105 protein-coding genes and 2 tRNA genes (2 of these 107 cut by a window edge) are annotated in these 115,343 nt (G+C 32.4%); 37 read left to right on the forward strand and 70 right to left on the reverse strand.

All coding sequences use genetic code 11. From position 1 onward, the window contains the following. A protein-coding gene (locus HB672_RS00265) for a M13 family metallopeptidase (RefSeq protein ID WP_167605812.1) crosses the window boundary here: on the forward strand, positions 1 to 1,132 show its 3' portion. The gene continues 932 nt to the left of window position 1, outside the view; only the last 1,132 of its 2,064 coding nucleotides appear in the window; its start codon lies beyond the left edge, outside the window; it ends in the stop codon at positions 1,130 to 1,132. Between the two features lie 61 nt (positions 1,133 to 1,193). Here HB672_RS00265 and HB672_RS00270 read toward each other — a convergent pair whose 3' ends face one another. Then, a complete protein-coding gene (locus HB672_RS00270) occupies positions 1,194 to 1,901 on the reverse strand; it encodes a hypothetical protein (protein ID WP_167605815.1) in 708 nt (235 codons plus the stop codon). Positions 1,902 to 1,968: 67 nt separating this feature from the next. Then, complete coding sequence (locus HB672_RS00275) at positions 1,969 to 4,290, reverse strand: M28 family peptidase (RefSeq protein WP_167605818.1); 2,322 nt, start codon at positions 4,288 to 4,290, stop codon at positions 1,969 to 1,971. Between the two features lie 100 nt (positions 4,291 to 4,390). Between HB672_RS00275 and HB672_RS00280 the strand changes: the two genes are divergently transcribed. Continuing rightward, positions 4,391 to 4,855: a CBS domain-containing protein gene (locus HB672_RS00280; RefSeq protein WP_167605821.1), complete on the forward strand. Its 465-nt coding sequence runs from the start codon at positions 4,391 to 4,393 to the stop codon at positions 4,853 to 4,855. 1 nt (position 4,856) lies between these two features. Here HB672_RS00280 and HB672_RS00285 read toward each other — a convergent pair whose 3' ends face one another. The 3 genes from HB672_RS00285 to speB (HB672_RS00295) form a co-directional block, all read right to left on the reverse strand. Then, positions 4,857 to 5,537, reverse strand: a complete 681-nt coding sequence (locus HB672_RS00285) for a GIDE domain-containing protein (RefSeq protein WP_167605824.1) — start codon at positions 5,535 to 5,537, stop codon at positions 4,857 to 4,859. 85 nt (positions 5,538 to 5,622) lie between these two features. Continuing rightward, positions 5,623 to 5,973: a hypothetical protein gene (locus tag HB672_RS00290; RefSeq protein WP_167605827.1), complete on the reverse strand. Its 351-nt coding sequence runs from the start codon at positions 5,971 to 5,973 to the stop codon at positions 5,623 to 5,625. Between the two features lie 10 nt (positions 5,974 to 5,983). Continuing rightward, positions 5,984 to 6,778 carry an agmatinase gene (gene speB / locus HB672_RS00295; RefSeq protein ID WP_167605830.1) on the reverse strand — a complete coding sequence of 265 codons (795 nt, stop codon included), beginning with the start codon at positions 6,776 to 6,778 and terminating at the stop codon, positions 5,984 to 5,986. A gap of 793 nt (positions 6,779 to 7,571) precedes the next feature. On the opposite strand from speB (HB672_RS00295), the gene ssb reads away from it, so the two are divergent. Both ssb and HB672_RS00305 read left to right on the forward strand, forming a co-directional pair. Further along, positions 7,572 to 7,904: a single-stranded DNA-binding protein gene (ssb, locus tag HB672_RS00300; RefSeq protein WP_167605833.1), complete on the forward strand. Its 333-nt coding sequence runs from the start codon at positions 7,572 to 7,574 to the stop codon at positions 7,902 to 7,904. Between the two features lie 313 nt (positions 7,905 to 8,217). Next, entirely contained in the window at positions 8,218 to 8,670 is a 453-nt protein-coding gene (locus tag HB672_RS00305; protein ID WP_167605836.1) for an Rrf2 family transcriptional regulator, read from the forward strand. A gap of 9 nt (positions 8,671 to 8,679) precedes the next feature. Here HB672_RS00305 and HB672_RS00310 read toward each other — a convergent pair whose 3' ends face one another. The 3 genes from HB672_RS00310 to metG form a co-directional block, all read right to left on the reverse strand. After that, positions 8,680 to 8,913 carry a cytochrome C oxidase subunit IV family protein gene (locus tag HB672_RS00310; protein WP_167605839.1) on the reverse strand — a complete coding sequence of 78 codons (234 nt, stop codon included), beginning with the start codon at positions 8,911 to 8,913 and terminating at the stop codon, positions 8,680 to 8,682. Between the two features lies 1 nt (position 8,914). Further along, complete coding sequence (locus tag HB672_RS00315) at positions 8,915 to 9,496, reverse strand: cytochrome c oxidase subunit 3 (RefSeq protein WP_167605842.1); 582 nt, start codon at positions 9,494 to 9,496, stop codon at positions 8,915 to 8,917. Positions 9,497 to 9,601: 105 nt separating this feature from the next. Continuing rightward, a complete protein-coding gene (gene metG, locus HB672_RS00320) occupies positions 9,602 to 11,689 on the reverse strand; it encodes a methionine--tRNA ligase (protein ID WP_280115275.1) in 2,088 nt (695 codons plus the stop codon). Positions 11,690 to 11,864: 175 nt separating this feature from the next. Here metG and HB672_RS00325 point away from each other — a divergent pair, with 175 nt between their 5' ends. Both HB672_RS00325 and HB672_RS00330 read left to right on the forward strand, forming a co-directional pair. Continuing rightward, the gene (locus tag HB672_RS00325; RefSeq protein ID WP_244306553.1) at positions 11,865 to 12,791 is read left to right on the forward strand and encodes an LD-carboxypeptidase; all 927 of its coding nucleotides are present in this window, start codon (positions 11,865 to 11,867) and stop codon (positions 12,789 to 12,791) included. A 3-nt stretch (positions 12,792 to 12,794) separates the two neighbouring features. Next, on the forward strand, positions 12,795 to 13,154 hold the full coding sequence (locus HB672_RS00330) for a YraN family protein (protein ID WP_167605848.1): 360 nt from the start codon (positions 12,795 to 12,797) through the stop codon (positions 13,152 to 13,154). A gap of 101 nt (positions 13,155 to 13,255) precedes the next feature. Here the strand turns inward: HB672_RS00330 and HB672_RS00335 are convergent, their stop codons facing one another. Both HB672_RS00335 and mfd read right to left on the reverse strand, forming a co-directional pair. After that, positions 13,256 to 14,536 carry a TlpA disulfide reductase family protein gene (locus HB672_RS00335; RefSeq protein ID WP_244306554.1) on the reverse strand — a complete coding sequence of 427 codons (1,281 nt, stop codon included), beginning with the start codon at positions 14,534 to 14,536 and terminating at the stop codon, positions 13,256 to 13,258. Between the two features lie 121 nt (positions 14,537 to 14,657). Continuing rightward, positions 14,658 to 18,008, reverse strand: coding sequence for a transcription-repair coupling factor (gene mfd / locus HB672_RS00340; protein WP_167605852.1), 3,351 nt, complete (start codon positions 18,006 to 18,008; stop codon positions 14,658 to 14,660). Positions 18,009 to 18,119: 111 nt separating this feature from the next. On the opposite strand from mfd, the gene HB672_RS00345 reads away from it, so the two are divergent. Then, on the forward strand, positions 18,120 to 18,551 hold the full coding sequence (locus tag HB672_RS00345) for a TerB family tellurite resistance protein (protein WP_167605855.1): 432 nt from the start codon (positions 18,120 to 18,122) through the stop codon (positions 18,549 to 18,551). Between the two features lie 70 nt (positions 18,552 to 18,621). On the opposite strand, the gene fbp is transcribed toward HB672_RS00345, so the two are convergent. Next, a complete protein-coding gene (gene fbp, locus HB672_RS00350; RefSeq protein WP_167610141.1) occupies positions 18,622 to 19,629 on the reverse strand; it encodes a class 1 fructose-bisphosphatase in 1,008 nt (335 codons plus the stop codon). A gap of 132 nt (positions 19,630 to 19,761) precedes the next feature. On the opposite strand from fbp, the gene HB672_RS00355 reads away from it, so the two are divergent. From HB672_RS00355 to HB672_RS00365, 3 genes are all read left to right on the forward strand, one after another. Then, a complete protein-coding gene (locus HB672_RS00355) occupies positions 19,762 to 20,244 on the forward strand; it encodes a GNAT family N-acetyltransferase (RefSeq protein WP_167605858.1) in 483 nt (160 codons plus the stop codon). Continuing rightward, on the forward strand, positions 20,244 to 21,494 hold the full coding sequence (locus HB672_RS00360; protein WP_167605861.1) for an aspartate kinase: 1,251 nt from the start codon (positions 20,244 to 20,246) through the stop codon (positions 21,492 to 21,494). Before HB672_RS00355 ends, HB672_RS00360 begins: the two co-directional genes overlap by 1 nt. 70 nt (positions 21,495 to 21,564) lie before the next feature. Next, the gene (locus HB672_RS00365; protein WP_167605864.1) at positions 21,565 to 23,379 is read left to right on the forward strand and encodes a lysophospholipid acyltransferase family protein; all 1,815 of its coding nucleotides are present in this window, start codon (positions 21,565 to 21,567) and stop codon (positions 23,377 to 23,379) included. Here HB672_RS00365 and HB672_RS00370 read toward each other — a convergent pair. The 22 genes from HB672_RS00370 to HB672_RS00475 form a co-directional block, all read right to left on the reverse strand. Next, positions 23,371 to 23,793 (reverse strand): arsenate reductase ArsC, encoded by a 423-nt coding sequence (locus HB672_RS00370; protein ID WP_167605867.1) that lies wholly within the window; start codon positions 23,791 to 23,793, stop codon positions 23,371 to 23,373. The genes HB672_RS00365 and HB672_RS00370 overlap by 9 nt on opposite strands. Continuing rightward, positions 23,790 to 24,287, reverse strand: coding sequence for a GNAT family N-acetyltransferase (locus HB672_RS00375; protein WP_167605870.1), 498 nt, complete (start codon positions 24,285 to 24,287; stop codon positions 23,790 to 23,792). The genes HB672_RS00370 and HB672_RS00375 overlap by 4 nt, the downstream gene beginning before the upstream one ends. A 78-nt stretch (positions 24,288 to 24,365) precedes the next feature. After that, a complete protein-coding gene (locus tag HB672_RS00380; RefSeq protein ID WP_167605873.1) occupies positions 24,366 to 24,863 on the reverse strand; it encodes a DUF6428 family protein in 498 nt (165 codons plus the stop codon). 44 nt (positions 24,864 to 24,907) lie between these two features. Beyond that, the gene (locus tag HB672_RS00385) at positions 24,908 to 25,231 is read right to left on the reverse strand and encodes a metalloregulator ArsR/SmtB family transcription factor (RefSeq protein WP_167605876.1); all 324 of its coding nucleotides are present in this window, start codon (positions 25,229 to 25,231) and stop codon (positions 24,908 to 24,910) included. A 114-nt stretch (positions 25,232 to 25,345) separates the two neighbouring features. After that, positions 25,346 to 25,798, reverse strand: a complete 453-nt coding sequence (locus HB672_RS00390; RefSeq protein ID WP_167605879.1) for a TM2 domain-containing protein — start codon at positions 25,796 to 25,798, stop codon at positions 25,346 to 25,348. Positions 25,799 to 25,885: 87 nt separating this feature from the next. Continuing rightward, positions 25,886 to 26,272: a VOC family protein gene (locus HB672_RS00395; RefSeq protein ID WP_167605882.1), complete on the reverse strand. Its 387-nt coding sequence runs from the start codon at positions 26,270 to 26,272 to the stop codon at positions 25,886 to 25,888. 43 nt (positions 26,273 to 26,315) lie between these two features. After that, complete coding sequence (locus tag HB672_RS00400; protein WP_167605885.1) at positions 26,316 to 26,777, reverse strand: DUF1801 domain-containing protein; 462 nt, start codon at positions 26,775 to 26,777, stop codon at positions 26,316 to 26,318. A gap of 24 nt (positions 26,778 to 26,801) precedes the next feature. Next, positions 26,802 to 27,737, reverse strand: a complete 936-nt coding sequence (locus tag HB672_RS00405) for a 2-hydroxyacid dehydrogenase (protein WP_167605888.1) — start codon at positions 27,735 to 27,737, stop codon at positions 26,802 to 26,804. Then, the gene (locus HB672_RS00410; RefSeq protein ID WP_167605891.1) at positions 27,738 to 28,103 is read right to left on the reverse strand and encodes a cupin domain-containing protein; all 366 of its coding nucleotides are present in this window, start codon (positions 28,101 to 28,103) and stop codon (positions 27,738 to 27,740) included. It lies immediately after the preceding gene. 24 nt (positions 28,104 to 28,127) lie between these two features. Then, positions 28,128 to 29,495, reverse strand: a complete 1,368-nt coding sequence (gene mgtE, locus HB672_RS00415; RefSeq protein ID WP_208864161.1) for a magnesium transporter — start codon at positions 29,493 to 29,495, stop codon at positions 28,128 to 28,130. A 41-nt stretch (positions 29,496 to 29,536) separates the two neighbouring features. After that, entirely contained in the window at positions 29,537 to 30,310 is a 774-nt protein-coding gene (rsmA, locus tag HB672_RS00420) for a 16S rRNA (adenine(1518)-N(6)/adenine(1519)-N(6))-dimethyltransferase RsmA (RefSeq protein WP_167605894.1), read from the reverse strand. A 9-nt stretch (positions 30,311 to 30,319) separates the two neighbouring features. Beyond that, positions 30,320 to 30,643 carry a DUF4286 family protein gene (locus HB672_RS00425; protein ID WP_167605897.1) on the reverse strand — a complete coding sequence of 108 codons (324 nt, stop codon included), beginning with the start codon at positions 30,641 to 30,643 and terminating at the stop codon, positions 30,320 to 30,322. Positions 30,644 to 30,684: 41 nt separating this feature from the next. Beyond that, positions 30,685 to 31,200, reverse strand: coding sequence for a GNAT family N-acetyltransferase (locus tag HB672_RS00430; RefSeq protein ID WP_167605900.1), 516 nt, complete (start codon positions 31,198 to 31,200; stop codon positions 30,685 to 30,687). Positions 31,201 to 31,202: 2 nt separating this feature from the next. Beyond that, positions 31,203 to 31,472 carry a hypothetical protein gene (locus HB672_RS00435; protein ID WP_167605903.1) on the reverse strand — a complete coding sequence of 90 codons (270 nt, stop codon included), beginning with the start codon at positions 31,470 to 31,472 and terminating at the stop codon, positions 31,203 to 31,205. 12 nt (positions 31,473 to 31,484) lie between these two features. Continuing rightward, positions 31,485 to 33,266, reverse strand: coding sequence for a tetratricopeptide repeat protein (locus tag HB672_RS00440; RefSeq protein WP_167605906.1), 1,782 nt, complete (start codon positions 33,264 to 33,266; stop codon positions 31,485 to 31,487). Between the two features lie 417 nt (positions 33,267 to 33,683). Then, entirely contained in the window at positions 33,684 to 34,955 is a 1,272-nt protein-coding gene (gene serS, locus HB672_RS00445; RefSeq protein WP_167605910.1) for a serine--tRNA ligase, read from the reverse strand. A 44-nt stretch (positions 34,956 to 34,999) separates the two neighbouring features. Further along, the gene (locus tag HB672_RS00450; protein ID WP_167605914.1) at positions 35,000 to 36,319 is read right to left on the reverse strand and encodes an HTTM domain-containing protein; all 1,320 of its coding nucleotides are present in this window, start codon (positions 36,317 to 36,319) and stop codon (positions 35,000 to 35,002) included. Next, positions 36,312 to 37,244, reverse strand: a complete 933-nt coding sequence (locus HB672_RS00455) for a bifunctional riboflavin kinase/FAD synthetase (protein ID WP_167605916.1) — start codon at positions 37,242 to 37,244, stop codon at positions 36,312 to 36,314. Before HB672_RS00455 ends, HB672_RS00450 begins: the two co-directional genes overlap by 8 nt. Before the next feature lie 47 nt (positions 37,245 to 37,291). Next, positions 37,292 to 39,298: a M43 family zinc metalloprotease gene (locus tag HB672_RS00460; RefSeq protein ID WP_167605919.1), complete on the reverse strand. Its 2,007-nt coding sequence runs from the start codon at positions 39,296 to 39,298 to the stop codon at positions 37,292 to 37,294. A 48-nt stretch (positions 39,299 to 39,346) separates the two neighbouring features. Further along, positions 39,347 to 39,979, reverse strand: a complete 633-nt coding sequence (gene pth, locus HB672_RS00465) for an aminoacyl-tRNA hydrolase (protein ID WP_167605922.1) — start codon at positions 39,977 to 39,979, stop codon at positions 39,347 to 39,349. An 82-nt stretch (positions 39,980 to 40,061) separates the two neighbouring features. After that, on the reverse strand, positions 40,062 to 40,718 hold the full coding sequence (locus tag HB672_RS00470; RefSeq protein WP_167605925.1) for a 50S ribosomal protein L25/general stress protein Ctc: 657 nt from the start codon (positions 40,716 to 40,718) through the stop codon (positions 40,062 to 40,064). Between the two features lie 25 nt (positions 40,719 to 40,743). After that, positions 40,744 to 41,685, reverse strand: coding sequence for a ribose-phosphate pyrophosphokinase (locus HB672_RS00475; RefSeq protein WP_167605928.1), 942 nt, complete (start codon positions 41,683 to 41,685; stop codon positions 40,744 to 40,746). Between the two features lie 145 nt (positions 41,686 to 41,830). Here HB672_RS00475 and HB672_RS00480 point away from each other — a divergent pair. Next, a tRNA-Leu gene (locus HB672_RS00480) sits at positions 41,831 to 41,912 on the forward strand. Positions 41,913 to 41,971: 59 nt separating this feature from the next. Here HB672_RS00480 and HB672_RS00485 read toward each other — a convergent pair. From HB672_RS00485 to HB672_RS00540, 12 genes are all read right to left on the reverse strand, one after another. Further along, the gene (locus HB672_RS00485; RefSeq protein WP_167605931.1) at positions 41,972 to 43,717 is read right to left on the reverse strand and encodes a hypothetical protein; all 1,746 of its coding nucleotides are present in this window, start codon (positions 43,715 to 43,717) and stop codon (positions 41,972 to 41,974) included. Beyond that, positions 43,707 to 45,926 carry a tryptophan-rich sensory protein gene (locus HB672_RS00490; protein ID WP_167605934.1) on the reverse strand — a complete coding sequence of 740 codons (2,220 nt, stop codon included), beginning with the start codon at positions 45,924 to 45,926 and terminating at the stop codon, positions 43,707 to 43,709. The genes HB672_RS00485 and HB672_RS00490 overlap by 11 nt, the downstream gene beginning before the upstream one ends. After that, positions 45,923 to 47,200 carry a BatA domain-containing protein gene (locus HB672_RS00495; RefSeq protein WP_167605937.1) on the reverse strand — a complete coding sequence of 426 codons (1,278 nt, stop codon included), beginning with the start codon at positions 47,198 to 47,200 and terminating at the stop codon, positions 45,923 to 45,925. The genes HB672_RS00490 and HB672_RS00495 overlap by 4 nt, the downstream gene beginning before the upstream one ends. Before the next feature lie 10 nt (positions 47,201 to 47,210). Then, complete coding sequence (locus HB672_RS00500) at positions 47,211 to 48,107, reverse strand: DUF58 domain-containing protein (RefSeq protein WP_167605940.1); 897 nt, start codon at positions 48,105 to 48,107, stop codon at positions 47,211 to 47,213. Continuing rightward, on the reverse strand, positions 48,104 to 49,114 hold the full coding sequence (locus HB672_RS00505; protein WP_167605943.1) for a MoxR family ATPase: 1,011 nt from the start codon (positions 49,112 to 49,114) through the stop codon (positions 48,104 to 48,106). Before HB672_RS00505 ends, HB672_RS00500 begins: the two co-directional genes overlap by 4 nt. 20 nt (positions 49,115 to 49,134) lie before the next feature. Beyond that, on the reverse strand, positions 49,135 to 49,755 hold the full coding sequence (locus tag HB672_RS00510; RefSeq protein ID WP_167605946.1) for a DUF4159 domain-containing protein: 621 nt from the start codon (positions 49,753 to 49,755) through the stop codon (positions 49,135 to 49,137). 70 nt (positions 49,756 to 49,825) lie between these two features. Beyond that, on the reverse strand, positions 49,826 to 51,142 hold the full coding sequence (locus tag HB672_RS00515) for a TldD/PmbA family protein (protein WP_167605949.1): 1,317 nt from the start codon (positions 51,140 to 51,142) through the stop codon (positions 49,826 to 49,828). A gap of 27 nt (positions 51,143 to 51,169) precedes the next feature. Next, positions 51,170 to 52,810, reverse strand: a complete 1,641-nt coding sequence (locus HB672_RS00520; RefSeq protein ID WP_167605952.1) for a TldD/PmbA family protein — start codon at positions 52,808 to 52,810, stop codon at positions 51,170 to 51,172. 267 nt (positions 52,811 to 53,077) lie between these two features. Continuing rightward, positions 53,078 to 54,025 (reverse strand): thioredoxin-disulfide reductase, encoded by a 948-nt coding sequence (gene trxB / locus HB672_RS00525; protein WP_167605955.1) that lies wholly within the window; start codon positions 54,023 to 54,025, stop codon positions 53,078 to 53,080. A 13-nt stretch (positions 54,026 to 54,038) separates the two neighbouring features. Beyond that, positions 54,039 to 55,511, reverse strand: a complete 1,473-nt coding sequence (locus HB672_RS00530; protein WP_167605958.1) for an aminotransferase class V-fold PLP-dependent enzyme — start codon at positions 55,509 to 55,511, stop codon at positions 54,039 to 54,041. Between the two features lie 63 nt (positions 55,512 to 55,574). Continuing rightward, complete coding sequence (locus HB672_RS00535) at positions 55,575 to 58,085, reverse strand: cytochrome c biogenesis protein CcdA (protein ID WP_167605961.1); 2,511 nt, start codon at positions 58,083 to 58,085, stop codon at positions 55,575 to 55,577. Between the two features lie 82 nt (positions 58,086 to 58,167). Then, the gene (locus HB672_RS00540; protein WP_167605964.1) at positions 58,168 to 60,984 is read right to left on the reverse strand and encodes an insulinase family protein; all 2,817 of its coding nucleotides are present in this window, start codon (positions 60,982 to 60,984) and stop codon (positions 58,168 to 58,170) included. A 187-nt stretch (positions 60,985 to 61,171) separates the two neighbouring features. On the opposite strand from HB672_RS00540, the gene HB672_RS00545 reads away from it, so the two are divergent. Genes HB672_RS00545 through HB672_RS00575 form a run of 7 tightly spaced genes read left to right on the forward strand, consistent with a single transcriptional unit; the run spans position 61,172 to position 66,546 of the window. Continuing rightward, entirely contained in the window at positions 61,172 to 61,507 is a 336-nt protein-coding gene (locus tag HB672_RS00545) for an arsenosugar biosynthesis-associated peroxidase-like protein (protein ID WP_167605967.1), read from the forward strand. Between the two features lie 11 nt (positions 61,508 to 61,518). Then, on the forward strand, positions 61,519 to 62,583 hold the full coding sequence (arsS, locus tag HB672_RS00550; protein ID WP_167605970.1) for an arsenosugar biosynthesis radical SAM (seleno)protein ArsS: 1,065 nt from the start codon (positions 61,519 to 61,521) through the stop codon (positions 62,581 to 62,583). Positions 62,584 to 62,586: 3 nt separating this feature from the next. Then, a complete protein-coding gene (locus tag HB672_RS00555; protein ID WP_167605973.1) occupies positions 62,587 to 63,189 on the forward strand; it encodes a TIGR04282 family arsenosugar biosynthesis glycosyltransferase in 603 nt (200 codons plus the stop codon). Further along, positions 63,186 to 63,998: a purine-nucleoside phosphorylase gene (locus tag HB672_RS00560; protein WP_167605975.1), complete on the forward strand. Its 813-nt coding sequence runs from the start codon at positions 63,186 to 63,188 to the stop codon at positions 63,996 to 63,998. The genes HB672_RS00555 and HB672_RS00560 overlap by 4 nt, the downstream gene beginning before the upstream one ends. A gap of 2 nt (positions 63,999 to 64,000) precedes the next feature. After that, on the forward strand, positions 64,001 to 64,972 hold the full coding sequence (gene arsM / locus HB672_RS00565) for an arsenosugar biosynthesis arsenite methyltransferase ArsM (protein WP_167605978.1): 972 nt from the start codon (positions 64,001 to 64,003) through the stop codon (positions 64,970 to 64,972). A gap of 28 nt (positions 64,973 to 65,000) precedes the next feature. Beyond that, positions 65,001 to 65,768: a DUF547 domain-containing protein gene (locus tag HB672_RS00570; RefSeq protein ID WP_167605981.1), complete on the forward strand. Its 768-nt coding sequence runs from the start codon at positions 65,001 to 65,003 to the stop codon at positions 65,766 to 65,768. After that, positions 65,761 to 66,546, forward strand: coding sequence for a TIGR04283 family arsenosugar biosynthesis glycosyltransferase (locus HB672_RS00575; RefSeq protein WP_167605983.1), 786 nt, complete (start codon positions 65,761 to 65,763; stop codon positions 66,544 to 66,546). The genes HB672_RS00570 and HB672_RS00575 overlap by 8 nt, the downstream gene beginning before the upstream one ends. Here HB672_RS00575 and HB672_RS00580 read toward each other — a convergent pair whose 3' ends face one another. After that, positions 66,547 to 67,026 (reverse strand): hypothetical protein, encoded by a 480-nt coding sequence (locus tag HB672_RS00580; protein ID WP_167605986.1) that lies wholly within the window; start codon positions 67,024 to 67,026, stop codon positions 66,547 to 66,549. Further along, complete coding sequence (locus HB672_RS00585; RefSeq protein ID WP_244306555.1) at positions 67,023 to 67,988, reverse strand: glycoside hydrolase; 966 nt, start codon at positions 67,986 to 67,988, stop codon at positions 67,023 to 67,025. Before HB672_RS00585 ends, HB672_RS00580 begins: the two co-directional genes overlap by 4 nt. 145 nt (positions 67,989 to 68,133) lie before the next feature. On the opposite strand from HB672_RS00585, the gene HB672_RS00590 reads away from it, so the two are divergent. From HB672_RS00590 to HB672_RS00610, 5 genes are read left to right on the forward strand one after another with little or no spacing between them, the layout of a single operon-like run. Continuing rightward, positions 68,134 to 69,477, forward strand: coding sequence for an FAD/NAD(P)-binding oxidoreductase (locus HB672_RS00590; RefSeq protein ID WP_167605992.1), 1,344 nt, complete (start codon positions 68,134 to 68,136; stop codon positions 69,475 to 69,477). 1 nt (position 69,478) lies between these two features. Further along, positions 69,479 to 71,059, forward strand: a complete 1,581-nt coding sequence (locus HB672_RS00595) for a 4Fe-4S dicluster domain-containing protein (RefSeq protein WP_167605995.1) — start codon at positions 69,479 to 69,481, stop codon at positions 71,057 to 71,059. Positions 71,060 to 71,102: 43 nt separating this feature from the next. Then, entirely contained in the window at positions 71,103 to 71,795 is a 693-nt protein-coding gene (locus HB672_RS00600; RefSeq protein WP_167605998.1) for a glycosyltransferase family 2 protein, read from the forward strand. Further along, positions 71,792 to 73,282, forward strand: coding sequence for a cellulose synthase family protein (locus tag HB672_RS00605; RefSeq protein WP_167606001.1), 1,491 nt, complete (start codon positions 71,792 to 71,794; stop codon positions 73,280 to 73,282). The genes HB672_RS00600 and HB672_RS00605 overlap by 4 nt, the downstream gene beginning before the upstream one ends. Continuing rightward, the gene (locus HB672_RS00610) at positions 73,282 to 74,676 is read left to right on the forward strand and encodes a mannosyltransferase (protein WP_167606004.1); all 1,395 of its coding nucleotides are present in this window, start codon (positions 73,282 to 73,284) and stop codon (positions 74,674 to 74,676) included. Before HB672_RS00605 ends, HB672_RS00610 begins: the two co-directional genes overlap by 1 nt. On the opposite strand, the gene HB672_RS00615 is transcribed toward HB672_RS00610, so the two are convergent. From HB672_RS00615 to HB672_RS00635, 5 genes are read right to left on the reverse strand one after another with little or no spacing between them, the layout of a single operon-like run. Then, a complete protein-coding gene (locus HB672_RS00615) occupies positions 74,656 to 74,892 on the reverse strand; it encodes a hypothetical protein (protein ID WP_167606007.1) in 237 nt (78 codons plus the stop codon). The two genes, HB672_RS00610 and HB672_RS00615, sit on opposite strands and share 21 nt — an antisense overlap. An 11-nt stretch (positions 74,893 to 74,903) precedes the next feature. Further along, positions 74,904 to 75,230, reverse strand: coding sequence for a hypothetical protein (locus HB672_RS00620; RefSeq protein ID WP_167606010.1), 327 nt, complete (start codon positions 75,228 to 75,230; stop codon positions 74,904 to 74,906). A 54-nt stretch (positions 75,231 to 75,284) separates the two neighbouring features. After that, the gene (locus tag HB672_RS00625) at positions 75,285 to 76,259 is read right to left on the reverse strand and encodes a deoxyhypusine synthase family protein (protein ID WP_167610147.1); all 975 of its coding nucleotides are present in this window, start codon (positions 76,257 to 76,259) and stop codon (positions 75,285 to 75,287) included. Beyond that, complete coding sequence (speB, locus tag HB672_RS00630; protein ID WP_167606013.1) at positions 76,249 to 77,190, reverse strand: agmatinase; 942 nt, start codon at positions 77,188 to 77,190, stop codon at positions 76,249 to 76,251. Before speB (HB672_RS00630) ends, HB672_RS00625 begins: the two co-directional genes overlap by 11 nt. Positions 77,191 to 77,192: 2 nt before the next feature. Continuing rightward, entirely contained in the window at positions 77,193 to 78,653 is a 1,461-nt protein-coding gene (locus HB672_RS00635) for an arginine decarboxylase (RefSeq protein WP_167606016.1), read from the reverse strand. Between the two features lie 474 nt (positions 78,654 to 79,127). On the opposite strand from HB672_RS00635, the gene HB672_RS00640 reads away from it, so the two are divergent. Next, positions 79,128 to 79,613 carry a carboxypeptidase-like regulatory domain-containing protein gene (locus tag HB672_RS00640; protein ID WP_167606019.1) on the forward strand — a complete coding sequence of 162 codons (486 nt, stop codon included), beginning with the start codon at positions 79,128 to 79,130 and terminating at the stop codon, positions 79,611 to 79,613. A gap of 14 nt (positions 79,614 to 79,627) precedes the next feature. Then, positions 79,628 to 80,641 (forward strand): transglutaminase domain-containing protein, encoded by a 1,014-nt coding sequence (locus HB672_RS00645; protein WP_167606023.1) that lies wholly within the window; start codon positions 79,628 to 79,630, stop codon positions 80,639 to 80,641. Positions 80,642 to 80,643: 2 nt separating this feature from the next. Here the strand turns inward: HB672_RS00645 and HB672_RS00650 are convergent, their stop codons facing one another. The 10 genes from HB672_RS00650 to HB672_RS00695 are packed head-to-tail and all read right to left on the reverse strand — an operon-like array spanning position 80,644 to position 89,331. Then, positions 80,644 to 81,366, reverse strand: a complete 723-nt coding sequence (locus tag HB672_RS00650) for a hypothetical protein (RefSeq protein WP_167606026.1) — start codon at positions 81,364 to 81,366, stop codon at positions 80,644 to 80,646. 53 nt (positions 81,367 to 81,419) lie between these two features. Continuing rightward, on the reverse strand, positions 81,420 to 82,259 hold the full coding sequence (locus tag HB672_RS00655; RefSeq protein ID WP_167606029.1) for a pseudouridine synthase: 840 nt from the start codon (positions 82,257 to 82,259) through the stop codon (positions 81,420 to 81,422). Positions 82,260 to 82,298: 39 nt separating this feature from the next. Then, positions 82,299 to 83,249: a carbon-nitrogen hydrolase family protein gene (locus tag HB672_RS00660; protein ID WP_167606032.1), complete on the reverse strand. Its 951-nt coding sequence runs from the start codon at positions 83,247 to 83,249 to the stop codon at positions 82,299 to 82,301. Continuing rightward, positions 83,249 to 84,154: a geranylgeranylglycerol-phosphate geranylgeranyltransferase gene (locus HB672_RS00665; RefSeq protein ID WP_167606035.1), complete on the reverse strand. Its 906-nt coding sequence runs from the start codon at positions 84,152 to 84,154 to the stop codon at positions 83,249 to 83,251. Before HB672_RS00665 ends, HB672_RS00660 begins: the two co-directional genes overlap by 1 nt. A 10-nt stretch (positions 84,155 to 84,164) precedes the next feature. Then, on the reverse strand, positions 84,165 to 85,094 hold the full coding sequence (locus tag HB672_RS00670; RefSeq protein ID WP_167606038.1) for a mevalonate kinase: 930 nt from the start codon (positions 85,092 to 85,094) through the stop codon (positions 84,165 to 84,167). Positions 85,095 to 85,151: 57 nt separating this feature from the next. Then, positions 85,152 to 86,240 carry a diphosphomevalonate decarboxylase gene (locus HB672_RS00675; protein ID WP_167606041.1) on the reverse strand — a complete coding sequence of 363 codons (1,089 nt, stop codon included), beginning with the start codon at positions 86,238 to 86,240 and terminating at the stop codon, positions 85,152 to 85,154. 6 nt (positions 86,241 to 86,246) lie between these two features. Further along, positions 86,247 to 86,780 (reverse strand): DUF1697 domain-containing protein, encoded by a 534-nt coding sequence (locus HB672_RS00680; protein ID WP_167606044.1) that lies wholly within the window; start codon positions 86,778 to 86,780, stop codon positions 86,247 to 86,249. Next, the gene (locus HB672_RS00685) at positions 86,777 to 87,988 is read right to left on the reverse strand and encodes an NAD(P)/FAD-dependent oxidoreductase (RefSeq protein ID WP_167606047.1); all 1,212 of its coding nucleotides are present in this window, start codon (positions 87,986 to 87,988) and stop codon (positions 86,777 to 86,779) included. The genes HB672_RS00680 and HB672_RS00685 overlap by 4 nt, the downstream gene beginning before the upstream one ends. A gap of 27 nt (positions 87,989 to 88,015) precedes the next feature. Next, positions 88,016 to 88,633, reverse strand: a complete 618-nt coding sequence (locus HB672_RS00690; RefSeq protein WP_167606070.1) for a hypothetical protein — start codon at positions 88,631 to 88,633, stop codon at positions 88,016 to 88,018. After that, positions 88,630 to 89,331 carry a hypothetical protein gene (locus tag HB672_RS00695; RefSeq protein ID WP_167606074.1) on the reverse strand — a complete coding sequence of 234 codons (702 nt, stop codon included), beginning with the start codon at positions 89,329 to 89,331 and terminating at the stop codon, positions 88,630 to 88,632. Before HB672_RS00695 ends, HB672_RS00690 begins: the two co-directional genes overlap by 4 nt. Before the next feature lie 74 nt (positions 89,332 to 89,405). On the opposite strand from HB672_RS00695, the gene HB672_RS00700 reads away from it, so the two are divergent. Next, complete coding sequence (locus HB672_RS00700; RefSeq protein WP_167606079.1) at positions 89,406 to 90,248, forward strand: hypothetical protein; 843 nt, start codon at positions 89,406 to 89,408, stop codon at positions 90,246 to 90,248. Here the strand turns inward: HB672_RS00700 and HB672_RS00705 are convergent. From HB672_RS00705 to msrB, 5 genes are read right to left on the reverse strand one after another with little or no spacing between them, the layout of a single operon-like run. Then, positions 90,245 to 93,925, reverse strand: a complete 3,681-nt coding sequence (locus tag HB672_RS00705) for a metallophosphoesterase (RefSeq protein ID WP_167606084.1) — start codon at positions 93,923 to 93,925, stop codon at positions 90,245 to 90,247. The two genes, HB672_RS00700 and HB672_RS00705, sit on opposite strands and share 4 nt — an antisense overlap. Positions 93,926 to 93,932: 7 nt before the next feature. After that, positions 93,933 to 94,202 (reverse strand): hypothetical protein, encoded by a 270-nt coding sequence (locus tag HB672_RS00710; RefSeq protein ID WP_167606088.1) that lies wholly within the window; start codon positions 94,200 to 94,202, stop codon positions 93,933 to 93,935. Further along, the gene (locus tag HB672_RS00715) at positions 94,186 to 94,440 is read right to left on the reverse strand and encodes a glutaredoxin domain-containing protein (RefSeq protein WP_167606092.1); all 255 of its coding nucleotides are present in this window, start codon (positions 94,438 to 94,440) and stop codon (positions 94,186 to 94,188) included. The genes HB672_RS00710 and HB672_RS00715 overlap by 17 nt, the downstream gene beginning before the upstream one ends. Then, positions 94,437 to 94,976: a peptide-methionine (S)-S-oxide reductase MsrA gene (msrA, locus tag HB672_RS00720; protein ID WP_167606097.1), complete on the reverse strand. Its 540-nt coding sequence runs from the start codon at positions 94,974 to 94,976 to the stop codon at positions 94,437 to 94,439. Before msrA ends, HB672_RS00715 begins: the two co-directional genes overlap by 4 nt. After that, positions 94,966 to 95,427: a peptide-methionine (R)-S-oxide reductase MsrB gene (msrB, locus tag HB672_RS00725; protein WP_167606101.1), complete on the reverse strand. Its 462-nt coding sequence runs from the start codon at positions 95,425 to 95,427 to the stop codon at positions 94,966 to 94,968. The genes msrA and msrB overlap by 11 nt, the downstream gene beginning before the upstream one ends. 171 nt (positions 95,428 to 95,598) lie before the next feature. Here msrB and HB672_RS00730 point away from each other — a divergent pair, with 171 nt between their 5' ends. Next, on the forward strand, positions 95,599 to 96,798 hold the full coding sequence (locus HB672_RS00730; RefSeq protein WP_167606106.1) for a Pycsar system effector family protein: 1,200 nt from the start codon (positions 95,599 to 95,601) through the stop codon (positions 96,796 to 96,798). Between the two features lie 16 nt (positions 96,799 to 96,814). Here the strand turns inward: HB672_RS00730 and HB672_RS00735 are convergent, their stop codons facing one another. Next, complete coding sequence (locus HB672_RS00735) at positions 96,815 to 99,187, reverse strand: GAF domain-containing protein (RefSeq protein ID WP_167606109.1); 2,373 nt, start codon at positions 99,185 to 99,187, stop codon at positions 96,815 to 96,817. 207 nt (positions 99,188 to 99,394) lie between these two features. Further along, positions 99,395 to 99,476 (reverse strand) — tRNA-Leu (locus tag HB672_RS00740). Between the two features lie 101 nt (positions 99,477 to 99,577). Between HB672_RS00740 and HB672_RS00745 the strand changes: the two genes are divergently transcribed. The 3 genes from HB672_RS00745 to HB672_RS00755 are packed head-to-tail and all read left to right on the forward strand — an operon-like array spanning position 99,578 to position 104,241. Then, the gene (locus tag HB672_RS00745; RefSeq protein ID WP_167606112.1) at positions 99,578 to 100,969 is read left to right on the forward strand and encodes a dipeptidase; all 1,392 of its coding nucleotides are present in this window, start codon (positions 99,578 to 99,580) and stop codon (positions 100,967 to 100,969) included. A 45-nt stretch (positions 100,970 to 101,014) separates the two neighbouring features. Next, a complete protein-coding gene (locus tag HB672_RS00750; protein WP_167606115.1) occupies positions 101,015 to 103,342 on the forward strand; it encodes a DPP IV N-terminal domain-containing protein in 2,328 nt (775 codons plus the stop codon). 26 nt (positions 103,343 to 103,368) lie between these two features. After that, positions 103,369 to 104,241 carry a DMT family transporter gene (locus HB672_RS00755; RefSeq protein ID WP_167606120.1) on the forward strand — a complete coding sequence of 291 codons (873 nt, stop codon included), beginning with the start codon at positions 103,369 to 103,371 and terminating at the stop codon, positions 104,239 to 104,241. A gap of 1 nt (position 104,242) precedes the next feature. Here HB672_RS00755 and HB672_RS00760 read toward each other — a convergent pair whose 3' ends face one another. Then, positions 104,243 to 105,628 carry a M28 family peptidase gene (locus HB672_RS00760; protein ID WP_167606124.1) on the reverse strand — a complete coding sequence of 462 codons (1,386 nt, stop codon included), beginning with the start codon at positions 105,626 to 105,628 and terminating at the stop codon, positions 104,243 to 104,245. Between the two features lie 322 nt (positions 105,629 to 105,950). Here HB672_RS00760 and HB672_RS00765 point away from each other — a divergent pair, with 322 nt between their 5' ends. From HB672_RS00765 to HB672_RS00795, 7 genes are all read left to right on the forward strand, one after another. After that, the gene (locus tag HB672_RS00765) at positions 105,951 to 106,316 is read left to right on the forward strand and encodes a BlaI/MecI/CopY family transcriptional regulator (RefSeq protein ID WP_167606128.1); all 366 of its coding nucleotides are present in this window, start codon (positions 105,951 to 105,953) and stop codon (positions 106,314 to 106,316) included. A gap of 2 nt (positions 106,317 to 106,318) precedes the next feature. Then, positions 106,319 to 108,637 (forward strand): M56 family metallopeptidase, encoded by a 2,319-nt coding sequence (locus tag HB672_RS00770; RefSeq protein WP_167606131.1) that lies wholly within the window; start codon positions 106,319 to 106,321, stop codon positions 108,635 to 108,637. Positions 108,638 to 108,729: 92 nt separating this feature from the next. Further along, positions 108,730 to 109,830 (forward strand): DUF4407 domain-containing protein, encoded by a 1,101-nt coding sequence (locus HB672_RS00775; protein WP_167606137.1) that lies wholly within the window; start codon positions 108,730 to 108,732, stop codon positions 109,828 to 109,830. Positions 109,831 to 110,192: 362 nt separating this feature from the next. Then, positions 110,193 to 111,152, forward strand: coding sequence for an ornithine cyclodeaminase family protein (locus HB672_RS00780; RefSeq protein WP_167606140.1), 960 nt, complete (start codon positions 110,193 to 110,195; stop codon positions 111,150 to 111,152). Beyond that, complete coding sequence (locus tag HB672_RS00785) at positions 111,145 to 112,212, forward strand: proline racemase family protein (protein WP_167606143.1); 1,068 nt, start codon at positions 111,145 to 111,147, stop codon at positions 112,210 to 112,212. The genes HB672_RS00780 and HB672_RS00785 overlap by 8 nt, the downstream gene beginning before the upstream one ends. After that, the gene (locus HB672_RS00790; RefSeq protein ID WP_167606146.1) at positions 112,209 to 114,230 is read left to right on the forward strand and encodes a trehalase family glycosidase; all 2,022 of its coding nucleotides are present in this window, start codon (positions 112,209 to 112,211) and stop codon (positions 114,228 to 114,230) included. Before HB672_RS00785 ends, HB672_RS00790 begins: the two co-directional genes overlap by 4 nt. Next, a protein-coding gene (locus HB672_RS00795) for a glycoside hydrolase family 2 TIM barrel-domain containing protein (RefSeq protein WP_167606150.1) crosses the window boundary here: on the forward strand, positions 114,223 to 115,343 show its beginning. It continues 2,164 nt past the right edge of the window; only the first 1,121 of its 3,285 coding nucleotides appear in the window; its start codon is at positions 114,223 to 114,225; its stop codon lies off the right edge, out of view. The genes HB672_RS00790 and HB672_RS00795 overlap by 8 nt, the downstream gene beginning before the upstream one ends.

The following is a 115,343-nucleotide window of genomic DNA, read 5'->3' on the forward strand; positions in this document are numbered from 1 at the left end:
CATAAAAACGTTAATGACATGGAGCACACTTAGATCTAATTCTGGGTATTTAACGACAGATATGGAAAAGGAAAATTGGAACTTTTATGCAAAAACCTTAAGTGGTGCTAAGGCCATGCGACCAGCTGAAGAAAGAGCCCTACAAACGGTAACTGGAACTGTTGGAGAAGCTATCGGACAATTATATGTTGAAGCTAAGTTTCCGCCAGAAGCAAAAGAAAAGGCTGAAAAAATGATTGCTGATGTGATAAAAGCTTTTCAAAACAGAATCCAAAAGCTAGATTGGATGAGTGATAGCACCAAAACTAAAGCTATTGAAAAGTTAGATAAGTTTACAGTTAAAATAGCTTATCCTGATGAATGGGAAGATTATTCGGAATTAATGGTAAAAGAGGGCAACACTTTTGCAGAAAATATGATGGCAGTAGGAAAATGGGGAATGGATAAAAATTTATCTGAAATAGATGAGCCTATCGATAAAAGTGAATGGGGAATGCCACCACAAATGGTAAACGCTTATTTCAACCCAATTAACAACGAAATAGTTTTTCCAGCAGCTATTTTACAACCTCCTTTCTATAACTACACAGCAGATGATGCTGTTAATTATGGTGGTATTGGTGCAGTAATTGGGCACGAAATATCTCATGCTTTTGATGATTCAGGATCTAGATTTGACGGTGACGGAAACTTAAAAAACTGGTGGACACCTAAGGATTTAGAAGAATTTACAAAAAGAGGAGATGCTTTAGCGGAACAATATAGTTCTATTGAAGTTTTAGATAGTGTTTACATTAATGGTAAATTTACCTTAGGTGAAAATATTGGAGATTTGGGTGGTTTACTTGGAGCTTATGATGGTTTACAACTTAGTTTTGAAAGAAATGGTCGACCAAACGATATTGACGGATTTACTGCAGAACAGCGTTTCTTTATGTCTTGGGCTACAGTTTGGAGAACTTTAATTAGAGAAGATGCTTTAAGAACACAAATTAAAACAGATCCTCATTCTCCTGGAGTAAATAGAGCAATACAACCTTTAAAAAACATTGATGCATTCTATGATGCGTTTGATATTAAAGAAGGTGACAAAATGTGGTTAGCTCCAGAAAAACGTGTAAGGATTTGGTAAAATCCGAAAGTAGTATAAAAAAAGCAGCTCATTGAGCTGCTTTTTTTATACTAATTATATTTTAATTTTCCTTTTTAACTGGTGGTGGAGGTGGATTTTTTCTAGCAACTAAAGCATTTTTACTTAGCAAAGCTAAATTAAAATTAGGTGCTAAAGCAATTGCTTCATCTAATATTGCAATAGCTCCATCTAAATCACTCTGGTTTAATTTATACTTTGATAATCCTCTTAAATAAATAAAAGCAGCTTTTGCAGGCACTTGATAAGGCGTTTGTGAGTCATAATAAGTACGCACCTCATCATCTTTAGAATTTGCAATACCATATTCAATATTTGCAGTTGCACCTGCAATATCATTTACTTGAATTTTAAGATCTGCCATTTCATAAGCAATCATAATATTTGGTGTTCTTTTAAACAATTCTTCAAAATGCACCAATGCTTTCTGCGGTTCATTTAAGGCCTGCAAACTAACTGCTTTAACTTCAACTGCCATGTTAGAATCGCTTGCGTTTGAATCAATACCTATAGTGTTTAAAGCTTGCATATGCTTACCTCCATTCATATACAAAACTGCTAAAGTATCTTGCCTTGCTTGATTAGGCGATAGTAAATTTAAATGAGTTAAGGCATTAATAACGCCCTGCATATCTCCTTGCTTTTTCATTTGTGCATAATAGGCTTCATAATGTTTTAATAGCTCAGTATTAGTTTGTGCACTGGCTTGAAATGCAACTGCTAAAAATAAAATTCCTATAACTTTTTTCATGTTTATTTATTTAAGGGTTCAAAACTAAACAATTAAGTGAAACAATAGTAGTGCCAAAGACTAAATTTTAGTTAATATCAATGGTTTTTGTAACTATAACTGCATCATTAAGTATAAATGGTTTTGGTATCATTTCTTTAGTTCTTTCTGGAACTGTAAATAATTCATTTGATAATAAATCGAAAGACGCCTCGTAAATTTTAAATTGTGTTTTCTGATCTTTAGGAACTGTGAAATTTAAATTTAAAGAATCATTATCAGACACAAAATAACTGAACAGCCTTGTACTTCTTCTATTTTCAAAAGCAAATCCTTCTGGGTTTCCTTTAGGCACTTCAATTCCATTAGCTTCAAAATCTTTAAACTTAACATCTTTATTTGCATACAAATCAAATCTATTTATCCTTCTTTGCTGCACAACAGATAGTCTAATATGTCTTAAATCATCAATAATGGTGTCTTTATAGATGGTGATTTTTGATTGCGGAATTTGTTTAGCTTCGGCTTTTTTTGTGTAGGTAAATCCAGAATTATACTTACTGCTAAAAGTGTTACCTTCATTACTAGAATTAGCTTCATCATCTATAAAATTCTTTGTCCATGCGTCGAGTTTCTTATCATAAGTTGCCCAATTAGCTGTATTAGTATCTGCATTTAAAACGTACACGAGGCTGTTAGGTTTTGGTCGTTCTTCATTAAAACCAGATTGAAACTGTGCTGAAATTAAAAAATAAAAGGCTATAAAAAACAGCACATACGACCATCGTTTTTTATGCTTAAAGAAACCAAATACCGATATCATTAGCCCAAAAATTAAAGCAATAAGCAACATGGACACCAGTTTAACTGTAATTGAAACAGCTCCAATCTTCATAAAAAATCCTAATGCAACTGGAAAAAGCTTTATAAACGGACTAAAAATAAATAGCAACGGAAAACACAAAATAGCCATTAATAATAAACTTGGCTTTTGCTGTTTTATAAGAACGAATAAGCTAATTAATGCAAAATACACTGGAATTATAAAAAAGCTAGCGCCTTCCAAATACTGCCCCACAAGAGCACATATTATTAGCCATATAAAAATTGGCGCTACTAATAAGCTAGCCGTATTGTTTTCTTTATAATATTTGTTATATACACTCGCACAAATACCTATCGCTATTAAACTAAACGCTGCAATGTATGTGTAACCGTTATAGGTAAACTTATGCAACATTTCATAATATTGAGGATTCAAAAATTTAATAATCCACCAAAGGATATAGCCAACTATCAAACAACTTATAATAGAAAGAAACAAAGGAATAAAGCCTTTAATCACATCTTCTTTAATCAATCGAGAAGTCTTAAACCCATAAAAAACAAGAACAATAAATAGTGTTATCGCTAGAATAAACATTGGCCATATTAAAGCATAGTTATAAGCTATGGTTTTAAATAATGGCACATTGAAATAGATTTTATCTTCGGCACTTTTTAGATTGCTTAAATCTGCATTTGAAAAATGATTTAATAATGGCATTAAATAAGAACCCTGATGCTCCAATGTATTTCTGTCTAAACGCTCATAAGTATCATTAGCAGTGTGGTAGTCGTAATGATCGTCAATAAATGCAAAATTGAAACTTTCAATATCTCCATCTTCTCTAAATCGTGTGGCATCAGTGTCATTTGGTAATAATTTATAGATACTATAAATTAACGAATAGGCAACTGGATACGACGGATTTGCTTGCACGAACTCATCTACAAGTTTGGCATTTCCTCCATTAGTTTCTGGCCACATTACAGCTGATCCACCGCTTCCCCTAGCTTCAAAATTTAACACTAATCCAACATCTTTTGCCCATCTATGTTTGTTCACAAAAATATCTGCGCCATTAAGCCCTAGCTCTTCAGCATCAGTAATAACAATTATAATATCGTTTTTTGGTTGTTTTCCACTATTTAAATATGCCCTTAAACTTTCTAGAATTGTAACCACCCCCGAACCTGCATCACTAGCTCCTAGTGATGCTTGTGGTGCACTATCGTAATGTGATAACAAGAGTAATGCTTTAGTATTATCGCTTCCCTTTATTTTTGCAATAATATTTTTAGGTTTAGACAAATTCCCCCATTCTCTCATGGAGAAACTTTCCTGAATTTCTACATTTAATCCTAAGTTTTCTAATTCATTAACTATATAATTCCTTACGTTTTCATGTTCGTCACTTCCAACATAATGCGGTGCTTTGGTAATTTCTTTAAGATGAATTAAAGCTCGTTCGGTTGAAAATTCGTTCTTATCAGTATTTAAATCAGATATTTTTGAGGGTATGATTGCTGAAAAACTCCAGTACACAGCAACAATTAATAACACTAATGCTATTGCTTTTTTTATCATTTTAGGAAGATTACTTAGTTTTTATAAAAGTAGTAAAAATTCAATTTAAAGTAAGTCACAAAAAATTAGTAACTTAAAGGACAACACTAAATTTAATATTATGGGAATAAAAAGTTTTCAAGGTTCTAGGAGAATGCAACAAGAGATTGAAACATCTCCTATACAAGTTAAAGATTATATGACCACTAATCTCATCACATTTAAACCAAATCAATCGGTTGAAGAAGTTATTGATTCACTTATTAAAAATAGAATTTCTGGTGGTCCAGTAGTTAATGAGAATAATGAATTGATTGGTATTATATCAGAAGGTGATTGTATTAAACAGATTAGCGAAAGTAGATATTATAATATGCCTTTAAGTAACAGTTCGGTTGAAAAGCATATGGCAATCAATGTTGAAACTATTGATGGAAACATGAATGTTTTTGACGCAGCTAGTAAATTTTTAGATTCTAAAAGGCGACGTTTTCCAATTGTTGAAAATGGAAAATTAATTGGTCAAATTAGTCAGAAAGATATTTTAAAAGCAGCTTTAAAGCTTAAAGGTCATAACTGGAAATAATTTAAAATCTACTTCTTTTTTCATTCTTCTGTGGAATATCAGTAATTATTAATTTTTCTTTTCCTTCGCTTACAAGTTCTGCAATTTTGGAATAATGGTAGTCTGGTATTGGTTCGCTTAATGTTTTCCATTTAGCAATACCAGCAACTGTAATTTGCTCGCCAATTTCTATAACTCCTTCCTGGTAACGAAGTGATTTATTAAACCCTAAAAAATTAAGAGGGTCAATATTATAGCTTTTTAAGAGCGATTCAAACTCTGGTGTTGGGTCGTTAAAAGCTCCAGAAGATGTTCTTTTGTCTTTTACCAGATAACTTAAATAATTTTTTGGTGACTGCGAAGGTCTCACTATAACAAAGTCTCCGTTACTATTTATAAAGAATTCTTGCGTTTTTTCTTCGTCAATCACAGTTTTCCAATGTGAACTTTTTCCTGTGCTTACACGTTTTTCAATTTTAATAGTATAAAATACACACTTTCTTCCACTTAGTGGCGCTATTAATGGCTCTTTTACATGTAGAGCTTTTCCAGTGACTTTAGTAAGTTCGCTAGTTTTTAAACCTGTGGCTGGTTTTAAAGGGATTTTAGACAACTTCCTTAAAACAACTTGCTTCTTTGAGAAATAATAAGAAAGAAATATTATAGCGCCAACAACTACAATAATTATTGGAATGATTATCATTATTTCATTTGAAGAAAGCAATAGCATATTGATGGATTGTTAGTATAATATATTAGCACAAAAATCTTAAGTTATGTTACAAATTCTAGGAATCCCGTTTTACCAAAGCATAATAGTCATTCTCCAAAGGTAAATAGCCTTGGTCATACACAAAGTAATAAATAGCTCCTGCTTTGGTTGTGTAAATACTTGTAAAATAGTTAAAATCGAATCCTTTTTCTATCAGTTTAGCACGTGAAGTTCTCGTTTTTTGGTCAGGATTAAGATCTTCAAGAATTCTGTAATTTTTACGCAATCTATTATTGATGTTACGTATTAAGTTCTTACTATCCTTATTAACTCTATTGTTATAAGAATTTCTGCAGGCATCGCTACAAAACTTTTTATCTATACGACCAACTATTTTGTCTCCACATTCTGGACATTGTTTTTTCATAATTTTAAATTTATTGAAGCATTTTACTAGCAAGCTCTTTAAACAATTTATAAGCCACCATAGCTGTAGCATTATTTATATCTCGTTTTGGATTAAGCTCTACGATGTCTGCTCCAACAATTGGAACTTTTATTTGCTGAATAATATCTATTAATTGCCTTGTACTCATGCCTCCAGGTTCATGATGAGAAATTCCTGGAGCAAACGCTGGGTCCAACACATCGATATCCAATGAAATATACAAAGGTGATTCGAGCGAATTGATAAAATCTGTGTTAAAATCCTTCATTTCAACGACATTCACGCCAAAACGTTTTGCTTGTTCTTTTTGATGCGTATTAAAGGTTCTTATACCAACTTGTGTTAACGAATTTAATGCACCTTTTTCCATGAGTCTTGCAAATGGTGATGCATGCGAATAAGGATTGTTTTCAAAATTGTCATACAAATCGGCATGTGCATCCAAATGCAACACATTTAATTTTGAATATTTTTCTGAAAATGCTTCGATAACAGGAAAGGAAATAGAATGATCTCCTCCTAAACTTATTACCTTGCTCCGATCCTTTACTTCTTTTCTGATCGTTTCTTTAATTCTTTTGTAAGCAGAAGCAACATCAATTTCAGTAAATTCTATATCTCCACAATCTTTATAATTTACACTTTCAACTATTTCATTACCAAACTCACAAAATCGATTTGCCGACCCTTCAGTATCCATTAATCGAATATGTTTTGGCGCTAAAGCTGAACCTCTTAAATAAGATGAGTTGGCATCATAAGGTATTCCTATTAGTTTAAGCATGATTTTTTTAATATTTTTTAAATGCCAGTAAATAGGCAACTATTAACAAAGAGGGGACAGGTACAAATTTATTAATGACTAATAATTTATAATAAAAATATGAAAAATAACTCATTCAATTAAAAATTAAAAAAGTCATGCTTTTAAATACGTCGTAATATTTTTATATAAAGTATGTGGTATAGAATAGGAAACGCTTGGTGAAGAAAAAAGCAAAAAAAAAGCGGGACAAGCCCGCCTTATACTCTTAATATAAAATTACCTAAAACGTCTTTTTAAATTCCAAGTGATAGCACTTGTATTACTAAAGGTTTTCGTTTTAATTCCAGCTTTACTTACCGCTGTTACTCTGTTATTATTATTATTCATTACAATTTTTTCATTTTAATTTATGAGCCTGCAAAATTAGTCATATTTTTAATAATTGAAGCTTTTTTATTATCTAAATTTAGAATAAATAAACTAAAATACGGAAAACCCTTATAAACAAAAGGATTCAAGAATAAAATATTTTCGTTTTCAAGTCATTAAATTGTTTAAAACATAGATTTTTATAAAAAAAATGAAAGAAATTTCATAAAATTAAAAGCTTGAATTGTTCAAAAAATTCTAGTTGCGGCTAATAATTTGTTTAAAATGCAATTGAATTATTCGTTTACAAACGACTACAAGCATTTACAAACGATTTTAAATGTGTAATAACCGACTAATATTTTGTAGGTGTCGCATCTTTGCAATGTCGAAACATAAAAGCTCGATAGTATTAACTGTTTAACACGAAAAATTTAAAATTATGAACTCATTAAGAAACAAAGTACAGTTGATTGGAAACCTTGGGAACGAGCCAGAAATTATCAATCTAGACTCAGGAAAAACATTGGCAAAATTCGCAATCGCAACCAACGAAAGTTACAAAAATGCTAGCGGTGAAAAAATTACAGATACGCAGTGGCACAATGTAGTTGCTTGGGGGAAAACGGCTCAAATCATTGAGAAATATGTTACCAAAGGAAAAGAAGTTGCTATTGAAGGTAAATTAACCTCAAGAAGTTATGATGATAAGGATGGCAACAAAAGATATATTACCGAAGTTGTATGCAATGAATTACTAATGTTGGGCAAATAAACTTAGCATTGCATTAAATATAAAAGCCGTCAAATTTGACGGCTTTATTTTTTTATTTTGAACTTAATCTTAAGATTATTTCCAATTAGCAAATGGGCTATTAGCCAACATAGAATTATAATATTTGTCTTGACCAGTAACTTCCTCTCCTAGCCTTTGAGGTTTTAAAAAAATCCTCATCTCCAGAGTCCAGTTCAATTCCTTGAACCATATTTAATTTACAACAAAAACAACTTACATCAAACAAAGGTTTAATATCTCTTTTTAAATAGCCATTAAAAATTAGTATTATATTTGAAAAATATAACCTATTATGCTTACAAACGCCACCAAAATTGCTATTCGAGCTACACTATACCTAGCAATGTTCTCTAATGAGACAAAAAAACTAGGTGTTAAGCATATTGCTGAAACGTTGGAAATACCACGACCATTCTTAGCAAAATTATTACAGAAGCTAAATAAAAGTGATATTGTCTCTTCTACAAAAGGGCCTCATGGTGGTTTTTATTTAAACGAAATAAACACTAAAAAAAGGGTTTGGGATATTATTGTTTGCATTGATAATCCGGATCGTTTTAGCCAATGCTTTTTAGGACTTGCTGAATGTAGTGACGAAAACCCTTGTCCTGTACATTTTACTGTTGCCCCTTTTAAGAAAAAGATTTTGAACGATTTTAAAGGTAAAACCATTGCTCAGTTTGCTAATGAAATTAAAAACTCCGATAAGATTATTATATCTTTAAAAGACTTATTTCTAGACTAGAATAAACCGTTAAAATTGTAATAATATAATTGTGGTGAACAAGAGTAAAAAAATCAGCACACTTGCTTTCCAAAAAACATGTGCTTTTTTCATTTCCATAAAATAAAAAGACACGCCTATAAATTTTAACACCGCTAAAATTAGTATTGCCACAACAGTAAAACTTTCATTAGCACTTGAAATAATTGCAGTAACAATTGTAAGTATTATTAATACACCTAATGTTATTAGTAGTTTTTTCATACTAAAAGAGTAAATAGATTATAGGAAATAGTAATAGCCAAATTAAGTCGCACATATGCCAAAAGGCAGCACTTGCCTCAACATCTTCTAATTTTGTTGTTGAATTAGTTTTACTAAGTCCAAAATAAACAGAAGCCAAAATAACTAAGCCAACAATTACATGAACTACATGAAATAAAGTAAGCATCCAATAGTATTTGAAAAACGTATTATAACCAATGTTAAATCCTGCATCAATCTTATCAAAATATTCATAGCCTTTTAGTGCTAAAAACAATAAACCACCAAGCATGGTGAGTTTTAAAAATAGCTTTGTTTTGTCTAGTTTTTGTTGTTTTAGATTATGAACAGACACAGCCATAAAAAAACCGCTTACAATTAAAAAAAAAGTATTAACAACTCCTATGGTTGAGTTTAAATATAGTCTCGATTCATGAAATAATTCGGGTGCTTCTTTACTACTGTAAACCATTGCAATTAGTGCAATACCAAAAGTAAAAAGCTCTAAAAAAATAATAATCCACAATAAAATCCCACCTGGTGGATAGTAAATGTTTTTATAGGATATTGTATCACTTTTCATAATACACTTAGATATTTAGGATAAAAATATCCTCAAATGTAATATGATGCATTATTATATGATATGACAAATGTCATATCACATAACTCTTAATCCTGAAAAAGATTAACTAATACTTAAACCATTTGAAACCTTGTCATGCTCATCAGGACTAACAAACATAAGATTCCCAGATTCGTCTTCGGTCATTAAAATCATACCTTGACTTTCAACACCACGTAATACTCTAGGAGCAAGATTTACTAGCACAGTTACTTTTTTTCCTATCACTTCTTCTGGAGAAAAACTTTCAGCTATTCCAGAGACAATAGTTCTGGTGTCAAATCCTGTATCTACTTTTAATACCAATAGCTTTTTGGTTTTTGGCATTTTTGTAGCTTCTAAGATTGTGCCAACACGAATATCCAATTTTGAGAAGTCATCAAAAGTGATTTCGTCTTTTTGTGGTTCTACCTTTTTCTTAGCTGCTTCGTTAGCTTTTTTACTTGCCTCAAGCTTATCTAATTGAAATTGCACATCCTTATCTTCAATTTTAGTAAATAATAATTCTGCTTTTCCAATAGTATGATTAGCTGGAAGTAGTTCTAGGACTTCTGAAATACTATTCCATGTAGATGCTTCGACAAGCTCAGAATGACAAAGAATGTCTTTAAGTTTTTTAGATGTAAAAGGCAAAAACGGTTCGCTCAATATGGCTAATGCTGAAGCGATTTGTAACGCTACATACATGATAGTTTGCACACGAGCGTCGTCTTCTTTTATAACTTTCCAAGGTTCTTCATCTGCCAAGTACTTATTACCAAGTCTTGCCAAATTCATTAATTCTTGACTTGCCTCTCTAAAGCGATAACGCTCAATAGAGCTTGCTATAACCGCTGGAAATGCTTTTAGTGTTGCTAAGGTTTCTTCATCAATTGCCGAAAACTCATTTGGCTGTGGCACAACACCTTCATAATACTTATTGGTAAGCACTACCACTCTATTAATAAAGTTTCCAAAAATGGCAACTAACTCATTATTATTCCTTGCTTGAAAATCTTTCCAAGTAAAATCGTTATCCTTAGTTTCTGGCGCATTTGCCGTTAAAGCATATCGCAACACATCTTGCTTATCTGGAAATTCTTGCAAATATTCATGCAACCAAACTGCCCAGTTTTTAGAAGTTGATAATTTATTGCCTTCTAAATTTAAAAACTCATTTGCAGGAACATTGTTAGGCAAAATGTAACTACCTTCTGCTTTTAACATTGCTGGGAATATGATGCAATGAAATACAATGTTATCTTTTCCAATAAAGTGCAACAGTTTCGTGTTTTCATCTTTCCAATAAGGCTCCCAGTCTTTCCCTTCACGTTCAGCCCATTCTTTTGTTGCAGAAATATAACCTATTGGTGCGTCAAACCACACATACAACACTTTACCTTCGCCACCTTCAACTGGAACTGGAATTCCCCAATCCAAATCACGTGTGACTGCTCTTGGTCTAAGTCCATCATCAATCCATGATTTACATTGTCCGTAAACGTTCGATTTCCAATCTTTTTTATGACCAACTAGAATCCATTCTTTTAAAAAGGCTTCATGTTTATCTAAAGGTAAAAACCAATGCTTAGTTTCCTTTAATGTTGGCGTTGCTCCTGTAATAGCAGATTTCGGATTTATCAAATCGGTCGCATTATGACTTGTGCCACAGTTTTCGCATTGGTCGCCATAACTTTCTTCATTACCACATTTTGGGCAAGTACCAATCACAAACCTATCTGCTAAAAATTGATTTGCTTCAGCATCATATAACTGTTCTGTTACCTCTTCAACAAACTCTCCTTTATCATATAAGGTTTTAAAAAAATCTGATGCAGTGTCATGATGAATCTTTGCAGTTGTCCTTGAATAATTATCAAAAGAAATTCCGAAATCTAAAAAAGACTGCTTAATTATGGCATGATATTTATCGACTATATCCTGAGGTGTGACACCTTCTTTTTTAGCCTTAATAGTAATTGGAACACCATGTTCGTCACTACCACAAATAAATGCCACATCTTTACCTTGAAGACGTTGATAGCGTGCATAAATATCTGCTGGCACATAAACACCTGCTAAATGACCAATATGAATTGGGCCATTAGTATAAGGTAAAGCCGCAGTTATTGTATATCTTTTAGACATCATTTTTTCTTTTTGGAGGCACAAAAATACACAATTTGTCAACCTTTAAGAAACCAAATTAATTAGAACTTCGTTATATTTACCAAAAGCCTCTTATATGATTTTTAAACGCATTACATACGCTTTGTTAATACTGACTCTATTTTGTCATACTATAGTTTTAGCTCAGTCGTCAAATTCAACTTATTCAACTACCACAATGTCTAAACCTTTTTTACAGCCGCAACATTTAAAAGCAGGTGATTCGGTTGCTATTGTTGCACCTTCAGGAATTTTAAGGAATCGCGAAAAAGAAATAAATCAAGCTAAAGATTTGCTTAAAAGCTGGGGACTCAATGTTGTAGTGGGTGAACATGTTTTTAAAAAAGCTAATCATTTTGCTGGAACTGATGATGAGCGTGCAGATGATTTTCAAAAAGCCCTAGACAATCCAAATATCAAAGCTATTTGGTGTGCTCGTGGTGGTTATGGAACTGTTAGAATGATTGACAAATTAGATTATACTAAGTTTAAAGAAAACCCTAAATGGGTGATTGGTTATTCTGATATTACAGCTATTCACAACCAACTCAATATTGAAGGCAGTGAGTCTATTCATGCTATGATGTGCACAAGTTTAAAAGATGATTTTACAGAGATTGAACAAACCATTGAAACTTTTAAGTGTGCCTTATTCGGACAACCTTTAAGCTATACTGTTAAGGGTTCAAAATATAATAAAACCGGAAATACAAGTGGTCCTTTAGTTGGAGGAAATTTAACTTTACTTCATACTATGCTAGGCTCTAAAACTAGTATTGACACTTCAGGAAAAATACTGTTTATTGAAGAAATTGGTGAGTACAAATATCATATTGACCGAATGTTGCAAAGCTTAAAACGTGCAGGTTATTTTGAAAATCTAAAAGGACTTATTATTGGAGACATGAGTAATATGAGAAAAAACACAACGCCTTGGGGAACTTCCATTGAGCAACTTATTTTAGATGTAGTTGCCGACTATGATTTCCCTGTATTATTTGATTTTCCAGCTGGTCACGAAGATGATAATCGTGCTTTAATTTTGGGGAGAACTATTGAGTTAAAGGTAAGTAAAGAATCTTCGTTATTGACTTTTGCGAATTAATCAATGGCACAACACAACGAACTAGGTAAAAAAGGCGAGCAATTGGCTGTAGATTACTTACTTAAGAATAAGTATGAAATCATTGAACGCAATTACCGATTTGATAAAGCCGAAGTTGATATTATTGCTAAACAAAAAGATACGCTTGCCATTATTGAAGTTAAAACTCGTTCTACCTTAGATTTTGGTAATCCACAAGATTTTGTAAAACCAAAACAAATACAACGCCTTGTAAAAGCGGTTGATGAGTATGTTACAGTAAATGATTTAGATGTGGATATTCGCTTTGATATTATTGCAATCGTAAAAGAAGGAAAATCATATAATATTGAGCATTTAGAGAATGCTTTTTATCACTTCTAGTTCCCACGAAAACGAGAACCTCCTAAACTAAGGTTTTAATAAAAAATGGATTTCGCATCACACTTCGACTGCACTCAATGGGGCTGTACAGAAATACAAAATTAGTTGCTTATGTACTCTTTTAACGCACTTATATCATATGGTTTTGCAAGGATTTTTTTCTCGTTATTCAAAACAAAATAGGTAGGTGTTGCATTTACATTATAACTATTACCAATTTTGTTTTCCCATTTCCCCATACCAAGTACGTGCAAAAATTCAGGGTATTTAGCAATCTCCCTTTCCCATAAATAAGTATCGTCTTCTAAGCCAACAGCAATGACTTTGTAATCTGGATTGTTCAAACTTTTTAGGTGTGCTTGCAGTTGTGGGATTTCTTGTAAACAATGCGAACATGAGCTACTCCAAAACACAAGAATATATTTTTCTGCTACGTCTAAATCGTACATAGAAATAGGTGTTCTTTCGCCATTTTCTTCTATAAACACATCAAATTCTGGTGCTTTATTACCTATAGACAAACTCTTAAATTGTTTAAGCCTATTTACCAATTCGGTATCTTTTAAAGATTCTGCAAGTTTAATTAAATACTTATCAGAAATGTAATTGGCTACGCTATCAAAATTTGTATCAACCATTTGCTGCCAAATTATTTCAAGTAGTGTGCTTTTAATTTCTGGTTGTGCTTTTTTCATTGCCGAATATACCTCGTCGATATTACGCTTGTATATATCATTTTCATCTTCATTTGTAGATGCCATCCCAAACACATAATTAGACACACGGTCAATTAAAAAATTTGAACTCTGTAGTGTTTCATTATTAAAATCGACATAATCAAAAAAGTGCTTTTTTATATTAGTGATATACGTGGCAATATCTTCATAACTCTTTGGGACATATGGCTTGTTTGCCTTTATGAAGTCACTTACTATAGTCCCTTCTGCTGCTTTCTCATACTCTAGTTGCGTTTCTTTTTGAGTCCTAAAAATCGACATTAATGCAGAGCTATCCTGACTTTGTTGATTGTAAAAATCACCTATGCTTTGACTGATAAGCGACATACTATTTGTATACGAACTCATTAATGTGTTTTCTACAGATGCTTTAAAATCGACTCCTGTTTCAGCATTAAATGTTAGTGATACATCTTCTTTTGCATTATAAATGATATCGAAATTAAATTCTTCTTGTGGTAATGCATAAACCAATCTATACATCCCTTGAGTCGCTGTAGAATCAAGATCAAATCGAAAATTACCTTCCTCATCCATTTGTGTATTTGCTACATACAAAGTAGATGTTGGCGTTACTTTATATAGCACAGCAAAAGGATAATCTTCAGCAGGAGAAAAAGTTCCTTTAATGGTATGTTGCGCCATTAAAAAAGTTGGAAAGATAGATAGGATGAAAATTAGTTTTTTCAACATTGTAATTATTTATTAATAAGACCCTTATTAAGCTTAATGGTCACGTGTTTTTTTAATTTTAATTATTCAATAATCAAGCCAAAATTGGTTGTAATGCTTTTAAAGCATTATCTATCGATTTTATGTTTTCAAAAGTAAGCAATAATCGTAAACCTTGACGTGTTTGTTTTTCTTTCATTTTACAAGCAGTAGGATGATTTTGAATGTATTGTAACACTTTGGTAAAGCCAACACTTTGGTAAAAACTACTCTGCTGATCTTTTATAAAATAACCGATACACCTGTTTTGTTTCATTATTATTTTTTCGAAACCTAACTTAGCTGCTATCCATTTAATGCGAACACTGTTTAAAAGGTCTACAACTTGAATTGGCAATTCGCCAAAGCGGTCAACTAATCTTGCCTCAAAAGCCTCCAATTCTTCCTCAGTTTTAAGCTCATTTAATTCGGTGTATAAGTTTAAACGTTCGGCTATATTATTCACATAGTCATCTGGAAATAACAACTCGAAATCGGTATCGATTGTTATGTCTTTTATATACGTTTTTTCTTTTCCTTCGTCATTATACAAATCTTTAAACTCATTTTCTTTGAGTTCTTCAATAGCTTCATTTAGTATTTTTTGATACGTATCAAATCCAATTTCATTAATGAATCCACTTTGTTCGCCACCAAGTAAATCTCCAGCACCACGAATTTCAAGGTCTTTCATAGCAATATTGAAGCCACTTCCAAGTTCGGTATGTTGCTCCAAAGCTGTGATACGCTTTCTAGCATCATTTGTCATTGCTGAATATTCTGGAGTGATAAAATAGCAAAATGCTTTTTTATTACTTCTACCAACACGTCCTCGCATTTGGTGCAAATCACTCAGTCCAAAATTATTGGCATTATTAATAAAAATGGTGTTGGCATTTGGCACATCTAATCCACTTTCAACAATAGTAGTACTTACCAATACATCAAATTCACCATTCATAAAAGCTAGCATAAGCTGCTCAAGTTTTTTGCCTTCCATTCGTCCATGACCAATACCTATTTTAGCATCAGGAACCAAACGCTGTATCATACCAGCAACTTCCTTAATGTTTTCAATACGATTATGAATGAAAAAGATTTGTCCGCCACGTTGAATTTCGTAACTCACAGCATCGCGAATGGTTTCTTCATTAAAACGAATAACATGACTTTCTATTGGATAGCGATTTGGTGGAGGTGTTGTAATCACAGATAAATCGCGAGCAGCCATTAAACTAAACTGAAGCGTTCGAGGTATTGGCGTTGCTGTTAAGGTCAATACATCTACATTTTCTTTAATAGTCTTTAATTTTTCTTTGACAGCGACACCAAATTTTTGTTCTTCATCAACAATAAGTAGACCCAAATCTTTAAACTTTACATTCTTATTTACTAATTGATGAGTGCCAATAATAATATCAACCCTTCCGTTTTCAAGTCCTTCTAAGGTTTCACGTTTCTGCTTAGCAGTTCTAAATCTATTAAGATAATCTACAGTTACTGGAAAATCTTTTAAGCGTTCTGTTAAGGTTCTATAATGTTGATACGCCAAAATGGTTGTAGGCACTAGAATAGCGACTTGCTTCCCATTATCAACTGCTTTAAATGCTGCTCTAATAGCAACTTCGGTTTTACCAAAACCAACATCGCCACACACCAAACGGTCCATTGGTTGTTCACTTTCCATGTCTGCCTTGATATCAGCAGTTGCTGTAATTTGGTCTGGTGTATCTTCGTAAACAAAAGATGCTTCCAACTCGTGTTGCATGTAACTATCTGGGAGATATTGATAGCCTTTTTCTAATTTACGCTTTGCATATAGTTTAATAAGGTTAAAAGCAATTTCTTTTACACGAGATTTAGTTTTTTGTTTAAGAGTTTTCCAAGCTTTGCTTCCTAATTTGTAAATCTTTGGAGGTTTGCCATCTTTACCATTAAATTTCGTGATTTTGTGCAATGAATGTATGCTCAAATACAGTACATCGCGTTCGCCGTAAACCAATTTTATTGCCTCTTGCTTTTTACCCTCAACATCAATTTTTTGCAAGCCTCCAAAACGACCAATACCATGATCTATATGTGTTACGTAATCGCCAACATCTAAATTTGTTAGTTCCTTTAATGTGATTGCTTGCTTTTTAGCATATCCATTTTTTAGATGAAATTTATGGTAACGCTCAAATATTTGATGATCTGTATAACAAATAATTTTGTTGTCGTGGTCTATAAATCCTTGATGCAAAGACAACACAAAGGTTTTATAATTCACATCCTGCTCTACATCGTCAAAAATGTCGTGAAACCGTTTTGCTTGTTGTTCAGAAACACAACTAATATAATTAGTGTAGCCCTTATTATGATTAGTGTTTAGGTTATCGATTAATAAATCGAATTGCTTATTAAATGAGGGTTGTGGAGAAATATTGAATTCTATTGTTTGTGATGTTTCGACTCTGCTCAACATGACAGCTACACTACCAAACTCAACTAAAGTAAAATCTAAAAGTTGCTTTTTTAACAGCGTTGAACTACAAAAAAGTGCTTCAGGTTCTGCATGTTTAATATCAGAAGATAAATTGTTAAATGCTTCGACAGCCTTACTATAAAAATCGTCAATTCTTGTAAAGAGCAAATCAGTATTTTTAGTGAAAATCACTGTTTTTTGAGCAATATACTTTAAGAAACTTTGTCTGCTTTCTTCTAAAAACTTATTGGCAACATTTGGAATAATATTGATTTTTCTAACCTGTTCGGTAGATAATTGCGTTTCTACATCAAACGTACGAATGCTATCTACTTCATCTCCAAAAAACTCAATGCGATAAGGTTCATCATGTGAAAAAGAAAACACATCTACAATGCCTCCCCTTACAGAAAATTCACCGGGTTCGGTCACAAAATCAACACGTTTAAATTTATATTCAAACAATACTTCATTTACAAAATCGATGGATAAATTATCGTCTTTTGAAATCTTTAAAGTATTTCGTTCCAACTCCTTTCTAGTCACAACCTTTTCAAAAAGAGCATCTGGATACGTTACTATAATCGCTGGCTTTTTTCTAGAATTTATTCTGTTTAATACCTCAGCTCTAAGTAACACATTGGCATTATCGGTCTCTTCTAGCTGATAAGGTCTACGGTAACTTCCCGGATAGAATAACACATCTTTTTCATTAAGTAAGTGTTCAAAATCGTTTAAATAATAAGCCGCCTCTTCTTTATCATTAAAAACCAGTAAAAATGGTTTGTCGGCTTCCTTAAAGGCATTAGTAATTACAAACGAAAAAGAGGACCCAATAAGCCCTTTTAAATGTGTTTGAGTTTGACTTATGGCAATAGAAGATTGCAATTTTTGCTGTTGCAAAGACTGTGAAAAAATTTGCGAGATTGTAGTTTTACTCACTAAGAAAATTTTGAAACAAATATATAATAATTGTTGATTAGAATTTTACCTTTTATAGAACAAAAACGTATTAATAATATTATATTTGCATCACAAAAATAATTTCAAGTTATGTCAATTTTAGATTTATTCGATAGTGGTTTTAAACAACGAAATGAAGACCATTTTGCAGCTATTGTAAGAGTTGCTATGAGCGACGATGTTATTAATGAAGCTGAAAAAGCATTTTTAGATCGTTTAGCTAGAAATTTAAATATTTCGGAGCAAGAATATAAAAAGATATTAAAAGATTATAAATCTCACCCTATCAACCCTCCTTTATCGTATGATAGACGTTTAGAGCGTTTGTACGATTTAGCAAGAATGGTTTGGGTAGATCACATAGAAGGTAAGGATCAAATAAAAATGCTTAAGAAATTTGCTATTGGTCTAGGTTTTAAAGCAGAAAACGCAAAATATATTACTGATAAGGCACTTAAGTTAGTACACCAAAATGTTGATTTAGATACATTTACTGAAGAAATGAAAACAATGAATCAATAAATAATCACATAACATCATAAAAAAAGCGAACTAAAAAAGTTCGCTTTTTTTATGTCTTAAATTTGGTTTCTTATTTAGCCTTTTCCATAAACTCTTCAACTTTTTTAACCATATTCTTACTACCACATAAAAAAGGCACACGTTGGTGTAGTTTAGTTGGCTCTATATCCATAATTCTTGTAAATCCGTCACTAGCTCTACCATTAGCTTGTTCGGCGATGTATGCCATGGGATTGCATTCGTACAATAACCTCAACTTTCCGTTTGAGTTCATTGAACTTTTTGGATACATATATATACCTCCTTTGATCATATTTCTATGAAAATCGGACACTAAAGAACCTATATATCGACTAGTATATGGTCTGTCCCCTTCTTCCATCTGGCAATATTTTATGTAATCTTTAATCCCTTGTGGGAAATGAATATAATTTCCTTCATTTACCGAATAAATTTGTCCGTCTTCAGGAAATTGCATGTTTGGATGTGACAAGTAAAATGTACCGATAGCTGGATTTAATGTAAATCCATTAACACCATCTCCAGTCGTATATACTAGCATAGTTGATGTTCCATAAATAACATAACCAGCAGCTACTTGTTTGTTTCCTTTCTGTAAAAAATCATCAATTGTTACGGGAGTTCCAACTTCTGTTACACGTCTATAAATAGAAAAAATTGTACCTACAGATACATTAACATCAATATTTGATGATCCATCTAAAGGGTCGATTAATACCACATATTTATTTTGATTATTCTCGTCTTGACTATTAATTGCTACAAAATCGTCTTCCTCTTCACTTGCTATACCACAAACAATATTACGTCTAGTCATGGCTTTTATAAACAAATCATTTGCGAAAACATCTAATTTTTGCTGATCTTCCCCCTGAATATTTGTATCACCTGCCTCACCAATAATATCAACTAATCCAGCTTTATTCACCTCATGATTAACTACTTTAGCTGCTAAACGAATAGCATTTATTAATCGTGAAAGCTCACCAGAAGTATACTTAAACGATTGCTGATTTTCTATAATAAATTCTCCTAAAGTTTGGTTTCTTTGAGACATATATGGTTGTTCATTAATTTTGTGCAAATATCGTACTTTTTAACAAATTTATAGAGTTTCGTTATATAATAAATAAACAATATTATCAACTTTAAACTATCTTTGGCCTTATTAATTTCCTAGATAATTATAATGAATTTCACAATTAGAGATGCCACTAAAAATGATATGCCTAGTGTATTAGGGCTTATTAAAGAATTAGCTATTTTCGAAAAAGAACCAGATGCCGTTGAAGTAACAACCACTAGTTTGATTGAAGATGGTTTTGGAAACAACCCAGCTTTTAAATGCTTTGTTGCCGAAACTAATAATAAAGTTGTAGGCGCAGCCATTGTCTACAATCGTTTTTCTACTTGGAAAGGCAAAATCCTTCACCTTGAAGATTTAATCGTTTCTCAAGACATGAGAAATCATGGTATTGGCACTTCTTTACTTGATGAAGTTGTAAAATATGGTCACAGTCTAGGTGTAAAACGTATAAATTGGGAAGTTATAAGTTGGAATGATGGTGCCATAAAATTATACGAACGCAAAGGTGCAAAAGTATTGCGTGATTGGAACGTAGTACATCTAGATGAAAGTGGAATTAAGAACTATATAGCAAAATTAAGTTAATGCGCATATTTAAATTTGGTGGTGCATCGGTTAAAGATGCCGAAGGTGTAAAAAATCTTGCTAAAGTATTACAAACCGTTGGATACGATAACACTTTGGTAATTGTTTCGGCTATGGGTAAAACCACCAATGCCCTAGAAGGAGTTATTGACAATTATTTAAACAATATTAAAGAGCTTCAAAGTTCTATTCAAGAAGTTAAAAAATTTCATAATGCTATTTTATTAGATCTTTTTGAAAATGAAAACCATCCAGTTTTTAAAACCATAGCAAATCTTTTTGAAGAGTTGAATATTTTTTTCAACAGAAATAAATCACCAGATTACAACTTTGTATACGACCAAGTGGTTGGATTTGGAGAGCTTGCTTCTACAACTATTATTAGTAATTTTCTTGCTGAATTAGGCATAAAAAATAACTTGTTAGACGCTAGAGAGTTTATAAAAACAGATAGTTACTATAGAAATGCCACTGTAGACTGGAATACCACTCAAAATAATATTTCAAACAATATAAATACATCTGTTCTAAACATTTCCCAAGGTTTTATTGCTAGTGATAAAAATAATTTTTCTACCACTTTAGGTAGAGAAGGGAGTGACTATACCGCAGCTATTTTTGCTTATTGCTTAAACGCAGAAAGTGTTACTATTTGGAAAGACGTTCCTGGTGTTTTAAATGCGGATCCCAGATATTTTGAAAATGCTCAATTATTACATAAAATATCCTATAGAGAAGCTATCGAATTGGCGTTTTTCGGAGCGTCTGTCATTCATCCTAAAACATTGCAACCTTTACAAAGAAAAGAGATTCCTTTATTTGTAAAGTCATTTAAAAATCCTGAAAAAGAAGGTACTTCTGTTAGTAAAGGAATAAATATTGACCCTAAAATCCCTTGTTTTATAGTTAAGAAAAACCAGGTATTACTTTCGCTTTCTTCATTAGATTTCTCGTTTATTGTAGAAAAAAATATTAGTCATATCTTTCAATTATTACATCAATACAAGATGAAAGTAGATGTTATTCAAAATTCTGCTATAAGTTTTTCGGTTTGTGTCGATAATAATTATGATAATCTTGAAGAATTATTGCTACATCTTAAAGCAAAATTTAAGGTAGATTATTTTAAAAATGTATCGCTTTATACTATTCGGCATTATAACAGTCAAGCTATTAAAGCATTAGAGAAAGATAAAACCGTTTTATTGAAACAAATCTATCAAGAAACCGTTCAAATTGTAACAAAATAAGACTTAAAATTGTCTTTATTGATATAAAAAAAATTGATTAGGTTTGTAATTCTTTCAATAACACAACCAAATGGGACTAGTAACCGCTAAAGAAGTAGCAAAAGCCATTCATGCTGATAAGTATGGATTTATTGGTACTTTTTTCGGATGGGTACTAATGAAAGTCCTTAATATTTCTACCATTAATAAAATTTATAATAGGAATAAACACCTTAACGACCTTCCGTTTTTAAATGCACTTTTAGACGATTTTCAAATTAAGTTTGAGATACCAGATGAAGACTTAAAACGCCTTCCAAAAGATGGTGCCTATATCACCGTTTCAAATCATCCATTAGGAGGCATTGATGGCATTTTATTACTCAAATTAATGATTGAGCAACGAAGTGATTTTAAAATTATTGGAAACTTCTTATTACATCGTATTGAGCCATTGAAACCTTATATCATGCCAGTAAATCCTTTTGAGGATAGGAAAGATGTAAAATCTAGTATTGCTGGTTTTAAAAATTCTTTATTACACTTAAAGCAAGGACATCCATTAGGTGTTTTTCCAGCAGGTGAAGTTTCAACTTATAGAGATGGCAAACTAGTTGTTGATAAACCTTGGGAAGAAGCTGCCATGAAATTGGTTAAAAAAGCTGAAGTTCCTGTGGTTCCCATTTATTTTCATGCAAAAAATAGTCGTTTGTTTTATAGACTTTCTAAAATTAGCGACACATTACGAACTGCTAAATTACCTTCAGAATTACTAACACAAAAGCATAGAACCATTAAGGTTAGAGTAGGAAAACCTATTTCTGTAAAAGATCAAAAAGAGCATGAATCTTTAAAAGATTTTTCGGAGTTTATTAGACGTAAAACATATATGTTATCGAATGTTTTTGATAAACCAAAAAGACTTGACAACTTTCAATCTAGTTTAAAAGTTCCTAAAGCTCCAAAAAACATCGTTACTCCTGTAAGCACTGAAAGTATGATTGCTGAAGTTGAGACTTTAAACCAAAATGACTGTAGACTTTTAAAGAGTAAAAACTATGAAGTTTATTTATGTCATGCTCAACAAATACCAAATATTTTACGTGAAATTGGTCGGTTAAGAGAAATTACTTTTAGAGAAGTTGGAGAAGGTACCAATGAGGCTATTGACCTAGATAAATTTGACACCTATTATCACCATATGTTTCTTTGGGATACTGAAAACAAAGTATTGGCAGGTGCTTACAGAATGGGATTAGGTTCAAAAATTTTTGAGGCTTATGGTATTGATGGTTTTTATTTACAAGACTTATTTAGGTTTGAACCTGAGCTTCATAAAATGATGAGTCAGTCTATAGAAATGGGACGCGCATTTATAATCAAAGAATATCAACAAAAACCAATGCCTTTATTTTTACTTTGGAAAGGTATTGTACATACCACTCTACGTTATCCAGAGCATAAATTTTTAATTGGTGGTGTGAGTATTAGTAATCAGTTTTCAAATTTCTCTAAGAGCTTGATGATTGAGTTTATGAAATCGCATTACTACGACCCTTATGTAGCGCAATATGTGCATCCTAAAAAAGAGTTTAAAGTAAAACTTAAAGATGCTGACAAAGATTTTGTGTTTGATGCTACCGAAGCCGATTTAAACAAATTCGATAAAATTATTGACGAAGTAGAACCAGGCGCATTACGTTTACCAGTATTGCTTAAAAAATACATTAAGCAAAATGCAAAGCTTGTAGCTTTTAATGTCGACCCTTTATTTAATAATGCAGTTGATGGCTTAATGTATATTAAAATTGCTGACTTACCTGAAAGCACAGTAAAACCCGTTATGGAAGAATTTCAAGCTGAGTTAGAACGTAAGTTTTCTAATAATTCTGAAACTTCAGAGTAGGTTTTGGTCAACAAATTTTTTAAAATAATCCTTTATTTCATTCCTAGCTTTTAAAAAGGCATCATGCTTTTCTACATCAATTCCTATAACTTTTGATGGGTCAAAAAAGTTATGGTGTAATCGTTTGGCATTTTTGCTTGGGATATATGGACAGTTTTCATTGGCATGGTCACAAACAGTAATTATAAAATCAAAATCAATGTCTTTGTATTCATCCACATGGTTTGAGGTGTGCTTAGTAATGTCTATACCATCTTCTTTCATAATTGCTGCAGCTCCAGGATTTATACCATGAGTTTCAATACCTGCACTATATACTTTTACTTTTCTATTGTCTAAAAAATGGTTTAAATAACCATGAGCCATTTGACTTCTACAGGAATTACCTGTACATAATACTAAAATGTTTTTCATTTATATCCTACTTTATTACTTCGTCTTTCTAAAAAATGATTATCATGCCACTTTCCATCACGTTTGCCAATTTTTTCTCTAATTCCCACGACTCTAAAACCACATTTTTTATGTAATTCAATACTTGCTTTATTTGCTGAGAAAATTCCAGCTTGTAGCGTCCAAAAGCCTTTCTTCTCACTTTCTATAACTAGAGTTTCTAATAACCGCTTGCCAATGCCTTTTCCTCTTTCATTAGCTGCCACATATACTGTTACTTCTGCAACGCCTTTATAGACTTCTCTTTTTGAGACTTGAGATAACACTGCAAATCCGACGACTTTACTATTTACCTCAGCAACTAAGCGACACTGTTTAATAAACTTGTTATCCCAAACATTAAAAGAAGGTGCTTCAGTTTCAAAAGTTGCAACTCCAGTAGCTATACCTTCAGCATAAATTTTTGATACTGAAGCCCAATCTTGTTTGTTAAATGCTCTAATTTCTAATTTCAAAACTTACAAAATAAGATTCTTCGCCTTGACTTCGACTGCGCTCAGTCTGACAACTCTAAATAACAATAATAAAGCATTTTAACAACAATTTCCATCTGGCGAGCAACAAGGCTCGTCGGACACAAGTGCTGCTTTAACTTCTTCAACAAATCCACAAACTGTTTTGGCTTTACAATCTGTTTTTTCAACAGCTAACTTAATGATTAAGTTGCTATTCTGTATTTCGAAATCGTTAACAAATAGTTGAGCAGTATGAAATGTTTTGTTACTATATTCAAATTTCACTTCTGCTTCCATATCATAAGATTTCATTTTTCCAACCTTATTTAATATACTCAATGCCTTATATACACTCATAAAATCACGTTTTCCAATTTCAAGAGGACTTTCCCATAGCTGAATAATTGTTTCATTCCAAGCATCTGTGCCAGAGCCACAATCGACTGAATCTATTTTTAAATGTTTTACCTCGGTAATATGGTAATTAGCTTTTACAAATTCTTGAGGTTGATACTCAAATAATAACGATTTATCTTTATGTGCATTAAAGATTTCGAATAGTTCTTTTGTTTTCATCTGTATATGTTTTTTTTATTCTAGTAATAAGATTCCTTTTACGATTAACAGCAGTTAAGCTTTGTTTTATTAAAAAATGAATTGAATAATTCTTGTAATTCTTGAAAACGCTCAACATTTAAGCAATAACATAGACTCTTACCTTCAAAAGTACCTTTTAACAATCCAGCATCGTTTATAACCTTTAAATGCTGAGATATGGTGGCTTGAGCTAATCCAATTTCTTCAACAATATCATTACAAATACAGGCTTCCTGTTTACTTATATATTGTAAAATAGCTACTCTTGCAGGATGCGAAAACACCTTTGCAACAGCTGCAATTTGGTTAATTTCGTTTGAATAAATATCTACTTTTGACGCTCCCATTATCTTAAGATTAGAGTACAAATATACAAATTAATTGTATTATTGCAATATTACGATATTAAATATTTTAGAAAAGGCTGAAAAATCATATTTTCAGCCTTTAATATTCCTTTATTAGAACCAAGATTTTTTTCCTACTTGATATGTATTGTGAAATTCAGTGTCTGTTTTTGTTAAATAAATAATTCCTTCCACTAAACCAATGATACCAGAAACTGCCGATGTAATACCACAAGTAAAAAAACCTAAGAGACCTAATACTAATAATATAATACCTTCAGTATTATAGCCTAATATAAATTTATGGATTCCCAACCATCCTAAAAGAATTGCAAGAATACCTGTGATTAGTTTTTTATTATCTCCAGCTGAAACATCTTCAAATGCTTCTTTTGCACTACTTGCAAATTCTTTAGCACTCTCTTTGGCATCATCAGCAAATTCACTTGCTTTCTCTTTTGCATCACCTAGAGCTTCTTTAGCTTCACCAGCAAACTCACTAGCTTTTTCTTTTGCGTCTCCCAACATATCGTTAAGATCGTCTCCTAAATTTTTTTCGTCTGACATTTTAAATAATTTTAGTTAGATAAATAAATATACTAAAAAATAAGGTTGGTTAGTTCTTTTATTTTCAATTAGCTGAAACACTATTCGCTATAAAAAAGCTTTATCCACTGGTTCCCAAAGTTCTATTTTATTACCATCGTTATCCATAATGTAACCAAATTTCCCATAGTCATATTCTTGAATATCACCAATAACAGTCACACCTTCTTCTTTTAAAGTAGCTAATAGCTCATACAAATTTTCAACACGATAATTAAACATGAAATCTTTTTTTGATGGCTCATAGTATTTAGTGTCTTTAGCAAACGGACTCCATTGTGTTGAGCAATCCTTACCTTCTTTGTCTTTCCACCAAAAGGTACAACCGTAATCGTCGGTATTGAAACCTAAATGCTTTTTATACCATTCTTTAGAGGCTTTTGGATCTGTGCTCTTAAAAAACATTCCTCCTATTCCTGTCACTCTTTTTTTCATGTGTGTAATTTATTAGTCTTTATTAGCATCTATTTGTTACAAATTATTTTCTGTTCTTGTAGGCCTCTTCATAAATTTGAATCCATTCTTCAGCTCCAACCTTACTTGTCAATTCTCCTATTAAATCATAAGGTATATCATTTAATCGTTTAAAACGAATGCAGCTTTTTCCCATGTCTAACTTATATTTACAGCGTTTAGTATACTCTGAAGTAAACCAATCCATAACTTCTTTTTTAGCATAAATTACCATACTATAAACCGCTACAAAGTTCTTTTGTGAAGCCAAATTCATAAAAGGCAAAGGCAGTTTTGGGTCACAATGGTAACCTGGAGGATACACCGAATGTGGTATTACATAACCCAACATTCCATAATTCATACATTCTTCCATACCTTCTGGCAAATTGTCTAATATTTGCTGTCTTAGTTTTTGTATAGGTTCCTTTCTTTCTTCTGGTAATTCGGCTAAATATTGTTTTGGAGATGTTGCTTTTGATTGCATAATATTACATTTTAGATATGTAATTTATGAAAAATATTTGGCAATCTTATCTACTATTGTTTGTGCCAGCTTTTCCTTACTCTCAATTGTCCACCCAGCAATATGTGGTGTAAGTAATACATTTTCAGCTTTTATAAGATATTGAAAAGCTTCTGGCATCTTTGAAGTGAATAAGTTTTCAAACGATGACTTTTCATATTCTAAAACATCTAATCCTGCTCCTAATATTTTACCTGTTTTTAATGCTTTCACTAAATCTGAAGTCACCACACTTTTACCACGAGCTGTATTTATAAGCCAAAATGGTTTTTTGAATACATCAATAAATTCCGTATTTATCATATTGGTAGTTAAAGCTGTTTGTGGTGTATGCAAACTGAGAACATCTGCTTTATTTTGAAGTTCAATTAGAGTTACTTGTTTGGCGTTGTCATCACCTACATTGGGTTTAATATCGTAACAAAGCACATCTACATCAAATCCCCTAAGTTTTTTCGCAAAGGCCTTTCCCATATTACCATAACCAATAAGTCCAACAGTTTTTCCATCAAGTTCAATACCTCGATTGTCTTCACGCAACCATTGCCCTCGTCTTACTTCTTTATCGGCTTTAATAAACTTATTAAACAATGATAACAGCATTCCTAATGTATGTTCACCAACAGCATTTCTATTACCTTCTGGGGCTGAAATAAGATAAATACCTTTTGATTCAGCATAATTACAATCTATATTTTCTAAGCCTGCTCCTACACGACCAATAAATTTAAGATTCGTTGCTTTGTCTAAGAATTGCTTATCAATAGTAAAACGACTTCTGATGATAATGCCATCGTAATTTGAAATCTTTGCTTCAATCTCTTCTTTTGAAGATGTATAATCTTCATGATTTGCATAACCTAAATCATTGAGTTGATTGATTAACAATGGATGATTTGTATCGAGGTGAAGAATTTTCATCTAGATTTTAGGATAATGTGTTTGCGTTTTCTTATCTAATACTTTCCCAGTATGAGCAGTTGATAACTTTTCAAATAATAACACATGTACTTCTTCATTATTTTTTGTGCAAGGGTTATGTTCTACGCCTTTTGGAACCACAATAATTTCTCCTTCATTTACAACCTCTGTTCTATCCCGAAATTGCATATAAAGTGTGCCTTTTACAACTTGAAACAACTCATCTTCGTTATCATGGCTGTGCCAAACAAATTCGCCTTTTAATTTTGCTAAAATGACTTGCATATCATCTACCAAAGCAATTTGATGTGGATGCCAATTCTTAGAGAATTTTGTGAATTTGTCTGATATACTTATTGGTTTCATTTCACAAATATTAAATTATGATTTCTAAATATTAAGAATCAGTTTTGCAATCCAGAAGTAAATCAGTATTCCAAAAATATCATTGCTTGTTGTAATGAAAGGTCCAGTTGCAATGGCTGGATCAATGCCTCTTTTATTTAAAAATAATGGTACAAATGTGCCTATTAATCCTGCTACAATAATTACAACAACTAGAGATACAGAAATTGCAAACGCAGTGGTTTGGTCTTTAGTCAACCAAACAAACAAAAATAAAAACAGTGCTAAAATGACGCCATTTAGAGCAGCAAGTAACATTTCCTTTATCAATCTACTATTAACACTCCCTTTTACATCATCATTTGCCAATCCTTGTACAATAATTGCGCTCGACTGCACACCTACGTTTCCCGCCATAGCCGCAATTAATGGTGTGAAAAAGAATAAAACAGCATATTGTTTAAAAGATTCTTGAAAACCTTCCATTATTAAAAATGCACCAATACCTCCAATCAAGCCAAGAAACAACCATGGCAATCTCGCTTTGGTTAGTTCAAAAATACTATCATCAGCCTCAACATCTTGGGTAATACCTGCTGCTAATTGATAATCTTTATCAGCTTCTTCTTTCATTACATCAACGATATCATCAATGGTAATTCTACCAACTAATGCTAGATTATCGTCAACTACTGGAATAGCTTCCAAATCGTACTTCGACATTATTTTTGCAACTTCTTCAGCATCATCATGAACATTTACAAAATCTACATTATCCTTTGCAATGTCAGCTATTTTGGTATCGCTTTTCGCAACAATTAAATCCTTTAACGACAAGCGTCCAATAAGTTTTTCTTGTTTATCAACCACATAAATGGAATGTACTCTGGTTACATCCTTAGCTTGTCCCCTAATTCGACGCATACAACCTGCAACTGTCCAAGTTTCATACACTTTTACAAGCTCTTTAGCCATGAGTCCACCAGCAGTATCTTCATCATAGGCTAATAATTCTTCAATTTCAGCTTTATGCTCTTCGTCTTCAATGTTAGAGATTACTTCTTCCTGACGCTCTTCAGGAAGCTCAGAAATCATATCGGCAGCATCATCGGTATCAAGTTCTTCAATTTCTTCTGCAATCTCTTTAGCAGATAAATTTTCAAGTACTTTTTCTCGAATATCTTCATCGAGCTCCATTAAAATGTCCGAAGTCGTCTCGGAATCTAACAACTTAATAACATAAGTGGCTCCTTCTAAATCGAGTTCATCAAGAATTTCAGCAATATCAGCATGGTGATACTCACTTAAAAATAATTGTAGCTCCTTATCGTTGTTCACAGCAATAAGTTGTTCAACATTTTCAATGAGTTCATCAGTAAGTTGAAATTGTATATTTTCTTTTTCTTCTGACATAAGACACTTCGACTGCACTCAGTGTGACAACTGATTCGTTATTAAATATCGTTTTCAATTAATTGTGTAAGCTCAATAAATGAATCAACACTTAATTGTTCTGGACGTTTGCCAAATATAACATTTGCTTTTAAATTATCGGAAAGATTGAAGGTTTTTAAACTATTTCGTAATGTTTTTCGACGTTGTTGAAAAGCCGTTTTTACTACTCTAAAAAATAATTTTTCGTCGCAAGGCAAGTCAAAATTTTCTTTTCTAGTTAAACGAAGCACTCCAGAGTCCACTTTTGGTGGTGGATTAAACACAGATGGTGGTACTGTAAATAAGTACTCAGCATGATAAAAAGCTTGTGTTAATACTGAAAGTATTCCATAAGCTTTACTACCTTCCTTTTCACAAATACGTTGCGCTACTTCCTTTTGAAACATTCCAGAAAATTCAGGAATTTGATCACGCATTTCTAATGTTTTAAAAACTATTTGAGTGGAAATGTTATAAGGGAAATTACCAATAATAGCAAATTGTGATTCGCTAAAAACTTCATTTAAATTATACTTCAAAAAGTTTTTTTCTATTATCCTTGGTGCTAAATTTAAGAAATTAGCTTGAAGATATTCAACAGATTCTGAGTCTATTTCTATAACATACGTCGTAATATCCTTTTGAAGCAAATATTTAGTAAGCACACCCATTCCTGGACCAATTTCTAAAACCTTATCATATCCTTCTAACGATAATGTATTAGCAATTTTTTCTGCGATATTTTCGTCTCGCAAAAAATGTTGTCCTAGGTGTTTTTTAGCTTTTACTGTCAAAAATATATTTTAATTAAAGGTTACCGAATACTCATCAATCACTTCCAACTCAGTTCTAAAGGCCAACATTTTATCTGCAAATCGTTTTAAACCTTCGTTTCTTAAACGCTCAGCATCATGCACATAATAGCTTTCTAAAGCTTCTCTGGATATAGCTTTATATTGTACTGAATAAGTTGTGCCTCCCATCTCTTCGTCAATTAAAACTTTAGTAAGCTTTGCATCTATAAATTTTCCAGTTGCCAATACCTTCGGAATATGTAGTTTAATCCAATTAAGCCATTCTTGATGAATGCTTTCATCTACATTAACGGTTACATTGTAAATTATCATAATAATATTAAAGTGGATTCATGCCTATACAGGAATGAGAATTAAAGTAATTGTTTTACAAAGAACAGAAGTTCTTTGTCATCATCAAAGGGTTTTATCTTTTTTTCGAAGGAAAAGCCTAGTTTTTCTAAAAGTTTAATCGAATTTACATTTAATTCTAAAGTAATTGCTCCAACTTTAGTTATATCATACTTATTTTTTGCTTCTTCTAAAACCGCAACCGAAGATTCGTAACCATAACCTTTACCTACATATTGTGGTAACATTGCAAAACCTAAATCCGGAATTTCAAGCTCCTCTCGCTTTATTAAACCGCAAATACCAATAGCTACACTTGGATTTGATTTTAAAGCAACTTTATAAAAACCATAACCTAAGGCAGCATAACTTTTTAAAATACCCTTTTTAAGATATGACTCGGCTTCTTTAACTGTTTTAACATTTCTATCTCCTATGTATTTAATCCAGTTTGGTGAATTCATTAACTCTAGGAAAAATGGAGCGTCTTTATGTGTGACTTTAGAAATGATTAAACGACTAGTTTTTACAATAATCATAATTACCAGATTATTAGAAACAAAACAGTAAATGATACTATCATGACAATAACAAAAACAACGGTTTCCTTTATTTTGTGCTTTCTGATTTTATTTTTAAAGGTTTCGTTAATTTTTTTTAACTCATAACTAGATGGCTTAGGAAACTCCAAATCACCTACTTTATTAGAAATAAAATCAAGGTTTTGTTTATTAAATTTTCCTTCTTGTTTCTCCTTTCTTTGCTTTCTTCTTAAAAGGGTTGCTTTAAAATGACCTAGACTACCATTCATAATAATTAAAGGCTAATTTATAGCATCGCCACGAAGCGCTCTATACTTCTTACGTGCTTCCACAAAAAAGATACTATCCGCATAATCGAAAATGACTTTTTCGTAAAATTCTTTAGCTTTTTCTGGTTGCGCTAATTGGTTGCTGTATAGTTCGGCTAATCTGTAATACGCATCGTCTGCTAAAATATCTTCACGATAGTTTTCAATAATAGCTAAATAATTCACTTCGGCTCTTGTATAGTCTTTTATTTCTTCAAACAATCTAGCTTGCTTATACAAGGCTTGGTCCATAATGGACTCTGTTTTATGGTTTGCGATAATCACATCCAGCTTTGTAATGGCTTCGTTTGTCTTGTTTTGAAATGCTAATAAATCTGCCTTAGCATAGAGTTTTAAAGCTGTTTGTGTAGAGTCGTCGTATTTGTTATCTGATATCAATAACTTTAAATCTAAAGCGTCATTAGCAATTAACTGTGACGTAGAAGACTTAAGTATTTTTAGTTGTGATTCTGCCCATTTAAAGTCGCCTTTATAATAACTTGCTTTTGCCACTCGAAACCTTGCTTCTTGAGAAATAATACTGTTTTTTAAACTCGCTTGAATTTGCGAATAATAAATAAGTGCCTCATTAAATTTTTCTTGAAGTATCAATATATCACCTAACAATAACTTTACCCTGGCTTCCTGGACTCTGGATGTTCTGGTTTTAAGTGTTTCTTTTAGAAAATCTATGGCCTCTTTAGGTTTATCATTATAAAAAGCCATGAATTTTGCATAAGACAACTGCAAATTGTTTGTTTGAACGTTTCTTCCATAAAAGTTCAATAAACTTTTGTATTTTTCGTCTATTGATGGATAATCATCCTTTAAAGCATGTTTTACTTCTATTTCTAATAGGTCTTTATGAGCATCAAGCACAATGGTTGGCTCCATCACATTCTCGATAACATAATTTAAAATAGTATTTGCTGTTTCTACCTCATCTTGTTCGATGGCTATTCTTGCTAAATCTAAAATTCCTCTTAAAGATTCTGGTGCTCTTTTAAAAATAGCGCGTTCTTGCGTAAATGCCTTACTGTAGTCTCTTTGCTGAATAAACAACCAACTTAATAATTGATTCCAAATAATATCTGGGTTTTGCTGTGCTTTGCGTAATAATGCTTTTCTTAAATGTTCATTATTTACATCGTCTCCATTTTCAGTAATGTACTCACTAAATAAGCGTTTAGCCTGATGTACAAACGTTGGACTTACCTCTATGAAATTAACATAGCTGTTGAACATTTTATCAACTTTTCCTTGTTCACCATAAATACGTGCTAATTGTCTATGAAAATTTGATTCAGGACGCAGTTCCATTGCTTTTTCGTAAACAATCGCTGCTTCATCTATAAGGGAATGTATCTCAAAACGACGTGCAACAAAATACGCAAAAAGTGGTTCGATCTCTATTTGAGAAATAGCTTGGTTGTAATACTTTTCGGCTTCTTCTTGATTTCCTTTTAATTGAAAATTATACCCTAATTCTACAAGAAATTGCCCATCTCTTTGTCCACTAATTTTTTCTTTTAGCAATAATTCAGCTAAATCATATTTTTCTAATTGTTGATGTATTTCAATTATCCTAAAAAAATAATTTAAGTTATTCTTCTTTTCTTGATAAAGATTTTGGTAAGAAATTAATGCTTTTTCAAATTCACCTCTATCAAAATAGTTTTTAGCCAAAGCTTCATCATTCTGCGAAAAAGCAGTGACAGATAGAAAGAAACAACAAATGTAGATTACAAACTTCATAGCTTTGTAAATATAGTAAATGTGAGTTTCGATAGTGTGAATATTTTAATAAAAAAATGCCTGAACCGAAGTTCAGGCATAACCATCCAAAATAAATGTGCTATTAATCATATTTCACAAAATGATTCAATTATCCTGTTGTGGTCTTTTTATATTTCTTAAGGGAATTGTTTCGATTTGAGCCCTATTTTAATTAAAAATCACTTGAACTACCAGTACCACAAGGGTAACTAATAGAAATATTCGTTTAAAATTTTTCATAACTGTAGGTTAATTAGATTTGGTGCCACTAACTTCCGCAATTTTTTTGAAAAATCAAAGGGAAATGATAAAAAAATCGTCAAACAACGTGTTTTTTTTGCATTTTAACGATTTAAATGTTAAAATTTAACATTTAAATTCCAATCGAAAAATTAATTAATCGATATAGTCAAAGCCTGTATATGGCACTAAAACATCTGGAATTTTAATACCTTTTTCTGTTTGACAGTTCTCTAAAATTCCAGCTAATACTCTAGGTAAAGCTAAAGAGCTTCCGTTTAGGGTATGTGCTAATTCACTTTTACCATTGCTGTTTTTAAAACGTAATTTTAAACGATTAGCTTGAAATGTTTCAAAATTTGACACAGATGATATTTCCAACCATCTATCTTGTGCTGTAGAAAACACTTCAAAATCGTAAGTAAGTGCAGATGTAAATCCTAAATCACCACCACATAATCTCAAAATACGATATGGTAATTTTAATTCTTGTAGAATAGACTTTACATGTGCTACCATTTCATCAAGTGCTTGGTATGAACGTGTTGGGTGTTCTACACGCAAAATTTCTACTTTATCAAATTGATGTAATCTATTTAATCCACGAACATGTGCACCGTAACTTCCAGCCTCACGACGAAAACACGGTGTATATCCTGTCAAGGCTTTTGGCAACTCATCTTCTTTTAAGAGTTCGTCTCTAAAAATGTTGGTTGCAGGCACTTCGGCTGTTGGAATTAAGTACAAATTATCTTCAGTTACATGGTACATTTGCCCTTCTTTGTCTGGCAATTGTCCTGTACCTAAACCTGAAGCTTCATTTACCAAATGTGGCACTTGTACTTCTTGGTAACCTGCAGCTGTATTTTTATCTAAAAAATACCAAATAAGTGCGCGTTGTAATTTTGCTCCTTTTCCTTTATATACTGGAAAACCTGCTCCTGTAATTTTATTTCCTAATTCAAAATCAATAATGTCGTATTTTTTAGCTAATTCCCAATGTGGCAAAGCATTTTCATGCAAAACAGGGATATCGCCTTCTCTAAATACTTCTTCGTTATCTTCGTCTGTGTTTCCAGCTGGAACAGATTCATGTGGAACATTTGGAATCTTGAAAAGTAATTCTTCCAGTTTCTCAGATGTACTATTTAATTTTTCAGTTAACGCTTTACTATCATCTTTTAGTTGGGCAGTTCTGTCTTTAATGGCATTAGCTTGGTCTGCCTTACCAGATTTGTATAACATTCCAATTTCTTTAGAAAGCGCATTAGATTCAGCCAAGGTGTTATCTAATTCTGTTTGGGTCTGTCTGCGTTCTTCATCAAGTTCAATAGCTTCTGCAATCATTTCTGCTGCATCAATATTTCGTTTTGCTAAACGTGCTATTACCAAATCTTGGTTTTCTCTAATAAAAGGGACTTGTAACATTGCGTAAAAATTTAAGCGACAAATTTACGGAATTACTAAGAAAATCAGTCGTGTTTTGAAGGTAAAATCCATGAAGAATGTTTATAAGCATTCCACTTGACTGAAGCCAAATCTACTTCTGGGTCGATAAATGTTTTAAAAGACTTACCGTTAACTTTAACCTGACAATCTACAAACACCATAACATCTCTATTTACCTCTTCTTTATATGTCTTTTTTATGAATTGAGCGAATTGCCAAATCATATCTGGTTTGGTTGAAAAACTTCTTTGTTGTTTATAAGTTAAATAGGTGTCTAATTGAATTGGAATTGTTTGATTGTTGTGTTTATCAATTACCCTAAACGAAATTATACCTTGTTTCGCTCTTAACATCATTCTCCACGATAGTCTATGTCCTTCTTCGGTCCAAAGGACATCATCTTTAATTACCCAATGACGAAGTGGTAACACTAGTTGAACCATAAAATAAATGATAAGTACTATTTTTAAAAGATTTGGCCTTTTAGTGACTATCACTTTCTGATTTTCAATAGGTTTTAGATTCTTAAAAACTATTTTTCTTATAACATCAGGTTCAAAAAAGAATACACATACAGCTAAAGCCATATATGGAAATATGCCTATTTGAAACACAATAGAATTAAATAGATGAAATACTATGGCTGCTAAAAAAGCATACTTACGGCTTCGTTTCCAAAGTAATAGTGGTACAATTAGTAAATCGAAAATTATTCCAAAATAAGCGATTACATAATGCACCCATTTTTGTTGTAATAAATCTCCAATAATAAGGTAATCTTGCTTTGATTTAAGCAAAATTTCAACAGCGGTTGTATTTAACCAATCTGGATATAATTTTGCTATGGATGCATAAGTGTACACAATAAACATTTGTACAATAAAAATCAATGCACCCCATTGTGGCATTAAACTACTTTTAATGCTTGGGTTGTTTTTAGAATCAAGAGAAACATTGGCATTAGCAGGTACTATCGCCATAAACGAACTTAAAAGGATAAGTAAGTAATAATGATTGTTATAAGACGACTTTTGCATAAAATAGGTTCCTGTCCATAAAATGGCAAATGTAATGATACTCCACTTATGCTTATAACCAACCATGACCATCAAACCGCAAATTCCCATGATAGCATAATACACATACATCCCGAAACCTGGAAGTGGTTGCAGCCACTCAAAACTTATAAATGAAAACGTAAACTTGGGCTCTATAAAAGCTTGGTGAACCCAACCTGAGAGTATGGCACCAAAAGCCTCTATTGAAATAAGTAAACCAAATAATATTCTAAACACAATTAGTGCGCTATTATCTATTGGTTTAAATAATAATTTATTAAGCATTAGTTTGCTCGAGATAATTTAAGCTGGTTTCTTTGTCTTTATACAACTGTGCTTTTAGAGCATCAATTGAATTAAATTTTTGTTCATTTCTAAGTCTTTTTATAAGCTCAACTTGAATTATTTTGTTATAGATGTCTTTTTGGAAATTAAAAAAATGCACTTCTATTGATTGCTTTTCGCCATTTACAGTAGGATTGGTTCCAATATTCATCATTCCATAAATAGTTTTGTTGTCTATAATGGATTTCACTATATATGACCCGTTTTTAGGAATAAGCTTGTAAGACTCTTCAATATTAATGTTTGCGGTAGGAAAACCAATTTGCTCACCAAGATTCCTACCTTTAACGACGGTTCCTGTAAGCATAAAATTATAACCTAAAAAAGCATTTGCTACTTCCATATCACCATCATTTAATGCTTTCCTGATTTTTGTGGAACTCACGGCTACTTCGTCAATTTCTTGAGCAGATATCTCGGTGATTTTAAAGTTATAAACCTCACCGTATTCCCTTAAATTATCCACATTAGCAGTTCTATTTCGTCCAAATCTGTGGTCATAGCCAATTATAATGTGCTTTACATGAAGTTTGTTCACTAAAACATCCCTTACAAACTCTATGGCTCCTAATCTGGAAAAATCTTTTGTGAATTTTTGTATCACCAGGTGATCTATACCTAAATTCTCCAATAATTGTGATTTCTCATCAATGGTATTGATCAATTTAATGCTTGTATCCTTTTGTAATACCATTCTAGGGTGAGGAAAAAACGTAAGCACAACGGCATTAGAATTTTCGCCCTTTGCAATTTCAACTAGCTGTTTAATGATTTTTTGATGACCAATATGAACCCCATCAAAAGTACCAATGGTCACTACGGAGTCCTTTTTTGGGTAAGCATCTAAAGTGGTCTTAATTTTCAACTAACTTCTTTTTTTACAAAATTAGATATTATGTTAGTAAAAACACTTTATTTTTTAATAAACGGTAAGGATAATGAAGCCTTTTCTTTTATTACCTTAATAAAATACATGCCATTACTTAAACTAGAGGCATCCACTTTTAACTGTGAGCTATTATTTATTTGCTTTTCTTTTACTAATTGACCCAACATATTATATATTTTATAACCATCAGGTAAATCATTCCTATTAGCTAATTTTATGTTTAAAATTCTATTTGTTGGGTTTGGATAAATACTAATTCTGTTATCAACAAAATACTCATTACCCCTAAGGGTTACCATAGTAGAAACTTTAGTTGTTTCGGAAACTCCATAATTTCCACCAGAGGTAATTATTGTGTTATCATCTGTTTTCAATTCATAAGATCCTATTCCAAAATCACAACAAATTCCATCACCAGGCACATCAAAAATAGTAAATGTGTAACACTCATTAGCTACAACGTTAAATGTTTCATTTATTACATCAGTATTCCCATCAGTATAAGGTCCTCCATTATTAAGTAGGTTATTTCCAGAGTCTCTGAATTCCCATGTTATCTCACTACCAAAACTATCTGGAGTCAAAGTTAAATGTACTTGTGCTGTTGATGCGTATGACGGGTTTAAATTAAATGAAGCATTGGTGTCATCATTACAGCTTCGCGAATCTGAGTTTCCGTTAGGACTAGACACTGAGGCATTAAAACTATGATTCCCTGGAGTTGAAACTATTGTAGGTAAATTAAACACTTCAAATTCTCCATAATTTAAAGATCCTGACCAGTTATAATTGGAAGAAATTCCACCATCTTCATCATAAGTAATAACTGCAGATGTTAGTGTATTAGTACCCCAGTTAGTAATTCTTACAGAAGGTGTTACGTTAAAGCCACAATTTTCGATTGCAATACCTTCTATTTGCACACTACTATCATCATTTACTGAAGCTAATGGTGTACATACATTAGAGCTTAGAGTTGTGGGTCTTCTTGAAGCAATAGTAATAGCAGCAACCATTCTTGCTTTTTGATCATTTGTAAATACATTCATGCAAGAATCTTGACTATAATCCATATAATTCTCAACCATATCAGGAAACCCTGGTGGTGTAGGACAAGAATCATTTCCAGTATTGCATATATTGCTATTAGATGTAGAACTTGCTACTGCTGGAGTGTCATCACAATAATCACCATTACCTGTGCATCCGTCCTTAAAAGTATGCCATAAACCTAAGTAATGTCCAACTTCGTGCGTTGCAGTTCTTCCTAAATTAAAAACTTCAAAACCAGGTAGAAGTGGAAGAGTAACATTTGGATCATCTTCTGTACCGAAATATTGATATCCAATCACAACTCCATCGGTATTTGCAGCACCGTTATTTAGACTTTCCATAGTATCAGGAAATTGTGCATAACCTAAGTTACCACTGTTAGAAAACTTAACAGTCCAAATATTCATATACTTTGAAGGATCCCAAATCGTTGCTGGCTTTAATACAATATCTGTATTGCCTCCAGGTCCAGACCAAGAAGTGCTTGTTGCTGACATATTTATTCTATTAATCCCATTGGTAACACAGCCATCTGGTGTTTGTTGTGCTAAACAAAATTCCACCTCAACATCTGCTCCATCTGGATGCGTATTAAAACCTCTTGTCCCAGACAGTTTTCTAAAATCTTCATTCAAAACTTGTATTTGGGATAAAACTTGAGCGTCCGAAATATTTGTACCAACACCAATAGCCTCTCCATTATGAATTACATGTACAACTACTGGAATTGTATATACAACCCTTCTATTTACAGCTCCATTAATACTGCTCCTTTTTAATTTATTTAATTGAATTTGTTTGCTAAGCTTTTTTTCAAATGCTTGACTACCCATCATATTTGGGTTATCTTTTAACAACAATTTATTATACTCGTCTGTAGCACAACGCTCTGGTTCTATTTGTTGAGCAAATGTTGCCATGCATGACAATAAAACACTCAAAAACAAAATATTAAGTGTAGTGTTCTTGAAATCCATAATCTTTAGGTTAAACTATTTAAAGCAGTTGTAAAGTTACTATTTTTTTTATTTACCGTTAAAACCGTTCATCGTGTTATTCATTCCAGATAACCCAAAAGACTTGATTACCTCGACACTTTTGTTCAATCTCTCTTCAAGTTTTTCATTTTCTTCAGCTGTCCACTCGCCTAAAACATAATCTACTTGACGACCTTTGCCGAAGTCATCACTAATACCAAACCTAAACCTGTTGTACTTGGTTGTATTCAATTTTTCTTGTATATCTTTAAGTCCATTATGCCCTCCATCGCTTCCTTTTGTTTTTAATCTTAATGTCCCAAAAGGAAGGTTTAAATCGTCTGTAATAATTAATAAATTCTCTAAAGGGATTTTTTCTTTTTCTAGCCAATATTTAACCGCTTTACCACTTAAATTCATGTAAGTATTGGGTTTTAAAAAGATAAAAGATCTCCCTTTTAGCTTATAATTTGCCCTATCCGCTAGTTTTACTGTTTCAAAAACCAAAGTCTCTTTAGACGCAAAAAAATCAAGGATTTTAAACCCAATATTGTGTCGTGTGTTCTGGTATTTTTCACCAATATTTCCTAGACCAACTATTAAATATTTTTTCATTATTGTTTCATCTTCTTTAAAAGATTGCTTCTTTTGTCCAAAAATCCAATTAAAAAAATTGCACATATAGCTTAAGTATATAGTGTAAAAATAAAAAAGCATCCTGAATTAACAGAATGCTTTTGATTTTATTAAAAAAGAATGATTCTTATTCTTGAGTAGCTTCTGCTGCTGGAGTTTCAGCTCCTTCAGCTGCTCCTTCAGCTGCTCCTTCAGCACCTTCTTCCAATTCTTCTTCATCTTCATCATCAACAATTGCAGTTCTAGCTGTCTTAATTTGACAAACTACGGTATTGTCTGTATGTAAGAATCTGTATTTCTCTTGATCCAAATCACGAACGTAGAATTTACTACCAATTTTCATAGGCGTAATATCTATTTCTATAAAATCTGGCAAGTTAGTTGGAAGTGCTTTAACACGAAGTTTTCTGTTATTTCTTCTTAATACACCACCATTTTTAACACCTCTTGAGTTACCTACTAAACGAATAGGAATATCCATCGCTATTTCTTTATCTTGAAATAATTGATAGAAATCCACATGTAAAATTCTGTCTGTAACTGGGTGAAATTGTATGTCTTGAAGCACTGCATCCATAGTGTCTCCATTATCTAAGGCAATCACAACTGTATGCGCATTAGGCGTGTATACTAGTTTAGAGAATGCCAATTCAGGTGCTGAGAAATGTACTGGCTTGTCTCCTCCGTATAATACGCAAGGAACCTCTCCAGCATTACGTAAGGCTTTTGTTGCTTTTTTGCCTACGCTTTCTCTTTTCGATCCATTGATTGTAATTGATTTCATTTTGAAATTTTTATTAATTAATTGTTTACATTATAAATTTTGAACTGATTGATTTGTTATGATGCACTTTATGCATTACATCAGCAAATAAATCGGCACAACTTAGTACTCTTATTTTTTTACTTTCTTGTGATAACGGAATAGAATCGGTTACGATTAATTCTTCTAATTTAGAATTTTCTATACGTTCATAAGCATTTCCTGATAATATTGGGTGCGTACATATAGCTCTAACACTTAGCGCTCCTCTTTCCATCATCAAGTCGGCTGCTTTAGTAAGTGTTCCTGCCGTATCAACCATATCATCTGCAAGCACAACGTTTTTACCTTCTACATTACCAATCAACTCCATATGTGAGATTACATTGGCTTTGGCGCGTTGTTTATAACAAATCACCACTTCACTCTCTAAAGCTTTAGAATATGCATAAGCTCTTTTAGAACCTCCCATATCTGGTGAAGCTATAGTTAAATTATCAAGGTTCAAGCTTCTTAAATATGGCAAAAAGATTGTTGATGCAAATAAGTGATCAACTGGTCTTTCAAAAAATCCTTGAATTTGGTCAGCATGTAAATCCATTGTGATAATCCTAGTTGCTCCTGCTGTTTCCAACATTTTAGCTACTAATTTAGCTGCTATTGGCACTCTTGGCTTATCTTTTCTATCTTGTCTCGCCCATCCAAAGTATGGCATCACAGCTGTTATATGTCTTGCTGAAGCACGCTTAGCGGCATCTAACATTAGCAACATTTCCATTAAATTTTGAGGACCAGGATTTGTTGAACCAATAATAAATATTCTAGCACCTCTTACTGATTCTTCAAAGGAAGGTTGAAACTCTCCATCGCTATAAGTAGATGTAATAACGTTACCTAAATCCTCTCCGTAAGCTTTAGCAATTTTTTCTGCTAACTCAGTACTTTGGGTACAGGCAAATATTTTAGCTTGTGTTTTTATTTTTGTCATAACTAACTTCTTGTTAATGAGTCAAAAAAGTCTACTTATTTTTAATGAGGTGCAAATTTAGGGATTTATTTGAATTCCAAAAGGATAAAAGCTACTATTTTAATAGTAAGGAGTTAAATTATTTTTTATTTTTGCAATCCGTTTTGCTCAAGTGGCGGAATTGGTAGACGCGCTGGATTCAAAATCCAGTTTCTTCGGAAGTGTGGGTTCGATTCCCACCTTGAGTACCTAATGGGGCAAATCAATATTAATTGGTTTGCCCTTTTTATCTTAAAGAAGGAGCATTTCACAGCTTAGGTACTAACCATAAATACCCCAAATTCAAAACAAAAATTATAAAAAACCACAAAGGATTAATTGGCTTGCTAGTAGAATTGTTTGTATCTACATATGGTTTATTAGTTCCAAAATATCTTTTATTAGATTTAATTGTATTATTAGCCTTTAAAGTTTGCCAATGTGAGTTATTGATAGTATAAAATTTAAAGATCTTTGTTGTGTCTTGGTTGTTTTGTAGAATGTTCCATCCAGTGCTTTTTGGATACGTAACTCCTTTCCATAAATCTTTTATATCGATATCTCTTTTAATAGGAATTTGATAGTTTTTTGTAGTTACTATTGGATTTTCAATAGTTGCCCTCAATTCAAAGCTAAACGGTTCGTTCACATAGGCTATTTTTAAGTTAGAATTCCACTCAATAATTGGTGTTTCTTTTTTACCAATACTTTCAATTGTTATAGCCCAAAGTTGTTTGTAAATTTCAGTCTTTCCCTTTAGTTGTAACTCAAAAGTGTTTTTAAGTACACTAGTGCCTATTCTACCTATACCAACACGTTTGTATCCTGATATAATATTAGAATTATCATTTAAAACTGATTCAACAGAGATGTCATTTTTAAAAACAAAAGGAAATTTAGAAATCGTATTTTTTGGGCTGATTTCTAAGGAGGTTGTATTTTTAGTATTAGAAATAAAATTAAATGAATACCACCGACTACGAGAGTTAAAAAGATTAGATTCTGGTTGGATAAATACACCTAAACCATCTGCCTTTATTGAAGTTTCAAATGCATTTTTTGCGTTGTTAGACAACCCAGTTAATGATAAAAGATCAATTATTACTATGTCGAAAGTTTTTAATTCCTCTTGAGTAAATCTAATGGTTGGTTTGTTTTCCATATTAAAATACTCGTACTTATACCTATCTTTTGTTAGTCTGCTTCTAACAAGTACCTTATGACCAGCTTCAGCCAAATAGTTTTTTAAATATTTAGTTTCAAAAGATGGTGAAGCATTAACAATTAAAAAATGTAATGGTTGTTTCTCTTTTATAGTTAATGGTAAAGGGTCTTTTTTAATAATATTATCAACTGAGTCTTTTTCAACCAGCTGATAAACAAACGCTCCTTTTACTTTTAAATTAGTAGACAATTGAAATTCTTGAGAATCATCATTGTTAAGGATAATGGAATCCAAAGCTTTACCAGCTGGATCCTCTAAAAGTAATTTATGTCCTTTTATTGGTCGCACATATTTACCACTAAATAAAGCTTTATTTCCAACAGTATTCTGAGTATTATATGCAAAATGACTAATCCCTTTAGGAGCATCTCCACCAATATAAATTGTGTTTATTGCATCAAGCTGCCATAAATCATAAGGCTGTAAACCATCACCTAATATAAATAAAGTTTCAGGATGTTTATAACTAGGAAATAAAGCTTGATTTTCTTTATAACTGTAAACTGTTAATTTTTTATATACTTTTTTTAAGCTATCAAGTTGCACATTATTATAACCATTTGTAATGATTGCTAATTTAAAAGATGTACTTGAATTTTTAACAGAAGGTTTTAAAGCTATTAAAGCCAAAGACAATAAGGCGATTAATGATATGGTGCAATTAACATAAAAACTTTTTTTTCTAAGTTTTGTTCTTTCTTTCCAGATAAAAACAAGCCAAATACATAACGTAGTTATTACTGTTTGCCATAACCATTGATGATTAATGAAAAAAATCTTATCTATCATGAATATCTAACTCTTTAAGTAGTAATTGATTAATTTCGTTAACAGGCGATGTTGTTTTTGATGGGTTATTATTTGGTCTTGGAATTGCCATAAGTAAACCTTTTTGTACTTCAACAAACGTTTCTTTATTTCTTTGTGAGCCATCAATAATCCAACGTAGTTGTTGTAAAGTGGTTAAGTATTTACTAGGAAATTCTACAGCTAATGCAGATAATTCATTTCCTGCTTTTTCAAAAACTTTGATAGATTCTTCAGTAAATAACGTATTATTTGTTTTAAAATCTTCTAACTCTAAAATAGCTAGTCGCATAAACGGAAATAATTCTTCTTGAGTTATGGTTTCATTTTTTCTAAAACTCTTTACCTCTTCTAATTTTCCTGTTAAGCGTTTGTCTTCTTTAATTGGGGGTGGATCAAACCCAATACGATGTACATAAATTCTAGCCGAATTTTTTATCTCCTGAATGTATTTTAGTGCTTTATATTGATATTGCAACGATTTTTCAGGTTCATACAAGCGCAAATACAATTCTGCATCCCACATTTCATTTAGTGCTTTTTTAAGTTTTATTCTTAAAGATTCTTCAAATAAAGTGGCTTTTTCTGGGTCATCATGATTATGCATATATTCTTCAAGTGGATTATCAGCTTCTTTCTTAGCAGTTTTGTCTTCCACTAGATTATGTTCGTTTTCACTATCATGATCGTGCTTGTAACCAGCAAGAGGATCATTTGGGTCATACTCAATTTCATGTTGTGCAAATTCGGCATTTTCTTGATTTGCTATGGCCATTTCTGATTCTTCTCCCATAAATGCACCATACTTTAATCGTAAGGATTTTTGATCAAACCCTAACTCGTTACTCGTGAAATTAAAATCTTCTTTAGTAAGCGTTTTTTTATTTTCAATAAGCCTTTCGGTATCTATAATGAGCTGCCTCTGGCTTCTAAAATAATCTGGCATTCTATCAACTCCCAAAGTGCCTTCTACGCCAAATTCATACGAAGTTGTATCTCTAATAACTGCGAAATAGGTTTCGCTTCTTGCTGTATTTGACTTTGGTGTTTTAAAATCTTTTGCTTCTATATAAAAATAAAGCTCATCTCCAGGCTCCATGTTCATGTTATCTAAATTGATTTTTTTAGATAACGTCGTATCTTTAGCTCCCTTTTTTAAAGAATTGTCAAAATTTAGTTTTTCTTCCCGAAACTTAACCGATTCGCCTGAACCCTTGCTAACGGTGGCAATAATATATGCGTCTGCCACACCAAAATCATCAACAATAGTTGTTTTAAACTCAACTATTTTATTTTCATCATAATTAAATGAGGTGAATTGATTTAAACCTTGTAATTTAATTGTTGGAGCAGCATCCTTAAATACCTCAATGGCATAGAGGTCTGATGAATACGAATTTCCTTGTAAATCTTCAAATTTAAAATTGTAGAAACCTGAATTTGATAAGGTTGTATTCCAAATGTATGAAGCCTTATTTAAACGCATTTGATATTCATTATCCATGTTTTGCATCACTACATTGTCAATTTGACTATCAAACTGTATTTCCCAATTTAATTGTGAGCTTTCAAGAGCTTTAATGTCCATTTTTGAGGCTCTCTGTACAGGAATATTAGTGTATTGCGGATAACGTATGGTTACCCATTGTTCTACAAGTTTTGGAGCTTCACCTAGGTTACTTATTGAATCATTAGCCTTGAAAATAATTGAATCGCCGTTTGTTTCAGGTTTGGGTGAACTATTAAAATAATCAACAATACTAAATTGATTCAAAACAAAACCTAATCCAATAAGTAAGAGAGTAAAAATACTTGCACGCTTTAAATGATGTGGTGGTTTTATTTCTTTTACTGCTTCTTTTACCTTTTTAGAAATTTTTAATTGCTGAAGCTTAGCTAAGCTAGAATGCCCATTCCATGGTAGTAATAGTAATCCAGTACTATATTCTAACGAATCTATTTGATTGTCTAAAAAGCTACTTGAAGATTTTATATTGGGTTTCCATGGCTTTACAACAAATGAAGCTATCCCTCCAATTAAGACAAACGCAATAAATGATAATATAAAGCTATGACTTAAAAAGCACACACATATTGAAGCTCCTAAAGAATATAAAAATACCTCTAACCCTAGTGTTAATCGCCATTGCTTCGTAAATTTAATTAATATATCTTTACCTTTGGTACTCATTGTTTTCTAAAGTTTGCTACAATCCTTTCTATTACAAGTAAACTTGCTAAAAGCAACCACAACCATTTTGAAATATCTAAAACACTTGCATAACTTTTTTTAGTTTCAATATCTTTGAAAATGGGGTGAATTTCTTCTTTGGCAACAATTCTTTTGTCATTTTTAAGTATAGAGTCCTTTAAGTTTGAATGTAAATCTAAAGTACTAATTAACTGCTCAGGTAAATGTTTATTAACTATAGATTCTGAATCTAAAGTTTTGGTTAAATAAAACAAGTTTTTGGTATCACTTTCCTCAATTAAAGACGATGCAAATGTATCAGGTTTATAAACTAATATTACTTCAGGAGCTTCTATAGGTTGCTGCTCACTCAACCACACCACATAATTATAATTAGACATGGCAATAGATGTGATGTCCTCTTTTATAATTGTTTCGATTGGCACATTTATGTATTTCGATATCGCCTTAAAAGAAGCATCAATATACATGGTTTCCTTATCAAAATCCTCGTCATTATAGATTAGAACATTAAGAGGTTTTATCGTTTCAGTAGGCAACCACAAGTCGTTAATTTTAACACTGTCTTTGGCTGCACTAAATTCAGCATTGTTACTACCTAATGGCAGTATTTCTTTTTTAAAAGAAAGACTTTCAGAGTTGCTTATAATTGAAAGTAACTCAACGCTCTCATTCTTTTTTGTTGCTTTGATAATGTTTTCTGTTGTTGCTCCATTATCAATAATAATCCAATCAACATTTGTGTTAATAATAGGGCGTTTCCCTTTTAAACCTTTTAATAATCCGTTGGTGAATACAATAATGCTATCAGAATGCAAATCATCTATTTCTTGAGTTAATTGCCAATAATTTGGTGTTGTTATACCCTCATTAGGTATGTTGCTAAGATTTAATTCTGGAAAGCCCCTTTGAAGCAGTTTAATTGAGGAATTAGCGGTAATGGTATCTAATATATTAGTAATTGACTTATTATTAAGTAAGGAAGGCTCTACTAAGTAAGTGAGTTTAGTGTTCTCAAAATCTTTTTTTATTTGTGGCTGAGCTATAATTAAAACAACTAGTGCAATTAATAGCATTCTAATTAGTAACAATATTAGTTCATTTAATTTGATACTACTGTTTTGTTTTGAATCGGCTTCACTAAGCAGTTGTATACTACCAATTTTAATAGTTTTACCTTCTTTTTTACTCCATAAGTGAATGACAATCGGAATTAAAAGTCCGAGTAAAGCCCAAAGATATGTAGGATTCAAAAAAAACATTTTACACTAAATTATTACGTTTTTTTAAAAACAATTGTATAGCTTCTCCCATTGGCTCATCAAGTCTAAATAGGTGATATCCAATATTATTTGCCAATAAAAAATCTTTGGTGTTTTTAATCATATTTTCTAAAGACTGTAAATACATTTTTTTAGCTTCAGCAGTGTTTACTTTTAATTTGGTTCCAGTCTCTAAATCTTCAAAGGTGACGTTTCCTTTATAATCAAAATCTAGCTCATTTGCTCCCATAATATGAAGTACAATCACTTCGTTTTTAAGATTCTTTAGCTTTTTTACAAACCGCGTTAACTCTTCATTATTTTCATACATATCTGTTATAAAGAAAATTAATTCTTTATGTGTGCGATCATGTAGCTTTCTAGATTCCGTTTCATTTTCAGGCCATTTACCATGATTTTCAATGTTTATTAATTCATGAAGTAATCTATTAAAGTGTTGTTTTTGAACTTTAGGATAAACACTATGAAGTTCTTTATCGTTAAGCGCAAATAAACCAACTGCATCACCTTGATTTTGCGATAAATATGCAAGAGAAGCAACTAAAACCCTTACATAATCCATTTTAGACAATCCATTTTCTTCATGTAGCATGGAATTACTAGCGTCGAGAATAAATTTTATAGAAATGTTAGTTTCTATTTCAGACTGCTTTATATAATACCTTCCTGACCTCGCTAACATTTTCCAGTCTAGTAATCTTAAATCATCTCCAGATTGATAACTTCTATATTGACTAAACTCCATACCTGGACCTACACGACGACTATGATTTACACCTGACAAATAACCATCAACAATGACACGAGCTATTAATGCTAAACCAGATATGGTTTTTATAAGTTCAGGTTTTAATAAATCATTGTAGTCTTGTTTCATGACTTACTTTTAAGAGAGGGAATAATGGCTTTTAAAATTTCATTTGTGACATTATAAGATGTTATGCCTTCGGCTTCGGCTCTAAAATTCACAATAATTCTATGTCTTAAAACAGGTATTGCAACATGTTTTAAGTCGTCTAACACAACAGATAGCCTACCTTGGAGTAACGCACGAGCTTTAGCAGTTAAAATCATAGCTTGTCCTGCTCTTGGGCCAGCTCCCCAATTCACCCATTCTTTTACATAATTTATCGATGTGGTTTCTGGTCTAGTAGCACGGACTACCTTGCTAACAAACTCAATTAAATCGTCACTAATTGGCACTTCACGAACCAAATGTTGTAACCTTAAAATATCTTCACCACTAATAACTTCGTGTAATGTTTCTTTTTTTATCCCAGTAGTGTTTTTTAAAATATCTGTTTCTTCAGCTGCTTCTGGATATCCAATTTTTATATAAAAAAGAAAACGATCCTGCTGTGCCTCAGGAAGAGGGAAAGTTCCAGATTGCTCAATTGGGTTTTGAGTTGCAAGAATGAAAAACGGTCTGTCTAATTTATAAGTATTCCCTGAATAGGTTACCTCAAATTCTTGCATCGCTTCTAGCAAAGCAGCTTGAGTTTTTGGAGGTGTTCTATTTATTTCATCTGCCAAAACAATGTTGGCGAAAATAGGGCCTTTATTAAATTTGAAGAATTTTTTTCCAGTACTGTGGTCTTCTTCAAGAATTTCAGTGCCTATAATGTCTGATGGCATTAAATCTGGTGTAAATTGTATGCGTTTAAACTTTAAATCAATAGCGTGAGCAAGTGTCCTAATCATCAATGTTTTTGCTAACCCTGGGACACCTTCTAACAACGCATGACCACCTGCTAGAAATGTAATAAGTAATTGATCAACCGTTTCTTCTTGTCCAACTATAACCTTACCAATTTCTTTTTTTAAATTTTTAAGCTTTTGAGTTAAGTCGTTAACTTCCTTCTCAATAGTTGCTAATTCTTTCATTTATTTCTCTCTTATTAAATTTATGATGTTAGCGCATACATCACTATGTTTACTGCAAAACGAGTATTGTCGTTTTTATACCATCGTTTGTTTCTAAAATCGTAATCCCATTCACAACCATAATCTTTGTTACTGTACAAAACACCTATTCGTCCATTTATTTCTATAGCTTTTAGGTACTCATGAACAAGATCGTCTCCCCAACCATTTAACTCTTGCGAGGTTGTAGGTGGTCCATTTTCAAATTCAAAAAATATGTTATAAATCTCATGATTATTAGGGATTTTTTTTAATCCATCTGCACCAAAAATAACTTCCATTTGACGCTCAAAAGATTTTGCAAATAAACCATCAATATCATGGTTGCAATCGTCAACAAAAACAAAACCTCCGTTATTAACATATTTTTCAAAATTCTCTCTTTCTTTTTTTGTAAACTGAACGAGTTTGTGGCCAGATAAATAGCAAAATGGGCTTTTAAAAATCTCATCGCTACTTAATGGGATAATTTTTTCTTGCGCATCTACTTTTAATGTTGTGTACTCTACTAAAGAGTTTAATACATTTGAAGGCATTCGCTGATCGACATCCCAATCACCAGATTCATACTGTAGTCGTGTAAAAAAGAAAGTATTGCTCAATAACTTATTATTAAAAAAAACTGGCTGAAATGAATACTCATAACAACCAGTTATTTATTAAAAAACTATTTTATACTGCGTCAGACAAACTAGTAAATGTAAAGTCTCTAACTTTCATATAAGGAATTAAGTTTCCGTTTATACGTACTTGTTGACCTAATTCCTCTAGGTTGTTTAGCATAATAATTGGGCTCTCATTAAACCTAAAGTTTTTAACAGGATGCTTTATGCGTCCATTTTCAATGTAGAAAGTTCCGTCACGAGTTAAACCAGTATATAGTAAGGTTTGTGGGTCAACACCTCTTATGTACCAAAGTCTGGTAACTAAAATACCCTTCCTAGTACTCTTAATTAAATCTTCAAGTGATGCATTACCACCATCCATAATAGCATTAGATGGGAAAGGAACTGGATCGACACCTTTTTGCTTAGCCCAATAACGGCTATATGCTAAATTTTTAACCACACCATTTTCAATCCACTTCATTTTTTTAAGTGGTTGTCCTTGGCCATTCCAAGTTGGAGTTGGAACATCTGGATGTAATGGGTCAGACCATAGATTAATACGCTCATCAATAATTTTTTCACCTAATTTGTTACCACCACCTTCTTTAGACATAAAACTTCGTCCTTCGTCGGCAGTACGTGCATCGATAGATCCAAACATATTTTGCAATAACCCAATAGATGCAGCTGGTTCTAAAATAACAGTATATTTCCCAGGCTCAATAGCTTTTGCTTCTCTAGACATAATAGCCTTATCTATTGCCACATTTGAAGCTTCAACAGCATCAAACTTACTTACATCGTTAAAATCCCTAGTTACCCAACCAGAACCTGTACCGTCGTTGGTTCGCATTGTTACAGTAAAATTAACGTTGGTTGATTTATTGTAAGCAAAAAGACCATTTGAATTTAACATTGCAGAAAACCCTGCAGAATCGTTTAGAAACCCTGCGGATGTCACATCTTTTGAAGCCGCAGGATTGATACTGCTTGCGGCAACTTCTGCACGATAACCTGGTGTAATGTTAGCAGTTGCTTTACTATAAGTAATGGACTCATCATAAGTTTGTGGCCCTAAAGGAGGCATAAACTCAGGGTTTTCAGGAGCTAGTTTTGCTAATTCTTCTGCTCGCTCTACAACCTTTTTTAAGGATGCGTCATCAAATTCATCAATTGTTGCTACACCTGACTTTAAACCAAAATTAGATTGAACAACAAGAGTTTGGTTTGATCGATGACCAGATGTGGAAACTGTATTTCTTGCATAACGAATATTACCACTTTCGCTTCCGCTTATATTTATTTCGCAAGCATCTGCAGTAGAAAAGCTTAGTGCTTTTTCCATAATTCTGCGTGCTTCTTCTTTTGTATATATTGCCATAATGTTATCTTTTTGTAGAAATAATTTTTAAATAGTTCGACCAGTATTAATTACATTAACATCTTTAAATCTAGTAGTAGAACTACCATGAGATACAGCACTAACCTGAGAAGGCTGGCCTTTTCCATCGAAGAATGATCCAAAAATACGGTAGTCATTTTTATCACAAATTTTAACACATGAATTCCAGAATTCTTGAGTGTTAGACTGGTACGCTACATCATTTAACATGCCTTCAATTTTTCCGTTTTTAATTTCATAGAAAACAGTTCCACCAAATTGAAAATTGTAACGTTGTTGATCTATTGAGTAAGAACCTCTTCCAGCAATATAGATGCCTTTTTCAACATCTTTAATCATGTCATGAATATTGTATTTTTCTTTTCCAGGTTCTAACGATACATTAGGCATACGTTGGAATTGCACATCATTCCAGCTTTGAGCATAACAGCATCCGTGAGATTCGTTTTGACCAATCATATGTACTTGATCGCGAATAGCTTGGTAGTTTTTTAATACACCATTGCGTACTAAATCCCATTTTTTAGTTTTTACACCTTCGTCATCATAACCAACTGCACCAAGAGATCCAACTTGCGTTTTATCTGCAAAAAGGTTTACAATATCACTTCCGTATTTAAAGTTCCCAGATTTCCATTTATCGAGCGTTGCAAAGCTTGTTCCTGCATAGTTAGCTTCGTAGCCTAAAACTCTATCTAATTCGAGAGGGTGACCAACAGACTCGTGAATAGTTAATCCAAGGTGATTAGGATCTAAAACTAAATCGTACTTCCCAGCATCTACCGATTTTGCTTTAAGCATTTCTTTAGCTTGTTTTGCAGCTGCTGTAGCATCTTCAATAATGTCGTAACTGTTTCTATATCCAATTAAACCAGCTGGACCTTCAATTTTTTCCGAATCTAATCCGTCCATATATTCATAACCTAATCCCATTGGAGCACTTAAAGCCTGACGAGATTTAAACTTTCCAGCAGAACGGTCGATTGCAGTAACACCAAATGTTGGCCAGATTCTATGGACATCTTGATCAATATAAGAACCTTCTGTAGAAGCAAAATACTTTTGCTCATTTACCATGAATAAAGCAGAGTTAACAAAATTAGCTCCATTCTTCATAGCAGCTGCATTAGCGCTCAATAACAATTCAACTTTTTCAGAAACTGGAATGTTTTTAAAATCCTTTTTTATTGGTGTTTTCCAGAAAACTTCTCCATGCGATTTTACAGGAGCAAGTTTTACAGGTTCTTTTTGGATTTTAGAATTAGCTTTTGCAATAGCTACGGCTTGCATTGTAGCTTTTTTAATACCATCTTCTGTGACATTGTTTGTTGATGCAAAACCCCAAGTCCCGTTTGCAATAACACGTATTCCAATTCCAAAAGATTCAGTGTTTTGCACATTTTGTACTTTGTTTTCGCGTGTAAAAACAAATTGGTTTAAATATCTACCAATTCGTGCGTCAGCATAAGTAGCACCAGCAGACTTTGCTGTGTTAAGGGCAACATCTGCTAATAGTTTTTTTGTAGTTACATCTAACCCTGGATTGAGTAATGCTTCAGCTGAAATATTACTTCCCATGAGCAGAGATGGCACCATTAGGGCTCCTGTCCCTAACCCTGCATATTGAATAAAATCTCTTCTTTTCATAAATACTTCCTTTATGTTTAGTTTGTCTTAAAGGATAAAGCTTGCTTTTCCAGAAAAGATATTTAAAAAGTCAAGCTAAACCTTAAAATTGTAAGTTATTATCTAATTATGGAGCATTCTAAGATATGAATTTTGTAAACTCTATACTATTAAGAATTATTATTTAACATATTCTTAAGGCTGTTTTTATTACTAAAAAGTAAATAAAAAAAACCCTCTTAGGATATCAATTTTCCTGAGAGGGTATAATTTTTATAAAAGTTTTAACTATTCCTTAGCAGCCAAATAACGTTCGGCATCTAACGCAGCCATACACCCTGTACCTGCAGCTGTTACTGCTTGTCTATAAACATGGTCTGCCGCATCACCGCTAACAAATACACCATCAATATTAGTCTTTGATGTTCCAGGTTTATTGATAATATAACCTGTTTCATCTAACTCTAAATAGTCTTTAAAAATATCGGTATTCGGTTTATGACCAATTGCCACGAAAAATCCAGTCGCTGGAATATCGTGCTTTTCGTTTGTTTGGTTATTAAAAACTCTAACACCTGTTACTACTTGACCGTCTCCTAAAACTTCATCAGTTTCGGTATTAAAAAGAATTTCAATGTTTTCAGTATTCTTAACTCTAGCAGCCATAATCTTGGATGCTCTAAATTCATCTCTTCTAACTAACATAGTCACCTTAGTGCATAACTTTGATAAATAGTGAGCTTCTTCACAAGCTGAATCACCTGCTCCAACAATAACAACTTCTTGGCCTCGATAGAAAAATCCATCGCAAACAGCACAAGCTGAAACACCTCCACCAAGCTTTAAATATTTTTGCTCAGATTCTAAACCTAAATATTTCGCCGATGCTCCTGTAGAGATAATTACTGTTTCGCAATGAATTTCTTTGGTATCATTTACCCAAACTTTATGAATATCTCCAGAAAAATCAACTTTAGTAACCCAACCGTCTCTAACATCAGTATCAAATCTTTCGGCTTGCAGTTGCAGTTGAATCATCATTTCTGGTCCTGTAACACCGTCAGGATATCCAGGGAAATTTTCAACTTCGTTTGTTGTTGTTAATTGTCCACCAGGTTGTGTTCCTTGGTATAACACTGGATTCATATTTGCTCTTGCCGCATAGATAGCTGCTGTATAGCCTGCAGGCCCTGAACCTATAATTAGGCATTTTACTTTTTCTATTGTCTCTGACATTTACTAATCAATTTTAAACATTAAACCAATTGCTGGTTATTTCTTTTTCTATTTCTAAATTTTGGTTGTGTTCGAATTCGTTCTTAATCGCATTATATTCGTAATCCTTACTCCATGTTTCAAAGTTTTCCGCAACGTCTTTAATTGCATCACAAATAAAAAGAATTTCCTCATTGGTCATTGTAGGATGAATAGACATACGCACCCAACCTGGTCTTTCTATTAAACAGCCATCTAAAATTTTGAGCTCTATGGCTTTAGACGTAGGTAAATCTACATTTAACAAGAAATGTCCATAGGTTCCTGCACATGAACAACCTCCTCTGGTTTGAATTCCATAACGGTCGTTTAAAAGCTTCACTACTAAATTATAATGTGCATCAATGATATAAAATGAATACACTCCCAAACGCTCTTTTTGATGTCCTGCTAGTATTTGAAGATTATCAATCTTAGAAAGTTTATTGAAAACAATGTCGTTTATTTCGTGTTCACGATCTAAAATATTTTTAACTCCCATTTGATCTTTAAGCTTTATTGCCAAAGCGACCTTAATAGCTTGTAAAAACCCTGGAGTTCCACCGTCTTCTCTAGATTCTATATCATCAATATAATCGTGATCTCCCCATGGGTTTGTGTAAGATACTGTTCCCCCTCCTGGGTTATCTGGCACTAAATTTTTGTATAATTTCTTGTTGAATATTAAAACTCCCGAAGCACCAGGTCCTCCTAAAAATTTATGTGGCGAAAACATCACTGCATCTAAATACGCTTCTTTATCTTCAGGATGCATATTAATTTCTACATAAGGTGCCGAACATGCAAAATCCACAAAACACAATCCATTATTTTGATGAATTAGTTTTGCAATAGCATGATAATCTGTTTTGATTCCTGTAACATTTGAACATGCTGTAACAGCAGCTATTTTTATTGGATGATCTTTATATTTATCTAAAAGTTTTTGATAGCTTTTCATGCACACCAAACCAACTTCATCACAAGGAATAACTTCTACCTTAGCAATAGTTTCTAACCAAGACGTTTGATTCGAATGATGCTCCATGTGAGTTACAAAAACCACTGGACGTAAGTCTTCAGGAACTTCTGTGTAATCTTTTAAGTTTTCAGAAACTTTCAATCCCAAAATACGCTGAAACTTATTGATAGCTCCTGTCATTCCTGTACCTACAGTTATCAATACATCATCTTCAGAAGCATTAACATGTTCCTTGATGATGGTACGAGCTTCATGGTACGCATGCGTCATTGAAGAGCCTGTTATGGATGTTTCTGTATGCGTATTAGCCACATAAGGACCAATAACGTTCATCATTTTTTCTTCTATAGGTCTATAAAGTCTACCGCTTGCAGTCCAATCGGCATAAATAATGTCTTTTTTTCCATAAGGTGACTGGAAGGATTGATTGATTCCAACTATGTTTTCTCTGAATTTTTGAAAATAGCTTTCTAAAGGTGTTGACATTATCTTCTTAAAATTTAGCGTGTACAAAAATAGTGAAAAGAATTGCTTTACGTAACTAAAAAATTAGGGTGTTATATTAAAATCTGTTTTATTAGTTTTATTAAACACATTTAGCCCGCATTCTAGGAACTTAACATACTCTTCCTCATCTGGAGTGTAGCCAACAGGTTGATTTAATATTTTAGTACCATCAGGACTTAACAATACATAATAAGGCTGTGAATTGGTTTGAAAGAACTGTGTTTGATAATGCGCCCACTTGTGTCCATAATTTTTTAAAGTTCTTGTGCCACCATTAATTCTAGGAACTTCAATCCGTTCACTTTCTGGCAGTTCTTTTTTATCATCTACATATAACGATATTAACACATAATCGTTTCTTAAATACTTGTCTATTGAAGGTAATGGCCAAACATGCTCTTCCATTTTCCTGCAATTGACACAAGCATAACCTGTAAAATCTAAAATAATTGGTTTGTTAACTTTCTTGGCATGAGCAATACCAGTTTTTAAATCTTTAAAGCAATCTAAGTTGTTTGGACACTCATTAGGTTTTAAGAAGCTGTAACCAACTGGCGGTGTTAGTCCGCTTAAAAGTGTAAGTGATGTAAACGTATCTGTTTCTTTATTAACCCTGAATCCTGATGCTAAATACACTACAAAAGCCACTACTAAAATCCCTGAAGAAATTCTAAAAAACGATAATTTTTTTACTGGAGAATCATGCGGGAACTTGATTTTACCAAAAACATATAAAGCTAATCCAGCAAAAATGATTATCCATAAACCAAGGAATGCTTCAAATTTTAATATTCCCCAATGTTGCACTAAATCGGCATTCGATAAAAACTTAAAAGCTAAGGCTAACTCTAAAAACCCTAAAACTACTTTGGTTGTATTTAACCAACCTCCAGATTTTGGTAATGCATTTAACATATTTGGGAACATGGCAAACAATGCAAATGGCAAACCTAAAGACACTCCAAATCCAGCCATTCCAGCTGTAAGTTGCCACGCACCACCATCAGCGGTTAAGGAGCCAGCTAACAGCGAGCCTAAAATTGGTCCCGTACATGAAAATGACACTATAGCAAGGGTAAGTGCCATAAAAAAAATTCCAAAAACACCTCCAATATTTTCGCCTTGTGTGGTTTTATTTGTCCAACGTGCAGGCAAGGTTAACTCGTAATATCCGAAAAATGAAAATGCAAAAAAGACAAAAATGATAAAGAAAATGACATTCAATACTACGTTTGTTGAAATTTCATTCAGGATATCTGGATTAACTGAATCTAATAAATGAAATGGTACACTTAACACCACATAAACTGCAAAAATGAAAAAGCCATAAAGCAATGCTTTTGAGACGCCCTTACTTTTGGCATTATCTCCTTTTTTTGTGAAGAAACTCACGGTTAAAGGTATCATAGGGAACACACATGGTGTTAACAAAGCTATTAATCCTCCTAAAAATCCCAGTCCAAAAATACTCCAAAGCGATTTTCCTTGTTCTTCTACATTAGACGTTATTGTTGCGCCTTCTATATCACAATTTATTTCTGATTTTGAAATATCGCCAGCAGACATACCATAGAGCAACTGGTTGGTGTCTTCGGTATTAACAATTATTGGATTGGCAACTAAGTTTGAATCGTCATTAATAGCTATTAAACCCGTGTCCTTTGAATACTTAAACTTAAACGGATTGTCTGGTTTAAAAATACATTGCTCATCATCACAAGTCATATATTCTACATAGCCATTAATCTCAAATTGATTGCCAACTACTCTAATTCGTTGTGTAAAAGTGGCTTGGTTATAAAACTTAGACACTTCCATATCAAACACCTTATCGTGTTTTGTTTCTTTGTTATCATCACTTTCAACAACTGAGTTAATTAGGTGATAGTCGTTACTTTCTTCAAAATTAAATATGGTAGGCAAAGGGCCTCCTTCTTCAACAAATTGTGAATATACAGCCCATGTGTCTTCGATATTAGCCTTAAAAATGATATCGTATTCTTCCTCACTAACTTTTTTTGTTTCAAATTCCCACGATACAGGGTCTAGTATTTGAGAACTGCCTAAATTAAACTCAGGAATGCCATCTTGCTCAAATAAATTATCTGAAATACTAAATTCAAAAGGAACATCGGTTGGAGGCAAGCAACGCTTATCGTCACAGGTCATGAAATTGAGCGTTCCTGTAATGGTAGCCTTTGGATTTGACAACTTTACAACTTGTGTAAATTCGGCTTTATTGTAAAATTTAGACAAGGTCATGTTAAACACAGAGTCGTGTTTGGTTACCTTATTTTTATCATTTTCCTTAACCTTTCCAATTAATGCAAATGCATCGCTCTCGTCAAACTCAAAGCTTGTAGGTATTGGTCCATCTTCAGGAATATCTTGTGAATAGATAGCCCAATTTGCATCCACTAAAGCAATGAATTTTAACTGATACTCATCTTCAGATAGTTTTTCTGTTTGAAACTCCCACTTTACAGGCTCCAAAATTTGAGCAGGGAGCAAAGTGATAAACAGAAAAGCAATAACTACAATGATATGTTTCATTATGATGGTTTTAAACAAATTCAAAAATAGGGTTTTAGAATAAATGTATCTAAAACCCTATTTATTTTAACTTAACATTATACTACTGTTCTGGTTTAAATACAATTTCAAACGATTTATGGTCATCTAACAATCTTTTTGCCATATCTTGAATATCTTTCTTTGTCATTGATTTAACAATATTTTCAAAATTTTCAGGTGCATCCATGTTATAGCCTTCCAATATCAAATTCTTTATTGATGCCATTTCGTAAGCATTAAGACTCTTACTATCTTCTCTTTCTTTTAAAATATTGGTCGTTATTTTATCCAAATCATTTTGTAAAACTGTGCCATTTTTAATTGCTTCTATTTCTTTATGGACAATAGTGATTAGTTTTTCAACCAAATCTGGGTTACAATCAAACGATATAGACAAGTATGCTAATGACCTAGGTTCTTTTACCATAAATCCATTACTACTTGCTCCATAAGTGCCGCCTTCGTCCTCTCTTAAAGCTTCTGTGTAACGTAGTTGAAGAATTTTACCTAATGCAGACATTAAAATCTCGTCTTTTAAAGTATGAGGCATTTCTTTTTTATAAGCTATACGAACAGAACTTTTTGGGTCTTCCATTGGTAAATAAATATCTTTATCTACATTTTTAGCAGACCATTCCACGGCATTGTTTTTCCAATTTTCTTTAAGATTTGTAGTTGGAATACTAGCAATATAGTTAGCTAATAATGGTTTTAAATCGTCTTTTACAACATCACCAACAATAAAGAAAGTAAAATCGGCAGCATTATTAAATCGACTCTTGTAAACCGCTTTTGATTTTTCAAAACTCATATCTTCAACAAATGCTTTATTAAAAATACGTTTTGTTGGGTGATTATTACCATAAAGTGTTGTAGTAACACTATCAGACATTTTAGAATTTAAGTCTTTACTTTTTCTTGTCAAGAAATTATCAACGTTCTGCATTAATACACCATAACTGGTTTCGTCAAAACGTGGTTTTGTAAAACGTAAGTTTACCATTTGCAGCATTGTTTCTACATCTTTTGTTGAAGATGACCCAATGATAGCTTCAGTAGTTTCTCCGATGCTAAAAAATGTGTTTGCTGTTTTTCCAGCTAGAACTTTAGGTAAATCGGTCATTGAAAATTCACCAAGCCCAGATAACTGTACCACATTACCAACTATTTCGGCTGAAGGCAATTCATCAACTTTTAATAACGATTTTCCTCCATCACTTATAGCTTCTAGTTTTACATCGTTTTTATTTTTATCAGCAAACTTGTAATGTACACTAATACCATTACTTAAGGAAAAAGTTGTAAATCCTAGCGTTTCATTTGCCTTTTCACTTACAATCTTTCCAGGAACTAAATTAACTCCTGTCATTAATGATTTTACTTCCTCCTCCTCTTCATAGGGCTTTAGAGTCTCATCGTTTTCAACCTCATTTAAGATTTGAATTGCCTGCTCTTCTGTTAAATTGTTTTTTCCTTCTACACCAGTTACAACGATACTTCTGTTTTTTTGAGTATACATACCTTGCATTCTCTTTAACAAATGGTCTTGAGTTATTACGTTAAACAACACCTTTACAATCTCATATTCCTTTTCGATATCTGTTAAATGTGCATTCTCAAGATAATTTTTTTGGATAGAGCGTATTATTTGTCCATGTGGACGATCATTACGTTTTGCTATCTGATTTTCGTAACCATTAGATAATTGTGCTTTAATTCTAGTGATTTCAGCATTAGTAAATCCAAACTTAACAGCTCTATTAATTTCAGCCATAGCTAATTTAAATGCTTCTTGTTGCATGTCAGGTTTAGGAATTACTCGCACATTAAACGCATTATGTAATCTAGTCATGTCTCCAAATCCAGCTCCAACTGCCATAAAAGGCGCATCTGGTTTTTGAGATATTTCTTGAAAACGTGTGCTTAAAATACTAGAAATCATATTATCAATAAGACCTTGAGCTAAATCAACAATTGATTCGTCTTTTAAGGATTTATCATATCGAATACCAAATGAAATATTTGCTGTAGACACTTCCTTATCCATAGCGATATCGTACATAAGCTTTTCGTTATCTTCAATTTTAACTACGAAGCGTTCTGGTGCATTTTCAATCGCTGGAATAGATGAGAATTTTTCTATTATTTTTTTCTCCATCTCGTTAACATCAATATCTCCAACTATAGCAATGGCTTGTAAATCTGTTCGATACCAATCGTGATAAAAATCACGAAGAGCTTTATACTCAAAGTTTTCAATAACATCCATATCACCAATTGGAATACGCTTTGCATATTTTGAACCACCAAACATCGTTTCGATAGATTGCTGTAAAATTCGCATTTGACCACTTTGGCGTGTTCGCCATTCTTCTTTAATCACACCTCTTTCTGCGTCAATTTCTTCATCTGTTAGTGACAAGTAATTACACCAATCACGAAGAATTAGCAATCCTGTTTCTATTAATTCAGGTGTTGTTGGTACGTTATTAATATTATACACTGTCTCATCAAAGGATGTATACGCGTTTATATCTTTTCCAAATACTATACCTTCCTTTTCAAGGGTATTTAAAATGCCTTTTCCTTCAAAGTTCTCGGTACCGTTAAATGCCATGTGTTCTAAAAAGTGAGCCAATCCTTGTTGGTCGTCATTTTCTAAAACAGATCCAACATTTTGAATTATATAATAGCTTGCCACATCTTTTGTAACATCTGTACTGTGCAAATAATAAGTCATACCGTTTGGCAAGACTCCCTTTTTAATACTTTGATCTGCAGGTAGTGGTTGGTTTAAATTTTGTGCAGACACAGTAAAACCTAACACTACAAGACATAGATTTAATAATGAATTTTTAATTTTTTGGGTGCTTCTCATTTTCATATTATTCAAATAATTATATAAGTCGCAATTTAATTACTTTTCTTTAAGGTTTCAATGTTAAATTGATTTTAAATTAAAAACAATAGGCGTTTTTGTGCTTTTAATTAAGAATCTTTTAATAGCATAAGTGTAATCTTTTGTATATTTTTCGGACTAATGAAAACGACTTAAATTTATATAAATGTCTAAAACATATTACGACCCAGCAGATCTTAGAAAATTTGGGAATATTACTGAATGGAGTGAAGAACTTGGGACCAAATTTTTTGATTATTACAACTCCGTTTTTCAAGAAGGCGCACTCACTGCTAGAGAAAAATCTTTAATCGCTTTAGCTGTATCTCATACCGAAAAATGCCCTTATTGTATTGATGCTTATTCTAAAGATGGATTGCAACGAGGAATCACCAAAGAAGAAATGATGGAAGCTGTTCATGTTGGCGCAGCAATTAAAAGTGGAGCTGCTCTAGTGCATGGGGTGCAAATGATGAATAAAGTTAATAAACTTGATGGATAGTAACTCTAAATATGACCAAACTTAAAACACAATCATTACATAAGCGTGAAAGCGAATTAGCCAATAGCAATAGGCAACTAGAAATCCTTTCAAATGGGATTTTTAAAACTGGTGAATTACCAAAATTTAAAGATAAAATTGCTGAAATTGGTCATTTTCCGTTAAGACCTAAAAAGCTTGAAATTCTTCAAATTAATGTTGGCTATATGTGTAATCAGGTTTGTGAACATTGCCATGTTGATGCTGGTCCAGATAGAAAAGAAATAATGACTAAAGACACTATGAAGCAATGCTTGGAGGTCATTAAAAATACTGGAGCTCATACTCTAGATTTAACTGGCGGTGCTCCAGAAATGAATCCGAATTTTAGGTGGTTTGTTGAGGAAGCCTCAAAAGCTGGCATCAAAGATTTTATTGTTCGTTCTAACTTAACCATTATTAGAGCTAATAAAAAGTATTATGATTTACCCGAATTTTTCAAAAAACATAATGTACATGTTATAAGCTCAATGCCGCATTGGACTAGAGGAAAAACAGACAAACAACGTGGTGAAGGTGTTTTTGATCAATCCATTAAAGCACTACAAGATTTAAATGCCATTGGTTACGGTATGCCAAATAGTGACTTAAAACTGGATTTGGTTTATAATCCATCAGGTGCTTTTTTACCAAGTGACCAAGCGTCTATGGAAAAGGATTTTAAGAAAGCCTTATTAGAAGATTTTAATATTCAATTTCATAATTTGTTTGCAATTACTAACCTACCTATTTCGAGGTTTTTAGATTATTTAATTGCTTCTGAAAATTATGAAGACTACATGTATGCTTTAGTTGAAGCTTACAATCCAGCAGCTGTTGCCAACGTAATGTGTACAAACACGATTTCAGTAAGTTGGGATGGTTGGTTGTACGATTGCGATTTTAATCAAATGTTAGATTTAAAAGTGGCTAGTAAAGTAAAACACATAAGTGATTATAACGAAAACTTACTCAACGACAGAGACATTGTAATCTCTCAACATTGTTATGGTTGTACTGCTGGAGCAGGAAGCAGTTGTCAAGGTTCTGTAGCTTAAAATATGTCAAAAACACTACTCATCATCTTTGTTAAGAATATTAAACTTGGAAAGGTCAAGACACGATTGGCCAAAACAGTTGGTAATGAAAATGCTTTTAAAGTTTACAAAGCCTTAGTTAAGGTTACTGAAAAAGCAACCTCAAAAATAAATGTAGATAAACGCATCTATTTTTCTGATAATATCGTTGACGAAAAATGGCCAAACGATTATAAAACTATTCAAAAAGGAACCGATTTAGGTGAACGAATGAGCAATGCTTTTCAAGATGGATTTGATGATGGTTATGAAAAAATTGCCCTTATAGGGTCTGATTTGCCAAATATTTCAACCAAAATCATTCAAGACGGATTTAATGAATTACAAAACAATGATGTTGTGTTTGGCCCAGCGGAAGATGGAGGTTATTATCTAATTGGAATGTCCAAATTTCACAACTGTATTTTTGAAAATAAAGCGTGGAGTACTTCAGTTTTATTAGAAGAAACTTTAGCAGAGTTAAAACAGAAAAAAATTGAGGTATCACTCATTGAAACCTTAAATGATATTGATACTTTTGAAGATTTACAGGAGTATCCAAAATTTTTAAAACTCATTTCTATATGACTAAGCAAATAGAAAAAACAACTGAATATTTAATAGAAAAAGGATTTGATAAGCCAGAAATAGGCATTGTTCTTGGAACAGGTTTAGGGCAACTTCTTGATGAGATTGGCATTATTAAAGAAGTAAGTTATAATCACATTCCATATTTTCCAACTGCCACAGTCGAGTTTCATAAAGGAAAACTTATTTATGGAATGTTAGAAGGTAAAAAAGTGATTGTTATGCAAGGTCGCTTTCATGTATACGAAGGCTATTCACTTCAAGATGTAACTTATCCAGTTCGTATTATGGAGAAATTAGGAATCCACACCTTATTAGTCTCTAATGCTTCTGGAGCAATTAATTTAAATTTTAAAAAAGGAGAATTAATGCTAATTGACGACCACATTAATTTACAAGGGAGTTCACCTTTGGCCTTTAAAGACGTTTCGCAACTTGGAGAGCGATTTGCTGATATGAGTGCCCCTTATGATTTAGAAATCAATTCTAAAATTGAAAAAATTGCTAAAGAGAATAATATTAAACTTCACAAAGGAGTTTATGCGAGTGTTGTTGGGCCTCAACTTGAAACAAGAGCAGAATATAGAATGCTAAAAATAATTGGTGCTGATGCTGTAGGCATGAGTACAGTTCCTGAAATAATTGTAGCCAATCATTTAAAATTAAAAGCTGCAGCTGTGTCAGTTTTAACAGATGAATGCGACCCAGATAATCTAAAACCAGTAAATATTGAAGAAATCATTGCCATGGCATATAAAGCGGAACCAGAAATGATTACTTTATTTAAAGAACTAATTAAGACCTTATAATTATGAGCAATTACCTAGAAACTACCCACGACGTATATAAAGAAGCCGCATTAACTCCAGATGTTGGTTTATGCTGTACAACAAACCCTATTTGGGAATTACCTGGTTTAAAAATCCCTAGAATCATGCAAGAAATGAATTATGGTTGTGGCTCTACAGTTCATGTTCGCGATTTAACCAACAATCCCAAGATGCTCTATGTTGGTGTTGGTGGAGGTATGGAGTTATTACAGTTCTCATATTTTAATCGCCAAAAAGGAGGTGTGATTGGCATTGATGTCGTTGACGAAATGTTAGAAGCTTCACGAAAGAACTTTGTAGAAGCTGAAGCCTTAAATCCTTGGTTTAAGAGTGACTTTGTAGAACTAAAAAAAGGAGATGCGATGCATCTTCCAGTTGAAGACAACAGCATCGATGTGGCTGCGCAGAATTGCTTGTTTAATATTTTTAAAGAAGATGATTTAAAAAAAGCCATTGCTGAAATGTATCGCGTGCTTAAACCACATGGCCGTTTAGTTATGAGTGACCCAACCTGTGAGCAACCAATGAATGATGATTTAAGAAATGACGATAGATTACGTGCTTTATGTTTAAGTGGAAGTTTACCAATTGCTGAGTATGTAAAAATGCTAACTGATGCAGGTTTTGGAACAATTGAAATTCGCGCCAGAAAACCATATAGAATTTTAGACCCTAAACATTATGCGACTGATGAATTAATTTATATCGAATCAATAGAAGTAGCTGCCATTAAAGACTCTATGCCAGAAGATGGTCCATGTGTGTTTACTGGAAAAGCAGCTATTTATTTTGGTGAAGAAGATTTTATTGATGATAATGCTGGACACATCTTATTAAAAAATCAACCACTTGCTATTTGCGACAAAACAGCAGGAGCGTTAGCTTCTCTAAAAAGAGACGACATATACATTAGTGAATCCACTTATCATTATGATGGTGGTGGTTGCTGTTAGTTAGTGTTGATTAAATCTAAATTTAAAAATGAGATTATTATATCTTCTTTCTATAGTTCTATTATCTTGCTTTAATAATAAAGCCATTGCTCAAAGCTCCACCCAACAGAATATGCAATTTCATCAGGAACTATCAAAACGAACCGGTCCGATTCATTTATTATGGGATGAGTTATTACAAAAACACGTTTCGGATGATGGAAATGTCAATTATAAATCGTTTCAGACTGAACATAAAAAATTATTAGGATACATAAAAGTCTTAGGTTTATTCCATTCCAATGATATCTTTCAAACTATTTCAAGAGAAGAAAAACTGGCGTTCTGGATTAACGCTTATAATGCACTAACAGTCGATTTAATTATTAGAAACTATCCTGTAAAAAGCATTAAAGACATTAAAAACCCTTGGAAACAACGTTTATGGAAACCTGCTAATTTCGAGTATAATTTAGATGAAATTGAACACGAAATTTTACGTAACATGGATGAACCTCGAATTCATTTTGCTATTGTGTGCGCGTCTTATTCTTGTCCGAAGTTACAAAACAAAGCCTTTACTTCGGAAAAGTTGGATTTGCAATTAACTAAAGCAACCAAAGAATTTTTAGCAGACACGAACCGAAATGAAATTTCAAAAAATAACATCAAGATTTCAAAAATATTCGATTGGTTTTCAAAAGACTTTACCAAAAATGGAAGCTTGATTGATTTCTTAAATCAATATTCAGAAGTCAACATTTCACCAAACGCTAAAAAGCGATACAAAGATTACAATTGGGACTTGAATGACTAAAATTTCAATCATTATTCCTATTCTTAATGAAGCAGAAACTATTGAAAAACTGCTTAATCGCCTAATTGAAAATTCTTCAAAGCAAAACATAGCAGAAATTATTGTTGTTGATGGCGGAAGTACTGATGCTTCGAAAGACATAGTTTTATCTTTTGTCACTTCGAGTAATTCTGTACAAAGTGAAGAATTTTATCGAGAAGTAAACCAAAAAGGCCTCGATACTTTTCCGCAAAGCGAAAATACTCGACCTGACATTCTTTTAAGAAGCTCAGAAAAAGGCAGAGCCAAACAAATGAATACAGGTTCAAACTTCGCAACAGGAAACATAATATACTTTTTGCATGCCGACTCCTTTCCTCCAAAACACTTTGACGAGTATATTATTAATGAAGTTGAAAAAGGGAATCCTGCTGGTTGTTTTAGATTGCAATTCGATCAAAACCATTGGTGGTTACGCTTAGCAAGTTGGCTTACGCAATTTCATTGGAGAGCCTGTAGAGGTGGCGACCAAAGTCAGTTTATAACTAAAGAACTTTTTGATGATATTGGTGGTTTTGATGAAAGCTATATCATTTATGAAGACAACATTTTAATTAATGAGCTTTATAAGCGCAAACAGTTTAAGGTCATTAATAAAAAGCTAATTACCTCAGCAAGACGCTACGAAAAATACGGTATTTGGAAGCTTCAATATCATTTTTGGGCTATTTATGTAAAAAAATGGTTTGGCGCTTCTGCTGAAGAATTATATAGCTATTATAAGAAGCATATTGCTTAATTAAGCTTCTCCATTAGGCATAATTTTTCCTCCTTTTTTTTCGGACAAGTTGAGGCTAAATTTGAATACAGAAATATAACCATCTCGAATACCTAATATCTCATATACTTCCCACCAAGTACTATTATCATTAACTCTTTTTGAAATAACATAAATTATTTTTTCTCCTTGTTCATTTAAAACAGGAATATAATTACATTGATACTTTTCTATATGAATTAAATCATCCATCGTTCTTTCAGATTCCTTTTGCTTTGTGTTAAATTGTTCCACTTCTTCGAGTAACAAAGAATCTACACTTCTTATTTCATTCTCATTTATATTAGTTGGAGTTTTGTATCTAAACCAAGATTCGTAATTACTGTTATTTTCTTTCATTTTGTGAATGACATCATCCATTTGCACAACTCTGCGATTAACTTTATTACTTTCACATCCAATAGAAAAAATTAAAAAAGCCATTAAAAAATATCTTCTCATAAATTTTTATGTTTCAAATAAGTCTCTTTTACAATCGCTTCAACAGGCTTGTTTTGTGGTGTAAATTGGGTGTTATCTTCTCCTCCGCTTCTTTCATAGTTATGAAACCATTTCCAAACAAACCCACCAGCAAACCAGTCTTCTTGCCAAAAGGTATCTAATAATGCCTTGGTCGTATTTACCTGAGCATCCATGTTAACACTATTCATACTTCTGTCAGATTTCCAAGGTTCTTTTCCAGAATAATCCACACTTCTATATCCAAATTCAGTGAATAAAATAGGTTTATCAAATTTATCAGAAAGCTCGTTTATAACAGCTTTATGTATCTTCCAACCTTCTAAACATTCTTCAACTGTTGGTGTTTGTGAATCACTAACAGGAAAATAAGCATCAACACCAATATAATCTAAATCGCCCCAAAAAGGCGTACGTTTAAATTCATCCCAATTAGCTGCGTACGTCAGTTTCCCTTTATAAATAGTTTTAATCTTTTTTATTAATTCGAACCAATACGCTGGTCTGTGCTCAATAAATTTTTCTAATTCTGTTCCAATACAAAGTATTTCGGCATTTGTTTCTTCTGCTAATTCAGCAAAATCTAGAATAAACTTTGAATATGAAGCTTCAAACTGTCGCCACTTGTCTTCCGATGACATAGTTACATGACCAGTAAAATTACCTCTACCAATCCAAATATGAGGCTTCATCATGACTTTAATATCTTGTTTGTGCAGTGCTTCAATATATTGTTTTGCTCCCAATTTTGATTCCCCAAACCATTGTCTATTTGTATTGTAAATAATCTCAGGATTCTCAACGTCTCTAAAAAAACCAAAAGGCATAATAGCTGCATAATTGGCATTAACATTTAATACTGGCCGAATGTGTTTTTCAGAAATTGAATCTCTTGATGCAACAAAACTCACTCCATTTATTTTTGGAGCCTTGTAAGTAGTCATACTACATGAGCATAGAAACAATATCAAACAAAGCCGAAAAAGAATCTTCATAAGTGTTAATTAATTTCTAAATTTAAACAATCTGAAATTATCTAGTTAAGGATTTAACAAAACGTTCGACAAACCTTTCAACTAAACCACAACTATGGAGCATATTGTAATTATTGGAAACGGAATTTCTGGCGTGACTGCAGCTAGACATATTCGAAAAGGTTCTGATAAAAAAATTACTATTGTTTCTGCTGAATCTGACTATTTCTTTTCGCGTACTGCACTTATGTATGTGTACATGGGACACATGAAGTTTGAACATACGCAGCCTTACGAAAACTGGTTTTGGAAAAAAAATCGCATCGATTTAAAAAAAGGTTATGTTGAACGTATTGATACAGAAAACAACACTTTACATTTTGCCGAAGGCGACTTTTTACAATATGACAAACTCATTATTGCCACAGGAAGCCAACCAAACAAATTTGGATGGCCAGGACAATATTTAAAAGGCGTTCAAAGCTTATACTCTAAACAAGATTTAGAAAACCTTGAAGTCTATGCACCAAACAACAAAGTGTGTAAACGAGCAGTGATTGTTGGTGGTGGACTCATTGGTATTGAGTTAGCCGAAATGCTGCATTCTCGTCATATTCCTGTGACCTTTTTAGTACGAGAAACTAGTTTTTGGAATGGTGTTTTACCTTCTGAAGAAAGTGCCATGATTAACAAAGAAATCCTTAGTAATGGTATTGATTTGAGATTGTCTTCCAATTTAAAAGAAATCAAATCTGATGAAAATGGACAAGTAAAATCTGTAATTATTAAAGAAACTGGCGAAGAAATACCTTGTAATATAGTTGGTCTAACAGCTGGTGTGTCACCAAATATTAATTTCATTAAAAATTCAGAAATAGAAACTGGAAGAGGTATTAAAGTAAATCGTTATTTAGAAACGAGCATTCCAAACATTTATGCTATTGGTGATTGTGCTGAGCAGCGTGAAGCTATTGGGAATCGCAGACCAATTGAAGCGGTTTGGTACACTGGACGCATGATGGGAGAAACTGTTGCGCAAACCATTTGTGGCAACAGAATTGAATATAAACCAGGACATTGGTTTAACTCTGCAAAGTTTTTTGATATTGAATACCAAACCTATGGCTGGGTTTGGCCACAGCCAAAAGACAATGAAGCGCGCTTTTATTGGGAGCACGAAAGTGGCAAAAAATGTTTTCATATTAGTTATGATAAAAATACGCGTGAGTTTATAGGTATTAACAACTTCGGCATACGAATGCGTCATGAGTTTTTTGATAAAATTCTTACTAAAAAACAAACCGTTGAATATGTATTAGAACATTTAGCTGATGCCAATTTTGATCCTGAGTTTTATAAACTTCATGAAAAAGAAATAGTTACAAAATTCAATACCCAAAATAACACCAATATTCAACTAAAAAAGAAAAGCTGGAAACGAATCTTTCAAACCAATTAATATGAAGCAGATACAAAACATAGGACTTGCTTTGTTTTTAGTTGGTCTAGCCATATTTACTTCTTTGATCTTTTTTGGAAGATATGAAGTTACTCCTGAAATTCTAGAGAATCTAGTCAGCAACAAAGGCATAAAAAGTGAACTTTTCATAAATAACATGAATAGTCAAGTTGTTGGTAAGGAATTCAGTAATCCGTTTTCGTTTTCAACTGAAATTACATCAGTACTAGAAAGTGCGAACGAAACGCTTAAAAAAAATAGCGAATGGGATAAAGTGATTTGGGACAAGCCTCATAGCTTAACTTATGAAATAGCAAAACAAGGAGGAAGTGGTTTAATTAAGGACAATAAATGGTTGTTTTGGTGGCTCACCTTTGGATTAGGCATTATAGGAGCTTTGATGCATATCATTCCAAATGTGGTTATAAAAGGACCTCCTGGAATCAAAAACAATGGCATTTGGTTCAATACTGCAACCAATAGAGGTTGGATTGGTTGGTTTGCATTTGTCTTTTTGGTTGGGTTTTATTTACTGCTCTATTTTAGACCAGACTATATTGTGAATTGGACCTACATTGTTGACCCAATTAGCGAAAGTTTAAGTGGCAATTTAGCAAGTCAGTGGTTTTTATATGGCTTTTTGTATTGTACTGTCATGACTGTGATGGCTGTGAGAATGTACATTAAGTATCGTCATAATAAATATCAAATATTACGAACCACTTCAGTGTTATTCTTTCAAATTGTGTTCGCATTTTTAATCCCTGAAATTCTTATTCGCTTTGAAAAACCTTGGTACGATTTTAAAAATGCCTTCCCATTAGACTACGATTTCTTCTTTAAATGGAATCTAGATGAACTTATTGCAAGTGGTGGATTAGGATTATTTATTCTCATTTGGGGAATTGTTCTAACACTTGTCATAGTTCCTGTGATGGTGTATTTCTTTGGAAAACGATGGTACTGCTCTTGGGTTTGTGGTTGTGGTGGATTAGCCGAAACATTAGGAGACCCTTATAGACATCTTTCAGATAAATCATTAAAAGCTTGGAAACTTGAACGTTGGCTAGTGCATGGTGTTTTGGTGTTTGCTTTAGTTATGACAGGATTTACGCTTTACACCTATTTTTCAGGAGCAGAAGGTGTTTTAGGAATTAGAACTCAAACCATTCAAGATATTTATGGCCTTTTAATAGGAGCATTTTTCGCTGGTGTAATTGGCACAGGTTTTTATCCAATTTTTGGAAATCGTGTGTGGTGCCGATTTGGTTGTCCATTAGCAGCTTACTTAGGCATTGTGCAACGCTTCAAATCTCGATTCAGAATTACAACTAATGGCGGACAATGTATCTCATGTGGTAATTGTTCTACTTATTGCGAACAAGGTATTGATGTAAGAGCTTATGCGCAGAAAGGAGAAAATATTGTACGAGCTAGTTGTGTTGGATGCGGCATATGTTCTGCAGTTTGCCCAAGAGGTGTTTTAAAATTAGAAAATGGACCTGAAAAAGGACGTATCAATCCTACAGAAATCCTTCTTGGTAATGATGTGGATTTGATGGATTTGGTGAATCAAAAATAACCGCAAAACTATTGTACTTTTGCAACTTCAAAAGAAACTTTAAATGCCAATAATAAAAGTCATCATTCCTGCTTATAATGAAGCTGATTCAATTTCTCATGTCATAAACGACATTCCTGAGATTGTCGATGAGGTTATTGTGGTGAGTAATAATTCAACTGACGCAACCGAAACTATTGCCAAACAAGCTGGAGCAACTGTTTTAAAAGAATCGAGAAAAGGATATGGTTATGCCTGCTTAAAAGGAGTGGATTATGTTTCAAAACAGGAAACAAAACCAGATATTATTGTTTTTTTAGATGGCGATTACAGTGATTACCCAGAAGAACTTACCAAAATAGTAGAGCCGATTGTAAAAGAGGACATTGATTTTGTAATTGGAGCTAGAGTTAAGCGACTTAGAGAAAAAGGTTCAATGACCATACCTCAAATATTTGGAAACTGGTTAGCCACAAGTTTAATGCGATTAATGTTCAAATCAACATTTACTGACTTAGGTCCCTTTAGAGCCATAAAATACGAAAAGCTATTAGCTTTAAATATGGAGGACAAAACCTATGGTTGGACTGTAGAAATGCAATTAAAGGCCTTAAAACAAAAATTTAAATATGTTGAAATTCCTGTGAATTATAGAAATCGAATTGGTGTTTCCAAAGTATCTGGAACTATAAAAGGTGCTATATTTGCAGGCATAAAAATACTAGGTTGGATTTTTAAATACAGCTTTAAAAAATGATTTTAGAAACTATCATAATCATTATTTATTCCACAGCGCTCATACTTATTTTCATGTATGCCTTGGCTCAGTTAAATCTGCTATTTAATTACCTGTCAGCTCAAAAAAAACAAGACAAAGCTCCTAAATTTGATTTTTCCAATCCTGATGAAATTCCGTTAGTTACTATTCAACTTCCAGTCTATAATGAATTGTATGTTATGGAACGTTTGTTGGAAAATATTTCTAAAATTGATTACCCAAAAGATAAATTAGAAATTCAAGTATTAGATGATTCTACCGATGAATCGCTTGAAACAACTGTAGCACACATTAAAGTATTACAGCTAACAGGATTAAATATTCAACACGTACTTCGTGATAACCGAAATAATTTTAAAGCTGGCGCACTTAAAGAAGGCTTGAAAATTGCAAAAGGTGAATTCATTGCGATTTTTGATGCCGATTTTTTACCAGAACCCAATTGGCTTAAAAAAACTATTCCCTTTTTTAAAGATTCAGAAATTGGTGTTGTACAAACTCGATGGGGACACATTAATAGAGATTATTCTATACTTACAAAAATTCAAGCTTTTGCACTAGATGCGCATTTCTCCTTAGAACAAGTTGGAAGAAATAGTAAAGGGCATTTTATTAACTTTAATGGTACAGCAGGCGTTTGGCGTAAAGAGTGTATCCTTGATGCTGGAAATTGGGAAGGAGACACATTGACGGAAGATTTAGATTTAAGCTATAGAGCACAATTAAAGAATTGGAAATTTAAATATCTAGAAGACGTTGAAACCCCTGCTGAATTACCTGTGGTTATTAGCGCTGCTCGTTCACAACAGTTTAGATGGAATAAAGGTGGTGCTGAAAACTTTAGAAAAATGATGTGGAAAGTGTTGAAAAATCAGAATATTTCAGCAAAAACTAAGTTACATGGATTATTACATTTATTGAATAGCACCATGTTTTTAAACGTACTCATTGTTGGTGTTTTAAGTATCCCAATGCTATATATTAAAAACGAACACATACATCTTAGAATGTATTTTTATATGATGAGTTTCTTCGTGATTAGTACAGTCATATTTTTTATTTGCTATTGGTTTATATTTAAGAAAACTTATGGAAGTAGTTTAAAGAGTTTCGTACAATACATAGGTATGTTCATTACCTTTTTCTCTATTGCAATGGGCTTCTCTTTGCATAATTCCATTGCAGTAATAGAAGGGCATTTAGGTAAACGTAGCGATTTTATACGTACGCCAAAATTCAATATCAACTCTCTAAAAGATAGCTGGAAAGGCAATAAATACCTTAAAAAGAATATTTCGCTAAACGTAATTTTTGAAGGTTTGCTGATGCTTTATTTTGCATTCGGAATGTATAGTGCGTTTATAGTTGGCGACCAAGGTGGTGATTTTGGTCTGTTCCCTTTTCATTTGATGCTATTCCTTGGTTTTGGGTTTGTGTTTTTTAAATCGATAACATCTAAAGTTTAATGCAGTATTGGAAGCTTCATAAAATACCTTTATTACTTTCAGTAGCTTCAATTTTATTTTATTTTTCTTTTGCTTACGACCTAGTTAGAACCGACTATATTAAACTAATCGGTTTATATACTGGATTATTTTTTCTGTTTTATAAACTCGTTCAAACTTCAAAACACAATTTAAAATTGCTTACTTGGATTGCTTTTGGATTTCGAGCTATTTTTATACTTGCTATTCCAAATCTCTCTCAAGATTTTTACCGTTTTATTTGGGATGGTCGCATGATTTTAGAGGGTTTTAACCCTTATCTGTTTACACCAGAATCGTTTATTACAAATGGTGAATTCCCTGTAGCGCAAGCACAAGAATTATATGCTGGGATGGGAAGTTTAAGTGCTGGACATTACACAAACTATCCGCCTCTAAAACAATTGTGTTTTGTTATTGCAGGATTATTTTCAGGAAACAATATTTTAGGCTCTGCTGTTGTTTTAAGGCTCATTATAATTGCTACCGATTTCGGCACATTCTATTTTGGAAAAAAACTACTTAAAAAACTCAAATTACCAATTCATAATATCTTATGGTATATATTGAATCCTTTTATTATTATTGAACTTACAGGAAATTTGCACTTTGAAGGTGTGATGATTTTCTTCTTAGTTTGGAGTTTATATTTGCTTCATTCTGGCAAATGGAAATTTGCTGCCGTTGTCTTCGCTTGTTCTGTGTCAATCAAACTAATTCCATTGTTGTTTTTGCCTTTGTTTTATCAATGGTTTACCAAACGAGATGCTTCGACAAAGCCTGTCTTGAGCAAAGTCGGAAGGCTCAGCATGACAAAATTGATGTCATTTTATGTAATTGTAGGTGCAACTACTATTTTACTGTTTCTGCCGTTTTATTCTTCACAGTTTATAACCAACTATGCCGAAACAATTGGTTTATGGTTTCAAAATTTTGAGTTTAATGGAAGTATGTATTATTTAGCTAGAGAGATTGGCTACTTGTTTAGAGGTTATAACGAAATAACCATTATTGGAACATACACAGCTATTATTGTGTTTCTTTTTGTTGTTACTATGGCTTTTTTACGAAAGAATTCATCAATGATTCAGGCTATGACTGCAATGCTTTTTGCTTTATCGTTTTACTACTTTACAGCAACCACAGTGCATCCTTGGTATGTTGCGACCTTACTAATTTTATCAATTTTTACTAAGTATAAATTCCCACTGGTTTGGAGTTTTGTTATTGTACTAAGTTATTTGGCTTATTTGCAAATAGGGAAAGCTGACAAGGTAGAAAACCTATGGATTATTGTGTTGGAATATTGTATCGTTTATGGGTTCTTAATTTGGGAATTGTTTGTAAAAAAAATATCACTCATAAAGCGGCTTTAAACTCATTATAGTGTATATCACAACATTTTCATCACTTTTATCAAATTTTTCTGTGAAAGTAATATAGAATTCTGTGTCTAATAATGAGCTATCATTTTTTAAATCATATTTAGCTAACACCTTTGGTAAAGCATCATCAAACATAATTTCACCACCATTATCAAACCAAAACGTATAAAAACCATTTTCGTAAGACTTAAAAACAGCTGTTTCCATGCTAAAATTTTTTAATCGAAATCTTCAGGTTCTTCTGATGGTTCAGTTTGAGGGTCTTGTACTGCTTCTGGATCATCATCGTCATAATCTTCATAATCATCTTCATCATAATTCTCCATGGTCTTTACTAATTTGGTACTTACTTTTACCAAATATCGAGTATCATCAGTATCTACCTGTACTGCTTCAACAATTTCATTCTTAGCATTTCTAAAAGAAATGATATGATCTTCATCGTATCCATCAGGATATTTTTCAACTAACAAGCCTAATATTTCAGGTGTTAATTTCTTAAAATCTACGATAATACGTTTAAGATTGTCGTTTGCTTTTTTCATGAGTTAAAATATATGCTCTATTTGAGGTTTGTTGTAAATTTAACAACATTAATATTACAAATCCAAAAGATAAGCAAAAATTAAAGGTGCAACTATCGTTGCATCACTCTCAATGATAAATTTTGGTGTATTAATATCTAATTTTCCCCAAGTGATTTTTTCGTTTGGCACAGCTCCAGAATATGACCCATAACTAGTGGTTGAATCACTAATTTGACAGAAGTAACTCCAAAATGGCGTATCTGTACGTTCCATATCTTGATATAACATTGGCACCACACAAATTGGGAAATCACCTGCAATCCCTCCTCCAATTTGGAAGAAACCAATACCTTTTTTAGAATTTTCTGTGTACCAATCTGCTAAAAACGTCATGTATTCTATACCAGATTTCATAGTGCTTGCTTTCAATTCGCCCTTTAGCACATAGCTTGCAAAAATGTTACCCATAGTGCTGTCTTCCCAACCTGGACAAACAATAGGTAAATTCTTTTCTGCAGCAGCATACATCCATGAATCTTTTACATCAATTTCATAATATTGATCCAATACTCCAGACAATAGCATTTTGTACATGTATTCGTGTGGTAAGTAACTTTCTCCATTGGCTTCAGCATCTTTCCATAGCTTATAAATATGCTCTTGCAATCTCCGGAACGCCTCCTCTTCAGGAATACACGTATCTGTTACTCTATTCAATCCTTTTTCTAATAAATCCCACTCTTCTTGAGGTGTCAAATCACGATAATTAGGCACACGTTTGTAATGAGAATGCGCCACTAAATTCATAATATCTTCCTCTAAGTTAGCTCCTGTACAAGAAATAATATGCACTTTATCTTGACGAATCATTTCTGCAAAACTTTTACCTAACTCTGCAGTACTCATAGCTCCTGCAAGAGACACCAACATTTTAGCACCAGATTCTAATTGTGCCTCGTAACCCTTTGCGGCATCCACTAAAGCAGCAGCATTGAAATGCAAATAGTGCTTTTCAATAAATTGAGAAATTGGGCCTTTAGTAGTCATCATCTTCTACAAATTTTAAAGAGTTGTTTTTATTTACGTAAGTACTGTCGAACGAGTTATCGTAATCATCTTCAGTGTCTTCATTTTTAAACTTATAGCTTAACATTTTATAGTACAATTTTGCTGCAAGAAAGTCTGAAGATTTTTCTTTTGGATTAGGACAAAGTTCTACAATGTCGAATCCAACCACATTTTTTTCTTCAAATACTTGTTTTAAAAATTCAAGCGTTTCGTACCATAGTAAACCTCCTGGTTCTGGTGTTCCAGTACTTGGTAAAATAGAAGGATCAAACGCATCCAAATCTATGGTGATAAACACATTATCTGTCATTTGGTCAATTGCTGAATCCATCCAGTTATCATCTACAGCCATATCATGTGCAAAGTAGGTTTTCTCCTCATCCATAACTGTTTTCTCAATGATATCCATTGAGCGAATCCCAACTTGAATCAAATTGGTTGTTTGGCTTGCTTCGTAAACAGCACAAGCGTGATTACAAGTAGAGCCTTCGTAGCTTTCGCGTAAATCGGCATGAGCATCCAGTTGCAGCACTGTCAAGTCTGGAAACATTTCGTTAAATGCTCTAATAGTACCAATAGATATAGAGTGTTCGCCTCCAAAAATGGTTACAAACTTGTTCTTCTTGATATATTTTTTTGTGGCTTGATGTACAGCATCTACCATAGCTTCAGGTGAGCTGTTTTCTGTTATTGCCTCAGCAAGATACACACCTTGTTTGTAGACTTCTGTATCTGTTTCAATATCGTAAAGCTCCATGTTTTCTGAAGCATTTAAAAACGCCTCAGGACCTTTATCTGCTCCTTTTTGCCAAGTGCTTGTGCCATCATAAGGCACAGGAATTAATACGATTTTTGCTTGCTCTAATTTTGCAAGTTCTTCTGGAATTCCAGCGTAAGTTTTTGTTTTCATTTTTATTTATCAGCTAACACTACGTTAGCATTTGTGTTTATTGTTTGTGTTGTGTTTATTTCAGGCTTTGTATCATAACCTAAAATCTTAAGTAAATCTTCGCTTTTTTGTTGTTCACAAAATAGTTCAGTGGTTAAATTTCCTTCAGCATCTTTGTTAATTAAAATATGTTTAGGTGCTGGAATTAAACAGTGTTGCAAACCTCCAAAGCCTCCAATGGTTTCTTGGTAAGCTCCAGTATTAAAAAAGCCAATATATAATGGTTTTTCCTTGTTGTATTTAGGTAAATAAATAGCGTTCATATGTTGCTCGCTATTGTAATAATCGTCGCTATCGCATGTTAAACCTCCAAGTAACACACGCTCATAACTATCGTTCCAACGGTTTATTGGTAACATGATAAAACGTTTGTTAATTGCCCAAGTATCAGGTAGTGTTGTAATGAATGATGAGTTAATCATATTCCATTTTTCACGATCGTTTTGTTGTTTTTGGTACAACACTTCATAAATCGCTCCTCCACTTTCACCAACTGTAAAGCTTCCAAACTCTGTGAAAATATTTGGCACCTCAACACCTTCTTCTTTACAAGTTATATTGATTTGGTTAACAATTTCGTCCACTAAATACTCATAGTCAAAATCGAATGCTAATGAGTTTTTAATTGGAAATCCGCCTCCAATATTTAAACTATCTAAGCTTGGACATATCTTTTTTAAGCTCGTATAAACATTTAAACATTTTAATAATTCGTTCCAGTAATAGGCATTATCACGAATTCCTGTATTAATGAAAAAATGAAGCATTTTAAGTTCAACTTTTTCATTATTCTGAATTTGATTTTTGTAAAAAGTCACAATGTTTTTGTAGCCAATACCTAATCGCGACGTATAAAATTCAAATTTTGGCTCTTCTTCTGAAGCAATACGAATTCCTACATTGAATTTGCCATTAATTTCTTGTGACAACAAATCGATTTCTTCGTAATTATCAATAATTGGAATACAATTTTTGTGTCCATTATTAATAAGTCTCGCAATGTTTGTTACATATTGTGCTCGTTTAAATCCATTGCTTATTACATATGTATCATTATTGATTTTCCCTTCACGTTTAAGGTTTTCAACAATATCTATATCAAATGCCGAAGAAGTTTCAATATGAATATCGTTCTTTAAAGCTTCATGTAATACATGCTTAAAATGTGAGCTTTTGGTACAATAGCAGTAGTTGTAATTACCTTTATATTCATACTTTTCAATAGCATTGTTAAACCATTGCTTAGCACGTTGTATGTTATTGGATATTTGTGGTAAATACGTGAATTTTAGTGGCGCTCCATACTGTTCAACCAATTGCATTAGGTTGACATCATGAAAGCGTAGTTTGTGTTCTGCAAGTTTAAATTCATCTTGAGGGAAATCGAACGTTTGATTGATTAGATCAATATATTTGGTATTCATTATTATTTTTAAAAAGTTGTAAAATTTAAATAGAAAAACAGTCTAAGCTGTTTAAAAACAAACAATAATGTGTGTATATCAAACTTGTATTTGGCTTTGTGTAGTAGGTACAAAGCCAAAGTTATGCTGACTAGCATAGATAGGTAAAACGGAAGTTAGCTTTAAAATTCGGTCGCTCATCCTATAAGCTGCTTTTGAATATGACTTCCTAATTTTCAAAAGCCCGAACATAGAAACAGGTTTCAAATTGTTCAGCTAAATGCGCCGCAAATGTAATTTATTTTTTAATACGCAAAACTTTTTTTGGTTTTTTTTGAAAAATTTTTTCTCCCCTGATTTTATTGTCATTTTTTACAATTAAATTTTTCCCTTCACTAATCTAAAAGACCCTCACACTAACTAAAACACTATGATTACTCAATATTAGTTGAAGCATAAAGGTTTAGTCTCTAGATTTGGTTAAAACTTTATATTATGAAAACAAATTTTACATTAAAACAGAAAAACTATGGCTTAGTAAAGCCAGAAAGTATTGAACAATTCTCGATGAGAGATATTTTAAACAGAACCTTTGGGTTAATTGGGCTTATTATGTTGACTACAATTATATCCAATCCTGTTTTTGCTCAGACAAAAAAAGTTGCCGAGTCTAAATCTGTAACGCAAGAAATTATTGTTAAAGGGGTAGTTAGTGATGAAATTGAACCACTTTACCTAGTCAATGTTGTTCTTGAAGGTACAGAAACTGGAACATCCACTAATGAAAAAGGAGAATTTACATTTCCTAAACCTCTTAAATATGGTGATGTTTTAGTTTTTAGCTATTTAGGTTACGATACAGCTAAAATCAAAATTAACGAGAATTCTACTTTTATTGAGTTAATGCTTACTTCTGGTGGGATTGAAGTTGTTGGAGATTTGAATATTGAAAAGCCATATAAATCAAAACGTTCCAATTAACACAGTCTTATTTAATGACAAAAATAAGATACATAGTACTCTTTATAGTTGCATTCCAATCTAATGCTCAGATATCTGATTTTGATTACATCAATTTTAAAAAAGCTGACAGTATTGCATTGGAGTGCAAAGATGAAGGGCTTAATAATCTGCCCAAATTAGTTTATAAACTTACCTCGAATTTGGAGACAGATGCAGAACGCTTTAGAGCTATCTATAAATGGGTATGCACAAATATTGAAAACGATTATGCCTTGTTTTTAAAGAACAATAAAAAGAGACAGAAATTCCAAAATGACAGTCTTAAACTTACCAATTGGAATACACATGTTAAGAAAAAAATATTTAGAACACTTTTAAAAGATCAAAAAACTATTTGCACTGGCTATGCTTACCTTATAAAAGAGCTATCAAATTTAGCCAATTTAAATTGCGAAATCGTACATGGTTATGGCAGAACAAGTTCCACAAATGTAGACAAACTAAATACGCCTAATCACTCTTGGAATGCCATTGAATTAAATGGTAAATGGTATTTATGTGATCCTACTTGGGCAAGCGGAATTATTGACCCTGAAACATATGTGTTTAAATTTAATTATAACGATGGCTACTTTCTTACAAGCCCAGAACTATTTGCAATAAATCATTTTCCTGAAGATAATAAATGGTTACTTATAGATGATGTGAAACTAACCTTTAAAACATTTTTAGAAGCGCCAATTATTTACGGTAAAGCTTATACAAATTTGATACATCACGATACGCCCAAAAAATTAAGCAACACCTTACGTCGAAACGAAAAAATTACTTTTAAATACCAACTCGTTAAACCAACACCAGTAAATCAAATACACTTATTAGTTGACAATGGTTTTGTTGACAGGAAAGTGCAACCAAATTCTGTAATAATTAAAGATGACATGTTAACCTTTGAACATCAATTTAATACCACTGGATTTTACGATGTACATCTATTAATTGGAGACGACCTTATTTCTAGTTATACGTTTAAGGTGAAACGCTGATTCTAATTCTCTTTAGGATCCAACCAAGGATTGTGCTTATTCTTAAAAGAATAAAATTTATATACTTTTACCCAACTATTTAATGATAGAATTATAAAAGTAATTGTAAAAGTAAAAGGAGTCCAGTCTAAAAATTTGATTCCAAAAAAAGTCAGCTCAATATTATTTATTGTAAAACTAACTATAAAATAATAAAGCAATGGAATAAAAATAAAAGCTGCTAATGCTATTATAGATAGTGGAAGGATCATTAAACATGATTGAAAACAACCCTTTTTACCAGATTTATTCGTTAATTTATTACTCTTATATTTTTTAAACTCTTCACCTCTTTTTGCCTCAGTATTATTAAGTGATGCTAGGTGTAGTTCACTTTCCTTTTTTAAATCAAAATGTTTAATTTCTAAACAGTATATTAAATAATTTAAATAAGCCGAGGTATAAAAATTTGAAGAAAAATTAGATAATAAAAAAGCAGAAACGAGTGGTAAAAAATAAATTAAAGTGTTTATATCATTAATTTTAAAAGGCCCAAGGTTTACGTCATTAATTAATGCTCCTTCGAACAGCAAATATCCTATTATTAAAAATGAGCATCCAATTAACGACTTCCTAGAGCCAGCATCGGCATTATCAAGTTTTTTTCTTAAAGATCCAATTAAATTAGAGCGACCAGATTCAGGAAAATCATGTATTTCATCAAATATCGTTTGAAATTTATTCATTAAATCAAATATATAACTAACAATTGATAAAATTAAATGTTAATCATATAAGCTTAAAGCATCTTCAAATTATTCACCTCTTGATCAGTTAGGTGCTTCCAGTGACCACGAGGGATATCTTTTTTAGTCAATTCGGCAATCATGACGCAATCAACTTTAATGATATCGTATTTAAAGTGCTCAAAAATGCTTCTAATAATAGTGTTTCCTGTATTCTTGATTTTTAAACCAATTTCTTTTTTTGGAGCACCTTCAATGTAGCTAATATCCACAACCGATATTTCTTTTCCAGCTATTTTAAAACCTTCTCTTATTTGCTTAAGGTCTTCGTATTTTAAGTTTTTATCTAATTCAACCTGAAATAATCTAGTGACACCATTTTTAGAATTGGTAAACTTATTATGCACAGCATCGTCATTGGTAAACAACAGCAAACCTGTTGAGTTTCTACCAAGTCTGCCTATTGGTTTAATACGTGAACTGGTTGCATTAGCTACTAAATCCATAACTGTTCTGCCTTTTCCCTCACTAGTAGTTGTGGCAAAACCTTTAGGTTTATTAAGCAATACATACGCCTTTTTTTCAGGATTAACACGCTGTCCATCGTAACGCACTTCATCTTCTAACTTCACTTTATAACCCATTTCGGTCACTACTTTACCGTTTACAGTTACCAAACCAATAGCTATATATTCATCGGCTTCACGACGTGAACAAACACCTGAATTAGCAATGTATTTATTTAAACGAATTTCGTCAGGATTAGACGTACTTTTTTGTTGAGGCTTTTTCTTTATTGGAGCATTTCCTCTTGCATAACTTTCTTTACGTGTGTGATTTGCACCACGTCCAGAAGGCTTCCCTTTACTTTTATTATTTCTTGGTTTACTCATTGCTCTAAAATTTTTGCAAAGGTAAGACAATAGTTTACATTAACTATTATAATCTACGGTAGATTGTCGTTCTCGATTAACGCTTAATTTGGTTACATCTGGGCGTGAATAATGGCCAACAGGGTCGAAGTTTTGACGTTCTTCATAAACACGATTAAAATCTATAGTTTGAATAATTAGCCCTTCTTTATTTAAAACAGGTTCAATAATCCATTCGCCATCAGGTCCAGCAATACAACTGCCTCCATTTGCTAAAGTATCCGGAGCGTTTTTAATGATTTCATCTAAATGAGGTGTGTTTTCTGGGAAATTGCTTTTGTTCATTAAACTTGATACTGACACTACATACGACCGTGACTCTCTTGCAATAAAACGTGTAATATCTTTAGTATTATGGTCGCTTCCAGGCCATACAGCAATATGCAAATTTTCACCTAAACCATAGAGTGCAGCTCGTGGCAAAGGCATCCAGTTTTCCCAACAGTTTAATCCTCCAACGGTAAATTGCTTTAGAGGGTGTACTTGTAGACCATTACCATCTCCTGGAGACCATGTTAAACGTTCATCATATGTTGGTTGTAACTTTCGGTGTACAGATTTTATTTCTCCTTCTTGATTAATATACACTAGCGATGCATACACACTATGTCCTCCTCTATCTAATGGTCTTTCTATGATTCCTAAATAAATAGCTATTTGGTGTTCTTGAGCTAATTGACAAATAGCATCTAAGTCGCCATTTTCGATGGTAATTGAATTGGCAACATAATGTCTATGTAATTCTTTATTAATCTTTTTATCCCATTCGGCTCCTCCAGTTAATGCTAGCCAAAATGGGTAACCAGGGATTAAACCTTCTCCAAAAACAATTAACTCACATTGTTCTTTTGCTGCATCTTTAATTGATTGCTCAACTTTTTTTATGGTTTCTCGTTTATTCAACCAAACTGGTGAAATTTGAGCCATGGCTATTTTTAAGATGTTCTCCATTATAAAATTCGGTTTAAAACAACATTAATATCAATTAATACTATACTAAAAACTCCTGCAACAATAATAAATTTCAATATGTTATGCAGTAGTAAATAGTGCAATTTGCTGTTTGATTTCCACACTAAAATTAGAAAAATTAAAAGTAACACAACACTTAAATAAAAGAAATAGGTCATGCGCCCTACCTGATAGTTGTAAATCAATAAATAAGCTGGAATAAGTGTTAATATTGCTAATATGGTAAGCATTATTTTAGACGTCTTTTCACCATAAACAATTGGAATGGTTTTATAACCCAATGCTAAATCACCTTTTATGTTTTCAAGGTCTTTTGTAAGCTCACGCATAGACAATATTAAAAATAAAAACATAGCGTGAACAAAAATGACCGTTTCAAAATTCTTGTAATAAATAAATACAGCAAAAAAAGGTGTAATGGTTAATATTGCTGATGTTATATTACCAATAATTGGCATTTTCTTTAGCTTGTGCGAATAAAACCAAATACCAAAAATGTAAATCGAAAAGAAAATAACTGCCCTAAATGATACATAACTTGCAAAAATGACTGCGATAAAATTAAGTACAAAATAGAATACCAATTTGGTGTTTTGCCCAACTAATCTATCTAACATAGATTTTTGAGGGCGATTAATTAGGTCTTTCTCTGAATCGTAAAAATTATTGATAATATATCCACTTGCAATAGTTGTCGCAGAGGCAAGAATAATCATGAGTAAATTTAAATCGAAAACGACAGATTTTATCGGTTTGTCGTGAGCAAGAATATATATAGCTGATAAATACTGTGCTATAATAACGATGAGTACATTGTAACCTCTAACGACAGAAAACATACTGAAAAACTTCAGTAAAACGTGTTTTTGTTGTCTAGAAAACATATGAAGGTGTTTAGAAGTTATAGACTACTTCTAATTTATAATCGGATAATGATTTTTGGGCTTTATCAAAGTCTTCAGTGAAACCTAAAATATAACCTCCTCCACCAGAGCCACAAAGCTTTAAGTAATAATCATTCGTTTCTATACCTTTTTTCCATAACTCATGAAATTGTTTTGGAATCATAGGTTTAAAATGATTTAAAACTACTTTAGATAATTGCTTTGTGTTTTTAAATAACGATTTAATATCGCCTTTCAAGAAGTCTTCAACGCAAGCATCTGTATGTTTTATAAATTGGTCTTTAAGCATTTTTCGGAATCCTTCTTGTTTCATATTTTCCATAAAAATACCAACCATTGGTGCAGTTTCGCCAATAATACCACTATCTAATAAAAACACAGCACCTTTACCGTTGTTCTGTTGCGATGGTATTCCTGTAGCCTCTATATTATCTTTAGAATTGATAAGAATTGGAATGCTTAAATAACTATTTAAAGGATCTAGACCAGAAGATTTTCCATGGAAAAAAGATTCCATTTCAGAAAATATAGTCTTTAATTTTAATAGCTTTTCACGAGTTAAGTTCTCTAAAACTGTTATTTTATCATGAGCGTATTTATCGTAAATAGCCGCGACTAAAGCACCACTACTACCAACACCATATCCTTGCGGAATTGAGGAGTCAAAATACATTCCAGAATTCACATCAGCTTTAAGTGTTTCAAAATCAAAAGACACTAAATCAACATCTAAGGTTTCTAAATAGTTGACAAATGATTTTAAGTTTTTATTAGAAGTAATTGCATGTTCTGATGGGTTATCATCTTTCTTCAAAGCACCATTATAGAAACTATAAGGAATAGAAAGTCCCTTGGAATCTTTAATGATTCCGTACTCTCCAAAGAGTAATATTTTTGAATAAAATAAGGGTCCTTTCATAACTGCTATGTTATTTTGTTTAACAATATAGTGATATTTTTAAACATTTATACGAATCTAACTAATTTTTTTAGCACCAAAGCCAATTCTGTCACAAATATAATGACCATTTTGGCAATACACAACTAACTCATTATTAATGAATTCATAAATCTCTTTCGCTTCCTTTTCTGGATATAAAATATGCACGTTTGCTCCTGCATCTAAAGTGAAGCAAATATGTAAATCTGTGTCTTGTCTAAAACGCCAAATTTTATTGATTATTTCAAGCGTATTTGGTTTCATTAAAATAAAATAAGGCATACTTGTCATCATCATTCCATGAAGTGTTAGAGCCTCGCTTTCAACAATTTCAATAAACGATTTTAAATTTCCTTCTTTAAATATGCTTACCAACTTAGAAAGATTTTCATGCGCTTGTGCAAAACGCTGTTTGGCATAAGGGTGATCATGCATTAAATTATGTCCAACAGTACTGCTTACTTGCTTTTCGCCTTTATCAACTAAAAGAATTGTATCGTGATAATTTTTAAAATTCTCATGCACTTCAAAAGGATATTTTACTCCAAACAAATCTGAGCTATTCGGAATCTCCTTGTGTTTTCCCCAAACTATTAAATCGCCTTCTATACTTCTGCAAGCGCTACCTGAGCCTAATCGTGCTAAAAAGGACGCTTTTTTATAGAAATATTCATCAGAATAGTCACCATCTAGAATAACATCTTCTTCAACACTCATTAAACATAAGGCCAAAGCACTCATTCCTGAAGCTGAAGATGCAATACCTGAACTGTGCGGGAATGTGTTTTTTGTATCTATTATAAAATGATAGTCTCTTAAAAAAGGTACATATACTTCAATTCGTTCAAAAAAAGTTTGAATTTTTGGTTTAAAATCATCCTTTTTTTCTCCATCTAGGAATATTTCAAAAGAAAAGTCAGTATTATTTTCTTTTTTCGAACATGTTAAAGTTGTAGTTGTCTTACATGCGTCAAGTGTAAAACTAATGGAAGGATTTGCTGGAATTTGCTGTTCCTTTTTTCCCCAATATTTTACTAGAGCTATATTACTAGGTGAAGACCAAGAGTATTTATCTCCTACAAAGTTTTTATTATAATTTTTTAATATAAAGTCTTTCTCTGCCATTATTTATTAATCTGCTGACAAAGATAACAACTTTAACATTGTGTTGTAATTTCTTGCTGTGGCAAATGTGTTGAGTTTTCGTTCAAAAAATTTGGCATCAAATTTTGACTGACCAAAACCATTCGCTGAATAATAATAAATACAATCTTCAATAATTTGATACGCTTCTGATTCGTAAATCTTTTCTGAAGCAATTTTTACTAACTCTTTATCTGGAGTATTGTGCAACATTATAAAGTAACTAGCCTTCTTTTCGTCTTCTAAAAATGGAGAATTATTAAAAATACGTTGTAAATCTTTTCTGGTTTTAACTAAAACAGACACTTCAAATCCAAAATAATTTGTAATAGCTTCCTTAACTGTTTTTTCAATTTTTTGGTTGCTTTTTTCTGAAGATTGTAAAATCACATTACCGCTTTGAATATAGGTTCGTACATTTTCAAATCCAGATTGAGAAAGCAATTCACGCAACTCTGCCATTGGGACTTTTTTGTGTCCACCAACATTAATGCCTTTTAAAAGTGCAATGTATGTACTCATTTTGACATGGCTTTAGCTGCAATATAAGCTCCTGTCCAAGCATTTTGGAAATTAAAACCACCCGTCACTGCATCCACATTAATAACCTCTCCAGCAAAATACAAATTGTTATGTAATTTACTTTCAAAGGTTCTAAAATTGATTTCTTTTAGATTCACTCCTCCTGCTGTTACAAACTCTTCTTTAAAAGTACTTTTTCCATCTACACTAAAAACAGCTTGAGTAAGTTGAGAAGCTAAATTTTCTAATTGCCCTTTGTTTAAATCTGCCCAACGAGTTTCTCGATTTATATTGGAAGCTAAAACCAGTTTGTGCCATAGGCGCTTTGGCAACTCAAACTGTGTAGATTTATAAACTGTTTTCTTTGCAAATTCCTGTTTAAACTCTTTCAATGTATCTAAACAATCTTCAAGTGATTGTTTAATAAAATTAACTTCTATTTTAAATTTATAGTCGAGTTTTGCTAACTCTAAAGCACCAAAAGCTGAAAGTTTTAAAATTGCTGGTGCGCTCATGCCAACATGAGTTATCAATAAAGGGCCTTCACTCCAAAGATTAGTTTGTAGCACTCTAATTTCAACATTTCTGGCAACTACACCAGGAATATCATTAATGCGCTCATCCTTTATATCGAAAGTAAATAATGATGGAACAGGCTTTATAATAGTATGACCTAAACCCTCTAATAGTTTCCAAATTTTGGCATTGCTTCCTGTGGCTATTAATAGTTTTTTTGTTGTGAAATCACCTTGAGATGTTTCTATTTTCCAGCTAATTTCTCCCTTCTTAATAGATTTTACGGAGTGATTATATAGTATTTCAACGTGATGATTTTTTGCTTCATTTAAGAAGCAATCTATAATGGTTTGGGATGAATCTGTAATTGGAAACATACGTCCATCTTCCTCTATCTTTAATTCTACTCCACGCTTTTCAAACCACTCAATAGTATCACCTGTAATAAACTGATGAAAAGGTCCCAGCAATTCTTTTTCACCTCTAGGATAGTTTTGCACTAACTCTGATGGAACAAACTCTGCATGAGTGACATTACAACGTCCTCCACCAGAAATCCTTACTTTTTGCAAACCTTCTTTACCACGCTCTAGAATTGCAACCTTTAGGTTTGGGTTTTGTTGAGCAATATTGATGGCTGCAAAAAAACCTGCTGCTCCTCCTCCGATAATTATAACATTGTATTGATTCATAACTCTTTATAACAATAATAGTATTAACTATTTACCAAAAGGAGTAATACCCACAAGAACTGTGAATAAGTATTCTTTCTCTATTGCTATTTGTTTTTCTTTATCTTTTTTAGATTCGATTATATTCCCCAAAATCTCATTAATTTTCGACCTTGTTCTAAAAAAATTAGAATTATCTGGATAATCTTTGATTAATTTTGTGTAATATTTAAGAGCTTTTCTATATTTTTCCCTTTTGTATAAATCTTGTGCAATAATAAATCTTTGATAGTCAACTGTTTCTTTAATTGTTAAAAACCAAAATTTAACTTTATACCTATGATTAACTGGACTCCCATCTATTAAAGATGGCTGCCATAATCCGTTTGATTTTTCTACTGTTAGCATTGAATATAACGCATTTTCTTTGCTACTATTAATCTCAGGAATTAAATCCATAACTTCACCTAATTCATTAATATTAAATGATACAGTAACCGTACCTTTACTTAAGGTTTTATTAGCTTGTAGTTTCGTTATTTGATTAATAAAAAAATGATAAGCATCACCTTCTTTAAAAGTGGCTTGAGTAAATTCTTCTTGTGAAATTACATTAATATTCAATCCAAAAATTAGTATCAACGAAAACGTAATCTTATTAATCATTTATTCTTGATTAATTTTTTAAGTTCTCTCTCAGTTAACTGTCCTGTCGATTCACCTGAAACTCTTACTTCTTTGTACATCATTTTTCTACGCTCTACGGCAAATAAACCAACTTTTATATGTGCTAGAAAAGTTCTGTTTAATTCGTCAAACTTTCTTAAATCAAGTTGAGCTCCTTTTTCGTCTCCTATGACTTCTTTAATCGCAGCTCTTTCATAGTAAAATTTTGCCTCATCAGTATACTTTTCAACAAACTTATTGTACATTTTTAAAGCTTTCTCATATTTCCCCTTTTCATTTAATCGTTTTGCTTTACGATAATCTTCACTGAATGTGCCTTTCTTGTTTATAAAGTGAAACTTAATTTTATAGATATAACTTACTTCCTTTCCATCAATTAAAGTTGGATTCCACAACCCATTTGTTTTTTGTACTGCCAACATAGCGTTTAATCCATTGGTCTTACTGCTATTAATTTCTGGAATTACATCTATCACTTCGCCTTTTTCATTAATAGTAAAAGAAATTGTTACAGTACCATCACCAGTTGCTTTATTTCCGTTAAACATATAGAATTTCGATGTAATAAATTTTTGAGCATCACCTTCTTTAAAAGTGGCTTGAGTAAATTCTTCTTGAGAAATCACATTAGCACTATACATTAAAAGCATTATAACTAAAAAAGTGATTTGTTTCATAATCGGTAGAGTTTTATTATTCTTAAAAGTAAGAAAAACTACGTACTTTTAACTTGGTTTTAGAAATCTTTACTTTGAATAAAATTGCTCTCTTTACTATACTTATCTTTCTCAGTTGTGATACTGGAAATTTGCAGGTTATAGCAGATTTGCCAAAATCTCTAAATGAAGCTTCTGGTTTAGAAAAAACTAACCAATCTGATCTTTTATGGATGATAAATGATGGTGGAAATAAGCCTATTTTATATGGTTTAGATACTTTAGGAACTGTAAAAAAACACATAAAAATTGATGCTAAAAACAGGGATTGGGAAGATTTAGCAGCAGACGACACTGGAAATATTTATATTGGTAATTTTGGAAACAATAGCAATGACAGCAAAAATCTTTCTATCTTAATAATTAACAATAAAGACTTAGATACTGCTAAAGCAATTACACCAAAAAAAATCTCATTTACTTATCCAGAGCAAAAAAAATTTCCTCCAAAAAAGAAAAAACGTCACTTTGATTGTGAGTCCTTTTTCTATTTTAATGATAACTTGTATTTATTTACAAAAAGCCGTAGTTCTTCTGACAAAGGAAGAACCAACCTCTACCAAATACCTGCTAAACCTGGAAAACATGAAGCTAAATACATTAGCTCTTTTTCAACCTGTGATGATTCTGGTTGTTGGGTAACTTCGGCAGATATAAATGATAAAAAAGATCAAATAGTTTTACTTACTGAGCATAGTGCTTTTATATTTTCTAATTTTAAAGGAAATGATTTTCTAAATGGAGATGTTAAACACATAGATTTTAAACATAGATCTCAAAAAGAAAGTGTCATTTTTAAGAATGATAGCACACTTTTAATTACTGATGAATATTTAGGTGTGAATGGTGGAAACTTATATCAATTGGATATTCGTTAAAATCCAAAACCTAGTTTAAAAGCCAATCTTAAACCATCATTACCAGAAAAAGCTGAAATATTACCAACAATCATATCTGCTCCATTAAAAAATAATCCTCCACCAACGGAATTGTTCCATTTATCGGAATCTACACCATCAACCCAAACACGACCATAATCTAAGCCACCATAAACCCCAATATTAAAGGGAAGCAAGCTTGTTTTTACTTTTCTAAGGTTTAAGCGTAAATCTGTACTTTGCACAAACGAGCTCTTACCAGTAAAACGTTCATTTCTATAACCTCTTAACCCATTATTAGCTCCTAAGTTAGCTCCTTGATAAAATTCAAAATCATCACCAATATTAATACGTCCACCCAATTTTGTGGCTAAAACAAGTTGCCCATTAGAAGTCAATCTATAGTCGAAAGCAATTGAAGGAATTAAGTATCCAAATCCATTTGAGTCATTAATATTTGATTTATAACCTAGTTGCACATTTGTTTCCATTCCTAAAGTTGGAAAAGCCTTGTTATCTCTATTTTCAAATCCATAAGATAATTCAGCACCAACAAAATTATTATAGACATCTACATTGTCGCCAATAATTGTATTAATAAATCTACCCTCGGTTTCTTCAACTTCTATGGATTCGTATGATAATCCTAATTTAACTTTCGAGCCTAAATCACCATGCCATTGTAAAGCAGGTGCTATTTTTATGGTTCTTAATTTAACTCTGTTATAATCTAAATCTACATCTAGACCATCATTTTCATCAGCTTCAGGATTAACTGTTTCGTTTCCATATCCAAAGAAATTTATTGCATAATTTGGACTAGTAAATTTAGCGTCTACCATTAAATTAGCACTCCCTATTATATTTGCAAACTCCCCTGAATAAGAAACATCAAAACCTTTAGTAGCGAAATAATACGCAGCAGATACTATGTGTTGAGATGTAAAAGGATTTCTTTCAAATCCATTTACTGTAAAGGTATTTGCAAACCCTATTTTTAAGCCATCATCTGGATTTGATCCAATTGAAGGCACTAATTGATTGGAGTTATAAGTTGGTTTTTTATAATTGTAAACATTAGTTTCGTAATCATCTGTTAACTTTTTGCTTCCTTTATTGGTTATAAACTTGCTCTCCTTAGACTTATAATCATAAATCTTTATTTTACTTCCGTTTTCAATATTGTAAACATCCTTATTTTGTCCTCCAATAATTCTAACTTTAATCAAATTTTCACCTTGTCCAGACACCATAAAAACATCTTCATCATCCAGTCCATAAATCCAAATTTCTTTAGTATCCAAATGTGAATAATCACGCTGATGAAATACTTCTCCCTTTTCTCCTTGCTGAATTCTATAAACTGTAACCTTAGTTAATCTTTGATCACGCTCTATTTCAAACCAATCATCTTTATCTGTACCTTTAATGATTGCATATTTGTTTACTTGATTGTAATATTCGTTTGAAATCTTTTGAAGATTGGCTCGTCTGCCAATTAATTTACGCTTAATATCTTGAACTGTTTCATCATGAACTTCTTTTGGAAAATGTTTAAAGGCACTATCTATTACTTCATCAGTAAGGTTTTCAACAATATGTTTAACTTGTACATTCCAATCTTGTCTAGTAGACTGATTTATTAAAGAAACATCTAAAGGATAAGGCTCTAAATTGAACCATTTTGGACTTTTTAATTCTTCATCATAAGATTGCATTAATCTTAAAGCTGGAACAATTTTGGTTGCAAAACCCAATAAAGTTCCATCTGCCATTATCGAAAATGCTTGATCTCTATCTCTAGGCATTGGTCTATAAATAGTTTTTTTGCCTTCCCTAAATTTTGCCCAACGCCATTGATCTTCATGTCTATCCCAATCGCCAATTAACATATCGAATAAACGCGCTCTAATATAAGCTGCTTCATCTACAAGATTATCTTCATCTTCTCTTAATTCTCGAAGCATATCATGAGTACTAATAAGCTCATTTGAAAATCCAAAACTTTCCTTATCTCCATGACCATCAGCGGCACGTTCTTCTATCATATATAATTCATCTCCAAATTCGTTATTATAAACACCCAAAGCCTCTTGTTTAGACACATAATACAATTGTGGGCTTGTATGCATAACACCAATAGCTTTAGATAATGTTGCTATTGTAAAAGGCGCATAAGGATGTGAGCCTGTAAAAACATCCAGCAACAAATTCTCTGCAGCCGTATCGTCAAATTGACCTTTTATATATTGATCTTTAAATGCAACAGCTTGCAAATATTGTAGTGCATTCTTCCGTAAAGCCCTCATGACATATTCTCTACCTTCAGCATCTTCTAAACGCAATGATTTAGATTGATGTCCACCTCCTTTTCGCATTGGTTTTAAACCTCCAAACAAAGTATCCAACCTTATAGTTGGAACTGTTACATCTTTACTAAAATATTCTCTATAACGCTCTCCCCATAACTTTTTAAATGCCTTTGTTTTTGCTGTTTCTTCTTTTGTATAAATAGAGGCTGTTTTCTGAGTTGGTAAATCCAAAGGATATACAGTTTGAGTGTCAACGTTATTCGGCTTTAAAACTTGAGTCTCGAAAACAATTTTATTAGTTTTTGCTTCAAAGAATCGCACATAAGAAGATCCGTCTTTAAATACATCTAAACGAGCATATCCCTGGGTGGCGAAAGAGAATTTTCCAGAACCTGAGTTTCTCGCAGGATTCGTTTTAGATCCTGAACCGCTGATAATTTGTGGAAGATTATCTTGAACTAGATATTGTAAATTATGATCATGTCCAGAAACAAAAACCACCTTTTCATTTTCTTGAGAAAGCGTAACTAAACGGTTTTTAAACTCTCTATATTTCTTGTTTTGATCATCAACTGTTATTACACCTCCTGTTTTTCTAATAAGATTTTTTAATGTCCCTAAAACTGGTAATGGCGACATATGACTTTTAAAGGAATACTGACCTCCATGAGAGCCATTAGTAAATAAAGGATGATGCAATGCTACTATTGTCGTTTTCCCTCTTGCCTTCTTAATTAAGCTTTCGTACTCATCGAAAAAAAGCGCTCTTGTTTTTATTTCGCAATCATCATTAATTGTAGGATGCTTATCCCAATTAGTTAAATACCACTCTGAATCTATTACAATTAACACCACATCATCACTAACATCAATCTTTTCAATTGGACAACCATTTTCAGGTAAAAAAGTGTTTTTACCAAGGATGTCTTCTATGTAATTTTCTTGACGTTTTAATCCTTTTAATCCATTACTATACCAATCATGATTTCCTGGAATAAAAATAGCACTCCCTTTAAAGTTTTTCGCTGCATCTGCTTGCACATTAAGTTGGTGCTCTGCAAAATCACGCTGTTCATGTTCCTTATTTGGCATTCCTGATGGATAAATATTATCTCCTAAAAATAATGCCGTACTATTCTTTCCTGCTTTGTCAAGTTGCAGTTTAAATTCTTTTAAAGCTTTAGTTTTTGTGCCTATTGGGGAATTCCCTCCGTCTCCAATTAAATAAAATGAATGCTCAATTTGCTTTTCGTCTATAAAAATCTGATCACTAATACCATCTTCATACTGAAGCTTGTATGTAGCACAACCATTTAGCATAATAAAAACAGTTATAAAAACTAAAGCTTTAAAAGTATTTTTCATTACTAAATTATTTATCGTACTTCATATTGCAGGTCTCGCAAAAGTAAGTATCTTTTTGGAGAGTAATTTTATCCAATTTCCCTACCACTTCTTTAATAAAATTATTATATATGTCTGACTTTTGGTTAGTACTTTTTCCTTTTATTTTTCTATAAAATTCACCATCCCATTCTTGTTTTCCCCAACAATTTGGACAAATACCTTCTGGTGCTTTTCCTGTTTCTTTATTTTCTGATTTTGCTTTAAAATAATTCTTAATGTTAGCTGTTATGTTCATTCTCTAAATTTTTATTTAATTCTTTATCTGTTGGATTTCTAAGCTTCTTTTTTCCAATGGTAATTGTTGGAAAATTTAATTTTCTATTTTCATAAAGACTACGTAACTCTTCAGCAAAGTCTTCATTTTTTTCTACATCTAAAAACACATATTCTACTTTTATATTTTCTAAAAAAGCTTGGTAGTATTTAGTTTTATGGCACCTTTCGGTGCCATAAAGTTTAATTTTTGGTGTCATTTTAACTTATCAGCATGAAGCTCACGAAGCTTTGCTAGTTTTGGTGTTATTACAAAACTACAATAACCTTTCGCTTGATTATTTTTATAGTAATCTTGATGTTCTTTTTCGGCTTCGTAAAAAATATCTAAAGGAGATATTTCGGTAACAATTGGATCGTTATAATAAATAGAAACTTCTTTTATAACAACTTCAGCAATTTCTTTCTGCTCATTATTATGATAATAAATTACCGAACGATATTGTGTGCCACGATCGGCTCCTTGACGATTCAACGTCGTTGGATCGTGAGTAGTCATGAAAATGATTAATATATCTTCATAAGAAATTGTATTAGCATCATAAGTTACTTGTACTACCTCTGCATGTCCTGTTAGACCAGAACAAATTTCACGATAGGTTGGTTTCCCAGGAACGCTCCCTCCAGAATAACCAGATACTACTTTATCTACTCCTTTTACTTCTTGAAATACTGCTTCTGTACACCAAAAACAGCCACCACCAAATGTGGCTTGCTGTATGTTTTTAGTAGTCATGTGTAACCTCCTTATCTAATTTCATAGATTCAGAATTTACGCAATAACGTAATCCACTTGGCTCAGGACCATCTGGAAATACATGACCCAAATGTGCATCGCAAGTATTACACATAACCTCAACTCTAACCATACCAAAAGCCGTATCCTTTTCATATTTAATAGCGTTTTCTTTAATTGGTTGTGTAAAACTTGGCCAGCCTGTTCCAGAACTAAATTTAATAGTTGAGTCAAATAAAGGTGTATTACAACACATACAGTTGTATTTACCTTCATCATAAATACTACAAAGGTCGCCACTATGTGGACGTTCAGTTCCTTTTTGTCTTGTAATTCTAAATTGCTCTGGAGTTAACTGATTTCGCCATTCTTCCTCTGTTTTTTCAACTCGTCTATCTGGAGTTGGGTTTCCGTTAACAGAGTAACTAATTATATCTTTCCAAGTAAGCATACTGTTGGTTCCTTTCTAATTTAATTAATAATCATACTTTTCAAGATAAATATAGTCGAAATATAGTTTTAATCATTACAAATGCATATAACTGAAAGTAACTGTAAAGTTTACGACAAACATTCTTGTTGAATAAAGTTTAGTATTTTTACTAAAAATCATCTTTTTTATATGGATAATCTTATTTATGAATCTGAAAAATTTGTAGTCCACTTATTAAACAATAAACTGGATAACAAGTTTGTCTATCATAATTTGGCACATACACAACGTGTTGTTGAAAAAGCCAAAGAACTTGCAGAACTTGCTCAAATTAGTGAGTTAGAGAAAACGCACCTTATATTAAGTGCTTGGTTACATGATACAGGTTTTACGGTGAAAATTGAGAATCATGAAGATGAAAGTGCCAAAATTGCAACGGCTTTTTTAACTGAACAAGGTTGCTCAAATAATGATATTGAAGCTGTTTGTAATCTAATTTTAGCAACAAATCTTGATTATGAGCCAAAAAATAAACTTGAAAAAATTATTCGTGATGCCGATTGTGCTCATATTGGCAGTAAAAACTACCTTGAAGTTGCTGAATTACTAAGAAAAGAATGGGAATTAACATGTAACAAAAAGATAACTGAAGCCAAATGGTTAGAGGAAAGCATAAACTTTTTAACTACACAACATCGTTTTTACTCAGACGTAGCTTCTTCAATTTGGGATAAAGGAAAGGGTAAAAATTTATCGCAGTTACTAAAAATGCAAAAAAAGTTAATAAACGAAGAATCTAAATTAAAGCATAGAAAAGATGAATTAAAGTTTAAAAAAAACAAAATAGAATTGCCAGAACGTGGTATTGAAACCATGTTTCGAGTTACTTTAAAAAATCACATGCATTTAAGTAATATTGCAGATACTAAAGCCAATATTTTGCTATCTGTAAATGCTATAATAGTCTCTTTGGTACTTTCAAATTTGGTTTCTAAACTTGACAACCCTTCTAATGATTACTTAATTTGGCCTACAGTTATTTTTGTGATTTTTACTGTAATCTCTATAATATTATCCATTCTAGCCACTAGACCAAATGTTACAAGTGGTAAATTCACAAAGGACGATGTTGCTAACAAAAAAGTAAACCTATTGTTTTTTGGTAACTTTCATAAAATGAGTTTAGATGATTTTGAATGGGCAATGGGAGAAATGATGCAAGACAGAGATTATTTGTATTCATCCATGAAAAAAGATCTTTATTTTTTAGGAAAGGTTTTAGACCGAAAATATAAAATATTACGCTTAACCTATGCTGTGTTTATGGTTGGAATTGTTGTAAGTGTTTTTGCCTTTGCAATCGCCTTTAAAGCTCAACCAGTAATGTAAATTATTTAAAATAAAATCAGGCTTTAATTTCCTTCATTAAATCATCGTAAGTATAAAACGCTTTATCATCTTCACTTTTATGATATAAAACACTTACTCTAATTGCCTTTAATCCAGTTACAGCTTGCAAATCCTGTAATTCAACTATTTCTACATCAGTATCTAAATATTTTTTAGATTGTAAAAATTTGATATATCGTAAATATTCTACTTCATCTTGTTTTTGAGAATAAACAATACTTATCTTTCCTTTCTGGGTAACACGTTTTTTTGTGCCTTTTATGTATGCTTTGTCTACACGTTTTTTTACAATTTCATAACGTGCGTTGTATGTGCCATCAACATCAAATTGCTTTTCATCCATTCTAAAACTAATAGATAATGGCTGATTAAACACCAAAATCATTGAAGCTACATCTAATGATATGGGAAATTCAGATTTCATTTGATAATATGAATTTTCCATTTCGCACATCACTTGTAATTGCCAAAGTCTTAAATTGTATAAGTAAATTGGATTAAAACTATCATCTTTAGTTATGGACTCTCCTATATACATATTATGCTCAATACCATCAGTTTTAAAGCGCTCAAAATAATGAGGATACATTGCCTGCGCCTCCACTTGCTTTTTATCTAGAAGAGAGGCCATTTCTTTATTAATATGAGCAATCGTATCATCATATTCTTTTCTATGTTTGTATAAAACATCAACTTTTTCATCAATGCTATTATAATAACTATCAATTTCAGATTTTAAAGTATTTGCATTGTATAAATGCTGAAGAACATCGTGGATATCACCTTTAAAAAAAGAAGATATTTGCTGCTCACTATCAACTTGAAAATTATTATCTAAACCAACCAAATAATCTTTTACTTGATACATATACTGCTCGTAAATTGGCAATCCTTCAATTTCATAAGCCCTTTCAAGTATTGAATGAACGGACTTCAATTGTATTTTTAAATCCTGTTTGGTTGCCCAATTTCTTGCTTCAGAAGAACCTTTTATATCTATTTGTCCATATAGTGGATAGATGTTATCAAATGCAATTTTATTAAATGTTGGTTCACTATCACTTAATTGGTCTCTAATAAAATTTTTAGCTTCCTTTACAAATCGCCAATGCACACTAGGGTGAATTGATGTACATTCTTTTTGAATTATGGCTTCTATTAAATTCTCTTCATCATTTTTAGAACGCTCCACAGCCGAAACAATAAAAGGCATTACATCTTCCAACTTGTTTGCATTTATGCTATTTAAAACTTGTGCTTCATTAGAGGCTATTTCTAGTATCCCCATTAAACCATCATCATTTGCTATTGGAGCAAATATGGCACTTTTAATACCCTGTTCATGTAGTGCTCTAATGTGAGGTGCTTTACCTTTTGATATTTTGAACATTCGATCCACATCAGATACAGAAAAGTATTTGTTTTCGTTAAGTAACCTATTGTAAGACCATTTACATAAAGAATCTTCACATTTTAAACTTTCGGCATTATTTAGAAGAAAGCTATTAGCTCCAACATCATATACACGCTCAAAAGTACTTTCTTCTTTATTGTAAATTGAAAACCCTATCCTAATATTATTAATACCTAAAAGAGATTTAAAAATTTCTTGAAAATCTTCAATAATATTTTCATCATTGCATTTTTCGTCACCAATAAGCGCAGACTTTACATTTGAGATGGATTGATCATCTGTAACATCAAAAATATTTGAAATCACAAATCCCTTAAATGTGTAGCTGTTTGGTGGAAATTTTTCTTTCCATAAATCAATATTCTCAAAATTATCGAGTAATAACTCGTAATCCTCTTGAGTGATTTTAGGCGTATTATTTTTTGGTGTTATTTCAGTAAAATCTGCATTATACAATATCTTGTAATACCTCATAATACCATTAGCGTCTGGAATTTCGTAATAAAATGGGCGCTTAAAATTTATATTATATCCATAACAAAATGCTAAAACAATAGTACAAGCAATAATGTACTTATCGTCTTCTGGCATATTTTTAATCTTTAATTCAAAATCGTCACCTGCAGTTTTTATGATGTTTTTAAAACGTTCGGAAGAATTGAAAATCAAATTATGAAAAGGTACGGAAGCAGTCTTTATTTCATTTTTAGTTAATACTGGACTAAATGAGTCTTGAAGAATTACACTTATTTCTTTTTCTCTTTCTTTTAAGATATTATTATCACTAAAACCATCACGTAGTTCTGGATATGCCTCAGCAGTCCTTAAGACACGCTTTGCCTTTGCAGCAATGAATTCATCTTCATTATTCGCTAAAGCTTCGTAATGATTAAGCAACTTATTGAAACTTACTTTAAGCTCAAAAGGCGACTCAATATTTTCATTAATATCCATGATATGTAATTGATTATGAAACAAATTTACTAATAATTGGTTTAGTCGTTTAATAATAGACTATCTAACAATAAAATTGTTTCAATAATAAATGTTAAACTTTAAACAAATACTTGCAAATAGTTTGTGTGAACTTTAACTAAAAATTATTTATGAAATATTAAATTAAAAAAAGCCTCTCAAAATATGAGAAGCTTTTTAACTTTGTGCGGGCGGAGAGACTCGAACTCTCACACCTCGCGGCACTAGATCCTAAGTCTAGCGTGTCTACCAATTCCACCACGCCCGCAAAAGGACTGCAAATATAAACATTCCTTTTAATATTCAAATCTATCTACAAAAAATAATAACTCTTTTTGTACTTTTAAGGCTCATCAAAATTTATTCTCAATGCAAGGTATAAAACCATACATCAATAATCATAAAGATCGCTTTTTAAATGAAATAATTGAACTGTTGAAGATTCCATCTATTAGTGCAGATTCGGCATACAAAAAAGATGTTCTTCTAACAGCAGAATTCGTTTCAGAAAGTCTAAAAAAAGCTGGCTGTGATAATGTTGAAATTTGTAAAACTGAAGGTTATCCTATAATATATGCCGATAAAATTATAGATACAAACCTACCCACTGTTTTAGTATATGGTCATTATGATGTACAACCACCAGATCCTTTAAATCTTTGGGATTCCCCACCATTTGAGCCTGTTATCAAAAAAACAGACTTACATCCTGAAGGAGCAATTTTTGCAAGAGGATCATGTGATGATAAAGGACAGTTTTACATGCACGTTAAAGCTATAGAGTTTTTAATTTCAACAAATCAATTACCATGTAATGTAAAATTCATGATTGAAGGTGAAGAGGAAGTTGGTAGTACAAGTCTAGCGGGGTTTGTGAAAAACAATCAAGATAAATTAGCCAACGATGTGATATTGATTTCGGACACTGGAATGATTGCCAAAGATGTCCCTTCAATAACAACTGGACTTAGAGGTTTAAGTTATGTTGAAGTTGAAGTTACTGGTCCTAATCGCGATTTACATTCAGGATTATATGGAGGCGCTGTCGCCAACCCAATTAATGTACTCACTAAAATGATTGCATCACTTCATGATGAGAATAACCATATTACTATTCCTGGGTTTTATGATAAGGTTGAAGAACTCTCCACAGAAGAACGAGCTGAAATGGCAAAAGCCCCATTTTCATTAGAAGACTATAAAAAAGCATTGGATATTGAAGCTGTTTATGGCGAAAAAAGTTACACAACAAACGAACGTAATTCTATTAGACCTACACTTGACGTAAACGGAATTTGGGGAGGTTACACAGGTGAAGGTGCAAAAACAGTGATAGCAAGTAAAGCCTATGCTAAAATTTCAATGCGTTTGGTGCCTGACCAAGATTGGCTAGAAATTACTGATTTGTTTAAAACACATTTTAAAAACATTGCGCCAAAAGGAGTTACGGTAAAAGTAACACCTCATCATGGTGGGCAAGCCTATGTAACACCAATAGACAGTATTGGTTATAAAGCAGCTTCGAAAGCCTATGAAGACACTTTTGGGAAAACACCAATTCCACAACGAAGTGGTGGAAGCATTCCAATTGTTGCTTTGTTTGAAAAAGAGCTAAAAAGTAAAACCATATTAATGGGCTTTGGCTTAGACAGTGATGCTATTCACTCTCCAAATGAACATTTTGGATTATTTAACTATTACAAAGGCATAGAAACAATTCCTTTATTCTATAAATATTTTACTGAGTTGAAAATGAAATAGTTCCAAATTCCTTACATTTATACATCCAACTAAAACATAATTCTCATGAAATCCAGATTTGCACGATTAATTGTAGTAGTTTTTACAATTTCAATAATTTTTAGCTGCTCAAATTCGAGCACATCAGAAAAAAAACAGCTAACAGAAGCTGATTATAAAAAAGCAACTGCTCACATGAGTAGTGATTTAAATAAGCTTATTTCTAATCAAATAACAAGTCAAAAATGGCTAGACGATGGCTCTTTTTTATATTCAAAGCAAACAGAAAATGGCAATGAATACATTCTTGTAAATCCAGTTTCGAAAGAAAAAACAACGGCTTTTGATATCGCAAAATTGGCATCTAGCTTATCTTCAAAATTAGATAAAACAATTGATGCAAAAGATTTATCCTTAAGAAATGTCAATTATTCTAAAAACTCTAATAATGTGACTTTCTCTTATGGCGGCAACAACTATTCGTATAATGCTTCCGATAATTCTATAACCGATTTTGAAGATAATTCTCCGGAAGTTAGCAGAAATGAGCATCTGTCTCCTAACGGTAAACTAGCAGCCTATATTGATAATTTCAACCTTTGGGTTAGAGATATCAATACCAATAAAAAAACCCAATTAACTTTTGATGGAATTGAAGATTACAGTTATGCTATTAATAATGCAGGATGGACTAAAGGGGATAATGCGGTTTTGAAATGGTCACCTAATTCTGATAAAATTGCCACTTTTAGGCAAGATGCACGAGGTGTTGGTGAAATGTATTTAACCTCAACCAATGTTGGTCATCCTAGATTGGAAGCTTGGAAACATCCTTTACCTGGAGATTTAAAAGTATTTAAAATTGAGCGTGTTATTATTCATTTGGATGGCACACCAAGAATGACGCAATTAAAAATGGAATCAGATTTTCAACGCTCAACAACCACAGACCATATTGCTGGTAGAGGTGGTGAGTTTTTGGATGTAGAATGGAGTGAAGATGGGTCTCAATTGTCTTTTGTATCATCTTCAAGAGACCATAAAATTGCACACCTAAGAATTGCTAATTCCAATTCAGGTGACGTTCGCTCAGTTCTAAAAGAAGAAACTGAAACGTATTTTGAATCTGGTGTAAGAATGAGAAACTGGCATTTATTAGAAAAAAGCAATGAAGTGATTTGGTTTTCTGAAAGAGATAATTGGGGGCATTTATACCTATACGATTTAACAACTGGAGATTTAAAACAACAAATAACCAAGGGTGAATGGGCTGTTCAGCAATTATTACATATTGATGAAGATACTAGAGAATTATTTTTTACTGCTGGTGGAAAAGAAGAAGGCAATCCTTATCATAGATATTTATATAAAGTTGATTTTGATGGAAACAATCTCATTAATTTAACTCCTGATGCTGGAACGCATAGTATTAACTTCTCACCTAATTACAATTATTTTGTTGATATCTATTCAACAGTTGAAAACCCTCCTGTAGCTGTATTAAGAAATAGAAATGGGGAAAAGATTGCTGACTTAGAAACTGCAGACATTACCAGGTTAAAAGCCAACAACTGGCAACAACCAATAGAGTTTAATGTAAAAGCTAGAGATAATAAAACCGATTTATATGGTATTATGTATTTGCCAAGTCATTACTCTGAAACTGGTTCGTATCCTGTTTTAAATTATATCTATCCTGGACCACAATCTGGCAGTGTAAGAGGCTTTGGCTTTAGCGCAGTAAGTAGAGATTATCAAGCTGTTGCCGAATTAGGTTTTGTAGTGGTAGCTGTAAATGCTATGGGAACTCCAGGGCGCTCAAAATCTTTCCATGATTTTTATTATGGAAATATGGGAGACAATGGTATTCCTGACAATATTGCAACTATTGAGCAATTAGCAAAACAATACAAGGGAATGGATCTTGACCGAGTTGGTATTTGGGGGCATTCTGGTGGTGGTTTTGCATCAACAAGAGCATTGTTTGCTTATCCTGATTTTTATAAAGTAGCAGTGTCTGGTGCTGGAAACCATGACAATAGAAATTACGAAGCAGATTGGGGAGAAAAGTGGCAAGGACTTTTAGTAACCGACAAAGAAAGTGGCACTACTAATTACGACAATCAAGCTAACCAGTTGATAGCTGAAAACTTAAAGGGAAAACTTCTTATCACTCATGGCTCAATGGATAATAATGTACCTCCATCAAACACGATGTTGGTTGTTGAAGCATTGATTAAAGCCAATAAAGATTTCGATTTTATCTTATTTCCAAACCAAAGGCATGGTTATGGAAATATGACCGATTATATGACTAGAAGACGTTGGGATTATTGGGTAAAACATTTATTGAATATGGAACCTCCTAAAGAGTTTTCATTAGATAATTTTTAATCAAATCACTGCTTAATAAAGCATGAATGAAGAATGACCATTTAGTTCGACTATTAGAACTAAGTTTAGCCACATTATTTATTAGCACCTCAGGTGCTTTAGGTAAATTTATTGCCATGCCAACGCCAGTTATTGTATGGTGGCGTTGTGCATTGGCTTTGGTGTTTTTGTTTATTTTTTCTAAAATTGTTAGAATTCGTTTAGCCCCAAAATCTAAAAAGGATTTACCAACAATAATTATTAGTGCTTTATTCCTAGGCGCTCATTGGATTACATATTTCTATTCGTTGAAACTATCTAATGTAGCAATAGGAATGTTGTCGTTATATACCTTTCCTGTAATTACTGCGTTGTTGGAACCTTTCTTCACGAAAGTAAAACTGGAAATAAGTCATGTGTTTTTGGGCTTACTCATTTTAGTAGGCATTTACATTTTATCACCTGAGTTGAATCTTGAAAACTCGCAAGTTAAAGGTCTGTTATTAGGAATACTCTCAGCAATCTGTTATGCTTTAAGGATTTTGATTTTAAAGAAGCATGCAAAAAACTATCATGGTACAACGTTAATGATTTATCAGTTGATTGTGTTAACTATCGTTTTAGTACCATTTATGTTCTTAATGGATACTAGCGGAATAGAAACACAGTATCCTTATGTAATTTTATTAGCTTTACTTACTACAGCAATTGGACACTCGCTCTTTGTGCACAGTTTAAAATATTTTTCAGCAAGTTCGGCAAGTATTATTAGTAGTTTTTTGCCGATTTATGGGATTATAATTGCGTACTTCTTTCTAGGAGAAATTCCAAAACTAAACACTATTATTGGTGGAAGTTTAATTATGATAACTGTAATTGTTGAAAGTATATTGTCTAAAAGAAGGATGCTTAAAAAATAGCTTATTCTTTCACAACCTTATAAAACAAAGTTCTTCCTACATTTTCAATATTTACAAAATAGATTCCATTTGCTAATTGCGAAAAATCAACCTCATAATGTTGCTTATCAATAGTCTTTTTTAGTACCTCTTTTCCTTCTATTGATACAATAGATAAAGCTGCTTTGCTAATAGTTTCAGGAATACGAATATTTAAAATAGACGTTACTGGATTAGGGAATACTTCTACTGTTTTTTTAGTAAACCCATCAAGTTCAAGTGTATTATAGTTTACGCAATTACTAATCTCTATACAAGATCCTAAAGTTATTTCAACTGCATAATTTCCATTAGATGATGGCGTAAACGTCTGTCCTGTTTCAGAAGGAATAATAACCATATTATTATCACAATCCAGCCATTGATACGTTGCTCCAGATTGATTTGCAGTAATATTCGATACCGTTGTTGTAACTGTATTATCTACAGCTTGTAAACTCCCTTTTGTTGCCATATAATACAGCGACAACTTTGTTAAATCTGTAAAATAGTCCATATCTAAATCAGCAAATCTATCATTAGCTGTATGGTAATTTGGTGTTTCATCATTATTAAACCATGATTCTCCAACAAAAATTGCTGGAAAACCATTACTCCAAAACCAAAAATGATCAGACGCACCTGACCCTGGATTAACAACATTGGCATTTAAATTGAGACCTGAACTAGTTAAGGCAGTAAGCATATCATCTTTTAATGTTAATGATCCAGCAATGTTCCTAACATCTATATCAAAATCGTTATCGCCATCGCCATCATACGCCATCATATCAAGATTTAAAACACCTAAAATATTATCGCCGTTTACTCCTGCAGCATTAGCATAATAGCGTGATCCGACCAGACCGTCTTCTTCCTCATCCCAAAGTGCATAAATAATGGTATTATCAAAACATTGGGTTGATAAAACTCTTGCTATTTCTAACACAGCTGCAGTTCCGCTTGCATTATCATCAACACTAAAATCATCCACACTATCGTAATGTGCACAAATAATGTAAATATCATTTGGATTAGTTTTTCCTAATTGAGTGGCTATAATATTTCTGCCATTATAGGTTGTTGAGCCATAAGTTACTGTGTAGGCTTGGTCGTTAATGGTTAAATTATTGAACATTGACAATCGTTCCTTTAAATAATCAGCTGCAACGTCGTTATTAGCACTTTCTCTATTTAAAATAGTAACCGTACTTCCATTAACAACCGTTGGATCCTCACCTGAAAATTCACGAATCACCTTTGTTAAAGTATCTTGACTTACAAAATTCATTAAATCTGATACGGTTTGAGCCGATAAGGTACACGACACAAAAAAGGTTAGTATCAATAAAGAAGTAAGTTTGTTCATTTTTGGGCTTTTTTAATAATAACTATACCAAATATACATGATTTATAAAAAAAGGCTCGTTTAGTTTTAAACGAGCCTTTTTATTATCTATAAAATCAAACATTAAAATCAACAATTAAAACTAAGTAAACCTTAATCATTTTTGTTTTAAATGCTTTACAAATTTAATGTATATCTATATAATTAAGAGTAACATTTGTTACAAAGCAATTGTATTTGTTCTGAGAAGTTTTGTGTTAAATTTTTAATAATCTGAATCAATAATTTGGTTTTTATATTTTTTATTCTACATTTGTAGAGTTAATTCTAATTTTGTAGAGCAATGCAATTATCCAAAACCGAAGAACAATTAATGCAACATTTATGGAAGCTCGAAAAAGCATTCATGAAAGACCTTCTTGATGCTTACAACGAACCTAAACCAGCAACAACCACCATTGCAACCTTATTAAAACGCATGACTGGCAAAGGATTTGTAGCCTACAACCTCTACGGAAAATCAAGAGAATATTATCCGCTTGTAAAAAAGAAAGACTACTTCTCTAAGCACGTAAACGGACTTATTAAAAACTTTTTTAATGATAGTGCAACACAATTTGCATCGTTCTTTACTCAAGAAACGGACTTAAGCAAAGATGAGCTTGAAAGCCTAAAAGAAATTATTGATAACGAAATTAAAAAGAAGTAATTATGGCACTATATCTTTTAAAATTTTCGGGATGCCTTTTAATCTTTTTAGCCTTTTACAAATTGGTGTTAGAAAAAGAAAACATGCATGCGTTTAAGCGATTTTTTCTTTTGGCTACTCTAATCTTATCAATAGGCATTCCTTTAGTGACGTTCACTCAATATGTTGAGTATTCACCTCAAACTTTTAACGAGGTTTCACAAGATATGTTTATTGCGAATAACTCTATAGAAATTGAAGCAATCACTAATTATGTTCCTTATATTATTTGGTCTATATACCTAATTGGTGTATTAATCTTTGGTTTTAAATTTATTAGAAACCTTTATCGATTAAACCATAAAATAAAACATAACCCAAAGCAACGCTATTACGAATTCACACACGTATTATTAAAAGATTTAATAGTACCTCACACCTTTTTCAATTATATCTTTTTTAATAAATCTAAATTTGAAGCCAACGAAATACCTGAAGAAGTATTTTGGCACGAACAAACACATGCAACACAAAAACACAGTATAGATATTGTCTTTATTGAGGCTATACAAGTGCTGTTTTGGTTTAATCCACTAATCTACATAATAAAGCACGCCATTAAATTAAACCATGAGTTTTTAGCAGACCAAGGCGTTTTACGTAAAGGGATTAACACCAACACCTATCAAAAAATTATTTTGGCATTCTCATCAAATGCTGCACAACCACAACTGACTAATGCCATCAATTATTCATTAATTAAAAAACGATTTACAGTTATGAAAACTCAAACCACAAAGCGAGGCATCTGGCTTCGAAGTCTAGTATTACTACCCCTTTTAGCAATTATGTTGTATAGCTTTAGCGATACAAAAGTTATTGAAAAAACTTCTGAAGAAATCTCAGGCACAAATCTTACAGCAAGGAGCATTGATATTGAAGTATTCGACAACGGTACTTATAAAATAGATGGTCTTAAAGCTACTAAAAAAACATTTGCATCAGTTATCAACCAATTGCATCAAGATATAACTCCTGAAATACGTAATCGAATCATAAATGTTCATGTAAATAATGGGAAAACTGTTTTAGATGAAGAAGTATGGTTTATTTATAATTCTGTAATTGATTATGGCTTTCATCGCATTGTTACTTACAACCAAGAAATAGTTCGAGAAAAAGGAAATAAACCTTTTGCGATTACAAATACTGTTACCCAAGTACAATCAAATGCTATCTTTAATAAATCTGAACAAAAGAAAGCAACAAAAGCCCAAATAAAAGAGTATAATAAGCTGGCAAAAAAGTATAACAACATGTCTAAAGATGAGCTGCATGTTAAAAAAAGTGACTTGGAGCGTTTAAAATACATTTACAGTATTATGAGCGATGAACAAAAAAAGGATGCAGAACCATTCCCAAATATTCCACCTCCACCTCCTCCTGCACCAAATACGCCTAGAGTTATTGAAGTAGAAGCAGCAATGCCTCCACCTCCACCTCCAATCCCAGCCAATGCCTCTCCTGAACAACGAAAAAAGTATGAGAAGGCAATTAAAATGTATAAAGAAAAGGCTGCAAAAGTAAAAAGCATGCTTCCGCCTCCACCTCCTCCGCCAATTCCTGACAATGCAACGCCCGAACAAAAGAAAAAATACGAGGAAAACATTAAAAAGTATGAGTTAGCTGTTGCTGAATCTAGGCAAAACATGGCTAAAGTAAGAGAGGCAAAAAATACTGAAAGAACCCAACTCATTAAAGTAAAAGAACAATATGCTGCTGAAAGAAAAGCATTGCAAGAAGTTAAGCTTGCTAGAGTTGCTGAAATGGAAGAGCGAAAAGAAAAATTAGAACAACAGAAATTGCAACGCGTTGTAGAGAGACAAGCCATTAGCGAAGAGCGTAAAGCACAATTAGTAAAAGAAAAACTAAAATATGTTGAAGAACGTAAAGCTGAAACTGAAAAGCTAAAGAAAGAAAAACTAAAATATGTTGAAGAACGTAAAGCTGAAACTGAAAAGCTAAAGAAAGAAAAACTAAAGCATGTTGAAGAGCGTAAAGTATTAGCTGAAGAAAAAAGAAAACTAGCAAAAATTGAAAGGCTAAAGAGAGACTTGCCACCACCGCCTCCTCCAAAGTCTCCATTAGACCATGTTATTGAAATGGCTAAAAAAGATGCAGTTTTCTATTTTGAAGGAAAAGAAATTTCATCCGATGAGGCTATTAAAAAATTAAAGCAGAATAAGAAGATGAATGTTCGAACAATTAGCCGAGATTCTAACAGACCAAAAGTTCATCTCTCTACCAAACCAATGGTAGTTGAAATAAAAGAAAAAAACTAGATATTTTTTAAAAGCCTCGATTTTCGAGGCTTTTTTGTAACATTTTACCAATAATTGCGTTCTAATAGACAATCAATCAAAACCACTACATTATGTTACAGCAATTTTTCATCATCTGCTCAGGCTCCGACATCGATATTTTAAAAGACTGCTCCAAAGGCGAACAAAATAAATACGCAGGCATTGGCGCAACGGTATTTTTTACTGCACTAATGGCGTTTATAGCAGCTAGTTATGCGCTTTATACAGTATTCGATAATATGTTTGCAGCTGTTGGTTTTGGTCTTGTTTGGGGATTACTCATTTTTAATCTAGACAGATACATTGTATCTACCATCAAAAAAACAGGCAATATTATTGATGAACTCATACAAGCATCACCAAGAATTATTTTAGCAGTAATTATTGCTGTGGTGATTTCAAAACCTTTAGAATTAAAAATATTTGAAAAAGAAATCAATCAAGTGTTATTGGAGCAAAAAAATGAGTTCACTCTAGCAAACAAAGAACAGATTGCGCAACAATACACACCAACTGTTGAGTCGTTAACCAATGATATCAATACACTTCAAGCTCAAATAGATGCCAAAGAAACTGAAGTTAACGATTACTACAACACTTACATTGCCGAGGCCGAAGGTCGCGAAGGCACTTTACTACTTGGAAAAGGACCTGTCTATAAAGAAAAAAGAGAAAAGCACGATGCCGAATTAGCAGCCTTACAAGAACTAAAAGAAACTAATAACGCAAAAATTGTAGCAGCTGAAGCACAAATAGCTCAATTAAATGCCGATTATGAATCTGCTGTAACAACATCGCAACCTATTATTGATAATTTTGATGGTTTAATGGCTCGTGTAAATGCCTTAGGCGAATTACCTTGGTTGCCTTCATTCTTTATATTCTTACTATTCCTAGCGATTGAAACGTCACCAATTTTCGCAAAACTATTATCTCCTAAAGGGGAATATGATATCAAGTTTTTAGAAGACGAATCAAAACTTAAAACTTGGGCAGAACAGCAAACACATCAACGAAAAGCAATTTTAGATACTGACAATATCATAAATGACCGTGTTTATGGAGATATAAGTGAAGAAGAAGAACTCTATGCTTATAAAAAGAAAATTGCGAGAGAACTTATGAAAAAACAACAGGAAGCTTTTTACAAAAAGCAAACTAAGTTTTTATAAATTCTTTACTATTTTTTTAGTTAAGGCTAAATTAATTTTTCTGTTGTAGCAAATGATAACATCCATACTCATGGTTTGATATTTAGATGATTCTCATCATAACCTAAAAACAAATATTTCTATCTCTTTTATCAATATACTCCTAAGTGCTAGACGGATAAGGTACTGCTCGATTAGACACCCCAAAATATGATTAAAGAAGCGATTGGATACTTCATAAATAACGGTTGTAAGCAATTATTATTGAAGATAATCAAAACAATTATCCCTCAATTGATATAAAATTATCAAAGATTGGTTTTATCTTATTTAAAAATGGATAAATATTTTATCAGGTATTAAGAATTCTTATTTTTAACATCATGGATAATATTGTTCAAATTGACACTAATTTTATTGAAGAAAACACAAGTTTTACTGAATTAATTTCAGCTTTAAAACATGGGTTTTCGAATAATGATATAATTGTTCCAATGCGACACCATCATGACTTTCCAAACCCAGAAGTAAATGCAGATTCTACATTATTATTAATGCCTGCTTGGAATCCGAGTAAAGAAGCTGGAGTAAAAGTAGTCACAGTGTCTCCAGAAAATGGACAGTTCAATTTGCCCTCCATTCAAGGGGCCTATATTTATTTAGATGCCAAAAAGGGCACTATAAAAGCACTTTTGGAAGCTAAGAACTTAACTGCAAAACGTACAGCAGCAGCTTCAGCTTTGGCGTCGAAATTTTTATCAAGAGAAAATTCCAAGACGCTTTTAATGATTGGAACTGGAGCATTATCAATCAACCTCATTAAAGCCCATGCCTCAGTTAGGCCAATAGAAACGGTTTATCTTTGGGGAAGAAACCATGAAAAAGCCAATGAAATTTGTAAAAAACTTTCAAATGAAAACTATATAGTTAAAGCTATAGAAACCGTAGAAGAAAAAATTTCTGAAGTCGATATAATTTCTTGTGCAACCTTATCAAGAACACCTTTAGTCCTAGGAAGAAACTTAAAAGAAGGACAACATGTTGACCTCGTAGGTGCTTATAAAAAAGATATGCGAGAAGCAGATGATGACGCGATTAAAAAATCTTCTGTTTATGTTGACACCTTTCAAGGAGGACTTAAAGAAAGTGGCGATATTGTGATTCCTATTAAGAATGGTATACTTAAAAAAGAAGACATAAAAGCCGATTTATTTCAACTTTGCTCAAATACAAAATCAGGAAGAACAAACAACTCTGAAATTACAGTCTTCAAATCTGTTGGTCATGCCCTTGAAGATTTAGTTGCAGCAAAATATTATTACACAAAGTTTATTAATGAGTAAAACCTATCAAAACATATTAAGTAATACAAATTTCAACCCTCCATATGAATGGTTACAAATAAAAACCATTGATATGCACACTGGTGGAGAACCTCTTCGAGTAATCGTCAATGGTTTCCCTGAATTAAAAGGTAATTCCGTTCTAGAATACCGAAAATACTGCAAAGAAAATTTTGACCATCTTCGAACAACATTAATGTTTGAGCCACGTGGTCATGCTGATATGTATGGCTGCATTTTATTGCCTCCAAATGATAGTGAAGGTGATTTCGGAATCTTATTTTTACATAATGAAGGTTACTCAACTATGTGTGGTCATGCCATTATTGCTATTTCTACCTTAGCTGTTGAAATGAAATGGATTGATGTGAAAGAAGGTGACAATATTATAAAAATTGATGCTCCTTGTGGTAGAATTACATCTTTTGCAAATGTTAAAGACGAGAAAATTAAAGGAGTACGTTTTCATTGTGTGCCTAGTTTCGTTGTTGGCTTGGATAGAACGGTTGAGATTGAAGGTTTAGGAACTATTAAATACGATTTGGCTTATGGAGGCGCATTTTATGCTTATGTTGACATGGCTAAAAACAACTTCAATTTTGATTTAAGTGCCAATTCGTATAGAGAACTCATCAATCAAGGAATGAAAATCAAGCAGGCCGTAATGAATGCTGATAAAGAAATTCTTCATCCTTTTGAAGATGATTTAAGTTTCCTTTACGGAACCATATTTATTGACAACAACAAACAACCTTCTGGAGCAGATAGTAAGAATATTTGCATTTTTGCCGAAGGTGAAGTAGATCGCTGCCCAACAGGTTCAGGTGTATCTGGACGATTGGCAGTTCATAAATTACGTAATGAAATTGATTTTGGAGAAACGATGACTATTGAAAGTATTACAGGGTCGGTTTTTAAGGGCTCAGTAATATCTGAAGAAAATTATGGATCATTTAAAGCTGTGATTCCTCAAGTTGAAGGAACGGCACATATTATAGGAATGCAAACTTTTGTGATTGATCCTAATGACCCTATGAAAAATGGATTTATTTTAAGATGAAAAAAGTAATAGTACTATTGTTAATATATTCTGCTTTTGGTTGCAAACCAGAACCAAAAACTATAGCGGAAATTGATTATCTAAAGTTCAGTGAAAACATCCTAGATTACCGAATCACACCAAAAGATTCCGTGGATAAATCTGGATTAATGTTTTCTGATCAAGGTGCTTGGTTTGCTTATAGTTTGCCTAAAACCAATAGAAGTTTAATTGGTTTTTCAGGACCTTTTTTAATGACACAAGATAATGGCAATTGGAGTAGCGGAATATTATCAGGCATTTTACTTACGACAGGACATCACAATGACAATTTATTGAGTTTAAAAGAAGACTTAGTTGAACAATCAAGTTCTTCAAGTCATTTACACAGAAAATTTCAAAACGAAAAACTAAAATTAGAACAATCATTAGTTTTCTTATCAGGACATACTGCCTTACAAAAAGTAATTATTACAAACATTTCAGATGACACAATTTTAGTTCGAGCAAATATTCAAGGAGGTATTTCTAATATAGGAATTGAGCTATCAAATGAAAACAATAAAATTAAATTAACTTCTAAGAATTCTGAAGCAGTAGGTTACATAGATACATTAAACAAAATTGAAAGAATTGATATTCTAGATGAAAATAGATTTTATGGTATTCAATTAGAAAGCTCTTTTCTTGAACCAAATGAATCCAAAGAAATAATTATCTCCCAAACCTTCATCTTCCCAGAATACTACTGGGAAAAAGAAAAAGCGCTCATTGAACGTGTTGATTTCGATTCTGTACTCAAAGCCAGAAAACAAGAAAAAAACAATCAACTTAAATCATTAATTGATAACAGAAAGTCACAATTTCTAGATACTAAATATGCTGAAGTGTTGGCTAAAGCACAATTAACACTACAGAATAATTGGCGTGTTCCTGCTGGCGAAATTGAGCATGAAGGCTTATTCCCTAGCTATCATTACAAATGGTTTAATGGATTTTGGTCTTGGGATTCATGGAAACATGCAGTTGGCTTATCCTATTACGATCTACGTTTAGCCAAAGAACAAGTAAAACTTATGCTCAAATTTCAAAACGACGATGGTTTTGTAGCAGATTGTGTATATCGTGACACAACTATTGAAGCACATAATTATCGCGATACAAAACCGCCTTTATCAGCTTGGGCAGTTGCTAAAATTTATGAAAAAGACAAGGATTTAGAGTTTGTAAAATACATGTATCCTAAACTTAAAAAATACCATTATTGGTGGTATAACAAACGCGACCACGACCAAGATGGATTGTGTGAATATGGCTCAACAGACGGAACTTTGATAGCTGCCAAATGGGAAAGTGGTATGGACAATGCCATCAGATTTGATGATTCTAAAATTCTAAAAAATGAAGAAGGTGCTTATTCATTAGACCAAGAAAGTGTCGATTTGAATGCTTACCTCTATGCTGAGAAATTATTTTTGTCACAGCTGTCAGAAGCCTTAAATTTAAACGATGCTTCACAGTATAAAAGCGAAGCAGAAAGTCTAAAAGTCAAAATTCAAACACAATTTTATGATGAAAATGATGGCTGGTTTTATGACACCAATTTAGAAGGCACTCAATTTATAAAAGGAGAAGGCAGCGAAGGTTGGACAGCCCTTTGGGCAAATGCTGCAACCCAAGAACAAGCAGCAGCAGTAAAAAATAAAATGATGAATCCTGATAAATTCTATACCAAAGTACCATTTCAAACCATGAGTGCTGACCATGAAAAATTTGACCCTTTAAAAGGGTATTGGAGAGGGCCAAATTGGTTAGACCAAGCTTATTTTGGAGTGAAAGGATTACGGAATTATGGTTTTAATAAGGAAGCAGATAAAGCCACAATTCAAATTCTAGAAGGTGCTGAAGGCCTATTAGGTAAAGGAAAATCCATTAGAGAAAATTACCATCCACTTACAGGAGAAGGACTCCATGCACAAAATTTTAGTTGGAGCGCAGCTCACGTCATCATGTTATTAATGAACGAAACAAATGATTAAAAGATTTACAATTTTTACGCTTTTACTTTTTTACCTGTCAGTTTACAGTCAAGAAAAAGACCCAATAAAAGACTACAAACACTACATAGAAAACGAACAAGTCATTTCTGAAAATAAAGAACCTGCGCATGCATCCTTTACGTCTTTCGCTTCAAAAAAAAATGCCTTAAAAAATAATTCTCAATTTCATAAATCATTAAATGGCACTTGGAAATTTAATTGGGTGAAAAATCCTAAAGACAGACCAACACAATTCATGAATTCAAACTTTGATACATCTAATTGGGATGACATTAAAGTGCCTTCCAATTGGGAAGTTGAAGGTTTTGGTGTGCCTATTTACGTTAATCATCAATACGAGTTTACCGATTACAAAGCCATGGTTGCTGACGACATGGAATTGGTTGACAGAATCTATCCAAAAAACCCAGGTGATGTCCCAGATAATTATAATCCTGTTGGTACTTATCGTCGTGATTTCACTATTGAAAAAACTTGGAATGAGAAAGAAATTTTCCTACACGTTGGAGCCATGAAAGCTGGTGGTTTTGTATGGCTGAATGGTAAATACATTGGCTACTCTCAAGGCAGCAAATTACCTTCAGAATTTAATATTACTAAAGCTGCAAAAACAGGAAAGAACACCATTGCCATTCAAATTTTTCGTTGGACAGATGGCTCATATTTAGAATGTCAAGATTTTTGGCGCATCAGTGGTATTGAGCGTGACGTATTTATTTATGCGCAACCAAAGCTTCGAATTCAAGATTTTGAGGTGACTTCAACACTTGATAAAGGGTATGAAAACGGTGTCTTTCAATTAGATATTAACTTAAAAAATCATACTAGGAAGAACAAAAACATTGAAGTCTGCTATGAGTTATTAGATGGTGACAAAATGATCTCTTCAGGAAATAAAAAAATTGAAATCCCTTCCTCTCAAAAAGATGCTACTAGTTTTAGGACAATAATTCCTGATGTTAAACAGTGGAGCGCTGAACATCCCAATTTATATACGCTCATTATTGAAACTAAAGATTCTAAAGGGAAAACCACAGAAGTCACACATAGAGAAATTGGGTTTCGTTCTATTGAAATCAAAAATGGTTTGCT

This window comes from Gaetbulibacter sp. S0825 (genome assembly GCF_011777505.1).
Classification (GTDB): Bacteria; Bacteroidota; Bacteroidia; order Flavobacteriales; family Flavobacteriaceae; genus Pontimicrobium.

Excerpts from the sequence above, each read along its gene's own strand:
- HB672_RS00770 (WP_167606131.1), top strand. The coding sequence starts at position 106,319 with ATGGCACTATATCTTTTAAAATTTTCGGGATGCCTTTTAATCTTTTTA.
- trxB (WP_167605955.1), bottom strand. The coding sequence starts at position 54,025 with ATGTCAGAGACAATAGAAAAAGTAAAATGCCTAATTATAGGTTCAGGG.
- HB672_RS00485 (WP_167605931.1), bottom strand. The coding sequence starts at position 43,717 with ATGATAGATAAGATTTTTTTCATTAATCATCAATGGTTATGGCAAACA.
- HB672_RS00680 (WP_167606044.1), bottom strand. The coding sequence starts at position 86,780 with ATGAGTACATACATTGCACTTTTAAAAGGCATTAATGTTGGTGGACAC.
- fbp (WP_167610141.1), bottom strand. The coding sequence starts at position 19,629 with ATGTCTCAAAGAAACCAAACTTTAGGAGAATTTATTATAGAAAATCAG.
- HB672_RS00380 (WP_167605873.1), bottom strand. The coding sequence starts at position 24,863 with ATGAAAACAAAAGAACTATTCGAAATCTTTAATGCACATAAAGATAAA.
- arsM (WP_167605978.1), top strand. The coding sequence starts at position 64,001 with ATGAGCAATTACCTAGAAACTACCCACGACGTATATAAAGAAGCCGCA.
- HB672_RS00345 (WP_167605855.1), top strand. The coding sequence starts at position 18,120 with ATGTCAATTTTAGATTTATTCGATAGTGGTTTTAAACAACGAAATGAA.
- HB672_RS00780 (WP_167606140.1), top strand. The coding sequence starts at position 110,193 with ATGGATAATATTGTTCAAATTGACACTAATTTTATTGAAGAAAACACA.
- HB672_RS00790 (WP_167606146.1), top strand. The coding sequence starts at position 112,209 with ATGAAAAAAGTAATAGTACTATTGTTAATATATTCTGCTTTTGGTTGC.
- HB672_RS00285 (WP_167605824.1), bottom strand. The coding sequence starts at position 5,537 with ATGATAATCATTCCAATAATTATTGTAGTTGTTGGCGCTATAATATTT.
- HB672_RS00470 (WP_167605925.1), bottom strand. The coding sequence starts at position 40,718 with ATGAAATCAATTACAATCAATGGATCGAAAAGAGAAAGCGTAGGCAAA.
- mgtE (WP_208864161.1), bottom strand. The coding sequence starts at position 29,495 with ATGTCAGAAGAAAAAGAAAATATACAATTTCAACTTACTGATGAACTC.
- msrB (WP_167606101.1), bottom strand. The coding sequence starts at position 95,427 with ATGCTTACTTGGAAAGATATAATTAGTTACTCTGTTAACGGAAACCCA.
- HB672_RS00710 (WP_167606088.1), bottom strand. The coding sequence starts at position 94,202 with ATGAACATAACAGCTAACATTAAGAATTATTTTAAAGCAAAATCAGAA.
- HB672_RS00330 (WP_167605848.1), top strand. The coding sequence starts at position 12,795 with ATGGCACAACACAACGAACTAGGTAAAAAAGGCGAGCAATTGGCTGTA.
- HB672_RS00660 (WP_167606032.1), bottom strand. The coding sequence starts at position 83,249 with ATGGAGAACATCTTAAAAATAGCCATGGCTCAAATTTCACCAGTTTGG.
- HB672_RS00605 (WP_167606001.1), top strand. The coding sequence starts at position 71,792 with ATGATTTTAGAAACTATCATAATCATTATTTATTCCACAGCGCTCATA.
- HB672_RS00440 (WP_167605906.1), bottom strand. The coding sequence starts at position 33,266 with ATGAAGTTTGTAATCTACATTTGTTGTTTCTTTCTATCTGTCACTGCT.
- HB672_RS00650 (WP_167606026.1), bottom strand. The coding sequence starts at position 81,366 with ATGAATAAATTTCAAACGATATTTGATGAAATACATGATTTTCCTGAA.
- pth (WP_167605922.1), bottom strand. The coding sequence starts at position 39,979 with ATGTGCAATTTTTTTAATTGGATTTTTGGACAAAAGAAGCAATCTTTT.
- HB672_RS00635 (WP_167606016.1), bottom strand. The coding sequence starts at position 78,653 with ATGAATACCAAATATATTGATCTAATCAATCAAACGTTCGATTTCCCT.
- HB672_RS00315 (WP_167605842.1), bottom strand. The coding sequence starts at position 9,496 with ATGAAAAGTGATACAATATCCTATAAAAACATTTACTATCCACCAGGT.
- HB672_RS00280 (WP_167605821.1), top strand. The coding sequence starts at position 4,391 with ATGGGAATAAAAAGTTTTCAAGGTTCTAGGAGAATGCAACAAGAGATT.
- HB672_RS00690 (WP_167606070.1), bottom strand. The coding sequence starts at position 88,633 with ATGATTAATAAGATTACGTTTTCGTTGATACTAATTTTTGGATTGAAT.
- HB672_RS00540 (WP_167605964.1), bottom strand. The coding sequence starts at position 60,984 with ATGAGAAGCACCCAAAAAATTAAAAATTCATTATTAAATCTATGTCTT.
- HB672_RS00290 (WP_167605827.1), bottom strand. The coding sequence starts at position 5,973 with ATGAAAAAACAATGTCCAGAATGTGGAGACAAAATAGTTGGTCGTATA.
- HB672_RS00310 (WP_167605839.1), bottom strand. The coding sequence starts at position 8,913 with ATGAAAAAACTACTAATAACATTAGGTGTATTAATAATACTTACAATT.
- HB672_RS00595 (WP_167605995.1), top strand. The coding sequence starts at position 69,479 with ATGAAGCAGATACAAAACATAGGACTTGCTTTGTTTTTAGTTGGTCTA.
- HB672_RS00355 (WP_167605858.1), top strand. The coding sequence starts at position 19,762 with ATGAATTTCACAATTAGAGATGCCACTAAAAATGATATGCCTAGTGTA.
- HB672_RS00360 (WP_167605861.1), top strand. The coding sequence starts at position 20,244 with ATGCGCATATTTAAATTTGGTGGTGCATCGGTTAAAGATGCCGAAGGT.
- HB672_RS00430 (WP_167605900.1), bottom strand. The coding sequence starts at position 31,200 with ATGATTATTGTAAAAACTAGTCGTTTAATCATTTCTAAAGTCACACAT.
- HB672_RS00450 (WP_167605914.1), bottom strand. The coding sequence starts at position 36,319 with ATGCTTAATAAATTATTATTTAAACCAATAGATAATAGCGCACTAATT.
- HB672_RS00530 (WP_167605958.1), bottom strand. The coding sequence starts at position 55,511 with ATGTCAACACCTTTAGAAAGCTATTTTCAAAAATTCAGAGAAAACATA.
- HB672_RS00625 (WP_167610147.1), bottom strand. The coding sequence starts at position 76,259 with ATGACTACTAAAGGCCCAATTTCTCAATTTATTGAAAAGCACTATTTG.
- HB672_RS00685 (WP_167606047.1), bottom strand. The coding sequence starts at position 87,988 with ATGAATCAATACAATGTTATAATTATCGGAGGAGGAGCAGCAGGTTTT.
- HB672_RS00275 (WP_167605818.1), bottom strand. The coding sequence starts at position 4,290 with ATGATAAAAAAAGCAATAGCATTAGTGTTATTAATTGTTGCTGTGTAC.
- HB672_RS00325 (WP_244306553.1), top strand. The coding sequence starts at position 11,865 with ATGTCTAAACCTTTTTTACAGCCGCAACATTTAAAAGCAGGTGATTCG.
- HB672_RS00460 (WP_167605919.1), bottom strand. The coding sequence starts at position 39,298 with ATGGATTTCAAGAACACTACACTTAATATTTTGTTTTTGAGTGTTTTA.
- HB672_RS00715 (WP_167606092.1), bottom strand. The coding sequence starts at position 94,440 with ATGACACCAAAAATTAAACTTTATGGCACCGAAAGGTGCCATAAAACT.
- HB672_RS00640 (WP_167606019.1), top strand. The coding sequence starts at position 79,128 with ATGAAAACAAATTTTACATTAAAACAGAAAAACTATGGCTTAGTAAAG.
- HB672_RS00575 (WP_167605983.1), top strand. The coding sequence starts at position 65,761 with ATGACTAAAATTTCAATCATTATTCCTATTCTTAATGAAGCAGAAACT.
- HB672_RS00395 (WP_167605882.1), bottom strand. The coding sequence starts at position 26,272 with ATGAAAAAAAGAGTGACAGGAATAGGAGGAATGTTTTTTAAGAGCACA.
- HB672_RS00665 (WP_167606035.1), bottom strand. The coding sequence starts at position 84,154 with ATGTTTTCTAGACAACAAAAACACGTTTTACTGAAGTTTTTCAGTATG.
- HB672_RS00645 (WP_167606023.1), top strand. The coding sequence starts at position 79,628 with ATGACAAAAATAAGATACATAGTACTCTTTATAGTTGCATTCCAATCT.
- HB672_RS00270 (WP_167605815.1), bottom strand. The coding sequence starts at position 1,901 with ATGAAAAAAGTTATAGGAATTTTATTTTTAGCAGTTGCATTTCAAGCC.
- speB (WP_167606013.1), bottom strand. The coding sequence starts at position 77,190 with ATGAAAACAAAAACTTACGCTGGAATTCCAGAAGAACTTGCAAAATTA.
- HB672_RS00765 (WP_167606128.1), top strand. The coding sequence starts at position 105,951 with ATGCAATTATCCAAAACCGAAGAACAATTAATGCAACATTTATGGAAG.
- HB672_RS00750 (WP_167606115.1), top strand. The coding sequence starts at position 101,015 with ATGAAATCCAGATTTGCACGATTAATTGTAGTAGTTTTTACAATTTCA.
- speB (WP_167605830.1), bottom strand. The coding sequence starts at position 6,778 with ATGCTTAAACTAATAGGAATACCTTATGATGCCAACTCATCTTATTTA.
- HB672_RS00385 (WP_167605876.1), bottom strand. The coding sequence starts at position 25,231 with ATGGGAGCGTCAAAAGTAGATATTTATTCAAACGAAATTAACCAAATT.
- HB672_RS00500 (WP_167605940.1), bottom strand. The coding sequence starts at position 48,107 with ATGAAACAAGACTACAATGATTTATTAAAACCTGAACTTATAAAAACC.
- msrA (WP_167606097.1), bottom strand. The coding sequence starts at position 94,976 with ATGACTACTAAAAACATACAGCAAGCCACATTTGGTGGTGGCTGTTTT.
- HB672_RS00425 (WP_167605897.1), bottom strand. The coding sequence starts at position 30,643 with ATGATAATTTACAATGTAACCGTTAATGTAGATGAAAGCATTCATCAA.
- HB672_RS00365 (WP_167605864.1), top strand. The coding sequence starts at position 21,565 with ATGGGACTAGTAACCGCTAAAGAAGTAGCAAAAGCCATTCATGCTGAT.
- HB672_RS00390 (WP_167605879.1), bottom strand. The coding sequence starts at position 25,798 with ATGTCAGACGAAAAAAATTTAGGAGACGATCTTAACGATATGTTGGGA.
- HB672_RS00785 (WP_167606143.1), top strand. The coding sequence starts at position 111,145 with ATGAGTAAAACCTATCAAAACATATTAAGTAATACAAATTTCAACCCT.
- HB672_RS00730 (WP_167606106.1), top strand. The coding sequence starts at position 95,599 with ATGGATAATCTTATTTATGAATCTGAAAAATTTGTAGTCCACTTATTA.
- HB672_RS00475 (WP_167605928.1), bottom strand. The coding sequence starts at position 41,685 with ATGACAAAAATAAAAACACAAGCTAAAATATTTGCCTGTACCCAAAGT.
- HB672_RS00775 (WP_167606137.1), top strand. The coding sequence starts at position 108,730 with ATGTTACAGCAATTTTTCATCATCTGCTCAGGCTCCGACATCGATATT.
- HB672_RS00520 (WP_167605952.1), bottom strand. The coding sequence starts at position 52,810 with ATGAAAAGAAGAGATTTTATTCAATATGCAGGGTTAGGGACAGGAGCC.
- HB672_RS00535 (WP_167605961.1), bottom strand. The coding sequence starts at position 58,085 with ATGAAACATATCATTGTAGTTATTGCTTTTCTGTTTATCACTTTGCTC.
- HB672_RS00405 (WP_167605888.1), bottom strand. The coding sequence starts at position 27,737 with ATGAAAATTCTTCACCTCGATACAAATCATCCATTGTTAATCAATCAA.
- HB672_RS00600 (WP_167605998.1), top strand. The coding sequence starts at position 71,103 with ATGCCAATAATAAAAGTCATCATTCCTGCTTATAATGAAGCTGATTCA.
- HB672_RS00610 (WP_167606004.1), top strand. The coding sequence starts at position 73,282 with ATGCAGTATTGGAAGCTTCATAAAATACCTTTATTACTTTCAGTAGCT.
- HB672_RS00560 (WP_167605975.1), top strand. The coding sequence starts at position 63,186 with ATGACTAAGCAAATAGAAAAAACAACTGAATATTTAATAGAAAAAGGA.
- HB672_RS00585 (WP_244306555.1), bottom strand. The coding sequence starts at position 67,988 with ATGACTACTTACAAGGCTCCAAAAATAAATGGAGTGAGTTTTGTTGCA.
- HB672_RS00655 (WP_167606029.1), bottom strand. The coding sequence starts at position 82,259 with ATGAGTAAACCAAGAAATAATAAAAGTAAAGGGAAGCCTTCTGGACGT.
- HB672_RS00580 (WP_167605986.1), bottom strand. The coding sequence starts at position 67,026 with ATGAGAAGATATTTTTTAATGGCTTTTTTAATTTTTTCTATTGGATGT.
- HB672_RS00515 (WP_167605949.1), bottom strand. The coding sequence starts at position 51,142 with ATGGCAATATATACAAAAGAAGAAGCACGCAGAATTATGGAAAAAGCA.
- HB672_RS00670 (WP_167606038.1), bottom strand. The coding sequence starts at position 85,094 with ATGAAAGGACCCTTATTTTATTCAAAAATATTACTCTTTGGAGAGTAC.
- ssb (WP_167605833.1), top strand. The coding sequence starts at position 7,572 with ATGAACTCATTAAGAAACAAAGTACAGTTGATTGGAAACCTTGGGAAC.
- HB672_RS00305 (WP_167605836.1), top strand. The coding sequence starts at position 8,218 with ATGCTTACAAACGCCACCAAAATTGCTATTCGAGCTACACTATACCTA.
- HB672_RS00370 (WP_167605867.1), bottom strand. The coding sequence starts at position 23,793 with ATGAAAAACATTTTAGTATTATGTACAGGTAATTCCTGTAGAAGTCAA.
- HB672_RS00735 (WP_167606109.1), bottom strand. The coding sequence starts at position 99,187 with ATGGATATTAATGAAAATATTGAGTCGCCTTTTGAGCTTAAAGTAAGT.
- HB672_RS00435 (WP_167605903.1), bottom strand. The coding sequence starts at position 31,472 with ATGAATGGTAGTCTAGGTCATTTTAAAGCAACCCTTTTAAGAAGAAAG.
- HB672_RS00675 (WP_167606041.1), bottom strand. The coding sequence starts at position 86,240 with ATGGCAGAGAAAGACTTTATATTAAAAAATTATAATAAAAACTTTGTA.
- HB672_RS00620 (WP_167606010.1), bottom strand. The coding sequence starts at position 75,230 with ATGAAAAAAGCAAACGACAATCTTAAACGTATTATCGTAGATTTTAAG.
- HB672_RS00545 (WP_167605967.1), top strand. The coding sequence starts at position 61,172 with ATGTCTAAAACATATTACGACCCAGCAGATCTTAGAAAATTTGGGAAT.
- HB672_RS00335 (WP_244306554.1), bottom strand. The coding sequence starts at position 14,536 with ATGGCGCAACATACCATTAAAGGAACTTTTTCTCCTGCTGAAGATTAT.
- HB672_RS00555 (WP_167605973.1), top strand. The coding sequence starts at position 62,587 with ATGTCAAAAACACTACTCATCATCTTTGTTAAGAATATTAAACTTGGA.
- HB672_RS00760 (WP_167606124.1), bottom strand. The coding sequence starts at position 105,628 with ATGAACAAACTTACTTCTTTATTGATACTAACCTTTTTTGTGTCGTGT.
- HB672_RS00400 (WP_167605885.1), bottom strand. The coding sequence starts at position 26,777 with ATGCAATCAAAAGCAACATCTCCAAAACAATATTTAGCCGAATTACCA.
- HB672_RS00745 (WP_167606112.1), top strand. The coding sequence starts at position 99,578 with ATGCAAGGTATAAAACCATACATCAATAATCATAAAGATCGCTTTTTA.
- serS (WP_167605910.1), bottom strand. The coding sequence starts at position 34,955 with ATGTTACAAGTCCCTTTTATTAGAGAAAACCAAGATTTGGTAATAGCA.
- HB672_RS00410 (WP_167605891.1), bottom strand. The coding sequence starts at position 28,103 with ATGAAACCAATAAGTATATCAGACAAATTCACAAAATTCTCTAAGAAT.
- HB672_RS00590 (WP_167605992.1), top strand. The coding sequence starts at position 68,134 with ATGGAGCATATTGTAATTATTGGAAACGGAATTTCTGGCGTGACTGCA.
- HB672_RS00490 (WP_167605934.1), bottom strand. The coding sequence starts at position 45,926 with ATGAGTACCAAAGGTAAAGATATATTAATTAAATTTACGAAGCAATGG.
- HB672_RS00705 (WP_167606084.1), bottom strand. The coding sequence starts at position 93,925 with ATGAAAAATACTTTTAAAGCTTTAGTTTTTATAACTGTTTTTATTATG.
- HB672_RS00755 (WP_167606120.1), top strand. The coding sequence starts at position 103,369 with ATGAAGAATGACCATTTAGTTCGACTATTAGAACTAAGTTTAGCCACA.
- HB672_RS00695 (WP_167606074.1), bottom strand. The coding sequence starts at position 89,331 with ATGAAACAAATCACTTTTTTAGTTATAATGCTTTTAATGTATAGTGCT.
- HB672_RS00505 (WP_167605943.1), bottom strand. The coding sequence starts at position 49,114 with ATGAAAGAATTAGCAACTATTGAGAAGGAAGTTAACGACTTAACTCAA.
- arsS (WP_167605970.1), top strand. The coding sequence starts at position 61,519 with ATGACCAAACTTAAAACACAATCATTACATAAGCGTGAAAGCGAATTA.
- HB672_RS00570 (WP_167605981.1), top strand. The coding sequence starts at position 65,001 with ATGAGATTATTATATCTTCTTTCTATAGTTCTATTATCTTGCTTTAAT.
- HB672_RS00615 (WP_167606007.1), bottom strand. The coding sequence starts at position 74,892 with ATGGAAACAGCTGTTTTTAAGTCTTACGAAAATGGTTTTTATACGTTT.